This window comes from Flavobacterium sp. 11 (assembly GCF_002754315.1).
In the GTDB taxonomy this organism is placed as follows: Bacteria; Bacteroidota; Bacteroidia; order Flavobacteriales; family Flavobacteriaceae; genus Flavobacterium; species Flavobacterium algoritolerans.
Genome location: NZ_PEFE01000001.1, coordinates 634,387 through 749,729, shown reverse-complemented (window position 1 = coordinate 749,729; position 115,343 = coordinate 634,387). Strand labels below are relative to the sequence as shown.

At 35.1% G+C, this 115,343-nt stretch carries 96 protein-coding genes, 1 tRNA gene and 1 pseudogene (2 of these 98 only partly in view); 64 read left to right on the top strand and 34 right to left on the bottom strand.

The window, feature by feature from the left end:
• The 4 genes from CLV00_RS03300 to CLV00_RS03285 form a co-directional block, all read right to left on the bottom strand.
• A protein-coding gene (locus CLV00_RS03300) for an arabinan endo-1,5-alpha-L-arabinosidase (RefSeq protein WP_099713797.1) crosses the window boundary here: on the bottom strand, nucleotides 1–247 show its start. Its footprint begins 1,373 nt before the window's first position; only the first 247 of its 1,620 coding nucleotides appear in the window; its start codon is at nucleotides 245–247; its stop codon lies beyond the left edge, outside the window.
• A gap of 12 nt (nucleotides 248–259) precedes the next feature.
• The gene (locus CLV00_RS03295) at nucleotides 260–1,807 is read right to left on the bottom strand and encodes an alpha-N-arabinofuranosidase (protein WP_099713796.1); all 1,548 of its coding nucleotides are present in this window, start codon (nucleotides 1,805–1,807) and stop codon (nucleotides 260–262) included.
• 85 nt (nucleotides 1,808–1,892) lie between these two features.
• The gene (locus CLV00_RS03290) at nucleotides 1,893–3,455 is read right to left on the bottom strand and encodes a RagB/SusD family nutrient uptake outer membrane protein (RefSeq protein WP_099713795.1); all 1,563 of its coding nucleotides are present in this window, start codon (nucleotides 3,453–3,455) and stop codon (nucleotides 1,893–1,895) included.
• Between the two features lie 29 nt (nucleotides 3,456–3,484).
• Nucleotides 3,485–6,529 carry a TonB-dependent receptor gene (locus CLV00_RS03285; protein WP_099713794.1) on the bottom strand — a complete coding sequence of 1,015 codons (3,045 nt, stop codon included), beginning with the start codon at nucleotides 6,527–6,529 and terminating at the stop codon, nucleotides 3,485–3,487.
• 631 nt (nucleotides 6,530–7,160) lie between these two features.
• Between CLV00_RS03285 and CLV00_RS03280 the strand changes: the two genes are divergently transcribed.
• The gene (locus CLV00_RS03280; RefSeq protein ID WP_099713793.1) at nucleotides 7,161–7,850 is read left to right on the top strand and encodes an NUDIX domain-containing protein; all 690 of its coding nucleotides are present in this window, start codon (nucleotides 7,161–7,163) and stop codon (nucleotides 7,848–7,850) included.
• Nucleotides 7,851–8,040: 190 nt separating this feature from the next.
• Here the strand turns inward: CLV00_RS03280 and fsa are convergent, their stop codons facing one another.
• From fsa to CLV00_RS03265, 3 genes are all read right to left on the bottom strand, one after another.
• A complete protein-coding gene (gene fsa / locus CLV00_RS03275) occupies nucleotides 8,041–8,697 on the bottom strand; it encodes a fructose-6-phosphate aldolase (protein WP_099713792.1) in 657 nt (218 codons plus the stop codon).
• Nucleotides 8,698–8,717: 20 nt separating this feature from the next.
• Complete coding sequence (locus CLV00_RS03270; protein ID WP_099713791.1) at nucleotides 8,718–10,757, bottom strand: transketolase; 2,040 nt, start codon at nucleotides 10,755–10,757, stop codon at nucleotides 8,718–8,720.
• 399 nt (nucleotides 10,758–11,156) lie between these two features.
• The gene (locus CLV00_RS03265) at nucleotides 11,157–12,155 is read right to left on the bottom strand and encodes a GntR family transcriptional regulator (protein WP_099713790.1); all 999 of its coding nucleotides are present in this window, start codon (nucleotides 12,153–12,155) and stop codon (nucleotides 11,157–11,159) included.
• Nucleotides 12,156–12,256: 101 nt separating this feature from the next.
• On the opposite strand from CLV00_RS03265, the gene CLV00_RS03260 reads away from it, so the two are divergent.
• The 8 genes from CLV00_RS03260 to CLV00_RS03225 all read left to right on the top strand — a co-directional run bounded on the left by CLV00_RS03260 (nucleotide 12,257) and on the right by CLV00_RS03225 (nucleotide 23,325).
• On the top strand, nucleotides 12,257–13,309 hold the full coding sequence (locus CLV00_RS03260; RefSeq protein ID WP_199074754.1) for an aldose epimerase family protein: 1,053 nt from the start codon (nucleotides 12,257–12,259) through the stop codon (nucleotides 13,307–13,309).
• 1 nt (nucleotide 13,310) lies between these two features.
• Nucleotides 13,311–14,405 (top strand): glycosyl hydrolase 53 family protein, encoded by a 1,095-nt coding sequence (locus CLV00_RS03255; protein WP_099713789.1) that lies wholly within the window; start codon nucleotides 13,311–13,313, stop codon nucleotides 14,403–14,405.
• 6 nt (nucleotides 14,406–14,411) lie between these two features.
• A complete protein-coding gene (locus tag CLV00_RS03250; protein WP_233206846.1) occupies nucleotides 14,412–15,458 on the top strand; it encodes a glycosyl hydrolase 53 family protein in 1,047 nt (348 codons plus the stop codon).
• A 34-nt stretch (nucleotides 15,459–15,492) separates the two neighbouring features.
• The gene (locus CLV00_RS03245) at nucleotides 15,493–17,919 is read left to right on the top strand and encodes a DUF4982 domain-containing protein (RefSeq protein ID WP_099713788.1); all 2,427 of its coding nucleotides are present in this window, start codon (nucleotides 15,493–15,495) and stop codon (nucleotides 17,917–17,919) included.
• Between the two features lie 120 nt (nucleotides 17,920–18,039).
• Nucleotides 18,040–19,209, top strand: a complete 1,170-nt coding sequence (gene galK, locus CLV00_RS03240; RefSeq protein WP_099713787.1) for a galactokinase — start codon at nucleotides 18,040–18,042, stop codon at nucleotides 19,207–19,209.
• Complete coding sequence (locus CLV00_RS03235) at nucleotides 19,209–20,261, top strand: UDP-glucose--hexose-1-phosphate uridylyltransferase (protein ID WP_099713786.1); 1,053 nt, start codon at nucleotides 19,209–19,211, stop codon at nucleotides 20,259–20,261. The genes galK and CLV00_RS03235 overlap by 1 nt, the downstream gene beginning before the upstream one ends.
• The gene (gene galE / locus CLV00_RS03230) at nucleotides 20,258–21,277 is read left to right on the top strand and encodes a UDP-glucose 4-epimerase GalE (protein WP_099713785.1); all 1,020 of its coding nucleotides are present in this window, start codon (nucleotides 20,258–20,260) and stop codon (nucleotides 21,275–21,277) included. The genes CLV00_RS03235 and galE overlap by 4 nt, the downstream gene beginning before the upstream one ends.
• Nucleotides 21,278–21,639: 362 nt before the next feature.
• Complete coding sequence (locus tag CLV00_RS03225; RefSeq protein WP_099713784.1) at nucleotides 21,640–23,325, top strand: sodium/sugar symporter; 1,686 nt, start codon at nucleotides 21,640–21,642, stop codon at nucleotides 23,323–23,325.
• A gap of 386 nt (nucleotides 23,326–23,711) precedes the next feature.
• Here the strand turns inward: CLV00_RS03225 and CLV00_RS03220 are convergent, their stop codons facing one another.
• Complete coding sequence (locus CLV00_RS03220; protein WP_099713783.1) at nucleotides 23,712–24,059, bottom strand: toxin-antitoxin system YwqK family antitoxin; 348 nt, start codon at nucleotides 24,057–24,059, stop codon at nucleotides 23,712–23,714.
• Between the two features lie 228 nt (nucleotides 24,060–24,287).
• Here CLV00_RS03220 and aspS point away from each other — a divergent pair, with 228 nt between their 5' ends.
• From aspS to CLV00_RS03130, 18 genes are all read left to right on the top strand, one after another.
• Entirely contained in the window at nucleotides 24,288–26,033 is a 1,746-nt protein-coding gene (gene aspS / locus CLV00_RS03215; protein WP_099713782.1) for an aspartate--tRNA ligase, read from the top strand.
• A gap of 132 nt (nucleotides 26,034–26,165) precedes the next feature.
• On the top strand, nucleotides 26,166–26,360 hold the full coding sequence (locus CLV00_RS03210) for a cold-shock protein (protein WP_007137066.1): 195 nt from the start codon (nucleotides 26,166–26,168) through the stop codon (nucleotides 26,358–26,360).
• Nucleotides 26,361–26,658: 298 nt separating this feature from the next.
• Nucleotides 26,659–27,024, top strand: coding sequence for an NADH-quinone oxidoreductase subunit A (locus CLV00_RS03205; RefSeq protein WP_099713781.1), 366 nt, complete (start codon nucleotides 26,659–26,661; stop codon nucleotides 27,022–27,024).
• Nucleotides 27,025–27,095: 71 nt separating this feature from the next.
• A complete protein-coding gene (locus CLV00_RS03200) occupies nucleotides 27,096–27,644 on the top strand; it encodes an NADH-quinone oxidoreductase subunit B (protein WP_066335808.1) in 549 nt (182 codons plus the stop codon).
• A gap of 4 nt (nucleotides 27,645–27,648) precedes the next feature.
• On the top strand, nucleotides 27,649–28,170 hold the full coding sequence (locus CLV00_RS03195; protein ID WP_099713780.1) for an NADH-quinone oxidoreductase subunit C: 522 nt from the start codon (nucleotides 27,649–27,651) through the stop codon (nucleotides 28,168–28,170).
• A 35-nt stretch (nucleotides 28,171–28,205) separates the two neighbouring features.
• Nucleotides 28,206–29,444 (top strand): NADH-quinone oxidoreductase subunit D, encoded by a 1,239-nt coding sequence (locus CLV00_RS03190; RefSeq protein WP_099713779.1) that lies wholly within the window; start codon nucleotides 28,206–28,208, stop codon nucleotides 29,442–29,444.
• Between the two features lie 86 nt (nucleotides 29,445–29,530).
• On the top strand, nucleotides 29,531–30,061 hold the full coding sequence (nuoE, locus tag CLV00_RS03185; RefSeq protein ID WP_099713778.1) for an NAD(P)H-dependent oxidoreductase subunit E: 531 nt from the start codon (nucleotides 29,531–29,533) through the stop codon (nucleotides 30,059–30,061).
• Nucleotide 30,062: 1 nt separating this feature from the next.
• Nucleotides 30,063–31,430, top strand: coding sequence for an NADH-quinone oxidoreductase subunit NuoF (nuoF, locus tag CLV00_RS03180; RefSeq protein WP_099713777.1), 1,368 nt, complete (start codon nucleotides 30,063–30,065; stop codon nucleotides 31,428–31,430).
• A gap of 18 nt (nucleotides 31,431–31,448) precedes the next feature.
• On the top strand, nucleotides 31,449–32,498 hold the full coding sequence (locus tag CLV00_RS03175; RefSeq protein WP_099713776.1) for a 2Fe-2S iron-sulfur cluster-binding protein: 1,050 nt from the start codon (nucleotides 31,449–31,451) through the stop codon (nucleotides 32,496–32,498).
• The gene (gene nuoH, locus CLV00_RS03170; RefSeq protein ID WP_099713775.1) at nucleotides 32,491–33,543 is read left to right on the top strand and encodes an NADH-quinone oxidoreductase subunit NuoH; all 1,053 of its coding nucleotides are present in this window, start codon (nucleotides 32,491–32,493) and stop codon (nucleotides 33,541–33,543) included. Before CLV00_RS03175 ends, nuoH begins: the two co-directional genes overlap by 8 nt.
• Before the next feature lie 135 nt (nucleotides 33,544–33,678).
• Nucleotides 33,679–34,224 carry an NADH-quinone oxidoreductase subunit I gene (locus tag CLV00_RS03165; protein ID WP_091172451.1) on the top strand — a complete coding sequence of 182 codons (546 nt, stop codon included), beginning with the start codon at nucleotides 33,679–33,681 and terminating at the stop codon, nucleotides 34,222–34,224.
• The gene (locus CLV00_RS03160) at nucleotides 34,224–34,736 is read left to right on the top strand and encodes an NADH-quinone oxidoreductase subunit J (protein ID WP_091172454.1); all 513 of its coding nucleotides are present in this window, start codon (nucleotides 34,224–34,226) and stop codon (nucleotides 34,734–34,736) included. Before CLV00_RS03165 ends, CLV00_RS03160 begins: the two co-directional genes overlap by 1 nt.
• A gap of 1 nt (nucleotide 34,737) precedes the next feature.
• A complete protein-coding gene (nuoK, locus tag CLV00_RS03155) occupies nucleotides 34,738–35,058 on the top strand; it encodes an NADH-quinone oxidoreductase subunit NuoK (protein WP_066079401.1) in 321 nt (106 codons plus the stop codon).
• Between the two features lie 6 nt (nucleotides 35,059–35,064).
• Nucleotides 35,065–36,951 carry an NADH-quinone oxidoreductase subunit L gene (gene nuoL / locus CLV00_RS03150; RefSeq protein WP_099716214.1) on the top strand — a complete coding sequence of 629 codons (1,887 nt, stop codon included), beginning with the start codon at nucleotides 35,065–35,067 and terminating at the stop codon, nucleotides 36,949–36,951.
• A gap of 9 nt (nucleotides 36,952–36,960) precedes the next feature.
• Nucleotides 36,961–38,403 carry a NuoM family protein gene (locus CLV00_RS03145; RefSeq protein ID WP_099713774.1) on the top strand — a complete coding sequence of 481 codons (1,443 nt, stop codon included), beginning with the start codon at nucleotides 36,961–36,963 and terminating at the stop codon, nucleotides 38,401–38,403.
• A gap of 12 nt (nucleotides 38,404–38,415) precedes the next feature.
• A complete protein-coding gene (locus tag CLV00_RS03140; protein WP_099713773.1) occupies nucleotides 38,416–39,786 on the top strand; it encodes an NADH-quinone oxidoreductase subunit N in 1,371 nt (456 codons plus the stop codon).
• 184 nt (nucleotides 39,787–39,970) lie between these two features.
• The gene (locus tag CLV00_RS03135; RefSeq protein WP_099713772.1) at nucleotides 39,971–40,687 is read left to right on the top strand and encodes a DsbA family protein; all 717 of its coding nucleotides are present in this window, start codon (nucleotides 39,971–39,973) and stop codon (nucleotides 40,685–40,687) included.
• Nucleotides 40,688–40,740: 53 nt separating this feature from the next.
• Nucleotides 40,741–41,724 (top strand): Gfo/Idh/MocA family protein, encoded by a 984-nt coding sequence (locus tag CLV00_RS03130; protein ID WP_099713771.1) that lies wholly within the window; start codon nucleotides 40,741–40,743, stop codon nucleotides 41,722–41,724.
• Nucleotides 41,725–41,805: 81 nt separating this feature from the next.
• On the opposite strand, the gene CLV00_RS03125 is transcribed toward CLV00_RS03130, so the two are convergent.
• Nucleotides 41,806–42,402: a hypothetical protein gene (locus tag CLV00_RS03125; protein ID WP_099713770.1), complete on the bottom strand. Its 597-nt coding sequence runs from the start codon at nucleotides 42,400–42,402 to the stop codon at nucleotides 41,806–41,808.
• A 189-nt stretch (nucleotides 42,403–42,591) separates the two neighbouring features.
• Between CLV00_RS03125 and CLV00_RS03120 the strand changes: the two genes are divergently transcribed.
• Complete coding sequence (locus CLV00_RS03120) at nucleotides 42,592–43,464, top strand: AraC family transcriptional regulator (protein WP_099713769.1); 873 nt, start codon at nucleotides 42,592–42,594, stop codon at nucleotides 43,462–43,464.
• Between the two features lie 97 nt (nucleotides 43,465–43,561).
• On the opposite strand, the gene CLV00_RS03115 is transcribed toward CLV00_RS03120, so the two are convergent.
• Entirely contained in the window at nucleotides 43,562–44,230 is a 669-nt protein-coding gene (locus tag CLV00_RS03115) for a hypothetical protein (protein ID WP_099716213.1), read from the bottom strand.
• 405 nt (nucleotides 44,231–44,635) lie between these two features.
• On the opposite strand from CLV00_RS03115, the gene CLV00_RS03110 reads away from it, so the two are divergent.
• Both CLV00_RS03110 and CLV00_RS03105 read left to right on the top strand, forming a co-directional pair.
• Entirely contained in the window at nucleotides 44,636–45,910 is a 1,275-nt protein-coding gene (locus tag CLV00_RS03110) for a Y-family DNA polymerase (protein WP_099713768.1), read from the top strand.
• Entirely contained in the window at nucleotides 45,901–46,341 is a 441-nt protein-coding gene (locus CLV00_RS03105) for a LexA family transcriptional regulator (protein WP_099713767.1), read from the top strand. The genes CLV00_RS03110 and CLV00_RS03105 overlap by 10 nt, the downstream gene beginning before the upstream one ends.
• Nucleotides 46,342–46,450: 109 nt before the next feature.
• On the opposite strand, the gene CLV00_RS03100 is transcribed toward CLV00_RS03105, so the two are convergent.
• From CLV00_RS03100 to CLV00_RS03080, 5 genes are all read right to left on the bottom strand, one after another.
• Nucleotides 46,451–49,627: an efflux RND transporter permease subunit gene (locus CLV00_RS03100; protein ID WP_099713766.1), complete on the bottom strand. Its 3,177-nt coding sequence runs from the start codon at nucleotides 49,625–49,627 to the stop codon at nucleotides 46,451–46,453.
• A gap of 77 nt (nucleotides 49,628–49,704) precedes the next feature.
• Nucleotides 49,705–50,766 (bottom strand): efflux RND transporter periplasmic adaptor subunit, encoded by a 1,062-nt coding sequence (locus CLV00_RS03095; protein ID WP_099713765.1) that lies wholly within the window; start codon nucleotides 50,764–50,766, stop codon nucleotides 49,705–49,707.
• A gap of 5 nt (nucleotides 50,767–50,771) precedes the next feature.
• A complete protein-coding gene (locus tag CLV00_RS03090; RefSeq protein ID WP_099713764.1) occupies nucleotides 50,772–52,112 on the bottom strand; it encodes a TolC family protein in 1,341 nt (446 codons plus the stop codon).
• Nucleotides 52,113–52,115: 3 nt separating this feature from the next.
• A complete protein-coding gene (locus CLV00_RS03085) occupies nucleotides 52,116–52,712 on the bottom strand; it encodes a TetR/AcrR family transcriptional regulator (RefSeq protein WP_099713763.1) in 597 nt (198 codons plus the stop codon).
• 125 nt (nucleotides 52,713–52,837) lie between these two features.
• Complete coding sequence (locus tag CLV00_RS03080; protein ID WP_099713762.1) at nucleotides 52,838–53,359, bottom strand: YceI family protein; 522 nt, start codon at nucleotides 53,357–53,359, stop codon at nucleotides 52,838–52,840.
• Between the two features lie 197 nt (nucleotides 53,360–53,556).
• Here CLV00_RS03080 and CLV00_RS03075 point away from each other — a divergent pair, with 197 nt between their 5' ends.
• A complete protein-coding gene (locus tag CLV00_RS03075; protein ID WP_099713761.1) occupies nucleotides 53,557–54,531 on the top strand; it encodes a polyprenyl synthetase family protein in 975 nt (324 codons plus the stop codon).
• 139 nt (nucleotides 54,532–54,670) lie between these two features.
• Nucleotides 54,671–55,021, top strand: coding sequence for a hypothetical protein (locus CLV00_RS03070; RefSeq protein WP_099713760.1), 351 nt, complete (start codon nucleotides 54,671–54,673; stop codon nucleotides 55,019–55,021).
• 34 nt (nucleotides 55,022–55,055) lie between these two features.
• Here the strand turns inward: CLV00_RS03070 and CLV00_RS03065 are convergent, their stop codons facing one another.
• On the bottom strand, nucleotides 55,056–55,598 hold the full coding sequence (locus CLV00_RS03065; protein ID WP_233206845.1) for a hypothetical protein: 543 nt from the start codon (nucleotides 55,596–55,598) through the stop codon (nucleotides 55,056–55,058).
• A gap of 119 nt (nucleotides 55,599–55,717) precedes the next feature.
• Here CLV00_RS03065 and CLV00_RS03060 point away from each other — a divergent pair, with 119 nt between their 5' ends.
• From CLV00_RS03060 to CLV00_RS03050, 3 genes are all read left to right on the top strand, one after another.
• Nucleotides 55,718–58,492, top strand: a complete 2,775-nt coding sequence (locus CLV00_RS03060; RefSeq protein ID WP_099713759.1) for a 2-oxoglutarate dehydrogenase E1 component — start codon at nucleotides 55,718–55,720, stop codon at nucleotides 58,490–58,492.
• Between the two features lie 96 nt (nucleotides 58,493–58,588).
• Nucleotides 58,589–59,815, top strand: coding sequence for a 2-oxoglutarate dehydrogenase complex dihydrolipoyllysine-residue succinyltransferase (gene odhB / locus CLV00_RS03055; RefSeq protein WP_099713758.1), 1,227 nt, complete (start codon nucleotides 58,589–58,591; stop codon nucleotides 59,813–59,815).
• 87 nt (nucleotides 59,816–59,902) lie between these two features.
• On the top strand, nucleotides 59,903–61,138 hold the full coding sequence (locus CLV00_RS03050) for a TCR/Tet family MFS transporter (RefSeq protein ID WP_099713757.1): 1,236 nt from the start codon (nucleotides 59,903–59,905) through the stop codon (nucleotides 61,136–61,138).
• On the opposite strand, the pseudogene CLV00_RS03045 reads toward CLV00_RS03050, so the two are convergent.
• Nucleotides 61,116–61,550, bottom strand: a pseudogene (locus CLV00_RS03045) (retropepsin-like aspartic protease); the annotation flags it as partial. The gene CLV00_RS03050 and the pseudogene CLV00_RS03045 overlap by 23 nt on opposite strands.
• Before the next feature lie 149 nt (nucleotides 61,551–61,699).
• On the opposite strand from CLV00_RS03045, the gene CLV00_RS03040 reads away from it, so the two are divergent.
• The 4 genes from CLV00_RS03040 (at nucleotide 61,700) to CLV00_RS03025 (ending at nucleotide 64,835) form a co-directional block, all read left to right on the top strand.
• Nucleotides 61,700–62,467, top strand: coding sequence for a TatD family hydrolase (locus tag CLV00_RS03040; protein ID WP_099716211.1), 768 nt, complete (start codon nucleotides 61,700–61,702; stop codon nucleotides 62,465–62,467).
• Nucleotides 62,468–62,532: 65 nt separating this feature from the next.
• Nucleotides 62,533–63,669, top strand: a complete 1,137-nt coding sequence (locus CLV00_RS03035) for a 1-acyl-sn-glycerol-3-phosphate acyltransferase (RefSeq protein WP_099713755.1) — start codon at nucleotides 62,533–62,535, stop codon at nucleotides 63,667–63,669.
• Nucleotides 63,659–64,687 (top strand): asparaginase, encoded by a 1,029-nt coding sequence (locus tag CLV00_RS03030; protein WP_099713754.1) that lies wholly within the window; start codon nucleotides 63,659–63,661, stop codon nucleotides 64,685–64,687. The genes CLV00_RS03035 and CLV00_RS03030 overlap by 11 nt, the downstream gene beginning before the upstream one ends.
• A gap of 61 nt (nucleotides 64,688–64,748) precedes the next feature.
• Nucleotides 64,749–64,835: transfer RNA gene (locus CLV00_RS03025), tRNA-Ser, on the top strand.
• A gap of 250 nt (nucleotides 64,836–65,085) precedes the next feature.
• On the opposite strand, the gene CLV00_RS03020 is transcribed toward CLV00_RS03025, so the two are convergent.
• Genes CLV00_RS03020 through gnd form a run of 3 tightly spaced genes read right to left on the bottom strand, consistent with a single transcriptional unit; the run spans nucleotide 65,086 to nucleotide 68,800 of the window.
• On the bottom strand, nucleotides 65,086–66,504 hold the full coding sequence (locus CLV00_RS03020) for a gluconokinase (RefSeq protein WP_099713753.1): 1,419 nt from the start codon (nucleotides 66,502–66,504) through the stop codon (nucleotides 65,086–65,088).
• 19 nt (nucleotides 66,505–66,523) lie between these two features.
• Nucleotides 66,524–67,843: a gluconate:H+ symporter gene (locus CLV00_RS03015; protein ID WP_099713752.1), complete on the bottom strand. Its 1,320-nt coding sequence runs from the start codon at nucleotides 67,841–67,843 to the stop codon at nucleotides 66,524–66,526.
• 57 nt (nucleotides 67,844–67,900) lie between these two features.
• Nucleotides 67,901–68,800, bottom strand: coding sequence for a phosphogluconate dehydrogenase (NAD(+)-dependent, decarboxylating) (gene gnd / locus CLV00_RS03010; protein ID WP_099713751.1), 900 nt, complete (start codon nucleotides 68,798–68,800; stop codon nucleotides 67,901–67,903).
• A 299-nt stretch (nucleotides 68,801–69,099) separates the two neighbouring features.
• Here gnd and CLV00_RS03005 point away from each other — a divergent pair, with 299 nt between their 5' ends.
• Complete coding sequence (locus CLV00_RS03005) at nucleotides 69,100–69,801, top strand: porin family protein (RefSeq protein WP_099713750.1); 702 nt, start codon at nucleotides 69,100–69,102, stop codon at nucleotides 69,799–69,801.
• Here the strand turns inward: CLV00_RS03005 and CLV00_RS03000 are convergent.
• The gene (locus tag CLV00_RS03000; RefSeq protein ID WP_099713749.1) at nucleotides 69,796–70,401 is read right to left on the bottom strand and encodes a hypothetical protein; all 606 of its coding nucleotides are present in this window, start codon (nucleotides 70,399–70,401) and stop codon (nucleotides 69,796–69,798) included. The genes CLV00_RS03005 and CLV00_RS03000 overlap by 6 nt on opposite strands.
• 224 nt (nucleotides 70,402–70,625) lie before the next feature.
• Here CLV00_RS03000 and CLV00_RS02995 point away from each other — a divergent pair, with 224 nt between their 5' ends.
• The 13 genes from CLV00_RS02995 (at nucleotide 70,626) to CLV00_RS02935 (ending at nucleotide 87,306) form a co-directional block, all read left to right on the top strand.
• On the top strand, nucleotides 70,626–73,073 hold the full coding sequence (locus CLV00_RS02995) for a bifunctional UDP-N-acetylmuramoyl-tripeptide:D-alanyl-D-alanine ligase/alanine racemase (protein WP_099713748.1): 2,448 nt from the start codon (nucleotides 70,626–70,628) through the stop codon (nucleotides 73,071–73,073).
• Between the two features lie 88 nt (nucleotides 73,074–73,161).
• A complete protein-coding gene (mscL, locus tag CLV00_RS02990; RefSeq protein ID WP_099713747.1) occupies nucleotides 73,162–73,578 on the top strand; it encodes a large conductance mechanosensitive channel protein MscL in 417 nt (138 codons plus the stop codon).
• A gap of 385 nt (nucleotides 73,579–73,963) precedes the next feature.
• Entirely contained in the window at nucleotides 73,964–74,953 is a 990-nt protein-coding gene (locus CLV00_RS02985) for an aspartate-semialdehyde dehydrogenase (RefSeq protein WP_099713746.1), read from the top strand.
• 99 nt (nucleotides 74,954–75,052) lie between these two features.
• Nucleotides 75,053–75,406: a hypothetical protein gene (locus CLV00_RS02980; RefSeq protein ID WP_099713745.1), complete on the top strand. Its 354-nt coding sequence runs from the start codon at nucleotides 75,053–75,055 to the stop codon at nucleotides 75,404–75,406.
• Nucleotides 75,407–75,552: 146 nt separating this feature from the next.
• Nucleotides 75,553–77,772, top strand: coding sequence for a TonB-dependent receptor (locus CLV00_RS02975; protein ID WP_099713744.1), 2,220 nt, complete (start codon nucleotides 75,553–75,555; stop codon nucleotides 77,770–77,772).
• Between the two features lie 243 nt (nucleotides 77,773–78,015).
• Nucleotides 78,016–80,103 (top strand): prolyl oligopeptidase family protein, encoded by a 2,088-nt coding sequence (locus tag CLV00_RS02970; RefSeq protein WP_369800963.1) that lies wholly within the window; start codon nucleotides 78,016–78,018, stop codon nucleotides 80,101–80,103.
• 396 nt (nucleotides 80,104–80,499) lie between these two features.
• Entirely contained in the window at nucleotides 80,500–80,721 is a 222-nt protein-coding gene (locus CLV00_RS02965; protein WP_099713743.1) for a helix-turn-helix domain-containing protein, read from the top strand.
• Nucleotides 80,718–81,965, top strand: coding sequence for a DNA cytosine methyltransferase (locus tag CLV00_RS02960; protein ID WP_099713742.1), 1,248 nt, complete (start codon nucleotides 80,718–80,720; stop codon nucleotides 81,963–81,965). The genes CLV00_RS02965 and CLV00_RS02960 overlap by 4 nt, the downstream gene beginning before the upstream one ends.
• Nucleotides 81,962–83,641 (top strand): DUF262 domain-containing protein, encoded by a 1,680-nt coding sequence (locus tag CLV00_RS02955; protein WP_099713741.1) that lies wholly within the window; start codon nucleotides 81,962–81,964, stop codon nucleotides 83,639–83,641. Before CLV00_RS02960 ends, CLV00_RS02955 begins: the two co-directional genes overlap by 4 nt.
• Nucleotides 83,638–84,639: a DUF3696 domain-containing protein gene (locus tag CLV00_RS02950; RefSeq protein ID WP_099713740.1), complete on the top strand. Its 1,002-nt coding sequence runs from the start codon at nucleotides 83,638–83,640 to the stop codon at nucleotides 84,637–84,639. The genes CLV00_RS02955 and CLV00_RS02950 overlap by 4 nt, the downstream gene beginning before the upstream one ends.
• Nucleotide 84,640: 1 nt before the next feature.
• Nucleotides 84,641–85,558: a hypothetical protein gene (locus CLV00_RS02945; protein ID WP_099713739.1), complete on the top strand. Its 918-nt coding sequence runs from the start codon at nucleotides 84,641–84,643 to the stop codon at nucleotides 85,556–85,558.
• A gap of 14 nt (nucleotides 85,559–85,572) precedes the next feature.
• Nucleotides 85,573–86,700 carry an HNH endonuclease gene (locus CLV00_RS02940; RefSeq protein WP_099713738.1) on the top strand — a complete coding sequence of 376 codons (1,128 nt, stop codon included), beginning with the start codon at nucleotides 85,573–85,575 and terminating at the stop codon, nucleotides 86,698–86,700.
• 291 nt (nucleotides 86,701–86,991) lie between these two features.
• Nucleotides 86,992–87,306, top strand: coding sequence for an HPF/RaiA family ribosome-associated protein (locus CLV00_RS02935; protein ID WP_099713737.1), 315 nt, complete (start codon nucleotides 86,992–86,994; stop codon nucleotides 87,304–87,306).
• A gap of 99 nt (nucleotides 87,307–87,405) precedes the next feature.
• Here the strand turns inward: CLV00_RS02935 and CLV00_RS02930 are convergent, their stop codons facing one another.
• On the bottom strand, nucleotides 87,406–88,986 hold the full coding sequence (locus CLV00_RS02930; RefSeq protein ID WP_099713736.1) for a murein L,D-transpeptidase: 1,581 nt from the start codon (nucleotides 88,984–88,986) through the stop codon (nucleotides 87,406–87,408).
• Between the two features lie 241 nt (nucleotides 88,987–89,227).
• Here CLV00_RS02930 and CLV00_RS02925 point away from each other — a divergent pair, with 241 nt between their 5' ends.
• Nucleotides 89,228–89,740, top strand: a complete 513-nt coding sequence (locus CLV00_RS02925; RefSeq protein ID WP_099713735.1) for a nuclear transport factor 2 family protein — start codon at nucleotides 89,228–89,230, stop codon at nucleotides 89,738–89,740.
• 92 nt (nucleotides 89,741–89,832) lie between these two features.
• On the opposite strand, the gene CLV00_RS02920 is transcribed toward CLV00_RS02925, so the two are convergent.
• Both CLV00_RS02920 and CLV00_RS02915 read right to left on the bottom strand, forming a co-directional pair.
• The gene (locus tag CLV00_RS02920; protein WP_099713734.1) at nucleotides 89,833–91,878 is read right to left on the bottom strand and encodes a M13 family metallopeptidase; all 2,046 of its coding nucleotides are present in this window, start codon (nucleotides 91,876–91,878) and stop codon (nucleotides 89,833–89,835) included.
• Between the two features lie 261 nt (nucleotides 91,879–92,139).
• Nucleotides 92,140–93,744, bottom strand: a complete 1,605-nt coding sequence (locus CLV00_RS02915) for a murein L,D-transpeptidase (RefSeq protein WP_099713733.1) — start codon at nucleotides 93,742–93,744, stop codon at nucleotides 92,140–92,142.
• 306 nt (nucleotides 93,745–94,050) lie between these two features.
• Here CLV00_RS02915 and trmB point away from each other — a divergent pair, with 306 nt between their 5' ends.
• The 6 genes from trmB to CLV00_RS02885 all read left to right on the top strand — a co-directional run bounded on the left by trmB (nucleotide 94,051) and on the right by CLV00_RS02885 (nucleotide 97,904).
• Nucleotides 94,051–94,728, top strand: coding sequence for a tRNA (guanosine(46)-N7)-methyltransferase TrmB (gene trmB, locus CLV00_RS02910; protein ID WP_099716209.1), 678 nt, complete (start codon nucleotides 94,051–94,053; stop codon nucleotides 94,726–94,728).
• 30 nt (nucleotides 94,729–94,758) lie between these two features.
• The gene (locus tag CLV00_RS02905) at nucleotides 94,759–95,394 is read left to right on the top strand and encodes a LysE family transporter (RefSeq protein WP_099713732.1); all 636 of its coding nucleotides are present in this window, start codon (nucleotides 94,759–94,761) and stop codon (nucleotides 95,392–95,394) included.
• A 43-nt stretch (nucleotides 95,395–95,437) separates the two neighbouring features.
• Nucleotides 95,438–95,767, top strand: coding sequence for an MGMT family protein (locus tag CLV00_RS02900; RefSeq protein ID WP_199074752.1), 330 nt, complete (start codon nucleotides 95,438–95,440; stop codon nucleotides 95,765–95,767).
• Nucleotides 95,768–95,968: 201 nt separating this feature from the next.
• Nucleotides 95,969–97,096, top strand: a complete 1,128-nt coding sequence (locus CLV00_RS02895) for an Mrp/NBP35 family ATP-binding protein (RefSeq protein ID WP_099716208.1) — start codon at nucleotides 95,969–95,971, stop codon at nucleotides 97,094–97,096.
• A gap of 68 nt (nucleotides 97,097–97,164) precedes the next feature.
• Entirely contained in the window at nucleotides 97,165–97,404 is a 240-nt protein-coding gene (locus CLV00_RS02890; protein ID WP_091172742.1) for a NifU family protein, read from the top strand.
• Nucleotides 97,405–97,586: 182 nt separating this feature from the next.
• Nucleotides 97,587–97,904, top strand: a complete 318-nt coding sequence (locus tag CLV00_RS02885) for a 2Fe-2S iron-sulfur cluster-binding protein (RefSeq protein ID WP_073205174.1) — start codon at nucleotides 97,587–97,589, stop codon at nucleotides 97,902–97,904.
• Nucleotides 97,905–97,941: 37 nt separating this feature from the next.
• On the opposite strand, the gene CLV00_RS02880 is transcribed toward CLV00_RS02885, so the two are convergent.
• From CLV00_RS02880 to CLV00_RS02870, 3 genes are all read right to left on the bottom strand, one after another.
• Nucleotides 97,942–98,679: an SGNH/GDSL hydrolase family protein gene (locus CLV00_RS02880; RefSeq protein ID WP_099713730.1), complete on the bottom strand. Its 738-nt coding sequence runs from the start codon at nucleotides 98,677–98,679 to the stop codon at nucleotides 97,942–97,944.
• 63 nt (nucleotides 98,680–98,742) lie between these two features.
• Nucleotides 98,743–99,525 (bottom strand): DUF3050 domain-containing protein, encoded by a 783-nt coding sequence (locus CLV00_RS02875; RefSeq protein ID WP_099713729.1) that lies wholly within the window; start codon nucleotides 99,523–99,525, stop codon nucleotides 98,743–98,745.
• A gap of 91 nt (nucleotides 99,526–99,616) precedes the next feature.
• On the bottom strand, nucleotides 99,617–100,795 hold the full coding sequence (locus CLV00_RS02870) for an acyl-CoA dehydrogenase family protein (RefSeq protein ID WP_099713728.1): 1,179 nt from the start codon (nucleotides 100,793–100,795) through the stop codon (nucleotides 99,617–99,619).
• A gap of 394 nt (nucleotides 100,796–101,189) precedes the next feature.
• On the opposite strand from CLV00_RS02870, the gene CLV00_RS02865 reads away from it, so the two are divergent.
• Nucleotides 101,190–102,488: a TlpA family protein disulfide reductase gene (locus tag CLV00_RS02865; protein WP_099713727.1), complete on the top strand. Its 1,299-nt coding sequence runs from the start codon at nucleotides 101,190–101,192 to the stop codon at nucleotides 102,486–102,488.
• 103 nt (nucleotides 102,489–102,591) lie between these two features.
• On the opposite strand, the gene CLV00_RS02860 is transcribed toward CLV00_RS02865, so the two are convergent.
• The 3 genes from CLV00_RS02860 to CLV00_RS02850 form a co-directional block, all read right to left on the bottom strand.
• Entirely contained in the window at nucleotides 102,592–103,299 is a 708-nt protein-coding gene (locus tag CLV00_RS02860; protein WP_099713726.1) for a tRNA1(Val) (adenine(37)-N6)-methyltransferase, read from the bottom strand.
• Between the two features lie 119 nt (nucleotides 103,300–103,418).
• Entirely contained in the window at nucleotides 103,419–103,943 is a 525-nt protein-coding gene (gene rimM, locus CLV00_RS02855; RefSeq protein WP_099713725.1) for a ribosome maturation factor RimM, read from the bottom strand.
• A 15-nt stretch (nucleotides 103,944–103,958) separates the two neighbouring features.
• Nucleotides 103,959–104,519 (bottom strand): 30S ribosomal protein S16, encoded by a 561-nt coding sequence (locus CLV00_RS02850; protein WP_099713724.1) that lies wholly within the window; start codon nucleotides 104,517–104,519, stop codon nucleotides 103,959–103,961.
• Nucleotides 104,520–104,719: 200 nt separating this feature from the next.
• Here CLV00_RS02850 and CLV00_RS02845 point away from each other — a divergent pair, with 200 nt between their 5' ends.
• Together CLV00_RS02845 and CLV00_RS02840 are read left to right on the top strand one after the other, a co-directional pair.
• Entirely contained in the window at nucleotides 104,720–105,205 is a 486-nt protein-coding gene (locus CLV00_RS02845; protein ID WP_099713723.1) for a DUF6252 family protein, read from the top strand.
• Between the two features lie 136 nt (nucleotides 105,206–105,341).
• The gene (locus CLV00_RS02840) at nucleotides 105,342–105,704 is read left to right on the top strand and encodes an RNA-binding protein (RefSeq protein WP_099713722.1); all 363 of its coding nucleotides are present in this window, start codon (nucleotides 105,342–105,344) and stop codon (nucleotides 105,702–105,704) included.
• 158 nt (nucleotides 105,705–105,862) lie between these two features.
• On the opposite strand, the gene leuB is transcribed toward CLV00_RS02840, so the two are convergent.
• From leuB to leuC, 4 genes are all read right to left on the bottom strand, one after another.
• Entirely contained in the window at nucleotides 105,863–106,924 is a 1,062-nt protein-coding gene (leuB, locus tag CLV00_RS02835; RefSeq protein ID WP_099713721.1) for a 3-isopropylmalate dehydrogenase, read from the bottom strand.
• A 33-nt stretch (nucleotides 106,925–106,957) separates the two neighbouring features.
• Nucleotides 106,958–108,484, bottom strand: a complete 1,527-nt coding sequence (locus CLV00_RS02830; RefSeq protein ID WP_099713720.1) for an alpha-isopropylmalate synthase regulatory domain-containing protein — start codon at nucleotides 108,482–108,484, stop codon at nucleotides 106,958–106,960.
• Nucleotides 108,485–108,620: 136 nt separating this feature from the next.
• Nucleotides 108,621–109,217: a 3-isopropylmalate dehydratase small subunit gene (gene leuD, locus CLV00_RS02825; RefSeq protein ID WP_099713719.1), complete on the bottom strand. Its 597-nt coding sequence runs from the start codon at nucleotides 109,215–109,217 to the stop codon at nucleotides 108,621–108,623.
• Between the two features lie 196 nt (nucleotides 109,218–109,413).
• Complete coding sequence (leuC, locus tag CLV00_RS02820) at nucleotides 109,414–110,808, bottom strand: 3-isopropylmalate dehydratase large subunit (RefSeq protein ID WP_099713718.1); 1,395 nt, start codon at nucleotides 110,806–110,808, stop codon at nucleotides 109,414–109,416.
• A 643-nt stretch (nucleotides 110,809–111,451) separates the two neighbouring features.
• On the opposite strand from leuC, the gene dnaE reads away from it, so the two are divergent.
• On the top strand, nucleotides 111,452–115,343 hold the 5' portion of the coding sequence (gene dnaE, locus CLV00_RS02815) for a DNA polymerase III subunit alpha (protein ID WP_099716207.1). 653 nt of this gene lie beyond the right edge of the window; 3,892 of the gene's 4,545 nt are visible here — the first part of the coding sequence; the start codon lies at nucleotides 111,452–111,454; its stop codon lies beyond the right edge, outside the window.

The window sequence follows — 115,343 nt, the reverse complement described above, 5'->3', positions numbered from 1 at the left end:
CAGAAGGATCATGTACGTTTGCCAAATTCCATTGAGAACGACTATTCCAAGAGGAAATAGAGGTGTAATTGTCTGAATACGTTGGTCCGGCAAAAGCAGTCGGTGTTGGCGTCGGAGTCGGTGTTGGCGTCGGCGTTGCTACAGGATCTGAAGCTGGATCATCGCCAGAACAACTGCTAATAGAAGCAACGATTAAGAAAGGCGTCAGATACAAAACTAATGTTGAAAGGAATTTTGAATTTTTCATTATTATGTTTTTTTATTTGGTTTCTAAAACCACTACAGTAAATGCAGGGATTGTAATTTCCAGTTTACCCTTTTTTGTTTCAAAACCTTTGAAAACGGCAGGTTTGATTTTTGATGGGTTATCAAATGTGTTGTGGTCTTGTAATTTTGGTGATGCCAGAATAGTTCCGGTAACATTTTTAATTCCAAGTTCCTGCATGTCAATTTCTATTTTGTGGTCTTTTTTAGAATCTATATTTACCAATGAAATATGAATTAATCCGTTTTTATCTTTGGATGCCGAAGCGGATAAAGCAGGAAGTTTTTCACCGTTATAGGTGTATGACGGAGAATTAATTGTCATTGGCAATAATTGCGCATCGTGATGTACAGTGTACATTTTCATAACGTGATACGTTGGCGTAAGCAACATTTTTTCATTCTCTGTTAAAATAACAGCTTGCAAAACATTTACGGTTTGAGCAAGGTTTGCCATTTTCACTCTTTTAGAATGATTGTTAAAAATGTTTAATGTTGTACCGGCAATCATAGCATCTCTCATGGTGTTTTGTTGGTATAGAAACCCAGGATTTGTACCTTCTTCTACATCATACCATCCGCCCCATTCGTCAACAATAAGTGCCACTTTATTTTCTGGATCATATTTATCCATGATGTCAGAATGTTTAGTCACTAATTCTTCCATTTTAAGTGCAGTTTGCATAGTTGCAAAATATTGTTCCTCATTAAATTTAGTTGAAGAGCCTTTCTTTTCCCATTTTACAAAAGAGTAGGAGTGAAGCGCAACGCCTTCAATTAAACTTTTAGGAATATCACGCATTAAAACTTCGGTCCAGTGGTAATCAGCAACATTTGCTCCTGAAGCGATTCGGAAAAGTTTATCGTTATTAGACCAATCGGTCATGAACGTAGCATATTGTTTGTAAAGGTTCGCATAATATTCCGGAGTCATATTTCCACCACATCCCCACATTTCATTTCCTACTCCCCAAAAAGTAACACCCCATGGTTTTTCGCGATCATTCTTTTTTCTAAGCTCAGACATTGGACTACCGCCGTCATGGTTTACATATTGTACCCATTGCTCCAGTTCCTGAACGGTTCCACTACCAACATTGCTGGCCAAGTATGGTTCTGTACCCAATACTTCACATAAATTTAAAAAATCATGTGTTCCAAAACTGTTGTCTTCAGTAGTTCCTCCCCACCAACGGTTTACAATACTTGGTCGGTCTTCTTTGGGTCCAATACCATCTTTCCAGTGGTAAGTATCCGCAAAACAACCTCCAGGCCATCTTAAATTTGGTATTTTTAATTCTTTTAAGGCAGTAATAATATCGTTACGAACTCCTTTTGTATTTGGAATAGAACTTTTTTCACCAACAAAAAAACCACCGTAAATACATTTTCCTAAATGCTCAGCAAAATGTCCGTAGATATGTTTACTGATAGTTGGTCCATCATTACTATTTTTTAAAGTAAGTACTGTTGTTTCTTTTTGTGCAACAATAGCTTGACTACAAAAAGTAAAAATAAATAAGATTAATAGGGTTTTTTTCATGTTCTTTTTAAGTTATAAAATCACATGGTAAGCCTTTGTTAAGCTTACCACATGACATTAAAATTCTAACTAAATCAAATAAATATTAATAGCCACTGTTTTGAATTGTTCCTGGATTGTTATCCATTTCCAATTGTGGTATTGGGAAAAATTCTCTTCCTGCTGCGTAGGAGTTGAATTCTACATCTCGTGTTTTTAACCAAGCTAATTTTGCGGGATCTTGTAACCATCCCCAACGACGAATATCGTCAAAACGGTGTCCTTCCAGTGGGAATTCTAAGAATCTTTCGTGTCCAATTTGCTCTCTCATTGCAATTTGGCTTAGTCCTGGTTTTGCTGTAGCTAAATTAGGTAAACCAACTCTGCTTCTTACCATTTGAATATAAGTGTAAGCACCCGGAGTATCGCCAGTTTCATTTAAACATTCAGCATACATTAACAATACATCAGCATATCTCAATAAACGTTCGTTTATACCAGAACGCCAGTCGTATTCATTTGCATAATTTCCATCAGAATTTTGGTATTTTCTGCAAAACAAGTCATTCAAATCTCCCGGATTGGCTGCGTAAAAAGTAGCGAAGTTTTGTCCGTAAAGTTGCATTCCACCTGGTTTGTTATAGAAAATAGTAGCGTCTAAACGTGGGTCTGTCGTGTTTGCAGTAGTTTTTTCATCATGGTATTCATTGAATAATGCCCATGTTGGTTGTACGTCAGTCCATCCAAAAGCTCTAGGTCCGTAAGTAATAGCTCTTGCTGATGTTTTCCCCCATCCGGAAGCCGGAGCACCACCCCAACCTAAATCAACTCCACCTGCATCTCTGCTGAATTGTACTTCAAACAATGACTCTGAATTGTTTTCGTTTGTGTCTGTAAAGTTATCACGGTAATTAGGCACTAAAGCATAAACACCTAAATCGATAACTTGTTTGAAAGCGATTTTTGCATTTGGGAAATCTTTGGTAAACAAGTATGCTTTTCCTAAATATCCTAGAGCAGCTCCTTTCGTGGCTCGTCCTTTTTGACCTGCATCTAAACCAGAAATATTACTGTATGATGCCGGAAGCAATTCTGCGGCAGCTTTAAAATCTGCAATAACTTGTGCCCAACCTTCTTGGTTTGTTTTTTGTGGATAGAAAGCGGCAATTTCAGTAGGAAGCGGTACGTTTTGAAACATGTTTACGGCATGAAACAAATACAATCCTCTTAAAAAATAAGCCTGACCAAGAATTCTGTTTTTAAGAGCAGTATCAGTGATAGCGATATTAGGTACGTTGGTAAGTACTTGATTGGCGCGGTAAATACCTTGATAGTAGGTTTCATAAGCCCAACCATAAATTGCTGCATCCGACACATTTGAGTTAAAACGACCTACATTGTACATCGCTCCCCATGGACTGTTACTTCTGGTATCATCTCCTTTTAAATCTAACAATAAAGGAGTACTTCTCATGTATGTACCATCGGTCAATAAGCTGCCATAAGCTGCATTTACCCCTTTTATAGCGTCCTCATCTGTTTTCCAGAATGAATCTGCAGCGTCATTATTTGGGTCAAGTTGAATTAAATCTTCATCGTTGACACAGCTTGTTGTTACCACTGCAAGTGATAAGAAACCAGCCAGATAATTAAATATTTTATATTTCATTTTGATTCGTTTTAATTGGTTTGCTAATTTTAAAAATTCACTTCAAGTCCTAAAGAAATCGTTCTAGGATTAGGGAAAGAACCTCCGTCATATCCTCTTGAGAAGGATCCGTCGTTGCTATTAAAATCAGGATCGCTTCCTCTATATTTACTGATAATTAATAGGTTTTGCCCGTTTACAAACAATTTTGCTTTTTGAATAAAACTGGTAGTCGGAACTGGAATTTCATATCCAATTTCCATAGTTTGCAGTTTTATGTAATCTCCATCTTCTATGAATCGGTTTGAATCTCTTCCGTTGGCATTCGGGTCACCAATAATTGGACGAGGAACATTTGTATTCGTATTTGTAGGTGTCCAGTAGTTAAGCATATCAGTGCTGTGGTTACCATATTGTCCCGCCATTAAATTACGGTATATGCTATTGAAAACTTTGTTTCCTCCGGCACCTTGCCAAAACATAGAGATGTCCCAGTTTTTGTAAGAACCGCTAAGGTTCATTCCGTAACTGTATTTTGGAATTGTAACTCCTTGAAAGGTTCTGTCAAGATCACTAATCATTCCGTCACCATTGATATCTTTGAATTTAATATCTCCAACTCCAGCATTAGTTTGCGTTGGAGCAGCAGCAAGTTCAGCAGCGTTTTGGAAAATTCCATCTGTCTCGTAGGCATAAATTTCACCCATAGATCGACCAACTTCTGTTTTTGAAGCAGCACCATAGATTGGATTTCCGTTGATACCAATTTGCAATACTTCATTTTTCAACGTTCCTAAATTAGCAGATATGCTGTATTTGAAGGCGTTATTATTGTTGTTATAGGATGCAGAAAATTCAAATCCTTTGTTTCTCATTGCACCGGCATTAGTAGTAATACTTGCAGGGAAAGCTCCAGTAGAAAAAGGTAATGGAACACCAACTAATAAATTAGAAGAGTTTTTTACAAAATACTCTGCTGTAAACTGTAAAGCATTATTAAACAATCCAAGCTCAACTGCTACGTCTGTTGTTTTATTATCTTCCCATCGTACATTTGGATCTAAAGAAGCGACAACTGTTGTTCCTGGAGCCAATTCGTTATTAAAATTGTAACCAGCAAAGCTATTGATTGTTGTGGCAAAGAAATAGGCTGGAATTGTGTTGTTTCCTAATTTACCATAACTACCTCTTAGTTTGATTGTGTTTACCCATTCAGGTAAGTGAATGAATTTTTCGTTGCTTAATTTCCAAGCTCCTGAGAAAGAGTACGCATTTGTCGTGTTGTATTTTTCACTAAAAAGCGACGATTTATCTTGTCTAAAGTTGGCTTGAAACAAATAACGATCATCAAATGAGTAATTGATACGGCTTATGTATGATGTACCAGTAATAGTAGTGTTAGACTCGCCTGTACTGTTATCATCAGCATATTGCAATTTGCTGATTTCACCAAAATCATATCCTACACCTCTTGACCAGTGGTTGTAATAGTCTTTTCTTTCTTGTACCCAACCCGCTAAAGCATCAAATTTATGTTTGTTAATGTCTAATGAGTAGGTTAGTAGGTTGTTAAGAAACGTTTTAGTTTCATTACCAGTTGATACATCTAGAGATGCTTCTTCTTTGGTTGTAATATAATACCATCCTAAGTCACTTTGCGGAACAAATTTTCTGTTTTGATAATCTAATCTGTCAAAACTGGCGTCTAGTTTATATTTTAATCCTTTTACGATTTCATATTCTCCCCAAATGTTCCCAATGAAACGGTTTCTTTTTCCGTTGTTTTCGATTAAGTTGTTGAATCCTATAACGTTAAGCGAAATGGCTCTTTGAGTTAAATTATCAGTACCTCCGTAACCACCTAATCTATTTTCATCGTATACTGGCATCGTTGGAATAGCACCTAACAAAGCTGCAATAGCAGTTTCCCCTACATAACTGTTAAAGTTTTCTTTGTCAGATTGTGTGAATCCTATTTTTGTACCGTATTTGAATTTTCCTTTTTTACCATTCAAATTCAAATTCATGGATAGTCTTTCGTAATCTTGAGGAGATTTGATATAACTGCTGTTTTTGAAATAATCCATATTCATATTATAGGCTAAATCTTCTGTACCACCATTAAATGCTAACGAATGATTCTCGATAATTCCAGTTTCATAAGCGGCATCTTGCCAATCTGTATTTACATTACTGATGTAATTACTGTTGTTAGGGTCATTTCCTGGAGCAACGCTTAATCCAGCATTCAATTCTGCTGCACTGGTTATATTTTGATAGCCTAATCTATCAGTTACATCCCAAGTTTTAGCTACGTTTTGAAAACCGACAAGGGATTTATATTTGATATTCAGTTTTCCGGCTTTTCCTTTTTTGGTCGTAATAATTACTACACCATTAGCACCACGAACTCCGTAAATAGCAGCCGAAGAAGCATCTTTAAGTACTTGCATAGATTCGATATCTCCCGGAGCAAAATCAAACGGTGAGTCTACAATCATTCCGTCTATTACAAAAAGTGGGTTGTTATTGCTAAAAGAGTTCAAACCTCTAATTTTAATATTTACAAATCCGCCCGGTTCTCCAGAGGATTGCACGGTTACCCCTGCAACTTGTCCTTGAAGCATTTTTGCAGCATCATAGGTTACTGTTTTCTTAGCAGATTCCATGTTTACAACTCCAACTGATCCAGAAAGGTCTGATTTCTTTTGTGTTCCGTATCCAATTACAACAACTTCGTCAAGTGCAGTAAGATCATCTTTTAGAGCTACGTTAATTTGTGTTTTAGTACCCACTGCAATTTCTTGACTTGCATAACTTATATATGAAAATACAAGGATGTCACTTGGTGCAGCTTTTATGGAATATTGCCCGTCAAGATCACTTGTGGTTACTGTATTAGTTCCTTTGATTAAAATATTTACTCCTGGCGCAGGCATTTTGTCTTTTGCTGAGGTAACAATTCCGGTAACAATTTGAGTATTTTGAGCTGAAACATTAATAGTTGCCATTAGCATAACTATTACTGCTAGAAGCCATTCTTTTTTTGGTAATAAAAAATTACAATAAAGAAATAATCGGTGGTTTGTTTTCATTCGGTTATTATTTAGGTTAATTATAAGTGTGTGTTTTACATTTGTAAATTTAATTAAAAAAAAAGCACAAAAACAAATTAATATGATAAAAAAAAGAGGAAAAAAAAATGCATTTTTTAAATTAAGTGTAAAATCAACATTTTAAAATTATGTTTTTGTAAAAAATACATCTGTTTTTGGAGTTAATTTGTGTAAAATTTACACTTTATGTAAAAAAACAAACATTTCTACAATAAATTGCCCGTGAAAATTATTTTATAAAACAGCGGAATAATTGCCTTTTAAATCAGTTTTAATTTGAAAATCAGAGTGATATTGTAAAAAAAGTCTTCATTTTGGCGTATTGTTTTTTATGAAAAACTAATTTTCGGGTCAATAAATGGCGAATATTCTTCGCAATCGATTGAAATACAAGAAAAATAAATGGTTTAATCTGCAGTTTTGAAGTTTTGCTATTACTAATTAATGAAACCGTTCTTTGTGAAAATCAAATCTGCGAAATAGTATTGAGGAGTTTATTAAACGAATTTTTTTTGGGATTACAGGGTTTTAATAGACTAAGTGTAAAATCAACATTAATAAATTATGAAACCTTTAGAGAAGTTTATATATTTACCCTAAAAAACATATTATGTTAAATAGTTATAGTTCTGCTGATAAAGTTTTACTGGCAGTAGATTGTATCATTTTTGGTTTTGATAACGAAGGCTTAAAAATACTTTTGATTAAAAGAGATTTTGAACCTGAAAAAGGCAAATGGTCTTTAATTGGTGGATTTCTTAAGAAAGATGAAGTATTAGATAGCGCTGCCATCAGAATACTAGATTCCTACACCGGTCTTCAAGATATTTACATGGAACAATTGCATGCCTATAGTGAGATTGACCGTGATCCTGTAGAAAGAACTATTTCGGTTGCTTATTTTGCATTAATCAATATTGAAAACCATAATGCAGAATTAATTCAAAACTATCATGCACAATGGTTTAGCGTTGCGAATGCTCCAAAATTGATTTTTGACCACGACACGATGTTAAGACATGCCATAAGAAGATTGCGTTATAGAACGTCTATCAAGCCTGTTGGATTTGAACTTTTACCGGAGAAATTCACCATGCGCCAACTGTTGGAATTATACGAAGCGATTCTTAGTAAAGAATTGGATAAAAGAAACTTCATCAGCAAAATAAACTCACTGGATATTCTGATAAAACTCGAAGAGAAAGACATGATGTCCTCCAGAAAAGGATCTTATCTTTATACTTTTGATAAAGAAAAATACGATGCAAAACTCTTGAATGATTTTGTTTTAAACCTATAAGTCATTCTTTATAATCATAAACTAAAAAAGGAAGTCTCTTAATTGAGGCTTCCTTTTTTTATAATTAATCCTGAAAAAACTATTCTTTAATTCTTTGATTGACTACAACTTCAATGATTTCCAGAATAGTTTTATAAATGCAAACTACTCTTAGAATGGCAAAGTGCAGTCCCAAATAAAATTTAAATTCCTAACTGTTTCCTTTATTATAATCGGCTAAGAAAGTGGCTAAACCACTATCCGTAAGCGGATGTTTTAGTAAACCTTCAATAGCGCTTAATGGTCCGGTTATGACATCGGCGCCAATTTTAGCACAATTTAAAATGTGCATGACGTGACGAACGGATGCCGCCAAAATTTGTGTTTCATATCCGTAATTATCATAAATCAGCTTGATTTCGGCAATCAATGCCATTCCATCTGTAGAAATATCATCTAATCTTCCGATGAAGGGCGAAACATAAGTGGCGCCGGCTTTGGCGGCAAGTAAGGCTTGTCCTGCTGAAAATACCAAGGTGCAATTGGTTTTTATTCCTTTATTCGAAAAGTATTTTATCGCTTTTATTCCGTCTTTAATCATGGGAATTTTCACCACGATTTGAGGATGTAAAGCAGCCAGTTTTTCACCTTCGGCAACCATACCTGCAAAATCTGTCGAAATTACTTCGGCACTAACATCACCGTCAACTAATTCGCATATTTTCACATAATGAGCAATAATATTATCTGCACCAGTGATTCCTTCTTTCGCCATTAGCGAAGGATTTGTGGTTACACCATCCAGAATTCCTAAATCATTAGCTTCTTTTATGTCTTTTAAATTTGCTGTGTCTATAAAAAATTTCATGTCTTTATTTATTTAAATGTTTATTTATTTTCTTCAATGTAGTTTAGGATTTCTGTGCAAACGCTTTCACTTGTAAATCCAAATTTTTGATCCAATACACTTGCTGGTGCTGAATATCCAAAATGCTCTAATCCAACTATTTTTCCGCTGTCGCCAATTAAGCCTTCTAAGTTTACCGGCAGTCCGGCAGTAAGTCCGAACACTAATTTTCCTTTTGGAATAATGCTTTCCTGATACGCTTTTGGTTGTGATTTGAACAAACCTTCAGATATAATTGAGGCTACGTTTATAGTTAGATTTTTTTCTTTTTCTAAAATAATTGCAGCTTCCAAAAGGGTGGCCACTTCTGATCCATTTGCGATTAATGTAATGTCAGGATTTGGTGTAGATTTAACCAAATAACCTCCTTTTTTAGCTTCGGTTGCTTCTTCATATCTTGAAGTTCCTATTGCAGGAATGTCCTTGATGTTTTGTCTCGAAAGAATCAAAGCTGTTGGGGTAGTGGTGTTTTTCAAAGCCATATCCCATGCCACTGAAGTTTCAATAGCATCGGCAGGGCGGAGCGCTAATAAACTTTGATGCCCCGAATGGTTTTTTATTTTTTCCAACAAACGCATTTGTGCTTCCTGTTCAATAGGTTGGTGGGTTGGTCCGTCTTCGCCCACTCGGAAAGAATCGTGTGTTAAAACATATTTTACCGGTAATTCCTGAATTGCGGCTAATCGAATGGCAGGTTTCATGTAATCCGAGAATACAAAAAAGGTTGCTACTACTGGGATAACACCTCCGTGAAGGGCAATTCCGTTAGCAATAGAAGTCATGGTCAATTCTGCCACTCCGGCTTGTAAAAAGGCACCACTGAAGTCATTTTTTTGTAAAACAGAAGATTTTTTTAAGAAACCATCCGTCTTATCACTGTTGGATAAATCTGCCGAAGAAACAATCATGTTTTCCACGTGTTCCGCTAAGTAAGCTAATACTGCCGATGAGGCATCTCTTGTTGCGGCATTTGCTTTTTGGACTACATTACTCAAATCCAGTTCTGGAAGTTTTCCGGATAGAAATGAATCCATTTTTTGAGCCAATGCAGGGTTTTCTTTTTTCCAAGTGGCTACATGATGCTTTTTGTACGCGGCCTCTTCAGATTTTTTGGCTTTTATTTTATCATAATGTGTTGCCACATCTTCATAGATTGCAAAAGGATTTTCAGGATTTGCTCCAAGGTTTAGTAAGGTTTTTACATAATCGGCTTTGGTATCACCAATAGGTTTTCCGTGCAGTTCACATTCGCCTTCATATATATCGCCATTGGTGGTAACGCAACCTTTTCCCATAATCGTTTTTCCAATTATTAAGGTTGGTTTTTCTGATTCTTCATTGGCTTCGTTCAATGCTTTTCTGATTTGCTCGTGGTCGTGTCCGTCAATTGTGATGACTTTCCATCCCCAAGCTTCGTATTTCATAGCTGTATTCTCTGAAGTTACTTCATCTGTCATGGACGAAAGCTGTACATCATTCGAATCATAAAACATGATGAAATTGTTCAAACCTAAATGTCCGGCGATTCTACCCGCTCCCTGAGAAATTTCTTCCTGAACACCACCATCTGTGATGAAACCGTATATTTTGTGATTGAAAATTCCCTTGAATCTGGCCTCTAGAAATTTGGCGGCGATAGCAGCACCCACTCCCATTGCGTGTCCTTGTCCCAAAGGTCCGGAAGTGTTTTCTATTCCTCTAAGCACATCTACTTCCGGATGACCAGGAGTGACGGAACCCCATTGTCTGAAGCTTTGTAAATCCTCTTTTTTGTAATTGCCCAACAAATAATATTGGGAATACATCAAGGCTGAAAGGTGTCCTGCATCCATAAAGAAACGGTCCCTGAATGACCAATCCATTTCTGTCGGGTCAAATTTTAAGTACTCAGTATATAAAATGTGCAAAAAATCTGCGCCTCCCATGGCTCCTCCAGGATGGCCTGAATTCGCTTTTTCTACCATCGAAATAGCTAATGCTCTAATATTGTCAGCAGCTAAATTGTCAATTTTTTTATTCATGTTTAAATTGTAAAATTAAATGTTTTTTGAATAGTATAATATGATTCGTTTTATTATTTGTGTCCAAAGTTTTATAAGCGGTAGCAAATTTTACTTTTTCCTATATTAAAATTAGAGCTTAAAAAATTCATCCTGACTAACCGACAAAATCAGTGTCAGATAAAATATATTTTACATTTAAACCAAAATTTAATTAGTAACAGCTTCTTTTTTAGTAGCTCTGTGTGAAAAATAATAATAAGTGTAAAAAATACATTTACAAATGTAAACAAATTTTTTTAAGAATGACAAATAAATTTTTTTCTTGCAATTTTAAAATAAGAATCGCATTTTTTTTGCCAATAAAAAATGGCAATACTAATTTTTTAAAAATAGTATTGCCATAAGAAGATTGAATTGCTACAATGAATTTCGAATTATTAACGTGCTTTTGTTTTCTATTTGTTCTTTTTTACCTTGTAGAATCATCTCTGCCAAAATTTTCCCCATAGCTTCAAAATTGGTGGAAATGGTTGTAATTCCATTGGCAACTACTTTTTTTAGAGGGGTTTCGTTATAGGAAATAATGCCAAAATCGCGCCCTAATTGTAAGTTTTGAAGCTTTGATTTTTCGATAACACGAACTAAATCTCGGTCATTTGGAATCACATAAACTTCTCCTGCTTCTATAGCTCTATTGTTGAATTCAGTGATGGTTTCGTGGTCAAAAATAAAATTTTCACAAAAGTTTTCGAAACCAATTTTCATTCCTAGAGGTTCTCTAAATCCAGGAAATATCATGATTATTTTATTGTATTTGACTAAGCGGGATTTTGCTTTCATTAATCCTTCATAGATGTCTTTTTTATGATTTTGATATACCGCAGGAAAGGAATTTAGTCCAGGATTGGTTTGATCTAATATATAAACTTCGTTTACTGGTAGGGTTTCTATAACTGATGCCGCCTCAGCCAAATTGGTAGGCATAATGATGTATTTTGTATAATTTCCATTACTGTCATTTATTAGTTTTTGGAAAACTTGAATATTAAAATGATGAAAGAAAATATCAACCTGAACGTCATTCCCAATGTTTTCCAAGAATGAGTTGTAGATGTCTTCTTTGAAAATATTTAATTCATCAAAAAGTAAAAATATCCTTTGTTTTATGGTAACCGCGATACTTTTTACATAATATCCTTTTCCAGGAATTGCATAAATAATACCTCTTTTTTTTAATTCATCATAGGCCAGTAGAACCGTATCACGAGACAGTGAAAACTCTAAACTGACTTTGTTTACAGAGGGAAGTTTGTCTCCTTTTATTAATTTTCCTTCTTCAATTCCCTTCTCAACAGTAATGATAATTTGTTTGTATTTAGGAATTCCAAGATTATTTTGAATCGAAATAATTTTCATAAATGAATGAATTTTTTCGCAAGATACAAAAACTGGTGGGTACTGGTATGTAACTGATAATAATTATTTTACTTTTGGTTTTCACATTTCATAAATAAATCATGAAAATAAAACACATATCACATTTTAAAGCTAGTTCTGCAATGAAATTATTTGGTTTTACATCAGATGGCGAAGAGGTTTCTCTTTATGAATTGACAAACAAAAACGGAATGCAGCTTAAAGTTACTAATTATGGTGCAACTATTACCTCGTTGAAAATGCCACTGAAAAACGGTGAATTTGTAGATGTGGTTTTGGGTTTTGATACTTTAGAGGCTTACATCAAATCATTTGATTTGGAAAGCGCGCCTTACTTTGGAGCAACAGTAGGAAGATTTGCAGGAAGAATAAACGACAGCGAATTTGTATTAAATGGCGAATCAATTCGTTTAAAAAAGAATTATAAGGATCATTCCTTACATGGTGGAAATAGTGGTTTCAGTCAAAAAATATGGAAAGTCAAAAATATAAATAACGGTAAAAGTCCTTCTATAACGTTAGCTTATTTTAGCCCTCATCAAGAAGAAAATTTCCCTGGGGATTTAACGGTTGAATTGACGTATACTTTATCTGATGCAAATGAATTAATTATAAATTACACGGCATCAACTACAGAAGATACTGTTGTGAATTTAACGCATCACAGTTATTTTAATCTTGATGGTCACAAATCCAATGTTTCTGAACAAGAAATAATGGTCAACTCGCATAGATTGTTAGAAACAACCAATGAGAATATTCCAACTGGAAGGTTTTTGAACGTAGCAAATTGTCCGTTTGATTTTACATCACCAAGAAAGTGTCCTTCTAAAATTGACAATACCTTTATTTTGAATAAAGAAAATGAATTTGCAGCTTCACTTTTCAATAAAAGCAATAATTTAAAAATGTCAGTGTATACCAATCAGCCGGGTGTTCATATTTATGTTGGCGGTAATTGTTTTAATACTTTAAAAGGGAAAGAAAATGCGGATTACCATGCTTTGAGCGGTATTTGTTTTGAGACGCAAAATTTCCCTAATGCACCAAATTACAAGCATTTTCCCAACTCAGTTTTGAGAAAAGAAGAGCTGTATTATCACAAAACCATTTATAAATTTCAATCTTTTTAATATGAAAAAACACATTTTTGTTTTTGGAGTATTTGCACTCTTGGGAATGTTTTTTTCTTGTTCAGCCAATGATACAAATGAAACGCCAATAGTTGAACCGCCAGTTGCGGAAGATACTTTTATAAGAGCTGCGGATATTTCTTTTCTGCCGGAAATAGAAAGTTCTGGAACTATTTTATACAACAATACCAAAGCGGAAGATATGCTTACGACTTTAAAAACTGCAGGTTGTAATGCGGTACGAATTCGTCTTTGGAAAAACCCTTCAAACGGACATTCAGGAATGACTGAAGTAAAAGCTTTGGCGGCACGTGTGAAAAAAGCAGGAATGAAAGTTTGGTTAACCGTTCATTATTCAGACACATGGGCTGATCCTGCAGTGCAAACGATACCAGCTGAATGGAAAAATTTGTCTTTTACAGATTTAAAAACGGCGGTAGCTACTTATACTTCGACAATTATTACAGAAATTAATCCTGATATTATACAAATAGGGAATGAAATAAATAGTGGATTGCTTTGGCCACAAGGTCATTTAATTAATCAGGAAGTTCAATGCCTGGCCTTATTATCTGCGGCAAGTGCAACTATTCGTACCAAAGCGCCAAATACCAAGATAATGATTCATTATGCAGGTGTTAAAGCTTCGGATACTAATTGGTTTTTTAATAAAATTAAAAGTGTAGATTACGATTATATTGGTTTATCCTATTACCCGATTTGGCACGGAAAAGATTTAGAAGTTGTCAAAACGACCATTAATACGTTAGGAAAAACATACAATAAAAAAGTAATCATTGCTGAAACGGCTTATCCGTTTACGTTAGGATATAATGACTGGACCAATAATATTGTTGGTTTAGACACACAACTGGTTTCAGGTTATCCTGCAACTCCTGATGGGCAAAAAAGTTTTGTATTGGCAATAAAAACAGTCGTAAAAGAGTCTGAATACGGCTTGGGATTTGCGTATTGGGGAGGCGAATGGATTTCTTTTAAAGGGAATCAAGCCGCAAATGGCTCTACTTTTGAAAATCAGGCCTTTTATGATTTTAATAATAAAGCATTACCTGTTTTGCAGGTGTTTAATAAATAAGTACACATGAAAAATTCACCAATGTATTTCCGATTCGTTTTGATGTCTTTAATGATTTCAGTGCTTTATTCTTGTAATACATCCAAAAATATTCAAACAACATCAAAGAGTTCTTTTGCAAAAGGAGCCGATGTGGGATGGTTGCCACAAATGGAAGCCACAGGATACAAATTTTACGATACTGATGGCTCTGAAAAAGATTGCTTGCAACTGCTGAAAGACAGAGGAATGAATACCATTCGCCTTCGCGTTTGGGTAAATCCAAATGACGATAAAGCCAGTGGACATTGCAGCAAGGAAGAAACCGTTGTCATGGCTTTGCGTGCTCAAAAAATGGGAATGCGTATCATGATTGATTTTCATTACAGTGATTCGTGGGCCGATCCAGGCAAACAATTCAAACCCAAAGCTTGGGAAAATCATACTTTTTCAGAGTTAATGACCGATGTGTATGACCATACTTTTGATGTTTTGAGCGCATTAAAATCAGCTGGAGTTACTCCGGAATGGGTTCAAGTAGGAAATGAAATTCCAGGAGGCATGATGTGGCCGGAAGGAAGTACTAAAAATTGGAGCCAATTGGCACAATTACTCAACAAAGGCTATGAAGCAACAAAGGCTATTGATGCTAAAATCAAAGTAATCGTTCATCTTGACGAAGGAAACAATAGTGAAAAATTCAGATGGTTTTTTGATAATGCTACGGCAAATAATGTAAAGTACGACGTGATTGGGCTATCCTATTACCCTTTTTGGATCAAGAAAGATTATACCGAAACCATTGCGGATTTAGCCAATAATCTTAACGATATGGCTACCAGATATAACAAAGAAGTGATGGTTGTAGAAGTTGGTGGTGAATATGACAAAGTGCAAAACACGTACGAAATGTTAGCGGCAACAATCAAAGCGGTCAAAGCAGTGCCAAATAACAAAGGACTTGGTGTTATTTATTGGGAACCACAGGGAGAAAAGAGTTGGAGTCACTATTCGTTAAGTGCTTGGCAATCTGATGGGAAACCTTCGCCGGCTTTGGATGCGTTCAAAGAATAATTTGGATTAATAAAATTTTAAAAAAGATTTGAAAATGAAGAAAGTAATACACGTTCTGTTTGTATGTTTCACTTTTACACAATTGGCTGTGTCTCAAACACGAGAAGTTAAAGTGTTAGATACCAATTGGAAATTTCAAAAAGGCGATTTTGAAGAGGCAATTAAAGTAAATTTTAATGATTCGAAATGGGAATCCGTAACTGTTCCGCATGACTGGGCAATTTATGGACCTTTTGATAAAAATGTAGACATACAAAAAGTTGCCATTGTTCAAAACGGAGAAAACATAGCTACTGAAAAGACAGGAAGAACTGGCGCTTTACCTCATATTGGGACAGCGTGGTATCGCAATACATTCACATTGCCTAAAGATGTAAAGGGGAAAAAAATAATTTTGCTTTTTGAAGGCGCAATGAGCGAACCTCAAGTGTATTTAAACGGAAAAAAAGTGGGAGAATGGGCGTATGGCTATAGTTATTTTTATTTTGATGTTTCCCAATTTATACAAGAAGGAGCGAACACATTGTCAGTAAAACTAACCAATAAAGAATTTGCTTCCCGCTGGTATCCTGGTGCCGGTTTATACCGAAAAGTAAGTGTTATTATAAAAAATAACGAAAGCATTGACCAATGGGGACAGTTTGTAACGACACCTTTTATAAGTTCAGAACTTGCTAAAGTTAATATTAAGACCAAAGCTTCTGGGGAGAATACTCGTTTAGTCACCACTATTTTTGATGCCGAAGGACAAAAACTTAGTTCAGAGGAGTCGACTATGGAATTCGGAAAGGAATTCGATCAAAATTTAAAAGTAGAAAACCCAAAATTATGGAGCCCCGAAACCCCTTATTTGTATAAAGCGGTTTCCCAATTGTATGTTGGAAAAGAATTGAAAGATGCCATTTCAACACGTTTTGGAATTCGCGAAATAAAATACGAGGCCAATAAAGGCTTTAGTCTTAATGGAAAGATAACCAAATTTAAAGGAGTTTGTTTGCATCACGATCTTGGTCCGCTTGGAGTTGCCGTAAATAAAGCCGCGTTGCGCAGGCAAATGGAGATTTTAAAAGATATGGGCTGTAATGCGATTCGCAGTTCGCACAATATGCCCTCTTTCGAGCAATTGGAGTTGGCGGATGAAATGGGATTTATGTTTCTAGCAGAGAGTTTTGATGAATGGGTATTGCCAAAAGTAGAAAATGGCTACCATCGTTTTTTTGAAGAATATGCTGAAAAAGATATCTTGAATTTAGTGCAGGCAACGAGAAATCATCCTTCTATTGTGATGTGGAGTTCTGGAAATGAAGTGCCTGATCAATGGGGAGAAGCTGGTGTAAAACGAGCCAAATGGTTGCAGGAACTATTTCATAGAGAAGATCCAACCCGTCCTGTAACTGTTGGTATGGATCAAGTAAAAGCGACTATGGAATCTGGTTTTGGAGCTTTGCTGGATGTTCCAGGGTTAAATTATCGGGTACATTTATATGATGAAGCATTTAAAAAATTTCCGCAAGGGTTTATTTTAGGTTCAGAAACAGCTTCAACGGTGAGCTCCAGAGGGATTTATAAATTCCCTGTGGTGCAGGAAAAAATGAAACAATATCCTGATTTTCAATCTTCCTCTTATGACTTGGAAGCCTGTAGCTGGTCTAATGTGCCGGATGAAGATTTTGTGCTTCAAGATGATAAACCTTGGGTAATTGGGGAGTTTGTTTGGACTGGTTTTGATTATTTAGGAGAGCCTACACCTTATGACGAAAGCTGGCCGTCTAGAAGTTCTTATTTTGGAATTAATGATTTAGCAGGTTTACCAAAAGACCGTTATTATTTATACCGAAGTCGTTGGAATACAAAAGAATCTACGCTTCATATCCTACCACATTGGAACTGGGAAGGTCGTGAAGGAGAGATAACTCCTGTTTTTGTATACACGAGTTACAACAGCGCTGAACTTTTTATAAATGGCAAAAGCATGGGAGTGCAGACAAAAAATAAAAACACACCACAGAATCGCTATCGCCTGATGTGGATGGATGTGAAATATGAGCCAGGAACGGTAAAAGTGGTGGCTTATGATGACAATGGTAAAGCTGTTGCTGAAGAAGAAGTACGTACTGCCGGCAAGCCTTATAAAATTGTTTTAGATGTGGACAGGAAAACAATCACTGCCGATGGCGAAGATATATCTTTCGTAACCGTATCTGTAGTGGATAAAAATGGAATTCTTTGTCCTACGGCGACTAATCAATTAAAATTTAAGGTTTCAGGAGCGGGTACTTACCGTGCTGCCTGTAATGGTGATGCTACTTCACTCGAGATGTTTCATAAAGATACCATGAAACTTTTTAGCGGAAAATTGGTAGTGCTTGTAAAATCGACAACAACTGCCGGTGATGTAAAACTTGAAGTAAATGGTGCTGGGCTCAAGAGCGGAAAATTGAACTTGGTATCTACAAAATAAATAGAAAAGTCAAGTAAGTATCGCAACAATACTTTTGAAAACAAATGATTTAAAAACAGCAATATAACTAAACGCTACAACTGAAATTTTTAAAAAAAGTAGCGTATCAATACTAAAATTATGAACGATATTCTAATTAAAAAAACGACCGCTTTCTTTGAAGATAGCTTTGGTTCAGCACCAAAAAAAATAGTGCTGTCTCCGGGAAGAATTAATATTATCGGGGAACATATTGACTACAATGATGGTTATGTTTTACCGGCAGCGATTGATAAAATTATATGTTTTGCTTTCGAAAAAAGTAATTCCAATACCTCGAAAATTATTGCGATTGACCTTGACGATTCGTTTGAAATCGACGTTACTGAATCAATGGAATTAACCGATAATGTTTGGACGAATTACATTCGAGGCGTTGTCAATCAATTGAAAATCAAAGGTTTTAAATTTGATGGATTCAACTGTGTTTTTAGCAGTAATATTCCTGTAGGTTCCGGTTTGTCTTCCTCGGCGGCATTGGAATGTGGATTTTTGTTTGGAATCAACGAGCTTTTTGAACTGAAAATAAAACCGGTTGATATTGCCTTAATGGGACAAAGTGCCGAACATTGGGTAGGAATCAATTGCGGGATAATGGATCAGTTTTCGAGTGTTATGGGTTTAGAAAATAAAGTCATAAAAATTGATTGTAAGACCTTAGAATATGAATACCATAATGCTGATTTTAATGATTATTCTTTGATTTTATTCGATTCGAATGTAAAGCATTCCTTGATGACTTCGGCTTATAATGAGAGAAGACAGCAATGTGAAGAAGGGATTGCGATTATAAAAAATAATTTTCCTGAGATAACGAGTTTTAGAGATTGCACGGAAGAACATGTTTTAGGATTGCAACATATAATGAGTGAAAATGTTTTCAAAAGGTGTCTTTTTGTGGTAAAAGAAATCAATCGGGTGAAACTTGCCTGTGAAGCATTAGATAATGGAAAGATTGAAGTTTTAGGGAAATTAATGTTCGAAACACACGAAGGATTATCGGTTGATTATGAAGTAAGTTGTGCTGAGTTAGACATGATTGTGGATACACTCAAAAAGGAAGAAGCCGTAGTTGGTTCCCGATTAATGGGCGGTGGCTTTGGTGGATGTACCATCAATTTAATCAAAAAAGGACATGAAGAGCGAATTAAACAGCAGCTTTCTGCACTTTATTTAGATACTTTTGGAATAGAATTAAAAATTTACGATGTAAAAATCGGAAATGGAACATCACTTTATATCGCGAAATAATGAAAAATTTTGATATCAACGAAGATCCGCACAGACGCTATAATCCGTTAATCAACGAATGGGTTTTGGTTTCTCCACACCGTTCGAAACGCCCTTGGCAAGGACAAAATGAAACAGTAACTTCGGATGCATTGCCGGAATATGACCCAACATGTTATTTGTGTCCGGGAAATGTTCGAGCAAATGGAATGGTCAATCCGGATTATGAAAATTCTTTTGTTTTCGAAAATGATTTTGCCGCTTTAAAGCAAGAAGAAATTGCATTTGAAGAAAACAAAAACGAAACTTTTTTTAGAGCTAAACCAGAAAGAGGAATTTCTCGAGTGGTTTGCTTTTCGCCAAAACATAATTTGACATTGCCTGAAATGCCAGCAACTGCGATTGAAAACATCATTCATACCTGGCAAAAAGAATATACTGATTTAGGTAATGTGGACTACATCAATCATGTTCAGATTTTTGAAAATAAAGGAAGCGTTATGGGTTGCAGTAATCCGCATCCTCACGGGCAAATATGGGCGCAATCGTCTTTGCCGACTGAGGTGGAGAAAACGCAAAATAACTTAAAAGCTTATTTTGAAAAACATAACAAAACACTTTTTCAAGATTATTTAAATGAAGAAATGAAACTCGACGAGCGTATTGTTATTGAGAATGATCATTTTGTGGCATTGGTTCCTTTTTGGGCAATTTGGCCGTATGAAACGATGATTGTCAGCAAGAGAAATGTGAGTAAAATTACGGATTTCACGGAAACGGAAGTAACCGATTTTGCAGTTATTTTAAAACAATTGACTACAAAATATGATAATCTTTTTGAAACATCTTTTCCATATTCATCAGGAATTCATCAGTCACCTACTGATGGGGAATTGCATCCGGAATGGCATTTTCACATGCATTTTTATCCACCATTGTTGCGATCTGCAACCGTAAAGAAATTTATGGTAGGATATGAAATGATGGGTGAATCACAGCGGGATATTACGCCAGAGAAAAGTGCCGCGGTTTTAAGAGAACAGTCTAACGTACATTACAAAAATAAGTCATGAAAATAGTTGTTACCGGAGGTTTGGGATTCATTGGTTCGCATACCGTAGTGGAATTACAAAATGAAAATTTTGAAGTAGTTGTTGTTGATAATTTGTCTAATTCCTCGATTGATGTTTTGGATGGCATAGAACGAATTACAGGTAAAAAACCGCTTTTTGAACAAATAGATTTAAGAGATAAAGAAGCTGTTCAAGCTTTCTTTCAGAAGCATGAGGATGTGGCCGGAGTGATTCATTTTGCTGCCTCCAAAGCAGTTGGTGAAAGTGTGAAAGAGCCTTTGTTGTATTATGAAAACAATGTTGCTTCGCTGGTTTACATTTTACAAGAGTTGCAGAAAAAGCCGGAAGCCAATTTTATCTTCAGTTCATCTTGTACCGTTTATGGTCAAGCCGAAGTGATGCCCATTGCCGAAACTACGCCTGTACAAACGGCAATGTCTCCATATGGAAATACCAAACAAATTGGGGAAGAAATTATTACCGATGTCACTAAAGTAGGTAACGTCAATGCTATTTTGTTGCGTTACTTTAATCCAATCGGTTCTCATCCATCAGCTGAAATTGGAGAACTGCCTATGGGTGTACCGCAAAATTTAGTTCCTTTTATTACTCAAACCGGAATGGGTTTGCGTGAATCATTATCCGTTTATGGGAATGATTACCCAACGGTTGATGGAACCTGTGTTCGCGATTATATTCACGTAGTCGATTTGGCGAAAGCCCATGTTATTGCTTTACAAAGATTAGTAAACAAAAAGAATGTAGAGAAATTAGAAGTTTTTAATTTGGGAACCGGAACCGGAAGCTCGGTGTTGGAAGTGATTAGCGCTTTCGAAAAAGTTAGCGGCCAAAAATTACCTTACACGATTGTTCCAAGAAGAGAAGGCGATGTGACTTCGGTTTATGCCAATACCGATAAAGCGAATACTGTGCTTGGATGGAAAACACAGTCAACTTTGGAAGAAGCGATTGCCAGTGCTTGGAAATGGGAACAAAAGGTCAGAAATAGCCGTTAAAAATTTATGGAATCCATTTTTTGTTGTGAAACACGTATAAAAATGGGATTTAGATAGTAGTTTAAGTGCTTTTTTTTAAGATTTAACCTATACAATAATAATAAATGTAAAAAATACATTTATAAATGATGTAAATAAATATTTTTATTTTACTTTTGACTTTCATAATTCATAAAAAAACAATAAAATTAAAATACATATCACATTTTATATTCAATTCTATAATGGAATTGTTTGGTTTTAAGCCAAGTTGTGTGTGATTTGTTTAAAAAAAAGCAGTATAATTACATTAATAAAAACATTACATATTACAAGACAATAATCTCATTCATTTATATTAATTTCTAAAAAACAAATTACTCATGAACCAGAACCTTGCTTTTGCTGATTACGCAGTATTTATTATCTATTTTATCGTGGTGTCCACTTACGGATATACCGTTTATCGCAAACGAGAGAAAAACGAACATGATGCCAAAGCCTATTTCCTGGCTGAGGGAACATTGACATGGTGGGCTATTGGGGCTTCTTTGATTGCTTCTAATATTTCTGCTGAACAGTTTATTGGAATGAGTGGGGAAGGATTCTTTTTAGGAATTGCAGTTGCCGCTTATGAGTGGATTGCCGCTATTGCTTTGATTATTGTAGCCGTTTGGTTTATTCCTGTTTATTTAAAAAACAAGATTTATACCATGCCTCAATTTTTAAAAACAAGGTATAACGAATCAACTGCTTTAATTATGGCCGTTTTCTGGTTGTTCTTATATGTATTTGTAAATCTTACCTCTATTTTATATTTAGGAGCTGTTGCCATTAATGGATTGGCCGGTGGTGAATATTTACACGCTATTATGATTGGGCTTGCCGTTTTTGCTTTAGTGATCTCTTTAGGAGGTATGAAAGTGGTGGCGTATACAGATGTAATTCAGGTTGCGGTTTTAATTATCGGTGGACTGGTTACGTCATATATTGCTTTGACTACAGTTGGACAATATTTTGGTGTTGGAGAAAATGCAATTGCAGGTTTCAAAGTATTGATGCGTGAAGCTCCGGATCATTTCAAAATGATTATCCCGGAACCAACAGCAACTTCTTCTCAAAACGATATTAATAAGTATCTTACTTTTCCAGGAATGATGTCCTATTTGGCGGGTATTTGGATTATTAATCTTAATTATTGGGGTTGTAACCAATACATTACGCAGAGAGCTTTGGGTGCCGATTTACAAACTGCCCGTACCGGTATTTTGTTTGCAGGTATTTTGAAATTATTAATGCCGCTTATTGTTATGTTACCAGGTATTGCTGCTTATGTTTTATATGAAAACGGACATTTACCTCAATTAGTAGGTGGTAAAGATGGTGCGTATTCTGCTGTGTTGACGTTCTTGCCTACGGGATTAAAAGGATTGTCTGTTGCTGCTTTAACGGCTGCAATTGTTGCTTCTTTGGCTGGAAAAGTGAATAGTATTTCTACTATTTATACCTTAGATGTGCATAAAAAATACATTCAAAAAGATGCAAGTGACAGAAGCCAGGTGAATATTGGAAGATATGCTGTTTTTGCGGCGATGCTTCTTGCTGTTTTGTTTACATGGAATGATATATTAGGAATTGGTGGTGTAGGTGGATTTACTTATATCCAAAAATATACAGGGTTTATCAGTCCTGGAGTTTTCGCCATGTTTTTCCTTGGTATGTTCTGGAAAAGAACTACTGGTACTGCTGCAATAATAGGGGTGATTTCAGGTTTCTTATTGTCGGTTTTGTTTAACGAATTTGCACCGGCATTATTTGGCACAGAAACATTACTTTACACGGCTTACGCCAATGGAAAAGGTGGATATGAAATACCATTCCACATTTGTATGGGATTGTCATTTATGTTTACAATGCTTATTATGATTGCAGTGAGTTTTGCCGGACCAAAAGTGAATCCAAAAGCTTTTGAGTTAGATACTGAGATGTTCAAGGTAAAACCGCAAACTACAGTATTAATCGTAATTACTTTATTGATTATTTTTGCATTGTACGCTAAGTTCTGGTAGTATATAACAACTAGTTTCAAGATACAGGAATAACTATCATTGCCGTTTAGTTAAGATCAGTTGGTAGTCCCAAATGAAAACTTAACTAAACGGCATTTGATTTTAAATGTATTTGGAGTACGTAACAATAGACTTTGAAAGCGTTTCCACAAAAGAATTTCTGTGTCGTTAAAGTAAATAATCTCTCTAAGACAATTTAAATATCAGAATTAGTACTGGTAAATCTTGCGAGATTAGCCGTGTTTCAGGCGGATTAATTGCTCTGTTTTGAGAATTTTCAACTAGTGATTGAAAGAGTTGTATTTATTGCTTATTTAGTAAATAGTAGGCATAAAAAAAGCTTCCGAAATTAACGGAAGCTTTTTTTATATTTTAAGTGATGCTTTTTAGTCTCTGTTGACCAATGCTTCTTGTTTCCATGTTTTTACGGAAGCAATTCTGCTGTTAGAATAGTCTACTTCGCTTAAGTTGTTACCATTCCAAAAAAGCCATTTTCCAGTTTTTTCTCCATTTTCATAATTAGCAACAGATAGTTTGTTACCATTTGTGTCATATGAAGTCCAAAGTCCTTCAAGTTTCCCGTTTTTAAAGAAACCTTCTTGTTGTACTTTTCCATTTTCAAAGTAGTAAGTTGTTTTTACTAATTCACCTACAGCTTCTAATTTTGGATTGTTTTCTTGAGCAAATGCTATACCTGAGAAGATTAATGCGGTTAAGATTATATATTTTTTCATGTCGTTTGGATTTTTAAATTCATATTAGCTTAACAAATATATAAAACATTTTACAATAAAAAAACTTTAAGTTAACAATTTAGTAACATTGGAGTAAAACTTAACATTGGAAATAAAATTTTCAGTAAAAATCTAACACTAAAAAATGGTATTTCTCAATTCATTATTCATAATTAGTCCTAAATTTGCACCCGAGCCTTAAGGGCGAAACAATTTAAAATTAGAATAATGTATAGAAGTCATAATTGTGGCGAGTTGAATGCCTCACATATTAATACAGAAGTTACACTTGCGGGATGGGTTCAAAAATCGCGTGATAAGGGATTTATGAACTGGGTTGATTTACGGGATCGTTATGGAATTACGCAATTAATTTTTGACGAAGGTCGTTCAGAGAAATCAGTTTTTGAATTGGCTAAAACTCTTGGTCGTGAATTTGTAATTCAGGTAAAAGGTACTGTTATTGAGCGTGAAGCTAAAAATAAAAATATTGCAACAGGTGAGATTGAAATTTTAGTTACTCAACTTACTATTCTTAACGCTTCTCTTACGCCTCCTTTTACAATTGAAGATGAAACGGACGGTGGAGAGGATATCAGAATGAAATACCGTTACCTTGACATTCGAAGAAATCCGGTGAAAAACAGTTTGATGTTTCGTCATAAAGTAGCAATGGAAGTGCGTAAATACCTTTCGGATTTAGACTTTTGTGAAGTGGAAACACCTTATTTAATTAAATCTACTCCAGAAGGAGCAAGAGATTTTGTGGTGCCTTCTCGAATGAATGAAGGGCAGTTTTATGCGTTACCACAATCACCGCAAACGTTCAAGCAATTATTGATGGTGGGTGGAATGGATAAATATTTCCAAATCGTGAAATGTTTCCGTGACGAAGATTTACGTGCAGACAGACAGCCGGAATTTACGCAAATCGATTGCGAGATGGCTTTTGTGGAGCAAGAAGATATCTTGAATGTTTTCGAAGGATTGACAAGACATTTATTAAAAGAAATAAAAGGCATTGAAGTAGAAAAATTCCCAAGAATTACCTACGAATACGCCATGAAAACATACGGGAATGACAAGCCGGACATCCGTTTCGGAATGGAGTTTGGCGAGTTGAATGAAGTGGCACAACACAAAGAATTTCCAGTTTTTAATGCTGCGGAATTAGTGGTGGGAATTGCGGTTCCGGGAGTTGGAAACTATACTCGTAAGGAAATAGATGGATTAATTGACTGGGTCAAACGTCCTCAAGTAGGTGCATCTGGAATGGTTTATGTGAAATGTAATGAAGACGGAACCTATAAATCATCAGTAGATAAATTCTACGATCAAGACGATTTAACGGAATGGGCAAAAATCACTGGCGCAAAAGCTGGAGATATGATTTTTGTGCTTTCTGGTCCAGCCGATAAAACGCGTGGACAATTAAGCGCATTGCGTATGGAATTAGCAACGCGATTAGGATTGAGAAACCCGGCTGAATTTGCACCTCTTTGGGTAGTTGATTTTCCTTTATTGGAATTTGACGAAGAAAGCGGTCGTTACCATGCTATGCACCATCCTTTTACTTCTCCCAAGCCAGAAGATATGCATTTATTGGAAACGAATCCAGGTAAAGTTCGTGCTAATGCGTATGATATGGTTTTGAATGGAAATGAAATTGGTGGTGGATCGATTCGTATTCATGATAAAGCGACACAACAATTGATGTTTAAATATTTAGGTTTTACAGAAGAAGAAGCTAAGGCTCAATTCGGATTCTTAATGGATGCTTTCCAGTTTGGTGCACCGCCACACGGAGGTTTGGCTTTTGGATTGGATAGATTGGTGGCAATTCTAGGTGGTCAGGAAACAATTCGTGACTTCATTGCTTTTCCAAAAAATAATTCAGGAAGAGATGTCATGATTGATGCTCCGTCAGCAATTGATGATTTGCAATTAAAAGAGTTGCATATAAAATTAGCGTAGTTGTACTTTATCGATTAAATTTGTTAGAAAACGTTGAATATCAATATTTTTACAAAATAAAAAGAGAAGAATGTCTTTCGTATTATATTAAATATTACATTTGCTCCATTATAAATTATTATTACTATTACAATGCGTACAGGTACAGTTAAATTTTTCAATGAATCTAAAGGTTACGGATTCATTACAGACGAAGAAACAGGAAAAGACATTTTTGTTCATGCATCAGGAATCAACGCGGAAGAATTACGCGAAGGTGACAGAGTTAGCTATGAAGAAGAAGAAGGAAGAAAAGGAAAAGTTGCTGCGAAAGTAGCAGTGATCTAAGCATAAAAAAATTAATTTTTTTTGCCTACGAATGTTTAAAAAACGTTCCGAATTATTTCGGGACGTTTTTTTTTATTCAAAATTGTTGTCATTTTCGGAATAAATGAACCTTCTTTTTAGAATTGTTAAATTTTTAAACGTTAAACACATCTTAAGATAAAAATCTTTTCTTATTTATAATTAATAAAAATTGTAAATTTACAACGTTGTAGTTGCGATGTATTTTTGAGTTTTTATTGTTATTTAATAATTTGAAAGTTATCTTTGTGGCTTATTTTTATTCAAAAAAATCGATAATATGCAATCCGATCAATTAAATTATATACCAATTTTAATGCAGTTTGTCCTAGCTGTAGGATTTGTTGTAGGAACTATAATAGTTTCAGGAAAATTAGGCCCTAAAAGATCTTCTGAAATCAAAGATAAGAACTTCGAATGTGGGATTGAATCTGTTGGAAATGCGAGAATTCCATTTTCAGTAAAATATTTCCTTGTGGCCATCTTATTTGTTTTGTTTGACGTTGAGGTAATTTTCTTGTATCCATGGGCAATCAATTTCAAGGAATTGGGAATGGAAGGAATGGTTAAAATGGTGATTTTTATGCTTTTGCTTTTGGTGGGATTTTTCTACATCATCAAAAAGAAAGCATTAGAGTGGGAATAAAAATTTATTTTAAATGCTGAATTTAAATGATGTCATTGTAATTCAGAATTTATAATTCAAAATAATAAAAAATGAGTGATTCAAATATAAATATGGTTGCCCCTCCGGAAGGCGTTGTTGGTGAAGGTTTCTTTGCTACAAAGTTGAATGATGTTGTGGGATTGGCTCGTGCAAATTCTTTGTGGCCTTTGCCTTTTGCAACATCTTGTTGTGGGATTGAATTTATGGCAACAATGGCTTCGCATTACGATTTGGCACGATTTGGTTCGGAGCGAGTGAGTTTTTCTCCTCGTCAAGCGGATATGCTAATGGTAATGGGGACGATTTCGAAAAAAATGGCGCCAATTTTACGTCAGGTTTATGAGCAAATGTCAGAACCTCGTTGGGTTATCGCAGTTGGAGCTTGTGCTTCATCTGGTGGAATTTTTGATACTTATTCTGTTTTACAAGGGATTGATAAAGTAATTCCGGTTGATGTTTATGTTCCGGGTTGCCCGCCAAGACCAGAGCAAATTGTTGACGGTGTTATGAAATTGCAAGAATTGGTTAAAACGGAATCGGTAAGAAGAAGAAGTTCTCCAGAATACCAAGAATTATTAGCTTCTTATAATATCAAATAAAATAATGGCGCTAGAAACGATACAAATCCAAGAAAAATTAGTTGAAACATTTGATTCAGCTGTTTTTGAATTCAATCAGGAAAGAGATATATTTTCATTTGAAGTCGCTGCTGATAAAATTACGGCAGTGATTCTTTTTTTGAAAAATGACCCAACATTACGTTTTCATTTTTTAACTGATTTGTGTGGGATTCACTATCCTGACAATGATGTTGATCATCAATTTGCAGTGGTATATCATTTGCATAATTGGTACGAAAACAAAAGGATTAAAATCAAAGCTTTTATCAACGGTGAAAACCCAGAAATAAAAACGATATCAAACATTTTCTTGAGTTCTAATTGGATGGAAAGAGAAACGTATGATTTTTATGGTATAAACTTCATTGGTCATCCGCAATTGAAACGTATTTTGAATATGGATGAAATGATTTCTTTTCCAATGCGAAAAGAATTTCCAATGGAAGATAGCGGTAGAACAGATAAAGATGACCGTTTCTTTGGAAGAACAACCGACAATTATTAAAAATACTCACTATTATAATTTTTCACATTAAATAAATGTCAGAACTATTATTACCACCAGAGCATCGCTATGCTAAAAGAATTGCAGCCCAACTAAACGATGACGGAAGCGAGCTTTCGATCTTAAATTTAGGGCCTACTCACCCAGCTACACACGGTATTTTTCAAAATATCTTGTTGATGGATGGAGAAAGAATTCTAGAAGCGGAACCAACTATTGGTTACATTCACAGAGCTTTCGAAAAAATCGCTGAAAATCGTCCTTTTTACCAAATCACACCTCTTACTGATAGAATGAACTATTGTTCATCGCCTATAAACAATATGGGTTGGTGGATGACATTAGAAAAATTGTTGGATATTGAAGTTCCTAAAAGAGCGCAATATTTAAGAGTAATTGTAATGGAATTGGCTAGAATCACGGATCATATCATCTGTAATTCAATCCTTGGTGTGGATACCGGAGCGTACACCGGATTTTTGTATGTGTTCCAATTTAGAGAAAAAGTCTATGAAATCTACGAAGAAATTTGCGGAGCTCGTTTGACTACTAATATGGGAAGAATTGGTGGTTTCGAAAGAGATTGGTCACCAGAAGCTTTTAGAAAATTAGATGTGTTTTTAGCGGAATTTCCTGCTGCCTGGAAAGAATTTGAAAACTTATTCGAAAGAAATAGAATTTTTATTGACAGAACTGTAAATGTTGGAGCTATAACGGCTGAACAAGCTATGGCTTACGGATTTACAGGTCCAAATTTACGTGCTGCAGGTGTCGATTATGACGTCCGTGTAGCGCAACCGTATTCTTCTTATGAGGATTTTGATTTTATTATTCCTGTTGGGAAATCTGGAGATACGTACGACCGTTTTTGCGTTCGTAATGCCGAAGTTTGGGAGAGTTTGAGTATCATTCGTCAAGCATTAGAAAAAATGCCGGAAGGAAATGACTTTCATGCCGATGTTCCGGATTATTATCTTCCTCCAAAAGAAGATGTTTACACCAGTATGGAATCGTTGATTTACCATTTCAAAATTGTGATGGGTGAAGTTCCTGTTCCAGTTGCCGAAATATATCATCCTGTTGAAGGTGGAAATGGAGAACTAGGTTTTTACTTGGTTACTGACGGAAGTCGAACTCCATATAGATTACATTTCCGCAGACCTTGTTTTATTTACTATCAAGCGTATCCAGAAATGATTAAAGGTTCATTACTATCGGATGCAATTGTTATTTTGTCAAGTTTAAATGTTATTGCCGGAGAATTAGACGCTTAATAAAATTATAAATGATGAATTGTAAATTAGGAATGGAAGTCAAAAAACATTTAAAATTTAGGATTCAAAATTTGAAATAATAAAAAATGGAACGTACGTATCACAAACAAGAAATAAATATGACTGAAGCATTGATGGCTCGCATCAATGAACTTATCAGTCATTATCCTGAAGACAAAAGAAAATCGGCTTTATTGCCTGTTTTACATGAAGTTCAAGATGCTCACGACAATTGGTTGAGTATTGAATTAATGAATAAAGTAGCCGAAATCCTTTTGATTAAACCAATTGAAGTTTATGAAGTAGTTTCGTTTTATACGATGTACAACCAAAGACCAGTTGGAAAATACATGTTTGAATTTTGTCAAACTTCTCCTTGTTGTTTGAATGGAGTAGAGGATTTAATGGATTATACTTGTGAAAAACTAGGTGTAAAAGTAGGTGAGCCTACTCCAGACGGTCTGTTTGAAGTTAGAGGTGTTGAATGTTTAGGTGCTTGTGGTTACGCTCCAATGATGCAATTAGGCGATTTTTACAAAGAACATTTGACGGCAGCAAAAATCGACGAGTTAATTGATGATTGCAAAAACGATACAATAATATTACACGATAAATAATATGTCACAAAAAATATTATTAGACAAAATAAATATTCCAGGAATTAAAACGTACGAAGTATACCGTCAAAACGGTGGTTATGCTTCAGTAGAAAAAGCCCTAAAAACATTAACGCCAGACGAAGTAGTTGAGGAAGTGAAAACTTCAGGATTGCGTGGTCGTGGTGGAGCAGGATTCCCAGCAGGAATGAAATGGAGTTTTATTGATAAAAAATCAGGAAAACCAAGACATTTAGTTTGTAATGCGGATGAATCAGAGCCAGGAACTTTCAAAGACCGTTATTTGATGGAATTTATTCCTCATTTATTGATTGAGGGAATGATTACTTCCAGCTATGCATTGGGTGCAAACCTATCTTACATCTACATTCGTGGAGAATATATGTGGGTTTATAAAATATTAGAAAGAGCCATTAATGAAGCAAAAGCCGCTGGATTTTTGGGTAAAAATATATTAGGTTCAGGGTACGATTTAGAACTTTATGTTCATTGTGGTGCCGGAGCTTACATTTGTGGTGAAGAAACTGCATTGATTGAATCATTGGAAGGAAAAAGAGGAAATCCTCGTATCAAACCACCATTTCCTGCTATTTCAGGACTTTGGGCAAATCCAACGGTTGTAAATAACGTAGAAACAATTGCCGCTGTGCCTTGGATTATCAATAATACAGGAGCGGAATATGCTAAAATTGGTATTGGACGTTCTACAGGAACCAAATTAATTTCGGCTTCAGGACATATCAAAAATCCTGGTGTTTACGAAATTGAATTGGGCTTAAGTGTTTACGAATTCATGAATTCAGATGAATATTTAGGCGGAATGAGTTCTGACAGACCTTTAAAAGCATTTGTACCGGGAGGAAGTTCTGTTCCCGTTTTACCTGCGAATTTAATTTACAAAACTGCAAACGGTGAAGATCGTTTGATGTCATACGAATCGTTAAGTGACGGTGGATTTGCTACAGGTTCTATGTTAGGATCAGGCGGATTTATTGTTTACAATGATACATCTTGTATTGTTCGTAATACTTGGAATTTCTCTCGTTTTTATCACCATGAAAGTTGTGGACAATGTTCCCCTTGTCGTGAAGGTACAGGCTGGATGGAAAAAGTATTGCACCGAATAGAAAATGGTCATGGACGTGAAGAAGATATCGATTTGCTTTTAAGCATTCAAAGTAAAATTGAAGGAAATACCATTTGTCCATTAGGTGATGCGGCGGCTTGGCCAGTGGCAGCAGCAATTCGTCACTTTAGAGAAGAGTTTGAATACCATATTCGTTTCCCGGAAAAAATAAAAAATAGAGATCATTTTGTTGCTGAACCTTTTGAAAAAGTAAAGCATTTAGTTTCTAAAGTAATCGTATAAAGTCAAGAATTTCAGAAAATGAAAGTAACCATAGACGGTCAAAGCATAGAAGTAGAACCAGGAACAACAATCCTGCAGGCAGCACGTATGATAGGTGGAGAAGTAGTTCCGCCAGCAATGTGCTATTATTCTAAACTAAAAGGTAGCGGTGGAAAATGCCGTTGTTGTTTAGTGGAAGTTTCCAAAGGAAGTGAAGCCGATCCAAGACCAATGCCTAAATTAATGGCATCTTGTGTAACCGGTTGTATGGACGGAATGGAAGTAAACAGTAAATCTTCGCCAAGAGTAACCGAAGCAAGAAAATCAGTAACGGAATTTTTATTGATTAATCACCCGTTAGATTGTCCGGTTTGTGATCAGGCAGGAGAATGTGATTTGCAAAATTTAAGCTTCGAACACGGGAAATCAGAAACTCGTTTTATCGAAGAAAAAAGAACGTTTGAGCCAGAAAATATTGGTCCAAATATTCAATTACACATGAACCGTTGTATTCTTTGTTACCGTTGCGTAATGGTGGCAGATCAATTGACTGACGATCGTGTTCACGGAGTAATGGATAGAGGAGACCATTCTAATATATCGACTTGTATTTCTAAAGCGGTAGATAATGAGTTCTCCGGAAATATGATTGATGTTTGCCCAGTAGGAGCTTTAACTGATAAAACATTTAGATTTAAATCCAGAGTTTGGTTCAGTAAGCCTTACAATGCACACAGAGATTGCCCTACTTGTTCTGGAAAAACTACCGTTTGGATGTTTGGTGACGAAATCCAACGTGTTACCGGAAGAAAAGACGAATACCATGAAGTAGATGAATTTATTTGTAATGGATGTCGTTTTGATCACAAAGATATTGCTGATTGGACTATTGAAGGACCAAGAGCATTCGAAAAAGATTCGGTTATCAACCAAAATAAATACAACAGAAAATTACAAAAAGTGGAAATCGCTACTGAAGAAAATATTCTTTTAGGTAGAGAAGAAGACCGTAAGAAAATAAGCATGGTCGAAATTCCATTGACTGAAGAAGACATTATTAATCAAAAAAGCTTGGGTAATAATGGATAGTACTATTATCATAGAAAAAAGTGTCATTATTATTGCAGTTTTTGCTTTGACAATGTTGATGGCAATGTATTCCACTTGGGCTGAACGAAAAGTTGCCGCTTGGCTTCAAGATCGTGTTGGACCAAATAGAGCCGGTCCTTTTGGATTGTTTCAACCGCTTGCCGATGGTTTAAAATTATTCTCGAAAGAAGAATTTGAGCCTAATACACCAAACAGATTTTTGTTTTTTGTAGGTCCGGCAATCGCAATGAGTACCGCTTTAATGACTAGTGCCGTAATTCCTTGGGGAGACAAATTGCATTTGTTTGGAAGAGATATTTTATTGCAGGCCACTGATTTAAACATTGGATTGTTATACTTTTTCGGAGTTGTTTCAGTAGGTGTTTACGGAATCATGATTGGTGGTTGGGCATCTAATAATAAGTTCTCTTTGATGGGTGCGGTTCGTGCTGCTTCGCAAATGGTATCTTATGAAGTTGCGATGGGGCTTTCGATGATTGCTTTGTTGATGATGACTGGAACGTTGAGTTTAAGAGAGATTTCGGCACAACAAGCAGGAATGAATTGGAATGTTTTTTACCAACCATTATCTTTTATTATATTTTTAATTTGTGCTTTTGCAGAAACGAACAGAACTCCTTTTGACTTAGCGGAATGCGAAAGTGAATTAATTGGAGGTTATCATACCGAATATTCATCGATGAAAATGGGATTCTATTTATTTGCTGAATATGCTAATATGTTTATTTCTTCTACAATTTTGGCGGTTTTATTCTTTGGAGGATATAATTATCCTGGAATGAGTTGGGCTGTTGAAAACTGGGGTGTAAATATTGCCAACATTATAGGATTTGGTGCTTTGTTTATCAAATTGTGCGGATTCATATTTTTCTATATGTGGGTTCGTTGGACTATTCCAAGATTCAGATACGATCAATTGATGCATTTGGGTTGGAGAATATTAATTCCATTGTCAATTATTAATATTATAATTACTGGAATTGTAATTTTGAGAAGTGAAATTGCAACTTATTTAGGATTTTAATTAGTACCGAAAAAGCCCTAGCCCTGATAGCAGTGGTAATCCTTTTATCCTGAACTTGTTTCAGGATCCTGAAACAAGTTCAGGATAAAAAGATTGAAACGAATAGCAGGATTAAGCTTCAAATAAAAATAAAAAATGTCAATAGAAAGTATATCCTTATCGGGAAGAAAAAAGCAAGTCTCTAACAAGGAGATGACTTTTTGGGAAAGAATGTATCTTGTTGCAATTGTCAAAGGTTTGATAATTACGATTCAGCATTTGTTCACCAGAAAAGTAACGATTCAATATCCGGAGCAAGTACGTGAAATGAGTCCGGTGTATCGCGGTCAGCATATGTTGAAGCGTGATGAGCAAGGTCGTGAGAATTGTACGGCTTGTGGTTTATGTGCGTTGTCTTGTCCTGCGGAAGCGATTACGATGAAGGCTGAAGAACGCAGAGCAGATGAAAAACATTTGTACAGAGAAGAAAAATATGCATCGATTTATGAAATCAATATGTTGCGTTGTATTTTTTGTGGATTGTGTGAAGAGGCTTGTCCGAAAGACGCTATTTACTTGACAACTTCTAAAGTTCTGGTTCCTTCAAGTTATGAAAGAGAAGATTTCATCTTTGGGAAAGACAAATTGGTCATGCCGCTTGAAATGGCAATGAAAAACGCTCAACTTAAAAACGCTAACTAATGTCTACGATACTTATAATTTTTTGTGTATTGGCTGCTATCACATTAGCAACCGCATTTTTGACAATTTTTAGCAAAAATCCGATTCACAGTGCTATTTATTTAGTCATTTGTTTCTTTTCGATTGCGGGTCATTATCTATTATTGAATTCTCAATTCTTGGCGATAGTGCATATTATTGTGTATTCTGGAGCGATTATGATTTTGTTTTTATTCACCATCATGTTGATGAATTTAAATGAGGAAAGAGAAGTTCACCGACCTAGAATTACGCGATTAGGAGCTATAGTTTCTTTTTGTTTAATCTGTTTGGTTTTGATAGCTATTTTTATCAATTCAAAACCTATTGTTGGAGAATACGTTACTACAGGAGAAGATTATCAGTCTATAAAAGTATTAGGTAAAATCCTGCTGAATGAATATATGGTTCCGTTTGAATTTGCTTCTATATTACTTTTGGTTGCTATGATTGGAACTGTGTTATTGTCTAAAAAAGAAAAATTGCAAAAATAAGATGAACAATATTTTAAACCACATTGGTATTGAAAATTATATATTCCTAAGCGTAATACTTTTTTGTATTGGCGTTTTTGGGGTGTTGTACAGACGAAATGCCATTATCGTATTTATGTCAATTGAAATTATGCTGAATGCAGTAAACTTATTGTTTGTAGCATTTTCGACCTATCATCAAGATGCGCAAGGACAAGTTTTTGTGTTCTTTTCGATGGCTGTTGCTGCGGCAGAAGTTGCGGTAGGATTGGCGATTCTGGTTTCTATCTTTAGAAATTTAGGTTCAATTACTATCGATAATTTAAAAAACTTAAAAGGATAAATGGAAATGAATACCAATATAGCTTTAGTTTTAGTTCTTGCTCCTTTTTTAGGATTTTTAATCAATGTTTTCTTTGGCAAAAGCCTTGGGAAATCACTTTCAGGAATAATCGGAACACTTTCAGTGATAGTTTCTTTTATTGCAACTGCTTATTTCTTCAGTGGAATAGCTGCGCAACCGGAAGGAATTCGAATTTCACTTTTTGATTGGATCCAAATCAGTAATTTCAATGTTGATTTTGGATTTCAATTGGACCAATTATCTATTTTATGGTTGCTTTTCGTAACTGGAATTGGGTCTTTGATTCATTTGTATTCGATCAGTTACATGCACGATGATGAAAATATGCACAAGTTTTTCGCGTATTTGAATCTGTTTATATTCTTCATGATTACTTTGGTAATAGGAAGTAACTTATTAGTGTTGTTCATCGGTTGGGAAGGCGTTGGTCTTTGTTCATATCTGTTAATTGGATTTTGGCATAAAAACCAAGAGTACAATGACGCTGCTAAGAAAGCATTCATCATGAACCGTATTGGTGATTTAGGGTTGTTAGTTGGGATTTTTATTCTAGGGAATTTATTCTCGACTTTAGATTACGCTACTTTAAAAACAGCGATGTCTGGTCCAATCTCAATATTTGATTATTGGATGATTAGTTTAGCTGCTTTCGCTTTATTTATTGGAGCTTGTGGTAAATCAGCACAAATACCATTATATACTTGGTTACCGGATGCGATGGCTGGTCCAACACCGGTTTCGGCATTGATTCACGCAGCTACAATGGTAACTGCAGGGATATTTATGATTACCAGATTGAATTTCTTATTTGATTTAACTCCAGATGTACAATCGATAATTGCTGTAGTTGGAGCTGTTACTGCTTTAGTTGCTGCAACCATTGGATTGGTTCAAAATGATATTAAGAAAGTATTGGCTTATTCTACCGTTTCTCAATTGGGATTAATGTTTTTGGCTTTAGGTTTAGGCGCTTATGAAGTGGCTGTTTTCCACGTAATCACGCACGCTTTCTTCAAAGCTTGTTTGTTCTTGGGTTCAGGTTCTGTAATTCATGCTTTGCACGGAGAACAAGACATGCGCAACATGGGTGGTTTGAAAAAAGCGATGCCAATTACTTTTGCAACAATGTTGATTGCTTCTTTAGCAATTTCCGGAGTTCCATTGTTCTCTGGGTTTTTCTCGAAAGACGAAATCTTATTAGTGGCTTTCCATCATAATATTCCGTTATGGGTAGTGGCTTCGGTTGCTTCTATAATGACTGCTTTCTATATGTTCCGTTTGATGTTCTTAACGTTTTTCCAAGAATTCAGAGGAACCGCAGAACAAAAACATCATTTGCACGAAAGTCCTTCTTTGATTACCATTCCTTTGATTGTTTTAGCAATTTTGGCAACTATCGGTGGTTTGATTAGTTTACCAGGAAACAGTTGGTTGAATCATTATCTGATTCCAATTTTACCAAAATTAGCAACTGCAGAACACCATTTAGGAATTACTGAATATATCTTGATGGCTATTGCTGTTGTGGGTGGATTAGTAGGAATTGGTATGGCTTACGCCAAATACATCAAACAAAATACAGTTCCGACTGAAGATGCTGAAATTACAGGATTTTCTAAAGTGCTTTACAATAAATATTATGTTGATGAAATTTATGACGCTATTTTTGTTAAACCAATTAATTTCTTGTCTCGTTTTTTCAGAGACACTGTAGAAACTGGTTTATCAGCTTTAGTTTTTGGATTCGGAAAAGTTACCAACGAAATAAGTTACCAAGGAAAGAAAATACAAAATGGAAGCATTGGTCTTTATCTTTTTGTTTTCGTATTAGGGCTTTGTGCCATTGTTTCTTATTTATTTTTAGCTCAATAATCTTATACTATGAATGTATCTCTAATATTAATTATACTTTTGGTTGGTGCGTTTGCAACTTTTCTTGCAGGCGATAAACTGGCTTCAAAAGTGGCTTTGTTCTTTGGATTAGCTGCTGCAGGCGCTTCTGTTGTATTATTAAATCACTATAATTTAGGTGAAAACATCAGTTTCATCAACCAGTGGATTACGCAGCCTAATATTTCTTTTGCTCTAAAAGCAGACGGATTATCAATGGCAATGCTATTATTGACCACAGTTTTGACTCCAATAATTATATTTTCCTCTTTTGGAAATGACTATAAAAATTCAAAATCATTTTATGCTTTAATCTTGTTTATGGCGTTTGCAATGGCAGGAACTTTCTTGGCATCAGATGGTTTGTTGTATTATATTTTCTGGGAATTAGCATTGATTCCTATTTACTTTATCGCCTTAATTTGGGGTAACGGAGATACAGAAGAACGCAAAAAAGCGGTAGTTAAATTCTTTATCTACACACTTGCCGGTTCTTTATTTATGTTGGTTGCTTTTGTTTATATGTATCAAAAAGCGGGAAGTCTTTTATTAGAAGATTTATACAAATTAAATTTATCAGCAACGGAACAATTGTGGATATTCTTGGCTTTCTTCTTGGCGTATGCCATTAAGATTCCATTAATTCCTTTCCACACTTGGCAAGCAAATGTGTATCAAAAAGCACCAACTGTTGGGACAATGCTTTTATCTGGTATCATGCTAAAAATGGGATTGTACAGTGTTATCCGTTGGCAATTGCCATTGGCGCCATTGGCAGCCAAAGAATACATGTATATTTTCATAGGACTTGGAATTGCAGGTGTGATTTACGGATCTATCGTAGCATTGAAACAAAAAGATTTAAAGAAATTATTAGCGTATTCTTCTTTGGCTCACGTTGGTTTGATTGCGGCAGGAACATACACTTTGACATTAGACGGATTGCGTGGAGCAGTTTTACAAATGATTGCACACGGATTTGTTGTTGTAGGATTGTTTTATGCCGCTGAAATTATTTTCAGAAGATATGAAACCAGAGCGATTGCTGAAATGGGTGGTATTCGTACGCAATCACCAAAATTCACTTCGATGTTTTTGATTTTGGTATTGGCATCTGTTGCTTTGCCTACTACTTTTAACTTTATTGGAGAATTCACCGTCTTATACAGTCTTTCACAAATTAATATTTGGTTTGCTATTTTAGGAGGAACTACCATAATTTTAGGAGCGTATTATATGTTGAAAATGTTTCAACATGCAATGTTGGGAGAAACCAATTCTAAAGTTTTTGCTGATGTAACGATCAATGAAGGAATAACTTTGGTACTAATAATTGGTGTTTTATTCTTTTTTGGGATGTATCCAAAGCCAATTACCGATTTGATTACGCCAAGTCTGGAAGAAATTTTAACTCAAATAAACCGAATTAACTAAGTCAAATAAAAAATGAATACATTAATAGCTATAATAGGATTAGGTGTTTTATGCCTTTTATTTGAAATTTTTAATTTAAGGAAAGCCATTGTTCCAATAACAATACTTGGATTATTGGGAGTGCTGGGTTTAACTATATCTGAATTTAATTCTACCGAGAGTTACTACAACAACATGATTGTTGTGAGTAAATTTTCAAGTACTTTTTCGTCTTTGTTTATTGTGCTTACCATTTTCTTAGTGGCTTTAGGACATAACTTTTACGAAAATCATCAATCTAAAATCTCTGATTATATTGCCATAAAAATATTTTTATTGGCAGGAGCAGTGGCGATGGTTTCTTTTGGGAACTTAGCAATGTTCTTTTTAGGAATAGAAGTATTATCAATTGCGCTTTATATTCTTGCGGCAAGTGATCGTATGAATTTAAAAAGTAACGAAGCTGGAATGAAATATTTCTTGATGGGATCTTTTGCTTCGGGAATTATTCTTTTTGGTATCTGTTTAATTTACGGAGCCATGGGAAGTTTTGATGTTACTGAAATCAGTGAATTATCACAATCAGCTGAATTGCCAATTTGGTTCCCAATAGGAATTGTATTGGTAACTATCGGAATGTTATTTAAAGTGGCTGCAGTTCCATTTCATTTCTGGGCACCGGACGTTTACGAAGGTTCTCCGGCGTTGACAACGGCATTAATGAGCACTTTAGCGAAAGTAGTTGCGATGGCGACTTTGTACAAATTATTATCTGTTATGAATGCAGATGTTTCAGAGTCATTCAAAATTATTGTAGTCGTGATTTCTATGGCTTCGATGACAGTTGGTAATATTATGGCCTTGAGACAAACGAATGTAAAACGTATGTTGGCTTTTTCAGGGGTTTCTCATGCTGGTTTTATGTTGATGACTTTATTGAGTTTGTCTACATCAGCTGGAAGTTTGTTGTATTATACCTCAGCGTATTCTTTATCTGGAATCGCAGCTTTTAGTGTAATTTTATACGTTTGTAAAAATAGAGACAACGAAGATGTGGTTAATTTTCACGGATTAGGAAAAACAAATCCATTATTAGCAGCCATTCTTACGGCAGCTTTACTTTCTATGGCTGGTATTCCAATTTTTGCAGGATTCTTTGCTAAGTTGGTTTTGTTCAATCAAACTATTCAAGCGGGTTACTTGGCTTTAGTAATTGTAGCAGTAGTAAATTCCATTATAAGCGTTGGTTACTACTTCAAATTAATTTTGGCGATGTACACTAAAGAACCAAATGAAGAAAGAAAAGGAACTCCGGTTATTATTTATGCTGTTGCTGTTATAGCGATTGTTTTGAATATTGCATTAGGTTTATTCCCTTCTTTTGTGTTGGATTTATTGGCATAAACCAAAGTTTTTTAAAAATATACAGAAAACCATCAAGAGCAATTTTGATGGTTTTTTTTATGAATTACTTCGAATAAAACCAATCTCTCAATTCCTAATAAAAGCTTAATATCGAATTGATTTCAAACTAGTTTTATTAAATTTGTATATACAAATGATTTAATCGTTTACTAAATAAAGAAAGATGGCAAATACATTAAAAATACAAATCTGGTCGGATATCATGTGTCCGTTTTGTTATATTGGAAAAAGAAGAATTGAAGGTGCGCTACAAAATTTCGAACATAAAGATGCAGTTGAAATTGAATGGAAAAGCTTTCAGCTAGACGCTGGCTTTGTTGCTTCTCCCGAGGACAATATGGTAGAGCATTTGGCAGAAAAATATAGAAAAGATACCGATTGGGCACAAGAGATGCTTGACAATATGACTCAGAATGCTAAAAATTCAGGTTTGGATTTTCATTTTGAAAAAGCGATTATGGCCAATTCATTGCATGCGCATCGCTTGTTGCATTTGGCGAAAAAGTATAATATGGCAAATGATTTAGAGGAATTACTGTTCAAAGCCTATTTGACCGATGGTAAGAATATTAATGATTTGAATACATTGAAGGCATTGGGACTGGAAGTAGGACTGAATGCTGAAGCGATTGATGAAGTATTGCATTCTGATGCTTATGCAAATGAAGTACAGCAGGACATTGCAGCAGCTCAATCTATAGGTGTTCAAGGGGTTCCTTTCTTTGTTTTCGATAATAAATATGCTATTTCGGGTGCGCAACATGTTGAAACATTTGTGAAAACACTAGAGAAAGTATGGGAAGAAGGAAAGTTTGATTCAAAAGTAACGCTATTAAATGCTACCGATGGAGACAGCTGCGGAATCGATGGTTGTGATTAAAACTATAAACCTTTTTATTCTAAATTCTCAGAAGCAATAAAAAATCAGTAATTATGAGTGAAAGTACAAAAGTAATCCGTTGGGGAATATTGGGATGTGGCGATGTCACCGAACTGAAAAGTGGTCCTGCATACCAGAAAACTGATGGCTTTGAAGTGGTCGCAGTAATGCGAAGAGATGCGGATAAAGCTGCAGATTATGCTAAAAGACACGGAATTAGTAAGTATTACACGAATGCTGATGATTTGATTAATGATGCTGAGATTGATGCGATTTACATTGCTACGCCTCCTGATGTTCATAAGTTTTACGGACTTAAGGTGGCTGCTGCCGGAAAGATATGTTGTATCGAAAAACCTTTGGCACCAAATTACCAAGAGAGTCTTGCAATTTATGAAGCCTTTGCCGCAAAAAACATTCCTTTGTTTGTGGCTTATTACAGGCGTACCTTACCTCGTTTTGAACAGATAAAAACATGGCTTGATACAGATTGCATCGGGGAAATCAGGCATATAAGATGGCATTTGAGTAAACCGGCAAATGCTAAGGATTTATCTGGGGAATACAATTGGCGAACCGATGCCAGTATTGCTACCGGCGGTTATTTTGATGATTTAGCGAGTCATGGCTTGGATTTATTCACGCATTTATTGGGAAATATAAAAGAGGTCTCTGGATTAAGTCTCAATCAACAGGGATTGTATTCGGCTAAAGATGCAGCGACTGCCTGTTGGTTGCATGAGTCTGGTATTACTGGTTCTGGAAGTTGGAACTTTGGTTGCTATAAACGGGAAGATAAAGTGGAAATTTTTGGAAGCAAAGGAAAAATAACATTTTCTGTATTTGAAAATGATCCTCTGGTACTTTCGAACGAAGACGGGCAAACTGAGGTATTCATTGAACATCCTGAAAACATACAGTTGTATCATGTTCAGCAAATGCGAGAAGACCTTTTGGGGAACAGTAAACACCCTTCTATAGGTTTAACAGGAGCTCATACGAGCTGGGTTATGGATAAGATTATTGGGAATCTTTAGTGTTTTTCAATTGTTTAAAACCCAAAAAAAAAAGGCTGTCTAATAAAGACAGCCTCATAATTACTACAATTTATTTAATTACTATTTGGTAGCAACTGTTTCGCTAAATGTTTTACCATTGTAGGTTATCTCAAACGTATATTTACTGTTGTGAGCGCTACTCAAGTCAAATATTTTACCAACATAAAGATCAGCAGCCAAAGTTTCTTTATACACTTCAGTTTGATCCGAGTTATAAACAGCTACAGTAACTGGAACTTTTTCAAGGTTTAAAACATTAACAGTAACGATTCCGTTTTTGTTTACCACAACTGGTTTGTATACTTCAGAAATGGCATTGGCAGACAATTTTGCTTTGTTACCTACTACCTCAATTTTATACTTTGAAATTTTAAGAGCACTTTCTGCTTTCAAGAAGTAGATTCCGTCTGGCAAAGCAGTCAAATCGTATGTTCTGTTGATGTTATCTTCAGAAGTTACTTTTTCCTGATAGATCAAACCGTCATTAGTGTCATAAATTGACAAATCAATTTTCTTAATCTCTTTCAAACTAAAACTTACAGTTTTTCCTTCTTCTTTTATTAAATCCAGTGAAAAATCTGCGTTTCCTGCATGTGCTTGTACGGCAGTCAAAACTACTGCGGCTAATACTAAACTAAATTTTAAAATCTTTTTCATAATCGTAAACTTTTTAGATTTATAATGATATTTATCTGTTGCTAAATTACCCTAACCTATTCAGTATGAGTAGTGCTGAATTTTCTATTTTGTGTGCTATTTTACCTTTTACGAAATCGATTAAGGTTAAAAAAGTTAATCGAGTGTCTATTTTCGATAATTTTGTGCTAATTCTAAATACGTATTCGTATGAAAATTATACCACCAGCTTTTGAAATTATTGCTCCATCCTTTGGGAGTTCTTTTTCTTTTTCGAAATATGTTGAAAATGCCAACAGCAAAGCACACTTGTGGCATTATCATCCTGAAATCGAACTGGTTTTTGTTAATGGGGGCTCTGGAAAACGCCAGATAGGAAGTCATATTTCATATTATACCGATGGTGATTTGATTCTGATAGGAAGTAATTTACCCCATTGTGGGTTTACAAATGAAGAAACCGGAAACAAAAACGAAACGGTCATACAGATGAAACCGGATTTCTTGGGGAATGGATTTTTTGATATTTCCGAAATGACCAATATTAGGAATCTTTTTAGTCAAGCCAAAGCCGGAATTGCTTTTGAAGGTGAAACTAAAAGAAATATAGGAAAGAAAATAGAATCGATGGAAGAACAGTCGCATTTTGAAAGACTGTTGACCATGTTGAGTATTCTGAATGAGTTGGAACTGTCCAAAGAATCTACCGTTTTGAATGCCGATGGATTTTCGATGGAAATGCAAATGCAGGATAATGACCGTATCAATGCTGTTTTTAATTATGTAAAAGATAATTTTCAGGAACATATTACGCTCGAACAAGTTTCGGAATTGGTGAGTATGACGGAACCTTCCTTTTGTAGGTATTTTAAAAAGATAACTAATAAAACCTTTACCAAATTTGTAAATGATTACCGTTTGGTTCACGCCTCAAAATTGCTGGCTGAAAAGCCCATCAGCATTTCTGAGATATGTTATGAAAGTGGTTTTAATAATTTCAGTTATTTCAATAAATCGTTCAAAGAATTTACAGGTAAAAGCGCTTCGCAATACCGTCAGGAACTGAAATCGGTGCTGAAGTAAACGCTGTAGAAAATACTTGGGGAGTATCAAAAAAAAAATTCCCGCTGATACAACTACCAGCAGGAATTTCAAACAAACCATTTATATAACTAACTAACTATCTTCTGTCTATTCTGATGGCTACACTTCCAGATACTCTAGTATCCTCGATTTTAGCTTTTGTACCATTTGTTCTGTAATAGTAGTAGTCATCATCATTCGAGTTTTGGTTGTTGCCATAATCGTTGCTTCCGTTGTTGTTTTGGCTATATTCATAACCTCTACCACCTTTTACGGCTCCAACAATATCAACAATTTGACCACGACGGTTGTAGATAATTTCTAAACCACCCACTCGTTCCAAAGCATAACGGTTGTATGTCATGTAAACTGAACCCACTCGTTTAACTCTATCATTTGAGTCATAGTTGATCATCACGTTTCCAATACGTCTTACTCTGCCCATGTTGTCGTGTTCTACTTTTACACCATAATTTCCGTTGCGAACATTTGCTGGTGCACCATACGTTTTATTCATGCCACCTTTTTTGCTTGCTTTATAATACATTCCGCCAGTTGAACCTGTTGAAGGGCGTGTATTAAAATCAAATTGTCCGTCAGCGAATATGAAGAATTCAATTCCTCTTTCTGTGAACACAATTGGGTCGGCGTCTCTAAAATCTACAGGAGATCTTCTTTCTACAGAGAAATCGATTTTCTCTGCTGCGTTTGCTACACTACCTCCAAATACGAAGATACTAGCTACTAAAAGGGTAATTTTTTTCATGATAATTATATTTTGAATTTTGCCTACTCTTGAGCTTTTCGGCTTTCGCTTTTTTTTACTTATTTGATTAGGTATATCCAAGTAGCGTGCCAAAAATTTGAATCGTGGTTTTGTGTTTTTAGATTAAGAATTGATTTTTTGGTTTTAAAATGCTTAAAATCAACTAGTTGATATTCTTGAATAAATATAAAATAATTTTATTCAGAAGCGAATATTAAGATTTTTTTAATACAATTCTTGTTGGACCCGATACGTTTTCTTGTGCTTTTGACGAAGAAATAATCCTAAGAAAAGAGAAATCACCTCATTTTTAAAAATCTTTTTATATAAAACTACTTATCAACATTACTTAAAATTAACTTTTGTTACGAACTCGCATCAATGGATATTGAGTAATTTTGTAACATGTATGCTTTAGTCGATTGTAACAATTTTTATGCTTCCTGCGAACGTGTTTTTCAACCGGAATTCGTTGGGAAACCCGTTGCAATATTGTCAAATAATGACGGCTGTGTGATTTCCAGAAGCAATGAAGCAAAGGAGGTTGGGGTTCCTATGGGCGCGCCAATATTCAAGATTAGGGAATTGGTAAAAGAGAAAAATGTAAAAGTGTTTTCTTCAAATTATCCGCTGTATGGAGATTTGAGTAATCGGGTGATGGCAATTTTAGGCCAATTTACACCTAATTTAGAAATTTACAGCATCGACGAAGCCTTCCTGAATTTTGATGGTTTGACTATTTTCGATTATCAGGATTATGGAATCCAAATGAAAACCCGTGTGCAAAAATGGGTAGGAATTCCCGTTTGCATTGGTTTTGCACCCACAAAAGCATTGTCAAAAGTAGCCAATAAAATTGCCAAGAAATTCCAAGGCAGAACGCAAGGTGTTTATGTTATTGACACCGAAGAAAAGCGTATTAAAGCCTTGAAATGGACAAAAATTGAAGATGTTTGGGGCATTGGCTATCGGATGAATAAAAAGATGAAAGCTAAAAACATTGTGACTGCTTTAGATTTTATAGCACCGCAACACGAGGCTTGGATAAGGAAAGAAATGGGCGTAACAGGACTGCGTTTAAAATACGAACTCGAGGGTAAATCCGTTTTGGATTTAGAACCCATTGTTGATCAAAAGAAAAGTATTGCAACTACCCGAAGTTTTCCAAAACAGATTGCTGATTTTGATTTACTGCGCGAACGTGTTGCTACTTTTGCTGCGGTTTGTGCAGAGAAATTGCGGAAGCAAAACTCCTGCTGTCATACTATTATCGTAATGTTAGTAGTTGATAAACATACGGTGGAAACCTCAAAATATTATTTTAACATGGCGATTACGTTGCCTTATGCATCAAATTCTACGTTGACGATTTCCAATGCAGCCATTGATATCTTGAAAAAACTGCACAAAGGAAATGAAGCTATAAAATTTAAGAAAGCGGGCGTTATCGTTACCGAATTGATTGATCAGGACAAGAAACAGTTGCAGTTATTTGACGAGGAAAACCCAAAACATTTGGTATTGATGAAAGTTATGGATGGTCTCAATAACAAAATTGGAGATAAAAAAGTAAAGTTGGCTACCCAAAATTTAAGTCTGACCTGGAACATGAATCAGAATCATTTGTCGCCCAGATACACCACTAATTTTAAAGATATTCTCGAAATAAAATGTCAATAAACAAAGAGCAAAAATTGAACTTTTTTCTGCCTGATTTTGAAAGTGAATTGCGAATTCCTTTCATAAATGAAGGTGTTTCGGCTGGATTTCCATCGCCGGCGGCTGATTTTATGGAAACGAATATTGATTTGAACAAGGAATTGAGTGAAAATCCGTTGGCGACTTTTTACATCAAAGTCAAAGGGAATTCCATGATTGATGCCGGAATCAATGACAAAGATGTTCTTGTTGTGGATAGAAGTTTAGAACCGCAAAACAATAAAATTGCGATTTGTTTTATCGATGGAGAGTTTACTGTAAAACGCATGCAACTCGAGAAAGACTGTTTGTATCTGATGCCAGAAAATCCAAGTTATTCTCCGATAAAAGTCACCGAAGAAAATCAATTAATCATTTGGGGAATTGTGACCTATGTGATTAAAAAGGTATAAAAAGCCAGTAGTTACCATTATTAAAATGGAATTCTTATTGGAATTTTTAACCATAAAAAAAACCTGTTCAAATAAATGAACAGGTTTTCTGTTTTAAAACAATTACGTTTTATACGGTATGTTTTGGATTAAATCCATCCTCGCTTAATTCGGTGTGTACGTAATCAGCAACCATTTCAGCTTCATAATCAACTTTTTCTCCTTTAGAAAGTCTATTGATGGCTTTTTCCATGATTTGGTAAATTACAGGAACTACGACCAAGGTTAAGAATAATGAGGAAATTAATCCCCCAATAATTACCCAAGCCAAACCGTTTTTCCATTCAGCTCCAGCTCCAGAGGCTAATGCAATTGGGAACATACCAAACACCATCGCGATAGTTGTCATCAAAATTGGACGAAGACGCGCATGATTCGCTTGGATTAATGCTGTTCTAACCGTTTCGCCAGCTTTACGCCTTTGGTTGGTATAATCTACAAGCATAATCGCGTTTTTACAAACTAGACCAATAAGCATGATGATACCTAAAATAGTAAATATATTCAGTGTATTATTGGTTAAAGCCAAAGCCAACATTGCTCCAATAAATGAAAGCGGAATCGCAAACAATACTACAAATGGATGTGCAAAACTATCGTATAACGAAACCATTACCAGGTAAACTAAGATAATCGCAGCTAATAATGCAATTCCTAATGTACCAAAACCTTCACTTTGGTTTTCCTGATCACCACCCCAAATGTAATTTACACCTGTTGGTTTTTTCAATTTTTCAATTTTTTCTTGCCATTTTGTTACAATTGTTCCTGAAGCTACACCCACATTTTGACCTTTTACAGTTACCGATGCCGATTTGTCTCTTCGTTCTAATTCACTTGGTCCAGAACCTTCGGTTACGGTTGCAAATTGATTCAGTTTTATTTGTTGACCACTATCGTTTATGAAAATTAAATTACTTACATCAGCGATACTTTTTCTGTCGAATGCATTGTACTTAATATTGATGTCATATTCGTATTCACCAGCTCTAAATCTACCATCAGTATTTCCGCTAAAAGCAGTTTGCATGGTAATACCTACTGTTTGCAAACTCAATCCCAGAGCTGCCATTTTATCTCTATCCACTTTTACGTTCACTTCCGGATTTCCATCTTCTACTGATAATTCGATTTCTGTTGCTCCTGGAATGGTACGTAATTCTTTTTCGGCTGCTTTTGCAAATTGCATGGCGCTTTCTACATTTGGACCAGTTACAATTAATCCTAAAGTCGCATCTTCTGCAGTTCCTAAAATACCAACTGGAACCGTTTTAACTTTTGCTCCAACTAATATTTTTTCTAATTTACGTTTTGTTTTTGCAGCATATACATTTGCAGGTTCATCACGTTTGTCTAATCCAACCATTTTAACGTTTATCTCAGACTTGTAAGCAGTTGCTTGCGAAGCACCAAGACCTTCACTGGTTTGCCCAATCGTTGTAATTTGACTAAAAACATACTCTTCGTTCTTCAAAAATGCTTCTGCTTTTTGCGTCATGAAATTGGTTTGCTCTAATGAAGCATCTTTTGGCATTTCTATTTGAACTAAAAACTCACCACTATCAGACGCTGCAAAGAATTCTCCACCAATAAATCCACCACCAAATAAACTAATCATAGAACCAAAAAAGATTACTAAAACGATAGCCAGTGTTTTAAAATAATGATCCAAACACCATTCTAATAATCCTGAAACCCAATTTGTAAAACGTGTTAAATAGCTTTCAAATCCAAGGATAATTTTTCCAAAAAGATTTTTGCCTTCAATGTGTTCTAATTTTCCGTATCGTGAAGACAACCACGGAATGATTGTAAATGAAGCTACTAAAGACAACAATGTTGAAATAATTACTGTTACACAGAATTGCGTAATAATGTTAGAAACCAATCCGGTACTCATTGCAATTGGTAAAAATACCACCACAATTACTAAGGTAATCGATACAACGGTTCCACCAATTTCTGCAGTTCCATCATAGGCTGCACGAACCTTGTTTTTACCCATTTCCATGTGCCTGTAAATATTCTCCAGAACCACAATGGCGTCATCCACAAGAATACCTACAACAAGAGACAGACCTAATAAACTCATTAAGTTTAAAGTATATCCCATCAAATAAATTCCGATGAAAGTAGCAATTAATGAAGCAGGAATAGAAACCATTACAATCAACGAGTTTCTAATACTGTGCAAGAAAAACAACATTACAAGTGCAACTAAAAGTACCGCAATAAGTAAATCGTGTACAACAGCATCAGCAGCTTCTAGGGTAAAAATGGTACTGTCTTTAGCGATTTCTAATTTTAAACCATTCGCTTTATAATCGGTTTCCAGTTTAGCAATTGTTTTAACTAATTCTTCACTTACCGCAACCGCATTAGCATCCGATTGTTTAATAATTTGTAAAATAATAGCGCTTTTTTGATTGACACGCGCTACTTTTTCAGTGATTTTTTGAGTATCCTGAACATCAGCAATATCACTTAAACGTACTTGAATTCCGTTTTTAGAGGATACAACCAAGTTTCTTAATTCATCAACATTTTTATATTTTCCGGCCAAACGAATTAATATTTTCTGCTCACGAGTTTGAATGTTTCCTGTTGGAAAATCCAAATTAGAAGATAAAATATTTTGTTGTACTTGCGGAACAGAAAGTCCGTAACCTTGCATTTTTACTGCATCAAGATTGACTTGAATTTCTCTTTCTTGACCACCAATAATATTTACTTGCGCCACACCTTCTACTCGAGAAATAACGGGTGCTAATTTTTTATCAATTAAGTCGTAAAAAGCAACTTCATCCATTTTTCCGTTGGCACCAATAGTCATAATTGGTAAATCGCTTAAGGAAAATTTACTCAACGAAGGCGTTTCAACATCATCCGGTAAATCACTAAGAATAGCGTTTATTTTACGTTGCGCATCGTTCATAGAGATATTAACATCAGCCGAAGAGGTCAATGTAATAGACACGGTAGACAAACTTTCGTATGACTTCGAGTCTATTTTTTTAATATTTTCTAAGGATGCAATCGCATCTTCAATTTTTTTAGTTACCGTATTTTCTACCTCACTTGGAGACGCTCCAGGATAAATAGTAGCAACAGTAATTACATTGGTTTCGAATTTTGGAATCAATTCGTAGCCCAATTGGCTGTAACTGAACAGTCCTCCTAATGTTAGAATCGTAAATAATACGATAACTAATGAGGGACGTTTTATGGATATTTCTGCTAATTTCATTTTTTTCTTTGCTTTAGGCTTTAAGCTTTAGGCTTTAAGCGGTTTCTTTATGACTTTAAGACTATCGACTTTAAGACTTATTTTATAACGTCCACTTTAGATCCGTCTTGAAGATTGATTTGACCTGTAACAATTACAGTTTCACCATCAGAAAGTCCATTTAAAATTTCTACTTTATCACCAAGGATTCTTCCTGCAGTAACCGTTTTCAGTTTAGCAGTTCCATTTTCGATTACAAATATTTCGTTGCTGCTCACACTTCCTACAAAAGCATTTCTAGGAACAATCATCAACGATTGTTTTTGTTGGTTTGAAGCAAATTCAGCAGTTCCGTACATTCCGGCTTTCAAATCATTTGAAGCGTTATTAGCAATTTCTATTTCTACCGGAAAGTTCAAACTTGCATCTGCTTTTGGTGCGATGAAGGTAATTTTTCCAGAGAATGTAGCGTCAGGATACACACTTGCTTTTACGGTAATTGTATTGCCTACTTTTAAACCTGCAACTTGATTTTCGTTAACGTTTACTTTCAATTTCAATTTTGAAACATTTACAATGTCAAACATTTGCGTAGCAGCGCCAAGAACTGATCCTGGTTCAATGTATTTTTTGTTTACGATTCCGTTAATTGTCGCTTTGATATTGGTATCGCCAATATTAACTTTTGCTTGTTGTAATCTTGATTTTGAAGTTACCAAATTCAATTTGGCCTGATCCAATTGTTGTTTCGTCACACCACCAGTTTTAAAAGCATTTTCAAAACGGCTGTAATCCGTCAATGCATTTTGATACGAAGCCTCTGCAGTTTGTAAATCAGCCGAAATTTGTTCGCTTCTTACAACTGCTAAAGTTTGACCTATTCTTACTCTGTCTCCTTCTTCAACTAAAACACGAACTACTCTTCCTGGTTTCTCAGCAGAAAAACTCAATTCTTGTAGTGGCGCAAAATTTCCATTGGCAGAAAAATCAAGAGAAACTTCTTCGATTTTTACGGTTGCAACTTTTACAGAAACACTGGCATTTTTCTCTGCAACAATAGCAGTTTTTGCTTCATTTTCTTCTTTGTTTTTCGTTAAAGTATATGCGATAACGCCTAAAGCTGCTAAAATTGCTACTATGATTATTATATTTTTTTTCATTTTTGTTAGTTATTTATAAGTGTTTTTAATTCGCCTTTTGATTTGATTAATTGTATTTCTGCCAGTTTGTAGTCTAATATTGCAGATGTATAGTTGTTTTGTGCTTCAGTCAATGAGTTTTCAGCATCCAGTAAATCAGTTAAAGAGGCTAATCCTTGTACATAATTGTTTCTGGTGTTGTCTAAAACTTCTTTAGCTAATTGCGCATTTTCTCTTTGATTGTTGATAGTGGTTAAGCTATTGTCAATTTGAGTTTTTGCATTGGCAAAAGCCAAATCAAGAGATAATTTTGTATCGTTGATGTCTTCTTTTATGGTTCTCAAATCAATATCGGCTTGTCTTACTTTGGAACGAGTACTAAATCCAGTAAAAATAGGCACTTTTAAATTCAATCCAATTGAAGAGAAATCAGACCAATACACGCCGTCAGATGGTTTTCCTCCAATAGGCATTTTTGGACCCTGACCAATATAATTGTAACCTGCGTTCAATGATAATGTTGGGTAATATCCTGCTTCAACAGCCTTTTTTTGATAAAATAAAAGTTGTTCTTGTTTTTTTAAAAGCAAATATTCTGTTCTGTTTGCCGTATTTGGAACTTCTGATAATGATTGTGGGCTCACTTCAAATGCCGTTTGTGGAATTTCGATTTGAGTTTCTATTGGCATTCCCATGTAAAATTTCAATGCATTTTCTTGAATTTGAACTGCATTCAAAACTTGTTGACGTTGCGTATTGATGTTTGAAATCCTTACTAAAGTTCGATCCAAATCAATTTTTTTGGCTAGACCATTATCATACTGACCTTTAATGATGTCTTTTACTTTAGTGGTGTTTTTATACATACTGTCAATAACAGTCAGTTTTTGTCTTTGAACATAAACCTGATAGTAATTATTGGCCACGCGTTCAATTACTTGCTCTTCAGTTAATTGTTCGTTGATTTGGTAAAACTCTCTAGTGGATTTTGCCGCTTTCAAACCTGTAAAAACCGTTTGGTCGAATATAGCTTGTGTCAAAGAAACACCGGCTGTTGAAACCCATTTTTGACCAAAAGCAGCCTGAATGGTTGTTCCCGGTGCGCCAAATCCTGCACCATCAATAACTGTTGTTTGTATTATAGGATTGTAAGTCAAATTACCGTTAGCAGAAATTTGAGGTAACGCTTGTGAACGCACTTCCTGAATTTGGTACTCACTATTTTCTACTTGTAGTTTTGCTTTTTTGGCTTCCGCTTTATTTTCTAAAGCGTAGTTAATCGCTTCTTTTAGCGTAAGTGATTTGACTTCTTGTGCATTGGCGCCAAGTGCAAATGTTAGGGTTAATAGTGTGATTATTTTTTTCATTGTTTATGTAATTGGATTAAGTAAGTTTTTTTCTAATTCGGTAATTCCTTTTTCTGTAGCCATTGCTCTTGTGTGGTATTCTAATGCATCAAATTCAAGGCTATAAGCTTCTCTTTCTGAAGGTGTGTTCTCGTTAATACTGAAAATTAAGTAATAGTAAAACTTTATATAAGATTCAATATTTAGGCTTTCTCTGTACAAACCTTGTGCAATTCCTTTTTCAATATTCTGTCTAAAACAAAATTCACATTCATCAACTTGAAACTTTAAGGCGTTTTTGTAAACTTCCGGGTAATGTTTTTTTAATTGATAAATAGGTGATGTTTCAGAGGATTTAAACATATCATCAAACATGCGTCTGATTTGAAAGTTTTCTTCAATGGCATTGTAGTTTTTAGAAGTTACTTCCTCAATAAGTTGACGTACTTCTTTGTGAATGATTTGAACACTTTCCTCTATCAATAATTCTTTATTGGCAAAATATTTATAAATCGTTTTCTTGGAAATGCACATTTCACCGGCAATATCATCCATAGTAATACTTTTGAAACCAAGTTTCAAAAACATCTCTTTTGCTTTGGATATAATTTTCTCTTTCATTTTCTTTATTCTTAATCAGTTGTGATTTATTTAAACTGTTAAATTTGGTGCAAATGTAATTTGGAAACTTTGAAAACCAAAATAGTTTCCTTAAATTTTATGTTTATTTAACATTTGCTTTCTTATTAAGCGGTTAATTCTAAGTTTGCCATAAACTTAATGTCTTGTCCTAAAGCTAAACCGCCAGTTTGATTAAATGAAGTAAAGTTCAAACCAAAGTCTTTGCGATTAATATGACCAGTTATTTCAAAAGCAGCTTTTTGATCGCCATCATACGTATTGAATCCAATGAATTCAGCATCAAGCTCCACTACTTTTGTGATGTTTTTTATGGTAAGATTTCCTTTCAAAAAATTGATGTTTTTATTGACTTTTTCGAATGAGGTCGACTTGAAACTAATAATTGGAAACTCCTTAATATCAAATAAGTCATTCAGCCCCAGATGAGTATCTATTTGTTCTAGTTTTGCATCTTTATTATTTACATCCAAAGAGAATTCAATCGAAGCATCTTCTATTTGATTATCCTCAATATCAATATGTCCGTTGAATTTATTTATGGAACCTGCCAGATAAGCAATTATTGAGTGTCTCATTTTTATCAGAACATCTGATTGATTCGAGTCAACTGTCCATTTTGTTTTCATAATTCGTTGCGTTGTATTTGGAATTTATTTTAAAACCGCTAAAGATTTCAAAACGTTAAATTTTCGTTGGCAAATGTAAGTAGGAAACTTTGAATACTAAAATAGTTTCCAATGTATTTTGATTTATTTAACATTTGATGACAAAAGGGAGTTTGTAATGCAAATTGAATACTGTAAATTAGCCAAAAAATTATTTTATGCATTCTATTTACCAGTATCAAGAGTTTCTTTCGGATTATTTGAAATCACAATATGAAACCAAAGAACCGAGAAATCTATACGAACCCATACATTATATATTAGATCTTGGTGGGAAAAGAATGCGTCCGGTGCTTACATTAATGAGTGCAGAGGTTTTTGATGCAGATTATAAAAAAGCGTTACCGGCGGCTTTGGCTGTTGAAGTTTTTCATAATTTCTCATTGGTTCATGATGATATTATGGATGATGCGCCATTGCGAAGAGGACAGGAAACGGTACACGAGAAATGGAATTTAAACACCGGAATCTTATCTGGTGATGCCATGCTGATTTTAGCGTACCAATATTTCGAACAATATGAACCGATTATTTTTCGGGATTTAGCGAAGTTATTTAGCAAAACCGCTCTTGAAGTTTGTGAAGGGCAACAGTGGGACGTTGATTTTGAAGAAAGAAACGACGTTACCATTCCTGAATACCTGAAAATGATTCAATATAAAACGGCTGTTTTGGTTGCTGCCGCCATGAAAATGGGAGCGATTATTGCAGAAACTTCAGAAGAAAACGCAAATTTGATTTATGATTTTGGACTGAATTTAGGCTTGGCTTTTCAATTACAGGATGATTTTCTGGACGCTTTTGGTGATCCTGAAACCTTTGGAAAACAAGTAGGTGGTGACATTATAGAAAATAAAAAAACGTATTTGTATCTTAAAGCGGTTGCTTTTTCAAATGAAACAGAAGCAGAAGAATTAAGACGATTGTTCTCCATTCAGCCTGAAGACAATACGGAGAAAATCAAAACGGTAAAAGAACTTTTTAACAGCTCAGGTGCTTCAAAAGCAACTCAAGATGCGATTCAGGATTTTACGTTTAAGGCTTTTCAAACGTTGGATAAAATGAATATCAGCGTAGATAAAAAAGAAATGTTGAAGGCTTTTGGTGAAAACTTAATGGGAAGAAAAGTTTAGATTTTTGATCGCAGAAGTTTTACTTCGGATAAATAATGGTCTATTTCAAAAATCAGTATAATTCAAAAAAAAATCAAACATTTTGAGCAGTTTCTTAAAATCAAAAATCTAAATTCGTTAATCAACAATCTGAAATTAAATGTTTATAGTTCCAAAAAATACCGATTTACTACTTACTGAAGCAGAAGGCGAAAACTTATATTTGAAATTAATCGAACAAATGAATAAGGATTTTAATTTGGCTAATGAAGCAATTGATTTTCCTTTGAGTATTTCTCCTAATGAATTGAAGTTACAATTACATGAGAAAATCTATCGACTCATTCAATACAAGTTTGCTGAATACCTCAATTTACTTTACATAATTGATGTTTCTGAGGAAGAAATAAAAAAACTAGACGGTTCTGATTTAGTAGTTCTTGCCGAGCAGGTCTCTTTTTTGATTCTAAAAAGAGAATGGCAAAAAGTCTGGTTCAGGAATAAGTATTAGTTATTATTCGTATCCAGGTCAGAGTACGTTTATGTTAAAAATAAACTCTGATAAATGGCATAAAGGCACTGCCGTAAATATTATTCTTATCGGTCAAAACATTGTAACGGGCACCAATTGTTGCGTTTCCGGATCTATAACCTGCACCAATAAACAATCCCGTATTCCAGTAATCTTGTGAATTACTATTGGATCCATCCAGATTTACATTAACTCTTAATTGTTCCAGTTCAGCGGAAAGTTGGATTTCTTGTATTGGATTAAAAAGACCTATAACACTGCCGCCATACAAATGGGAAGCGTAATAATCTCTTTGTTTTAAATATTTATATTGTAAGCCAACACCTAAAGCCACATAATCATTGAAATTGTAAATGGCACTTGGCGCCAATGAAATGTCCGTATAGCCAGAACCAAAGCCTAAACCTATTCCGCCTCCAAATTGTACGTTCCTCCAAAACTCATTTTGGGTTTTAGTAGAGGATGTGTTTTGTTGTGCAAACATGCAACTTGAAAAAAATAGGATAATAATCACCATTAATGATTTGGAATCGTCTAAAAAGCTATTCTTTGTCATAAGTTTTCAGTTTTTTAACATTTTTCAATGTAAAAGTATCTTAAAATAAATTATAAATTTATTCTATTATTGTACTTTTGCCAAACTATTTTAACAAAAAAGTATATTCACTAAATATTATGGATAGGTTTTCATTTTTAAACGCAGCACACACCGAATTTTTCGCACAATTATACGATCAATATTTAGAGAATCCAGATAGCGTTGAGCCAAGTTGGAGAGGTTTTTTTCAAGGTTTCGATTTTGGGATGACTACTTACAACGAGGAGAACAAGGTTGAACAAATCGCTAATTTTGCAGCTAATAATTCAGATATTAATTTAGTATCAGATAAGCTTCAAAAGGAATTTAATGTATTGAAATTAATAGATGGATACCGTTCTCGAGGGCATTTGTTTACCAAAACAAATCCGGTTCGTGAAAGAAGGACTTCATCACCTACACTTGAAATTTCGAATTTCGGACTTTCAGCAGCAGATTTAAATACTGTTTTTGACGCGGCAAAGGTTATCAATATACAACCGTGTACGCTTCAAGAAATTATAACTCACCTTGACACTATATATTGTCAGCATATTGGGGTGGAGTACATGTACATCCGTAATCCAGAAGTGGTGGAGTGGATTCAGAAAAAATTGGGGGTTAATGACAATCAGCCTAAATTTTCTTTGGACGAAAAGAAATCAATTCTGAATAAATTAAATCAAGCCGTTTCTTTTGAAAACTTTTTGCATACTAAATATGTAGGTCAAAAACGTTTTTCTCTTGAAGGTGGAGAATCAATCATTCCGGCTTTGGATGCTTTAATTGAAAAAGCAGCCGAAAAAGGAGTAGAGCAGTTTGTAATGGGAATGGCACACCGTGGTCGTTTGAATGTTTTGGCAAATATTTTTGGCAAATCAACCCAAGATATTTTTGGTGAATTTGACGGTAAAGATTACGATCAGGAATATTTTGATGGAGATGTAAAGTACCATTTAGGACTTACTGCTGACAAAGTTACAAGCACCGGAAAAAAAATCAATATCAATTTGGCTCCAAATCCTTCGCATCTTGAAACTGTTGGTGCAGTTATCGAAGGAATTACAAGAGCAAAGCAAGACAAATATTTCCCTAACGATTTCTCTAAAGTATTGCCAATCGCTGTTCACGGTGATGCTGCAATTGCAGGTCAGGGAATTTTGTATGAGATTGTACAAATGGCACAACTTGACGGTTATAAAACCGGAGGAACAATCCATATTGTAATCAATAATCAAGTAGGTTTTACGACTAATTACCTTGATGCACGTTCTTCTACGTATTGTACGGATGTTGCCAAAGTAACACTTTCGCCAGTATTACACGTAAATGCAGATGATGCTGAAGCGGTAGTTCATGCGATGTCATTTGCGTTGGATTTCAGAATGCAATTTGGTCGCGATGTATTTATCGATTTATTAGGATATAGAAAATACGGACATAACGAAGGTGATGAGCCTCGTTTTACCCAGCCGGTATTATACAAAATCATTGCAAAGCACAAAAATCCAAGAGATATCTACATGGACAAATTGCTTGCAGAAGGATTGATAGACAGTACTTTTGTAAAAGGATTAGAGCAAGAATACAAGTCAAACTTGGAAGTGAATTTAGAAGAATCGCGTAAAAAAGATTTGACTATTATTACTCCGTTCATGAAAAATGAATGGAAAGGTTTTGAGCAAGTTTCAGATGTTGAAATGCTTAAAAAAGTAGATACTACTTTCCCAAAAGAAGGACTTACTGAGGTTGCAAACGTGATTTGTAACTTACCGACAGATAAAAAATTTATCAGCAAAATACAAAAACTGATCAACGACAGAAAAACAATGTTTTTCGAAACGAATAAGCTGGATTGGGCTATGGCCGAACATTTAGCGTATGGTTCGCTTCTGAAAGAAGGATACGATGTTCGTATTTCCGGACAAGATGTGGAGCGTGGGACATTCTCTCACCGTCATGCTGTTGTAAAAGTAGAAGATTCAGAAGAAGAGGTGACTTTGTTAAGTAATTTAGAAGGAGCAACCGGAAAATTCAATATTTTCAATTCTCTTTTATCTGAATACGGTGTTTTAGGATTTGATTATGGATATGCTTTGGCAAATCCAAATACATTAACCATTTGGGAAGCACAGTTTGGAGATTTCAGTAATGGAGCCCAAATTATGATTGACCAATACATCTCTTGTGGAGAAGATAAATGGAACAACCAAAACGGAATTGTTTTATTATTGCCTCACGGATATGAAGGACAAGGAGCAGAGCATTCCTCTGCAAGAATGGAGCGTTATTTACAACTTTGCGCCAGACATAATATGTATGTTGCCGATTGTACAACGCCAGCCAACTTCTTTCACTTGTTGAGAAGACAAATGAAAACAACTTTCCGTAAACCACTTATTGTGTTTACACCAAAGAGTTTGTTGCGTGATCCAAGAGTAGTTTCTTCTGTTGAAGAATTTGCAACAGGAAATTTCCAGGAAACATTTGATGATGAAACAGTGAATAAAGCCGATGTGAAAACATTAGTTTTCTGTACTGGAAAATTCTATTACGACATCACTGCCGAAAGAGAAAACAATGGTCGTAAAGATGTAGCAGTTGTTAGAATCGAACAATTATTCCCATTGCCTGTTGAGCAATTAAAAGCGATTATTGCTAAATATCCAAACGCTGATGATTATGTTTGGGCACAAGAAGAGCCAAAAAACATGGGAGCTTACAGTTACATGTTGATGAATTTCGATTTAGTAAAATGGAGATTGGCTTCACTAAAAGCCTATGCAGCTCCAGCGGCTGGAAGTTACACTAGAGCAAAACGTCGTCAGGCCGATGCGATAAAAATGGTTTTTGATAAAAATTTATTTAGATAGAAAAAAGTTTAAAGTTTAAGGTTTAAAGTCCCATTTGTAGAACTTTAAACCTTAAACTTTAAATGATTTAACTTTAAACTTTAAACTAAAAGAAAGATGATTTTAGAAATGAAAGTCCCATCACCAGGGGAATCTATAAAAGAAGTTGAAATTGCAACTTGGTTGGTAAAAGACGGAGATTATGTAGAGAAAGACCAAGCAATTGCTGAGGTTGATTCTGATAAAGCAACATTAGAATTGCCAGCAGAAGCAAGCGGAATCATTACTTTAAAAGCAGAAGAAGGCGATGCAGTAGCAGTAGGAGCGGTAGTTTGTTTAATCGATACTAGTGCAGCAAAACCAGCAGGTGATGCACCAGCAGCAGCAGTTGAAGCACCAAAAGCTGAAGTTAAAGCAGAAGCACCAAAAGCGGCTCCGGTAGCAGCAGCTCCAGCAGCAACTTACGCTTCAGGAACTCCATCTCCAGCAGCAAGAAAAATATTAGACGAAAAAAATATAGCGCCAGCTTCCATAACAGGAACTGGAAAAGACGGAAGAATAACCAAAGATGATGCAGTAAATGCTGTGCCTTCAATGGGAACTCCTACAGGTGGTTCTCGTGGAACAGAGCGTACTAAATTATCTATGTTGCGTCGTAAAGTGGCTGAGAGATTAGTTGCCGCTAAAAACGAAACAGCAATGTTGACTACTTTTAACGAAGTAAATATGACGCCAATCAACTTGATTCGTAATGAATACAAAGATGCGTTCAAAGCAAAACATGGTGGAATTGGTTTAGGATATATGTCTTTCTTTACTAAAGCAGTAACCAGAGCATTAAAATTATTCCCGGATGTAAACTCAATGATGGATGGTGATCATAAGATTGCTTTCGATTTTTGCGATATTTCAATTGCGGTTTCAGGACCAAAAGGATTAATGGTTCCTGTAGTTCGTAATGCTGAAAACTTGACTTTCCGTGGAGTTGAAGCAGATATTAAAAGATTGGCATTAAAAGCGCGTGACGGGCAAATAACAGTTGATGATATGACTGGCGGAACGTTCACGATTACTAACGGTGGTGTTTTTGGAAGTATGTTGAGTACGCCAATTATCAATCCTCCACAATCTGGAATCCTTGGAATGCACAACATTATCGAGCGTCCAATTGCTGTAAACGGTAAAGTGGAAATTCACCCAATGATGTACGTAGCGTTGTCTTATGACCATAGAATTATTGATGGGCGTGAGTCTGTTGGATTCTTGGTAGCTGTAAAAGAAGCGTTAGAAAACCCAATGGAATTATTAATGGATAACAATCCTAAAAAAGCATTAGAACTATAGTTTTAAGGTTTTAGAATATAAAAAAATCCTGTTTAGTGTTTCTAAACAGGATTTTTTATTTATTTGTATTACTAACCAATACTATTTATGGCATCAAATAAAAAACAGGCCGCTATCAGCTTTATTTTCATCACAATGTTAATTGATATAACTGGTTGGGGAATTATCATTCCAGTTATTCCAAAATTGATTAAAGAATTAATTCACGGCGATGTTAGTGATGCAGCAAAATATGGTGGTTGGTTAACATTTGCTTATGCGATAACTCAATTTACGTTTGCACCTTTAATTGGTAATTTGAGTGATAAATTTGGTCGAAGACCCATAATTTTAATTTCGCTTTTTGCCTTTTCATTGGATTATATATTGTTGGCGTTTGCCCCAACGATTACATGGCTATTTATAGGAAGAGTAATTGCAGGATTAACAGGTGCGAGTATTTCAACCGCTTCAGCGTATATAGCCGATGTGAGCACGCCAGAAAACAGAGCCAAAAATTTCGGAATGATTGGGGTGGCTTTTGGGCTAGGATTTATAATTGGACCCGTAATAGGAGGAGTTTTGGGGCAGTACGGATCTAGAATTCCGTTTTATGCGGCAGCCGTCTTATGTATGCTAAATTTCTTGTACGGTTATTTTATTTTGCCTGAGTCATTATCAAAAGAAAACAGGAGACCCGTTAATTTAAAAAGAGCCAATCCAATTGGGGCTTTTTTGAATTTAAAAAAATACCCATCGTTATATGGATTATTGATTGCTTTGTTTTTGATTTATGTTGGATCACATGCTGTCGAAAGCAACTGGAGTTATTTCACTATGTACAAATTTAGTTGGGACGAAAAAATGGTAGGGATTTCGCTAGGCGTTGTTGGAGTTTTAGTAAGTCTTGTTCAAGGAGGCTTGATACGATGGACTAGCCGAAAATTAGGAAATGAAAAAAGTATTTATGTTGGAATGGTATTATATACTATTGGAATGTTTTTGTTTGCTTTTGCTTCAGAGGGCTGGATGATGTTTCTCTTCTTGGTTCCGTATTGTCTTGCCGGTATTGCTGGTCCAGCATTGCGAGCTATAATTTCAAATCATGTTTTGCCATCAGAGCAAGGTGAAATTCAAGGAACTATTGCCAGTTTAATGAGCGCCGCAACTATTATTGGCCCGCCAGTAATGTCAGGTCTCTTTTATTATTTTACACATAAAGGGGCACCATTTGAATTTGCAGGAATGCCATTTATTCTTGGGGGTTTATTGATGATGATAAGTGGTGTTGTTGCTTATTTTTCGTTGAAAAAGTATAGTGTTTCAAATACAAACAATGATTAAAGTAATCGACAATTGCTTTCCCTTTCATTAAAATATCAGCCCCTATAATGCCATGAACCGGTTTGGCCTTGTGTTGTGTTAGCGCTTCATTTACATGAGATAAATCAAAAATAACGAGTTCAAAATCAGAATCTTTCCAAGTACCAAGTTGCAATTGATTTTTTAAAGCCAGTTGGGTAAACATTCCTGTGGCTCCCGCACCAGCGGCTTTTGTCTTTGATTTTTTGGCTTCCAATAAAAACAAATCGACACTCTCAAATCCTACACAGCTGTTTGAAGCTCCTGTGTCTAGAATGAAGTTGCCTGTTACACCATTGATTTTTGCTTTTATTAAAAGATGCGGTGTTTTAGTTATCTTAAATTTTACTTTTCTGTAGTTTTCTTTTTTAAGGATATCGTGTAGGTTCTTCATTATGCTGAATTTATTTCAGTGATTTATTTCTGTTTTACAAAGATACATGGAGTTAGTGAAGGAATTGTGTGAATCTTTTTAAAACCATTTTTTCGACAACTTTTATTCTTGTAATTTTGTACCCTTAAACTTTACACTTGGAAGCAGCTATAACAATCACCGATACGCATACACATTTATATTCAGAGGAATTTGATCAAGATAGAAACGAAATGATTCAACGTGCGATTGATGCCGGCGTTTCCCGTTTTTTTATACCTGCAATCGATTCTACCTGTACCGAATCGATGTATGAATTGGAGAAAAATCATCCCAATACTGTTTTCTTAATGATGGGGTTACACCCAACGTATGTAAAAGAAAATTATCTGGAAGAATTGCAACATGTGGAAAACGAATTGGCGAAAAGAAAATTCTACGCAGTGGGCGAAATTGGGATTGATTTGTATTGGGATAAAACACATTTGCCTCAGCAACAAATCGCTTTCAAAAGGCAAATTCAATTGGCTAAGCAATACAAATTGCCTATTGTGATTCATTGTCGTGAAGCTTTTGATGAAATTTTTGAAATTCTGGAAGAAGAAAAATCAGAGGATTTATTTGGTATTTTTCACTGTTTTTCAGGAACTTATGAGCAGGCGTTACAGGCGATTTCGTATAATATGAAATTAGGAATTGGCGGAGTTGTGACTTTCAAAAATGGGAAAATTGACCAATTCTTGAATCAAATTGATTTGAAACACATTGTTCTAGAAACAGATTCTCCTTATTTAGCACCGATTCCTTTTAGAGGAAAAAGAAACGAAAGTAGTTATATTGTTAATGTAGTAGATAAGTTAGCGCAAATTTATAGCCTTTCGGCAAATGATATTGCGGCGATAACTACGGAAAATTCTAAAGCTATTTTTGGGATTTAAAGTAGAATTCACCTTATTTTGATATTTTTTTTGTTCATTTGTCCACACAAAAATTGAGAACCAAAATGCAGAAATTTGACGCTATTCGGCCTTTTTATGATTCCGAAATAAATGAGGCACTTCAAGATGTCATCCATCATCCAATGATGAAGGCATTAATGAATTTTACTTTTCCGGATGTTGCAGACGAAGTTTGGAAAGAACAACTCAAAAAAACGCATTCCATACGTGACTTTCAATGTAATTTTATTTATCAATCGGTTCAAAAAATACTAGAAAAAAGCTCGGAAGGTTTGACTACTTCTGGTTTTGAAAATTTAGAACCTAATACCTCGTATTTATTTATTTCGAATCATCGAGATATTCTTTTGGATACCACTTTATTAAATTCGGCCTTGTTTGAACATGGTTTAGTGATGACTGCGTCAGCTATTGGAGATAATTTAGTCAAAAAATCGTTTTTGAAGACATTAGCAAAACTGAATCGTAATTTTCTGGTACAACGTGGCTTGACGCCAAGAGAAATGCTGCAAAGTTCAAAGCTATTGTCTGAATATATTGGAAATTTATTGCTTCATGAAAACCGTTCCGTTTGGATAGCACAACGCGAAGGAAGAACAAAAGACGGTAATGATGCCACTAATCCAGGTGTTTTAAAAATGCTGGGAATGGCTTCTGATGAAAAGAATTTGATGGATTATTTTAAGAAAATCAAAATCGTACCGGTTTCCATTTCTTATGAATATGATCCAACAGATGCTTTAAAAATGCCTCAATTGATGGCTGAAGCCAATAATGAAATCTACGTTAAAGAAAAAAATGAAGATTTTATGACCATTCTTAGTGGAGCTTTGGGTCAGAAAAAAAGAATTCATATTCATGTAGGTAAAGTTTTGGACACTGAAATTGATTCAATTAGTGCAGAGAATGATAATTCAAACAAACAGATATTGGCATTGGCACAGGTTATTGATGATGCTATTCTGAGCAATTATAAATTATGGCCTACCAATTATATCGCCTATGACATTGCAAATGAAATTACTACCCATTCGCATCTTTATACAGAGAATGAGAAATCGCTTTTCGAACGTAGATTAGAAATGCGTATTGACGAGCAGAATCCAATTGCATTACAAGGATTTTTGGCAATGTACGCTAATCCGGTTATGAATAAATCTAAATATCACGATGTTATCTAAAGCTAAAATACTTTTAATTTATACTGGTGGAACCATTGGTATGAGAAAAGATTTTGAAACTGGAGCGCTCAAGGCATTCAATTTTAGTAAATTATTGCAGCGGATTCCGGAGTTGAAACAATTGGATTGTGAAATCGAAACTATTTCTTTCGAAAACCCAATTGATTCCTCGAATATGAATCCTGAAAAATGGGCTAAAATTGCGACGATTATTGAGGATAATTATGCTTTATTTGATGGATTTGTGGTGCTTCATGGTTCAGATACAATGTCCTATTCTGCATCGGCGTTGAGTTTTATGCTTGAAAATTTATCGAAACCCGTTATTTTTACGGGATCACAATTGCCAATTGGAGATCTACGTACTGATGCCAAAGAAAACTTAATCACTGCTATTCAAATTGCATCTTTACGAGACAATGATGAACCGGTTATCAGTGAAGTGTGTCTTTATTTTGAATACAAATTATACCGAGGAAATAGAACTACAAAGATTAATGCGGAACATTTCAAAGCATTTACATCTCCAAATTATCCTGAATTGGTTGAATCAGGTGTGCATTTAAAATTGAATCCGGAATTGTTCTTGGCTAAAAGCCAAAATAAAGAATTCAAGGTTCATAAAAACTTAGATAACAATGTAGCGATTATAAAAATGTTTCCTGGTATCAGCGAAGCAGTTTTGGCAGCTATTTTAGATATTCCAGATCTTAAAGGAATTGTTTTAGAAACGTACGGAGCAGGAAATGCACCTACTGAAGATTGGTTTTTGAACTTATTGAAAAAAGCAATTGCCAGAGGTTTGCACATCATCAATGTTACACAATGTTCCGGAGGAAGCGTGAGTATGGGGCAATATGAAACCAGTACGGGGATGAAAAAAATAGGTGTAATTTCTGGAAAAGACATCACAACTGAAGCTGCTATAACCAAATTAATGTATTTGTTAGGCCAAAAAATAGATCAAAAAGACTTCAAAACTATTTTTGAAACTGCTTTGCGAGGAGAAATAGCATAATAGTTAGATTTTACTTTTCTAACTCATTTTTTTTATTGTTATTTGCAACCTCAAATAAAATAGAGAGGTGTCCGAGTGGTTGAAGGAGCTAGCCTGGAAAGCTAGTATGTGGGTAACTGCATCGTGGGTTCGAATCCCATCCTCTCTGCAAAAAATTTAATGCTTCCCGAAAGGGGAGCATTTTTTGTTTTATGGCGTGGCAAACTTTTTAGTTTGTCTTAGCGTATAAAACAAAAAAGGATTAGCACGAAGTGCCGAGCATTAATTTTTTTGTGAGACGCCCTTCATGGGATCAACGGAGTTAATCTCTAGCTATAGCGTGGCAAACTTTTTGGTTTGTCTAAGCTATAAAACAAAAAAGGATCAGGCATGAAATGCCGAACATTAGTTTCTTCTTTTTAAATATCTTTCAACAAGGAATAAACCTTTTTAAATTTTTCAAAGCTTTGTTCGTAGATTTCTTTGGAATCTTTATTTGGTAAAAAAGTTTTTCCTATTTTATTTTCGGATGGAACGGCAATAGCAGTAGCTTTAAAACCAATCAAAACTGCTCCCCAAGCAGAAGCTTCGATAGTTTCAGCAACTATTACTTTCATTTGAAAAATATCAGCGACCATTTGCAGCCAAAGTTCACTTTTTCCAAAACCACCACTCGCCATTATAGTGATTTTATGTCTTTCTTCTGGATTTGGGAGTAAGATTTCGGTAATGCTCAATAGTCCAAATAATATGCCTTCCAGTGTCGCTCTAATTAAGTGTGCTTTGGTATGGATAATTTGGATTCCTAAAAGTGTCCCTTGAGCAGATGCATCCCAAATAGGCGCTCTTTCGCCCAATAAATAAGGAACAAAAAGCAAGCCTTCGGATGCTGCAGGAATTGTTTCAGCTTGTTTGAACAATTCTTCAAAAGATTCGTCTGTTTTTAAGATAGATTCTTTCAGCCATTGTAAAACAATTGCACCATTATTAACCGCTCCCAGTTTCAAATACTGATTGTCCATCAAATGGTAACATTGCGTTCGCATTTCCAGATCAATAAAAGGTTTTTCAGTTGGTAAACGTACCGCACCACTGGTCCCAATAGATAATGCCATTCGGCCGGCTTCCATAGCTCCGGTTCCTAAATTTGCCAATACACCGTCACCGCCACCAAGAATATAATCAAAACCATCAGATTGTCCTTTGTTTTTGTGAGTTGGACCAACAATAATGGAAAGTTGGGATTCATCTATTTTTAAATAATCTAAAATATCCGATTCCCACTGTAGGGTATGAATGTTCATTAAGCCAGTTCCAGATGCCATCGAGGAATCAATTACATATTCGTCGGTAAGATGATGCCAAATGTATTCTTTGATGCTAATGAATTTATACGTTTTAGAAAAATTGGGTGCATCGTGTTCCTTTAACCAAGCAATTTTGGTCATGGGTGAAAAGGTATGAATGGGAATTCCTGTTTTTTGATAGAAATTTTTTCCCTGTTCGGAATTTTTTAATACTTCGGCTAATGAATGCGCTCTATTATCGGCCCAAATGATAGCATCAGTTAGTGGTTTTCCGTTGCTGTCGATTGCTATTATACTTTGCATAGCCGAACTAAAACTGATGAATTGAGGCTGAATCCCGTTTGTAATTTCTTGGATGCATCCTAAAACTGCAGCTAGAACTTCATCGGGTTTTTGAATGCTCCAATCCGCTTTCGGGTGATACATTGGATAGAATTGGTTGCATTCCCGAATCACTTTTCCGGTTATGTCAAAACACACGGCTTTTGTTGCTGTGGTACCAATATCTATTCCGATGTAAAATTGCTCCATTTTTTCAGTTTAATTTGGGTTATCCTACCAGTAAATTAAGCAATAGTACACCAATCAATCCCATTATTCCAATGATTGTTTCCATGACTGTCCATGTTTTAAACGTATCCGAAATACTGATTCCGAAATACTCTTTAAACATCCAGAATCCCGTATCATTCACGTGAGAACACATTAAACTTCCGGCTCCAATTGATAATACCATCAATTCTGGGCTTATCCCGGAACTAACCACCAAAGGTTGCACAATCCCTGCCGCAGTTAATCCCGCAACAGTTGCTGAACCCAGAGCAATCCTGATAATAGTTGCTACAAGCCAGCCTAATACTAATGGAGAAAGTGTTGAGGTTTCGAAAAAAACAGCTAAATCAGTACCAATACCACTGTCAATCAGTACTTGTTTGAAAGCTCCGCCAGCCGCAATAATCATAATAATCATAGTTGCTGAACTCAATGCCGAACTGGATTTATCCATTATGTCCTGCATTTTTCGACCGCGATTAATGCCTAAAAAAACAATTGCAAACAATACCGCAAGAAGCATGGAAGTGGTTGGACTTCCAATAAATCCAAGAATGTGACGTAAAGAAGATGCTTCAGGCAAGGTTAATTCGCTTATGGTTGCCATCGCCATTAAGATAACAGGAATCAGAGCCGTTATAAAACTGATCATGAAAGAAGGCATTTCGTTTTCAGCGAATGTTTTACTTTCGAATAATCCTTTGGGTGGATTGGCGACAATCTTCTTAATGAATTCCGGGAACACAATTCCCGCAATCAATAAAGTTGGAATGGCAATTATCAATCCGAATAACAGCGTTTTGCCAATATCAGCTTTGAAAATCACTGCAATGGCTGTAGGTCCCGGATGAGGCGGCAAAAAACCGTGTGTCACCGAAAGTGCAGATGCCATGGCAATTCCAAGATAAATTATGGGCTGCTTTGTGCTTTTTGCGACAGCGAAAACCATTGGAATCAAAATCACAAAACCGGCATTGTAAAACATCGAAATTCCCACGGCAAAACCCGTAAGTAACATGGCCCATTTGATGTGTTTAATTCCAACAGATTTAATCATCACGGAACTTATTCGTTGTGCCGCGCCACTATCTGAAAGGATGTTTCCCAATATAACTCCAAGTGCAATAATCAAAATCAAAGAACCTAAAGTACTGCCAATTCCTTCCTGTAGGGAATTTAGAATGTCAGGAAACAGCATGCCTTTGGCAATTCCCACAAAGAAAGAAGCGATAATTAATGAGATGAACGCATTGAGTTTTATTGCGGATATCAAGACAAGTAATAAAAGGATACTTGTAATTAAGATCAATATTGACATGTACTTGAATTTGAAAAATTAAAAATTATCTTCGAATTGGTTCGTTTGTGTAATCAGTTATTCGTTTTTTTCGACAGCATGGCCGCCAAATTCATTGCGAAGTGCCGCTACCACTTTTCCGGAGAAAGTATCTTGCATTTGGGAACGGTAACGCATCATTATCGACAACGCAATAACTGGAGTAGGAACACCCAAATCTAAAGCGGTTTCCAATGTCCATTTTCCTTCGCCGGAGGAATGCATAATTCCTTTGATGCTGTCTAGTTTTGGGTCTTTTGAGAAGGCGTTTTCAGTGAGTTCCATTAACCAACTGCGCACCACAGAACCGTGATTGAACAGTTTGGCTGTTTTTTCGAAATCAATGTCAAATTCAGAATGCTCAAAAACTTCGAAACCTTCAGCAATAGATTGCATCATTCCGTATTCGATTCCGTTGTGTACCATTTTTGTGAAATGTCCGCTTCCGGCTGCGCCAGTATAAAGATGTCCGTTTTCTACAGAAATATCCTTGAAAACTTGTGCCACATAGTCAAATACGGCTGGTTCTCCGCCTATCATCGTACAAGCGCCATTCAAAGCTCCCGATGTTCCACCTGAAGTCCCGCAGTCCAAAAAGTCAATTCCTAGTTCCTTTAATTGAGTATAACGACGCTTGGAATCTTTATAATTTGAGTTTCCTCCGTCAATAATAATGTCGTTTTTTTCTAAAAAAGGAACCAATGAAGTGATCACTCCATCTACAATTTCTCCTGCAGGAACCATCAGCCAAATCACTTTTCGGTGGTTCAATTTTTGACATAACTCTTCAACAGAATGTGCCGTTGTAATTCCTTCCTGACCAATTTTTGTAACAAAGTCAGTATTGACATCTTGGGCTACTACGTCGTAACCATTTCGCTGTAAGTTAAGAGCAAGATTGAAGCCCATTTTCCCTAATCCTATAATTCCAATTTGCATGGTTGTATTGTTTTAAGTCTGATTTGAAGACGTTTTTGAGTAATTGTAAAAATATTTTAAAGTAAAAATATTGGTTTTAATTTTTTAACAAGCAATTTATTCGAAAAATATTAAACTTGTTGGAGTCAATATGTTAATTATTTTTTTGAGGTTTTGTATCGACTCATTTTTATGAAAGTTTATTTGTTGTCATAATCTATAAGAAAACCATCAAAATGGTATATTTGTAACGTTATAATGAGAATTGAAGCCTGAAATGTGTTTTAAGCAACCATTGAGCAATTTAAATCTAAAACAATATGCGAATTTTTCTTAGTTGTTTTCTTCTTTTATCGGTTTTGAATGTTTTTTCCCAAGAAAATACAGCAACTGAAAATGCTCCGGAAATAAAGGTTGATTCCTTGTATAGAGAGGATCAGTTTTATTTTGCAATAACATATAACACCTTGATGAATAAACCATCCGGAGTGTCGCAAAGTAAATTTTCTTCGGGTCTTTCGGCAGGTTTTCTGAGAGATATGCCTATTAATAAAAAAAGAACAGTAGCCATAGCATCTGGTATTGGTTTTTCATATAATAATTACAATCAGAATCTAGCCATTTCTTCGTCTGCAGGAACGCCTGTATATACTATTATCGATTCAGATATTACATACGATAAAAACAAATTTTCTTTGCTTTCGGTTGATGTTCCCATTGAGTTCAGATGGAGAACTTCTACTTATGAAAGTCATAAATTTTGGAGAATTTATGGGGGATTTAAAATGAGTTATTTGCTCTATGATAGATCTATTTTCAATAGTGCTGATGGGAAAGTGATAGTGACAGGAAATCAAGATTTTAATAAATTTCAGTATGGTGCTTACATTTCATCAGGCTACAATACGATTAATTTATATGCGTATTACGGTTTGAATTCGTTGTTTAAATCTGCAAAAGTAAATGACGAATCTATTGCTATGAAATCATTGAATATTGGAATTATATTCTACATTTTATAACCACAGGACTAATAATAGCAACTGAGGTATAGCTCCCAGCATAAAACCTATTATCAATTCTTTATTTGTGTGTGCTTTCATTTCTAATCGCGAAGAAGCTACAAAACCATTGAGTAGAATCAGGAAAGCAATTATAAATGTGTTTTGGATTTGAAGGTGTAAGCTTAATCCAATTATAAATACCGTTAAGGAACTGATAGCTATCATGTGAAGGCTGGCTTTTATATTGAGAAATAAAAGAATAAGCGCCAATATAGTGCTCAAAAGTGCACCCAAAAGAAAAAAATGTAACTCAGGATATCGGTCTATTGTAATGCTTTTTTTTACTAATAAAATAAGCAAAAAACAGTGAAGTATTAATGGAATTTTGCGTTGAGATACTTCGGCAAGCATTATGGAATCTATATTTCCTGCTGTGCGTAATAATAAAAAAACCAATGAAGGCAGAATTACCGTTACCACCAGAACTTGAAAAAAAATAAATAATTTTTCTTGACTCACAAAATCAGCACCGCTAAAATAAAGGTAAAACAACGTAGCCATTGCCGGTATGAATATCGGATGGAAAACATAGGAAAACAATGGGAGGATTTTTTTCAAAACTTCTGATTTTTATCTAAAAACAAATATAAGTAATCTGCTAAAATTAGTAAAGCTAATGCTATTGTTTCTTTTTCTTAAATAAACGAAATTGGTTATAATAATAGTATATCTAAGTCTTCTTTTTGAAAAGAAGTGTTATTTTTGAGAAAGTTTTACAAATAGCGAACTATTAAAAGAATAATTTCTATACCAGAAATCTACTTCAATCTCTTTCTAATTCCATGAGCCAAAAAATCCTAAAAAGTATTCAAAATATCCCTGCTAAATTTATTGGTGACAGTACTAATTTGGCAATAGAAACCATTTCTATAGACAGTCGTTCTTTGCAAAACGGATCACAGACTTTGTTTTTTGCATTGGTCGGAGCCAATAATGACGCGCATCAATACATCAAAGATTTAATTGCAACTGGCGTTCAAAATTTTGTAGTTACCCATATTCCGGAAGAATGTGAGGGTAAAGCTAATTTCTTTGTTGTTGACAATACACTGGCTGCTTTACAACAATTTGCGGCAAACTATCGCGGTCTTTTTGATTTTCCTATTATCGGATTGACTGGGAGTAACGGCAAAACGATAGTTAAGGAATGGCTTAATTTTTTATTGAGTCCTGATTATAATATCATTCGAAGCCCAAAGAGTTACAACTCACAAATTGGTGTTCCATTGTCAGTAATTGCAATCAATGAGCAACACAATCTGGGGATTTTTGAAGCCGGAATTTCTACCCATTCTGAAATGGAAAAACTGGAAAAAATAATCAAGCCAACGATTGGGATTCTTACCAGTATTGGTTCAGCACATGATGAAGGTTTTATAAGTTTAGAGAATAAAATAAGAGAGAAAATTACCCTTTTTGAAGATTCAGAAGTGGTTATTTACCAAAAAAACGAAATGGTTGATGCCATTATTTTTCCAAAAACAAATGTGTTTACTTGGAGTTTTGACTCACAAGAAGCGGATGTTTTTGTCTATAATGCAGCGATAAAAAACGACAGCACCACCATTCAATACCGATATAAAGTAGATTCATTCGAATTGATAATTCCTTTTCAGGATAAAGCATCTGTTGAAAATGCGATTTCCTGTTTGATGGTTTTATTGTATTTTAAATACGATGAAAAAACCATTCAAAATAGAATGGAATTGTTGTACCCGGTAGAAATGCGTTTGAAAGTCAAGAACGGAATCAACAACTGCAGTATTATTGATGACAGTTACAGTTCCGATTTTCAGTCGTTGAAAATAGCGTTGGATTTTCTCGAAAGTCAAAAGCAATACAAGAAGAAAACGGTGATTCTTTCGGATATTTTTCAAAGCGGTTTGTCTAATGACGAATTGTATGCTAAAGTTTCCCAGTTGATTGTTTCTAATAAAATTGACCGCGTTATCGGGATTGGAGAAACCATTTCAGCATTTGAAAAAAAGTTTGCCAATTGCATAACGTATAAAAATACAGCCGAGTTTATATCAAAATTTGATGATTTGAATTTTGCCAATGAAACCATTCTAATCAAAGGAGCGAGAACGTTTCAATTTGAGGAAATTGTCTCTTTGTTAGAAGAGAAAACTCATGAAACTGTTCTGGAAATCAACCTGAATGCGATTAGTCATAACCTGAATTTCTTTAAATCAAAATTGAAGCCGAATGTCAAAATTATGGTGATGGTGAAGGCTTTCGGATATGGAAATGGCGGTTTTGAAATTGCCAAATTACTGGAACATCACAAAGTGGATTATCTGGGTGTGGCTTTCGCCGATGAGGGAATTTCGCTGAAAAGCGCAGGGATTCATTTGCCTATTATGGTTTTAAATCCCGAAACAACCAGTTTTTCTGCGATTATTCAACACCAATTGGAACCTGAAATTTATAGTTTAAAAGGACTTCATGCGTTCCTTAAAATTGCCGAACAAAAGAATTTAAACCATTTTCCGATACACATTAAGCTCGACACGGGAATGCATCGTTTGGGTTTTGAGAACAATACGATTGATGATTTGATAGCGACTTTAAAAGGAAATCAAACCGTTAAAGTAAAAAGTATTTTGTCACACATGGCCACAAGTGATGACTTGGAATTCAAGGATTTTGCACATTCACAAATAGATTTATTCGAAAAATTATCGTCTAAATTGATGTCAGAATTACAAATAAAACCGTTGCTACATATTTTGAATACTTCCGGAATCAGTAATTATCCGGATTCACAATACGATATGGCGCGTTTGGGAATTGGTCTTTATGGAGTTTCGAATGATGCTGAAGAACAAAAACAGCTTGAAAATGTGGGAACACTCAAATCGGTGATTTCACAAATCAGAAGTATTGCTGCCGGCGAAAGCGTTGGTTATGGCAGGAGATTCATTGCCGAGAAACCTACAAAAATTGCCACAATTCCTATTGGGTATGCCGATGGTATTTCCAGAAGTTGGGGAAATAGTGTAGGTTTTGTAACGATTAAAAAATCAAAAGCAACCATTGTTGGCAGTATCTGTATGGATATGCTGATGGTTGACGTTACTGAAATTGAATGCGCAGAAGGAGATCAAGTAATTATTTTTGGCGAAAGCCCAACGGTAACGTATATGGCACAAAAATTAAACACAATACCCTATGAGATCCTTACCAGTATTTCCCAACGAGTAAAACGAGTTTTTTATAGAGAGTAATAAAATATTGTGTAAAAGACTGTTAATTATGTTAATTTTTTTATTACATTCGTTATTCAAGTATATTTTTAACCTAAAAAAATAAATTATGGGATTCTTTAGTGATTTTAAGGCTTCTTTAATGAAGGGAGACGTTTTAAGTTTGGCAACTGCTGTTGTTATTGGTGGCGCATTTGGTAAAATTGTTGGGTCTGCCGTTGATGATGTTATTATGCCAATTGTAGGTTTATTAACTGGTGGAATTGATTTTACCCAGAAATTCGTAACCCTGGACGGAAACAGTTATGCAGATTTAGCTGCTGCTAAAACTGCCGGTGCCGCTGTAATTACATACGGAAACTTGGTACAGGCAATTATTAATTTCATCATTATTGCTTTCTTTATTTTCGTTGTTTTAAGAGCTGCTGAAAAAGCTAAAAAGAAAGAAGAAGTTGCCCCTGCTGCTCCAGCCGGTCCAACTCAAGAAGAATTATTGACTCAGATTAGAGATTTATTGAAAAAATAATTTCCGCTACATTATATATTCTAATTTATCCTGAATTAATTTCAGGATTAAACCGCTTCGTAATTGAGGCGGTTTTTCTTTAAAAGTTTGTCTAAAACAGTAGCTGCTTTTTGACCATTAAGAAATTAAGATACATTGAGAAGCACTTTAAAACTTAATCTTCTTAATTTCTTAATGGTCAAAAATTATATAGAACGTTATTTCACAAGATTTACCATTCAAAAAAAAAATTAGTAATCGAAACAATTTTACTATCTTTTTTCATGTTTTTTAATCAAATGTTATAAATTTAACATTTTGTTATTTTTTGTTAACACCCTTGTTTTGATTTCAATATTACTTACTTTTGTATTTCAAATTTAATATTCAATAATAAAAATATAAGATGAGAATAGCAGTTGTAGGCGCTACCGGAATGGTTGGCGAGGTAATGTTGAAAGTTTTGGCAGAAAGAAATTTCCCTGTAACAGAATTAATTCCGGTTGCTTCTGAGCGATCAGTGGGTAAAGAAATTGAATACAAGGGTAAAAAATATAAAGTAGTTGGGATGCAAACGGCAGTAGATATGAAAGCAGATATTGCTTTGTTCTCTGCAGGTGGCGACACATCATTGGAGTGGGCTCCAAAATTTGCGGCAGCAGGAACAACTGTTATCGATAATTCATCGGCTTGGAGAATGGATCCAACCAAAAAATTAATCGTTCCGGAGATTAATGCAACTGAATTGACTGCAGCAGATAAAATCATTGCAAATCCTAACTGTTCTACGATACAAATGGTATTGGTTTTGGCTCCTTTGCACAAAAAATACAACATCAAACGTGTGATTGTTTCTACCTACCAATCCATCACTGGAACAGGTGTAAAAGCAGTACAACAATTGGAAAATGAATACGCAGGTGTTCAAGGTGAAATGGCGTACAAATACCCAATTCACAGAAATGCGATTCCACAATGTGATTCTTTCGAAGAGAATGGATACACTAAAGAAGAGATGAAACTGGTTCGTGAAACCAAAAAAATCTTAAGTGACAATACAATTGCTGTTACAGCTACTGCAGTTCGTGTGCCAATTGTAGGCGGACACAGTGAAGCGGTAAACGTAGAATTCTCGAATGATTTTGATGTAAATGAAGTGAGAAACATTTTGCATCATACCGATGGCGTGGTGGTTCAGGATAATAATGATACTTATACGTACCCAATGCCAATGTATGCACAAGGAAAAGATGAGGTTTTTGTAGGTAGAATTCGTCGTGACGAAAGCCAGGAAAACACATTGAATATGTGGATTGTTGCAGACAACTTGAGAAAAGGAGCAGCGACAAACACTATACAAATAGCAGAATATTTGATTGCAGCCAAATTGGTATAAATCAAATTTTATTTTAAAATGAAACCATTTGTTTCGCAAAAATATATTTTGTGAGACAAATGGTTTTCTTTTTTCCTGTTTTTGTTACCTTTGGCTCGAATGAAAAAGAATAAACTCATACTAAGTCTTTCTCTGGTTATTACAGTATTGTTTTCAATGCTGTTCCAGTCATTGCATACGTATGAGCATTTGGCAAAACAGCTTTCCCAAAAGCAATGCCACCATAAATACAATGTTACCGGTACGGAGATAACGCACCAACACCACAAATTAGAGCACTGTTTTGTTTGTGAATTTGCTTTAGGCAGTTACATAACTCCAAAAGATTTCTCCTATCAATTGTATTCCAGTATTGAAGAAATCCCTTATTTTTTTACTGCAACGGAAACTATTATTTCGTTTTCCGGCAGTTTGTATTCCCATCGCGGACCACCAGTAAATAGTTTAAGCTGAATTTATTTCAGCTTCTGTTGAATTTATTTTCCATGCAACGTCATTCATTTGATTTTGTTGGATATTTTTTATTTACTAAATAATTCCAGTCTCGGCTCCCTCTCCTTTGGAGAAAGCTGGCAGCAGGAATACTACAATCATTTTCAATGAAAAAATTTATCATAGCCCTAATTTTGGGGTTTTCGGCGATGCTTCAAGCACAAAATACCCTTTCGGGAACCGTAACTGATTTAAAAAACCAACCCCTAAAAGGCGTTTCAGTCTATGCATCAGAATTGCATAAAGGAACCACTACAGATGAAAACGGAAAATACACACTTTCCAATCTTCCAAATAGAAACTTAAAAATCAGCTTTACGTTCGTAGGATTTGCAACCCAAAATAAAACCATAAACAGTCTTCAAAAAGAAAACTCACTTGATGTTATTCTTGAAGAAGCAATTTTCGAAATGGATGAAGTAATCGTTTCTACCGCTTTCAATAAAATACAATCACAAAACGTGATGAAAGTGGAGCACGAAAGCATCAAAAATTTGCAACGAAAAGGAACCGCCACTTTGATTGAAGGATTGGCGACTATTCCCGGAGTTTCTCAGGTTTCTACCGGAACATCTATCGGGAAACCGGTGATTCGTGGTTTGAGCGGCAATCGTGTTTTGGTGTATTCTCAAGGTGTTCGAATAGAAAATCAACAGTTTGGTGACGAACACGGTTTGGGATTGAACGACTCAGGAATAGAAAGCGTTGAGGTTATCAAAGGACCGGCTTCGTTGTTGTACGGCTCCGATGCTTTGGGTGGTGTTTTGTATTTTAACCCCGAAAAATTTGCTGATGCGAATACATTTAAAGCGAACTTCAGTCAAAAATATTTCTCGAATACCGCCGGAAGCAGTTCTTCTTTGGGTTTGAAAACATCTACAGATAATTGGAAATTCATGGCTCGTGGAAGTTACAACACACATTCTGATTATAAAATTGCCGATGGTGACCGAGTGACAAATACCCGTTACAATGAAACCGATTTCAAAACAGGAATTGGCTACAGCAATGCTAAATTTTCAAGTGTATTGCGTTACAATTACAATGAATTGGATTTAGGAATTCCGGAAGATGGCATAGCAGACCAATCGACGAGCAAGAAAACTGGATTTCCAAAACAAGGCGTTTTCAATCATTTATTGAGTTTAAACAATGTTTTCTTTTTCGAAAAATCAAAACTAGATGTTGATTTGGGTTATGTTGCCAATGATCGAAGTGAGTTTGAAGATAGTAATGTGGCGGTTTTACACATGAAATTGAAGACTTTCAATTACAATGCAAAATACCATTTACCAAAAATGGGAAAAATAGAAACCATTGTGGGCGTTCAGGGAATGTATCAAACCAATACAAATTCAGGAGAAGAATATCTAATTCCGGATGCTGTTACGAATGATTTTGGTGTTTTTGGAACGGCAAATTATGAGTGGAATTCTAATGTGTTGCAAGCCGGATTGCGTTTCGATAATAGAAATATCACTACAGAAGCGCAAGGAATTGCAGGTGAGGAAGGTTCTTTTGAAGCAATCGATAAATCATACGACAGTTTTAATGCATCGTTGGGTTACAAAACCAATCTTGCCGATGATGTAACGTTGCGTTTGAACGTAGCTTCTGGATTTAGAGCGCCAAATCTTGCGGAATTAACCTCTAATGGAGTGCATGAAGGAACAAATCGCTATGAAGTAGGAAACAGCGATTTAGAAACCGAGCAAAACGTACAGACAGATTTAAATTTAGAATACAAAACAGATCATTTTGAGTTTTTTGTGAACGGATTTTACAATCACATCAACAATTATATCTACACTTCGCCAACAGGAGAAGTGATTGATGAGAATGCTGTTTTCGATTATATTCAGAATAACGCCAAATTATATGGAGGCGAAGTCGGACTGCATTTTCACCCACATCCATTGGATTGGTTGCATTTTGAAACGAGTTTTGAAACCGTAACTGGCGAGAAACAATCCCGAAGCGTCGGGAGAGATTACTTGCCGTTAATCCCTGCTAACAATTGGAACAATACCATTAGAACCGAATTCAAAATCAAAAACTGGTTGGAAGATGGTTTTGCAACTTTGAATGTTTCCAGTACCTTCAATCAAAAAAATGTAAGCGGATTTGAAACAGAATCGAATGGGTATAACTTAGTGAATTTAGGTTTTGGCGGAACTGTAAAACTGGGTAAAACTGCTTTTGACGTCAATATCAACGGGAATAATTTATTTGATAAAAGATACATTGCGCATCTTTCCCGTCTAAAAACGGATGGTATTCCAAACATTGGAAGAAACATCGTTTTGGGTGTGAATTTTAATTTGTAATTCATTTGCTTGAGCAAAAAAACAAAAACGCTATTCGAAAGAGTAGCGTTTTTTTTGGTTTTATTTAAGACTTTTCCTTATTTACAACACTAACTATTTCCCTATTTTTGTAACAACCTAAAACAGAATCTAATGAAATGAGCATGACGGTAATTGGGTAGCAAACACCAATGATGTTATGCAAATTACATAGGACCGATGAAAAACAATAAATACCAACATATGAAAAAAACTTTTTTAATAATGGCTGTATCTTCTGCAATGGCGACTTTTGGCCAAAACCAAAAACCTGTAATTTATCCCACAACAAGTAAAGGGGAAACCGTTGATGTGTATTTTGATACTAAACTTCCTGATCCGTACCGTTGGCTCGAAGACGACAAATCTGCGGAAACGGGTGCTTGGGTAAAAGCCCAAAACGAAGTGACCTATGGTTATTTGGCTCAAATTCCGTTTCGTGATGCGTTAAAAGCAAGAATGGAAAAATTGTGGAATTATGAGAAAATAGGCGCGCCTTTCAAAGAAGGAAATTTCACGTATTACTATAAAAATAACGGTTTACAAAACCAATCGGTGTTGTATAGAAAAGACGCCAAAGGAACTGAAACAGTGTTCTTGGATCCCAATACATTTTCTAAAGACGGAACCACTTCGCTTGGCGGATTGGATTTCTCTAAAGACGGTTCTAAAGTAGCCTATGCCATTTCAGAAGGAGGAAGCGACTGGAGAAAAGTCATTATCATGGATGCCATTTCCCAAAAAATTATTGAAGACACTATTGTCGATGTAAAATTCAGTGGCGTGTCTTGGAAAGGAAACGAAGGATTCTACTATTCCAGTTATGACAAACCAAAAGGAAGCGAATTATCGGCAAAAACCGACCAACATAAACTGTATTTCCACAAGTTAGGAACCGCACAAAAGGATGATAAAGTAATTTTTGGTGCCGACCAAAAACGCCGTTATGTAGGCGGTGGCGTGACCGAAGATGATCATTATTTGGTTATCACAGCATCCAATTCTACGTACGGAAACGAATTGTACATCAAAGATTTGACAAAACCGAACAGTCCTATTGTAACTATTGTAGATAATTTCAAGAGCGACAACAACATCATTGAAAACGAAGGCGGAAAATTATTCATAGAAACTGATTTGAATGCGCCCAACAAACGCATCGTTACCGTTGATGTTAATAATCCAAAACCGGAAAACTGGAAAGATTTCATTCCAGAGACGGAAAATGTGTTGTCTCCATCAACAGGAGGCGGGTATTTCTTTGCTAATTATATGAAAGATGCCGTTTCAGTAGTGAAACAATACGATTATTCTGGGAAACTAGTTCGTGAAATTAAATTGCCGGGCGTAGGAACTGCCGGTGGTTTTGGCGGAAAGAAAAAAGAGAAAACATTGTATTATTCGTTTACAAATTACATTACTCCGGGTTCTACGTTTTCATTTGAGCCACAAACAGGAACTTCGGCGGTGTATCAAAAACCAAAAGTAGATTTCGACAGCGAGCAATACGAGTCCAAACAAGTGTTTTATACTTCTAAAGACGGAACCAAAATCCCAATGATTATCACCCACAAAAAAGGATTAAAACTTGATGGGACAAATCCAACGATGCTGTATGGTTACGGAGGATTTAATGTGAGTTTGACACCAAGTTTCAGCATTGCCAATGCCGTTTGGATGGAAAACGGAGGCGTTTATGCCGTACCAAATTTACGTGGTGGTGGCGAATATGGGAAAAAATGGCACGATGCGGGAACCAAAATGCAAAAACAAAATGTATTTGATGATTTCATCGCAGCGGCAGAATATCTGATTGCTCAGAAATACACGTCTTCACAATACTTGGCCATTCGTGGTGGGTCAAACGGAGGATTGCTAGTAGGTGCTACCATGACGCAACGTCCGGAGTTGATGAAAGTCGCTTTGCCGGCGGTGGGCGTGATGGACATGTTGCGCTACCATACCTTTACCGCAGGAGCAGGTTGGGCGTATGATTACGGAACAGCGCAGGACAGCAAGGAAATGTTCAACTACATCAAAGGGTATTCTCCCGTACACAACATAAAAAAAGGAATTCAATATCCGGCAACGATGGTCACTACGGGCGATCACGATGATAGAGTAGTGCCGGCGCACAGCTTCAAGTTTGCTGCCGAATTACAGGAAAAACAAACAGGAACAAACCCAACCCTAATCCGTATTGACATCAATGCAGGACACGGCGCCGGAAAATCCGTAGCGGCAACCATTCAGGAAAATGTCGATATTCAGGCCTTTACCTTATTCAACATGGGAGTCGTGTTATTGCCATAGTTGGACTAACAGGATTCATTCTGTACCGACACTTCGGGATATTTCAGGATTTATTCTGTACCGACACTTCGGGATATTTCAGAAGCTTTTTCCTGCTATCCGTTACAATCTTTATATCCGCCGAAAAGGCGGAAGGAAAAGGATGTCTCCCGATACTTCGGGACTATCAGGGCTAGGGCATTCGATTCCCCAGACGATAGTCATTGCGAGGAGTTGCGAGGTACGTGGCAAAGCAATCACATCACAAATTGATAAGAAGTTCAAAAAACGCTATTCGAAAGAGTAGCGTTTTTTTGTGCTTAATAATTTATGAACAATAGCAATAAGTGACTCTTATACCGTTGCACCAAAGGCAACATTCGGATAGATTTGTTTCACTTCAATAATAAAAAATTAATGGATATCAATACCAAAATTGGCGATAGAATTAGAGAATTAAGAAAAGCTAAAGACTTGTCGCAAGAAGCATTAGCAAATATAGCAGAAGTCGACAGAACATATATGACTAAGGTAGAGACTGGAAAAAGAAATGTGACGGTTAAGATTTTAGATAAAATAATAATTGCGCTAGGAACTGATTTTATAACATTCTTCAACGATAATAGATTTAAAAAATGAAAAAGAAAGAATATATAGAAACAAATAAAATTGTTGAAATCGAAGTGAATGAACCTCAGTATAATGTTTTCTATGAATTAGAAAATTGGACAGAAAAAAAATTCAGTAATCCTAATGCTAAAATTCGATTAGCCACTATGTTTAGCGGTATTGGTTCTATTGAGCATGCTTTGGAAAGATTAGATTTAAAAAGTGAAATAATATTTGCATGCGATAATGATAAATATGTTAAGCAAAGTTATTTTGCTAATTATGAAGTATCTGAAAATAGCTGGTATGAAGATGTAGCTAAAATTGATGGTACAAAGTATGAAGGGAAAATAGATTTATTAGTTGGGGGAAGTCCTTGTCAATCTTTTTCTATGGTAGGAAAAAGAAAAGGTTTTGAAGATACCAGAGGTACGTTGTTTTATGAGTTTGCAAGAGTAGTTAAGGAAAGCCAACCAAAGGTATTTATTTTTGAAAATGTTAAAGGGTTAATCAATCACGATAAAGGAAATACTTTTGAAGTAATCAAAGAAACTTTTAAAGAATTAGGTTATAAAATTAAATATCAATTGTTGAATTCTAAAAATTTTGGAATTCCGCAGCATAGAGAAAGAATATTTGTTATTGGTTTTAAAGATATAGAAACTGAATTTGAATTTCCTGAACCCATTCATCTAGAATACAAAATGCAAGATTTTTTAGAAGATTATATTGACAGTAAGTATTATCTGAAAGAAAAGGGAGTGAAATTTGTAACGAGTACTAAAAATAGAAACAAAAGGTATACTCAAATTAATGGAGAAATAGCCATATGTCAAAAAGCAAATCAGCAGTTTAATTGGCATGGTGACTTTATATTTGAGGAAACTGAAAGTGATTTTAATGATTTTGTATTTGATGTAAATGAAGTTGAAGAAAAATATTATTTATCAGAAAAAACGAAAGCATATGTTTTAGCTACGGGAACTAAAACTTTTAAAACAACTGTAGGTACTGATTTAGAAATTGCAAGACCAATTTTGCAATCGATGCATAAAATGCATCGCTCAGGAGTTGATAATTATGTGACGCATAACAAAGGTAAAATCAGGAAATTAACTCCAAAAGAATGTTTGCGTTTGATGGGGTTTAAGGATGATTTCAAACAAGTAGTAAGTGATACACAAATGTATAGACAGGCTGGCAACAGTATTGTGGTAAATGTATTTATTGCATTAATGAAACAAATGGATATAACTAAATTTGCAAATAAATGAATCGAATAGAAATATTAGAAAAAGATTTTGAAGTTTTAGGAATTTTAGAAAATATCAATATTGCGGATTCGTTCGTAATGCCTCAAAATAAAATTGGTGATGGTAGTGGAGAGGCAAAGCTTTATGTAGGCCAAGATGTAGAAAAACTCGAAGATTTCTTTGGAGAAAGAGGATTTGAATCGAGCTGTTTTTTATTAAAAGAAGATTTAATTCAATATTTAGATCAGATTAGAATAGAACACGTTAAACCTACACAAGCATATCGAGAAAAAGATAGGTTTGAAATATTATGGGATGACAAATATGCAAAGGTTCTACAGTTAAATGAAATTATAGATTTTAAGATTAAAGATCAAAATAATTTACAAGGTCCAAGAGTATATATTAATTCTAATTCGGAAGGATATAAATTAATTCGAGAGATTTCTCTTCCGGTAATTTCACATCTTGAAATAATAAAAGTAAAAAGTATAGACAATAATGAAATCAAGTATTATTTTTATTTATTTTCAGATTATGTAGATGATATTCTTGAAGAAGAAGAAGAAACTATAGTTGATGATGCTGAATTTGAGCCATTTAACCCCGACTTAATATCCATTGATACAAAAAAAATAACGATGGATACACTCTTAAGGCGCTTAAAGCAAGGTACAATAAATCTAAATCCAGATTTTCAAAGAAATTATGTTTGGACGATGGATAAAAAGTGTCAACTTATAGAATCTTTAATGCTTAAAATTCCGCTTCCAATGTTTTATGTTTCAGCAGATGAAAAAGGGAATTACACAGTTGTAGATGGTTTGCAAAGGCTTTCAACAATTAGAGATTATATAATCGACAAAAAATTCAAACTGCAAAAATTAGAATTTTGGGGTGACCTATTCAATAATTTTACATTTGAAGATTTACCAACTTACATTGAAAACAGAGTTTTAGAAACAGAATTTTCATTTACAGTTATAAATCCTGGGACACCCGAAATAGTTAAAAGAAATATCTTCAAAAGAGTTAACAGAGGAGGAGCTCCTTTAACAGATCAAGAAATACGCAACGCATTATATAGTGGCCCTTCAACTGAACTATTAAAAGAGCTTGCTTCAATGGATGAGTTTTTAAAAGTTACAAATAGTTCAATAAAAGCAAACAGGATGCTTGATAGAGAATTTATTTTAAGGCTTTTATCATTCATGTTGCGCGATTATGTTTTATATCCCAAAAACGGGAATATGGACGGATTTTTAAGTGATACACTTAAAATAATAAATTCCATGCCTGAAATAAATTCGAAAGAAGTAATGAAAATTTCAGAGAATATAATTTTAGAAGTGAAAGAAAACAAAATAGAAAGTCTTAAAAACAAATTTGCTCTAGGTATGAAACGTTCATCCAATATCTTTGGTGAACATGCATTTAGAAAAAGTTATTCCGGAAAAAGAAAAACACCTATTAATAAAACACTATTTGAAGTTTGGGGAGTTCTCTTCTCTGAAATTTCGGAAGCGAGATTTGAAAATTTAAAAAGTAATAAGAGGGAGTTTCTTAATGATTACAAAGCTAATTTTTTGAAAGATTATAAATTTGATGAAATTATTTCAAGAAACGCCTTAAAACACAGTTCCGTAATCGAAAGATATACTAAAATGAGCGATTTATTAAACAAATACAGTATATGATAAACAATATTACTTTAAAAGCTTTCAAATCTTTTTTATACCGAGAATTGGATTTAGAAAATCTAACTATTCTTACAGGATTGAATAGTAGTGGAAAAAGCTCTATAATTCAGTCTCTCTTAATTCTTGATAAAGCATTTAAGAATGAGAAAAATCTATTATTAGATGGGCATGGTACAGAATCAGATTTAAAAAACAAAAACTCTAAAGAATCAATTGAGTTAAGTATTGAAATTGATAATGTCGAGTATTCTATAGAATTTCCTAATAATAAAGAAACATTCAAGGCAAACCTTTTTCCAAGAGTTTGGCATATATCAGCAAATAGATTTGGCCCGCAATTATCTATTCCAATTTCAAATGATGAAGGATCAAAAAATATGATTGGAAAGAATGGAGAAAATGTATTACAATGTATCAGATACTATGATTCAATAAATCCAGTTTCTTTAGATGAATCAATTAAACATCCTGACGCTACGTCTTTCACCTTATTAGAGAATATTCGCACTTGGTTAAAAGTAATCTCCCCAAATGTTGATTTTAATTATGAAGTAATAGATATCAGTGATTCTTCATATGCAACTTATGACGGATTTAGAGCCACTAATGTTGGTTTTGGGCTGAGCTATATATTACCAGTAATTACAACCTTACTGGTCTCAACATTCGAAAAGAACAATTTAGTCATTATTGAAAACCCTGAAGCGCATTTACATCCAAAAGGTCAAACTGAACTTGCAAAATTAATTTGTTTATGTGCTAAATTAGGTACACAAGTAGTTGTAGAAACTCATAGCGATCATGTTTTTACTGGGGTTAGATTATTCGCAAAAGAGAATGATTTTGCTGACAAAACATTAATACATTGGTTTGAATTAGACGAAAATCGAAATACAGATGTAACAACTATTTTTATTGACAATGATGGTCGTATAAATGAATGGCCTCTAGGTTTTTTTGACCAGTTTGAATTAAATCACTCCAAACTGATTTAATATGAAGCTATTTTTATTTAATGACATTATTCCAAATACAGTTTCTAATGAAGAAATTATTAATGGATTAAAAAAAACTGTAATAGAATATAAAACATTAAAAGCCGATTATCCAAATGAAATTAATGGTGTAATTTCCACGGCACAATTAAATAGCATTAAGCTTGCTGAAAATTTTACTTTAGCTGATTGTTTAGAATCAATAGATAACAAAGAAATAAAAGCTTATTCATTTAGTGTTTTTACAAAATACCCGATAGATAGTGAAATAGATGTTGAGTCCGTATTAGAAGAGGGAAATGATTTTAACTTTGAGTTAGATTCAGTTGAAAGAGACGCTTTATTTATTAAAATCATTTCTACAGCAAATGGTATTTTGTTCAGTTTAAATCTTCATTCTGATCTAGCTAAAGATTCCTTAGAGATTAATTCAAATGATAAAGAAACATCTTTTATAATAGATAATTTATACGGGTCAGCCCCTAATACAGATTATATAAAAAGTGTAATTGAAAAAGAAAAAATTTCTAAAGTGGGAAACTTAGAGAAACTAAAACGAAAATTAAGCGATCCAATATCTTCTTTGAAATTTGATAAAGCATTTAATAAAATATCTAAAGAAGTTCAAGACTCAATAATTGATGGATTTGAAACTGTAATTAACAGCAGATTATCAGGTATAAATATCCCGGAGACATTATTGAAAGATGTCACCCCTCAAAAAGAAAAAATTATTTCTGTCAAGGAATTAAAAATGAGAGATCCAATTGCAAAAAGATTATATTTCACAGAAATTGAGGAGAAATTTTATTTAGCTTCTTTGGAGGATAAACCATTAAAAGATAGACAGACTACTGAACAGGCTACACATATAAAAAGTGCTCTTTCTACACTAAAACAATTAATAAGTTTAAGATAACCTAAAATGTTATTATGGCAGAATATCAAAAAATAAAGATCGATAACTTAGAGTATTTTATAATTGATTCCATTCAAGATTTTCGTGCGGAAGATAGCTTTATTCATAGATCAAACAAACTTGCGCAATTTGCCGGAAATGGTGAATCTAAAAAACACGTAGGAACATATAAAGGTAAACTTGGACAAAGAATATCAAATTTTTTTGATTATTCAACTTGGGGTTTAGAACATTTTGACGCGGTAAAAAAACGTAAAACAATACAATCTGCAAGATCAAGTGGAGCTGTAATTCAAGATAATACCTGTTTTTTTAGTAAAGCAAACTTACTGAAATATTTAGATGATGCCAAAGCGGAATATTACACACAGGAACAAATTTATCATAACGATATAAGTGCATTTTACAATGAAAGATACCAAGAAGTTCAAAATCTAGAAACCGAACATATACCCTTTTCAATTTATGACGCTTCTGATAACCTATCTCAAAAACAACAAAGAGGTTACATTAGGTCAGACGATAAAATTTGGAAGCTTTGGAGAGAATTAATTTTGCCTAAAATAAGTTATCTTTCAATATTAAAATTATTTCCTGTTACTCCAACGGAACAAAATAACAAATCGATTTTTTATTTTAGAATTCTACTAGATTATCAATTTAGGACTTTTGTTCATCCAAGTGCTTTGCAACTAATTGATGAAATACAAGCTGACACTGTCGAAATTGAAGAGATTAAAAAATCATATAGAGTTGGGCAGGAAAAATATAGAAGAGCAGTGATTGAATATATGCCTCAATGTCCTTTCTCTAAAATAACAGATGAAAGACTTTTAATTGCAAGTCATATTAAACCCTATAGTATTTGTATTAAAGAAAAAAGAGAGGATCATGCCTTAGATTATCTCAATGGACTTGCACTTTCGCCAACTTACGATAGACTTTTTGACCAAGGTTATATAACATTTTCTGATAATGGAGAATTAATATGTGGCACTCAGCTAAGTTCTTACACTTGGGAAAAACTAAATATAAACCCAACGGCAAAAAATAAGATGAGAATATTTCCTGAAAATAGAGAAAGCTATTTAGATTATCATAGAAAACACGTGTTTCAAGATGATATAATTGATTTGACATAAAAGAAGGTAGATAATTTAGTTTAAAATTTGTGGCTGTAATCAGTTTAGAAAAATTACCTTCAAACAGCATCTAATAGAAAGTCCTTAACTTTGAATAGTAATTTACATTCTTTTATCATGGATCGAATCACATCTCAATAACGTTTCATATTTATGCTAGACATTAGTAATCCATTCCCTTCCTTAAATCCACAATTTCGCCCTTTTATTTTCACAATGTTTTATTAATTGGTTCGGTTTTTTATACTGCAATCGGTAAATTTGAGAATAGAACATTAAAAAAATAAAAACATGACAGTACAAATCAACACAGACAACAATGTAGAAGGACACGCACGTTTGAAAGCGTATATAGCGGAGGAATTAGGAACAGCTTTGGCGCGTTTTGAAGATAAAGTAACCCGTTTAGAAGTGCATCTTGCAGACGAGAACAGTGATAAATTTGGAATCAACGACAAACGATGCCTTATCGAAGCCCGTCCAGTAAATATGCAGCCTGTAGCGGTTACCAATCATGCCGATACTACCGAAAAAGCCTTTCACGGTGCCTTGGACAAAATCAAAAAAGTGTTGGACACTGCTTTCGAAAAACAGAAAGCGTATTAAATAGTTGCCTTTTGGGAAATACCAATAAAAAAATGACACTGTCTAAATAAGATAGTGTCATTTTTTTGTTAGTTATTCTCTGGAGAAACAGATAGTCTTTTATTTATCAAACAGTAAGGTTGCCAATGTTTCATCCCTTTTATATACATCTTCGTAGAAATGAATTACGCCGTCCGCATCTACCCAAGCGGTGAAATAACCTATATAGACCGGAATTTTGTTTTTAAGCGTGTACCAATATTCCTCTCCGCTGTTCATGGCGGTTTCTATCTTTTCAGGATTCCATTTTTTGTCATTTTTCATAATCATGGCGGCAAGTTCTTTTGGCTTGGCTACACGAATACAACCGTGGCTAAAAGCGCGGTCTTCTTTCCCAAATAAACTTTTGGATGGGGTATCGTGCAGATAAATCGCATTCGAATTGGGGAATAAAAATTTCACTAATCCCAATGAATTTTCAGGTCCGGGTCTTTGTCTTACATTGCTGTCTTTCCATTCCATGTTGTGCTCGGCGAGGTAATTTGGATTTTTTTCAATAGCAGGAAGAATCTCTTTCTTTAAAATACTGGTCGGCACATTCCAATACGGTCTGAACACGATATATTTCATTGGCGCACTAAAAATCACGGTTTTATGCATGGCTTTTCCCACCACAACCTTGGAGCGTAATTCGGGTTTTCCATCTCTGAAAAAGGTTAATTCATAGGCTGGAATATTGACTACAATTAATTCTTTGGATTTGGTGATGTCGTTCGAAATCCATCGGCAACGTTCCATATTGACCATGATGGTTTTGATGCGTTCTGCTACGGATACATTCATGTATTTGATATGTTCCGGCAGAATCGTTTTGTTGAGGAGATTGCCACTTCTCTTTTTGAATTTCAAAATTCCTTTGGCTAATTCGGTATCATAAATGGCACTTTTGGAATCTCGGGATAGATCATCCGTGATAAACAGGCGCGTTCTGATTTGTGCAATGGCTGCGGCACTGTCTCCGGGTTTATAGGATTTGACCGTTGTGTCTATAGCGATGGCTTTCCATCCGCCCTTTTTTTCTATTTTGCGGTATTCCTGCAAAACATCTTTAAGCAGGTAATACTGTTTCAATACACCTTTTTCTTCTTTGTTGATTAAAGAAGGATTGATTAACAATGAATCTAAATAATTGACATAAGATTGTCTTTTTCGAGGCAAAAACCATCCTAAATCCTTTGATTTTTGAGTGCTGATTCCATCGTATACTTTTTTCGTGTAAAAAAAGTACAGTGCGGAGCTCAATAACTCGGTATCAATACTTGCTTTTTGATTGTCCTCCGGATTATCATAAATATCATCTAGCTTTTCCTTGTACGGAATCTCAGTTTCAATTCCTTCCTGACTCAAATTATTGACTTTGTTGTATAGCAAACCTGCAAATTCATTGAGTCCGTCTTTGTCAAACCAGATGTAATGAAATTGATGTTTGCGGTATAATTTTTCTACATCAGCTTGGTAATTTTTCAGTTTTGGATATTTTTCAAAAAAAGTAGTAAGCTGTGTGCTGTCAAAAGCAATTTCAACGGTATTTAAACTGGTTTGATTCTTAGAGAAATCGGGATTATTTTTCTTTTTACAGGAAACAATAGTCAACAGCATTGTAAAAGCAATAATCAGTATTGGGGAACATAACTTTCTCATAGGTTGAATTTTAACGGGTAAAAGAATTCTTTTAAGGCATTACAAAAATACGTCAAATCCCGTATCGTACTACCAGTGCTGAACGGGCTGTGTTTTTTAAGGTTAAAACAGTATCTTTACTTTTAGAGTAAAATTCAATCTTTTACGATATTTAAATAGCTGTAAATTAGCTGTTTAATTTTTTTATTTTATTTTTAAACCAAATTTTTTTATCCAATAAATTTCTGAAAATCCAAAAATTATGAAAAAAATAATGTTGTTCTCTTTAAGTATTTTGCTGTTTTCCTCCTTTATTTCTGCAGATCAAGACAATACTAAAGAAAAAGCAAACATCAATTCCACACTTGATGCTTGGCATAAAGCCGCATCAGAAGCTAATTATAATGCTTATTTTAGTTTGATGACAGAGGATGCTATTTTCATTGGTACCGATGCGACCGAGAATTGGAATAAAAAGGATTTTCAGGCGTATGCAAAACCGCATTTTGATAAAGGGAAAGCGTGGAGTTTTACTGCTTTGGACCGCCACATTTATTTTGATAAAACGGGTAAAACTGCTTGGTTTGATGAATTGTTGAATACTCAAATGAAGATTTGTCGTGGCTCGGGTGTTTTGGTAAAAATAGGCAGGGAGTGGAAAATAAAGCACTACGTTTTGTCGATGACGATTCCAAATGACAACTCGAGTGAAGTCATAAAAGTTAAGGCTTCTATCGAAGATGCGATGATAAAAACATTGAAATCGAAACAATAAATCCGTTTAGCATTTTTGGTAGGATTGCTTTTTTTGCATAAAAAAACCTCCGCTTTTTAGCAGAGGTTTTTTATTATGAATACATCGTATAATTACCAGATTTTGACTCTTTTCTCTGGAGCCAGATACAAGGAATCGGTAGGTTGTATGTTGAAAGCGGTATAAAACTCAGGAATATTTCGCACTACACCATTAACTCTGAATTTTGCCGGCGAATGTGGATCAGTAGCGATTTGATTTCGCAAAGCTTCGTCACGAGTATTATCTAGCCAACATTGTCCCCAGCTTAATAACACGCGTTGTTCACCGGTGAAACCTTCTAAAACTGGCGATTCTTTTCCTTCCAGACTCATTTTGTAGGCTTTTATAGCAATGGATAATCCGCCTAAATCGCCTATGTTTTCCCCTTGGGTAAATTCCCCATTCACATTAAGATCTGGAAATACTTTAAAAGCATTGTACTGCGCAACTAATGCGCCTGTTTTTTGTTTGAAAGCAGTTAAATCTTCAGGTGTCCACCAATTGCGCAGCACTCCGTCACCATCAAAGGTACTTCCTTGATCATCAAAACCATGACCAATTTCATGCCCTATAACCGCGCCAATTCCGCCATAGTTTGCAGCACCTTCCACTTTTACATCAAAGAAAGGTGGCTGTAGTATGGCTGCAGGAAATACGATTTCATTAAGTGGCGGATTGTAATATGCGTTTACGGTTTGTGGAGTCATTCCCCATTCGGTTCTGTCAACAGGTTTTCCTAATTTATTAATTTGTCTGTTGTATTCAAAAGCGGTGGCTTTTTGTTGGTTGCCGTACAAGTCGCCTTTTACGACTTTCAAGGTAGAATAATCTCTCCATTTGTCAGGATAACCAATTTTTGGAGTGAATTTAGAGAGTTTGTCCAAGGCTTGTTTTTTGGTTTCCGGACTCATCCAATCCAGATTTTTTATGCTTTCACCGTACGCTTTAAGAAGATTTTTAACCAAAAGTGTTACTTGTTCTTTGGCTTCAGGAGAGAAGTGTTTTTTTACATAAACCTTTCCAACGATTTCACCAAGGCTGTTGTTTACTCTGTCAACACCTCTTCTCCATAACGGTTGTTTTACTTGTATCCCGTTAAGGGTTTTGCCATAGAAGTCAAAATTTTCATTGTCTAAAGCGGTGTTCAATGATGTTGCCGACCCATGAATGGCATTCCATTTCAGGTAGGCTTTCCAAGTGGTTAAAGGTGTTGTTTTTATGATTGTGTTGAGCGATTTGATGTAATCAACTTGTGCTACGACGATGTTTTGTTGGTTCAGGATTCCGGCATTCTGTAACATGCTGGCCCAATTAAAATCAGGCATAAGTTGGTTCAAATCTTTAATAGCATATTTGTTGTACAGTTTTACAATGTCACGGGTTTGTTCTTTTTTCATGTGTTGGGCTGCCAAAACAGTTTCTAATGCCATGATTTTTTTAGATAAATCAGGTGCATTGGCTATTCCACCAAGTTGTAACATCTTCTCGATATGGGTTACATATTTTTTTTGAATTTCTTTAGATTTGGCATCTTCAAGGGAGTAATATTCTCTATCGGGTAATCCTAAACCACCTTGCCAAGAAATAAGCATGTACTTGGTTGGATCTTTTAAATCTTCCATTACCGAAACGGAAAAAGGAATGTTGCTTCCGGATTTATTGGCATATCCAAAATAAGCAGCCAGATCAGTATAGTTGTTTATTGCATCAATTTTTTTGTATTCCGGAAGTAAGGGTGTAATTCCTTTTTGATCCCTCGTTTTAGTATCCATGAAGGCTTCATAAAAGTCCCCAATTTTTTGTTCATCGGAACCGGCTGCAAAATCACCTTTGGAAGAAGCTTCAATAATGGCTTTTACGTCTTCTTGTGATTTTTCATAAACCATATAGCCAGCACCATAAGAGGCTTTGTCATCTGGTATTTTAGTGTTTTTTTTCCAGGTTCCGTTGACATAGGCATCGAAATTATCACCTGGTTTAGCAGATGTGTCCATGTTTTCCTTGTTAATCCCGGAAAGGAGCAGATCTGATTTTTCAGAAGTGTTAAAAGCACCTAGCAACAAAATGGAAGATACCAACACGAGTTGTGTTTTAATTGGGTATGGTTTTAGTTTCATAAGTTGGATTTTAGAATATAAATGTAATTAAAAAAAGAAACGTTTTTATAATAAATTGATTATTAAATACTTAAAACTAAATTATTTTCAATCTAGAGACTTTAACCATTGGTTTTACTGATTTGTATCGTTTTGTAGATGAAATCGATAAATGTTAAAGCACTACAACATTGGCACTTTATAGAAGTAAAAGTGAATTGTGATGTCTATTTCATTGGAAGTAAAATAGGATGATAAAACGAGGCAGTCCAAACAATACATTTATTTAGAATCATCGGAGAAAAGGAGTTCTGCTAGACGTTCGTCTCTTATATAAATGTCGTTGTAAAAATTAATTTCTCCCGAATCGTTTACCCAAGCGGTGAAATAACCAATGTGAATTGGAATTTTCTTTTTCAGGATGTAAGGCGTTTCTTTTTCGCCTTTCATGGCCTCATTGATGCGTTCGATTGGCCAATCCGGATCGTCTTTTAAAATCAACAACGCTAGTTCTTTGGCTTTTTCAATGTTAATGCAGCCGTGACTGTAGGCTCGGTATTCGTATTGAAATAAATCTTTAGACGGTGTATCGTGTAAATAAATATCATCCGAGTTTGGAAAGACAAACTTAACGAGTCCCAAAGAGTTTCTAGGACCGGGTTTTTGTCTGGGATTCCCATTGTTCCATTCGATATTATGGATAGTCATATAGTCTTCGTTCAAAGTCATTAAGTCTTTTAATTCATTTTCGACGATGCTTTTGGGAATGTTCCAATAAGGACTGAATACTATTTTGGTTATGTTGCTGCTGAGAACAACTGTTTCGGTCATGTTTTTCCCTACAAGTATTTTTGATTCTAATATATTTACGCCATCTTTTTTGTAAAAGAGTTTATAGGAAGGGATGTTTATAATGATGTGTTCGTCTGCTATTGTGAGCTTTGGGTCAATCCATCGGCAGCGTTCCATATTTGCTATAATGGTCTTAATGTATTTCTCGATGGGGATATTCATGCGTTGAATGTGCTTGGATGCAATGAGATAATCTGTTTTGTAGCCATTTCGCTTTTTATAATTCAATATGCCCGCCATTAATTCGGTATCGTACACATTACTTTTAGAGTCCAGTTTTAAATCACCCGTAACGGCAAGTCGCTGTCTTATTTGTCCAATGGTTTTTGAGCTGTCTTTTGGTTTGAATACTCTTTCCAATGAATCTATTACTATGGGATTCCATTCGCCATTTTTCTCTATTTGGCGGTATCTTTTTAATACTTCGCGCAGTTTGTAATATTGTCCAAACAGTTGCTGTTCATTCTTGCTTAATAATTTGGGATCAACTAATAAAGAGTCTAAAAGATTTTCATAGGACAGATTCTTTCTGGGTAAAAACCATCCCATTTCATCTGTTTTTTCAATATCAATTCCTTTATATACTTTTTTAGCATAAAAAACATACATGGAAGACAGCATGAGTTCTGTTTCCATTTGGGGTAAATCATCTGAATTAGTATCATTAAAAACAGCATCAATTTTTTCTTTGTATGCAATTTGGGATTTTAAACCTTCTTCCTCCAGTTGATTTACTTTGGAGTATAACAAATTGGCAAACTCAATGAGCCCTTTTTTATCAAACCAAATAGAAGTGTAATTTCGTTTTTTGTACAAAGCATCAACGTCCGACTGGTGTTTTTTTAAATTGGGATATTTTTTGAAAAAACGGACAACAGCAGTGCTGTCAATGGATTTGTCATCAGTAGATTCCTGAAAGACATACAGGGCAAAAGCAATCATCTTAGCCGTCAGATTTTCATTTCTGTTGTGGTAAACAGTGACAAGCGAAAAGCCAAATAATATAACTGCTATGGATAAAACATATTTTCTCATGGCATAATTATTTATATAAAGGTAAAGAAATATATTCTTGGTGTAAAGTGAATTAACAATGTGTTTGCTTTCAAATCGCTTATTTATAGCGTATTATGTTAATTTTCTGATTTTATTTGTTTCAGGAAAATTGAGAAAATGATGAAAAAACAATTGTGTTTATGGAAGACTTTCTTATAAATACGATGCAACCGAAAAAATAATTTTATAATTGCGAAGATTTTCGGAATGATTTTCTTTATTTTTTCTCTGGCAAACCATTCGGTCTTATATATTTCCTTAATTTTGCCGAAATATTCTGAAAAAGTGGGAAGCAAAAATAAATTAAAAAGGTTCAAGGAAAACGAAACATTCAATAACGTTTTTCAACCAACGAGAGAAGAGGTAGTAGGAGATTTGTTTCCGCTTAAAGGCAAATGGAATTCGGAATTCTTCAAAAACGATAATCCATTAGTGCTGGAATTAGGCTGTGGAAAAGGAGAATATTCAGTAGGTCTTGCCGAAAGATATCCAAATAAAAATTTCGTAGGAATCGATATCAAAGGAGCACGTTTCTGGCGTGGTGCCAAAACTGCTGTTGAAACCGGATTGCATAATGTGGCTTTCATCAGAACTCAAATTGAATTAATCAACCACATTTTTGCCGAAAATGAAGTGGACGAAATCTGGATTACTTTTCCGGATCCACAAATCAAATACAAACGCACAAAACACAGAATGACCAATTCGGAGTTTTTGCAATTGTATAAAAAAATCCTTAAAAAAGAAGGTGTCGTAAACTTAAAAACCGACAGCGAGTTCATGCACGGATACACTCTTGGGTTATTGCACGGTGAAGGACATGAAGTTTTATATGCCAATCATAATGTGTATGTAAATGAGGGAAGTCCGGAAGAAGTGACTGCATTTCAAACTTTTTATGAAAAACAATATTTGGAAATTAACAAAGCAATTACGTATATTCGATTTAAAATTAAAGAATAATTTTGCTTTTTTGATCCTCGTATCTTGCCTATGAATTTAATTACTTCCTTGTTTTTGGGTTTTGTTACTGCTTTTGTAGGGATTACACCTCCTGGATTAATCAATATGACAGCCGCCAAAGTGAATCTGAGAGAAGGAAAGATAAGCGCTTATTGGTTTGTTTTAGGAGCGGTAATTGTAATTTTTTTCCAAGCGACACTGGCCATATTATTTGCCAGGTACATTGAAGGCAGACCGGATGTGATTGTTTTACTGCGAGAAGTGGGATTTGTTATCTTTTCAGTATTAACCATTTATTTCTTGCTGATTGCCAAAAAGCCAAAAGCGAAGAAAGGGAAAATCAAAAAGAAGAGCACCTCTACTCGTTTTTTTCTTGGAATGCTACTCTCTGCACTTAATTTTTTCCCCATTCCATATTATGTTTTTGTAAGTATCACTTTAGCTTCTTATAATTTGTTTGTGTTTGATATTTCACATGTTTTTATTTTTGTAACGGGTGTGGTATTGGGTTCTTTTCTAGTTTTTTATTTATATATCACTTTCTTCCAGAAAATAGAAGATAAAACGAATTATATGATGAAAAACATGAATACCATTATAGGAAGTATAACTGGATTGATAGCTTTAATCACCTTGATTAATATTATTCGATATTATTTGAGGTAGTTTTAAACAGCATAAAAATACCGTTTTATCTGATTTTATAAATATGTCAAACGACAACTTTTTTGAACGTGTGTACGCCATCGCCAGACAAATTCCTTACGGAAAAGTCACTTCTTATGGTGCTATTGCAAAAGCTTTAGGAACCGCTCGTTCTGCTCGAATGGTGGGCTGGGCAATGAATGCTTCGCATAATCTTGAAGATGTTCCAGCGCATCGCGTGGTCAATCGAAAAGGATTGCTCACGGGTAAACTTCATTTTGACGGAACCAATTTGATGCAGCAATTATTGGAAAACGAAGGCATAGAAGTTGTTGATAACCAAATTGTGGATTTCGAAAAACATTTCTGGCAACCAGAAGTTAGGATTGAGTAATCGGTAAGAGTGAATACATCAGGTTTGTTGTGGTCCAAAAGCGATATTTTCTCGAATAATCGCCCTCAATTTCTTCATCAATAAATGCAATACAAATTCTTTATAATAAGAACTTTTCATAGTATCTTTGTAATCTGAAATCAGTTTAAATAAAGATAATATTCTGGCGCTAAAATGCCAATAGAAAACAGTAAACTAAAAATGAAATTAGATAGAAAAGATATTCTTAAAGCTTTAGAAACGATTACTATAGCTGGAGAAGGGAAAAATATGGTTGAAAGTGGTGCAATAGCAAATGTGATTACTTTTGGGGATGAGGTTGTAGTGGATTTAGTATTGCACACGCCGGCGATGCACATTAAAAAACGTGCAGAAGACGATATCAAAAAAACAATTCTTGAATTAGTATCTCCGGAGGCAAAAATCAAAATCAATAGTAAAGTTGAGGTTCCGGACAAACCAGAAATCAAAGGAAAATCAATTCCAGGAATAAAAAATATTATCGGAGTTGCGTCTGGTAAAGGTGGAGTAGGAAAATCTACAGTTACTGCAAATTTAGCGGTATCATTAGCAAAAATGGGTTTTTCGGTAGGAATTCTGGATGCCGATATTTACGGGCCATCCATGCCAATCATGTTTGACGTAGAAAATGAAAAACCAATCTCTGTAACAGTTGATGGGAAATCAAAAATGAAACCGGTTGAAAGTTATGAAGTGAAAATTCTTTCAATTGGATTTTTTACGGCACCAAGTCAAGCGGTAATTTGGAGAGGACCAATGGCTTCTAAAGCGTTGAACCAAATGATATTTGATGCAGACTGGGGAGAACTGGATTTCATGTTAGTCGATTTGCCACCGGGAACAGGAGATATTCACCTTTCAATCGTGCAATCATTGCCAATTACGGGTGTTGTAATAGTAAGTACTCCACAAGCAGTAGCTTTGGCCGATGCTAAAAAAGGAGTTTCAATGTTCATGTCTGAAGCAATAAATGTTCCTGTTTTAGGAATTATTGAAAACATGGCGTACTTCACACCGGAAGAATTACCTGAAAATAAATACTATATCTTTGGAAAAGAAGGTGCCAGAAATCTTTCAGAAGACTTAGGCGTACCATTCCTTGGCGAAGTGCCAATTGTGCAATCTATTCGTGAAGCAGGAGATTACGGTCGTCCGGCAGCGATGCAAACAGGTTCGGTAATCGAAACTGTTTTCGAAGAAATCACTAGAAACGTAGTACAGGAAGTAGTAAGTAGAAACGAAAGTTTACCTGCGACTGAGGCTGTTAAAATTACAACTATGGCCGGTTGTTCCGCAGTAAAAAAATAGAAGTTAGAATGGTTGAAATGATTTTTAATCTTTCAATTTTCTAATCTTTCAATCTTTAAATAAAGAAAATGACAACAGAAGAATTATTAGTAGAAGTTCAAAAAGCACTCGAAGAAATCAGACCCTTTTTGAATTCTGACGGCGGTGATATCACACTGATTTCTATCGAAGACGACAAACATGTAAAAGTACGTCTCGAAGGAGCATGCACCAGTTGCAGTGTAAACCAAATGACATTGAGAGCCGGCGTGGAAACCACCATCAAAAAGTTTGCACCACAAATAGAAACTGTTGTAAATATTCTATAATATTTTTGGGCGTGACCCTTTTAAGAAAAAAGGCTACTCGATATAATGGGTAGTTGCCTCTTTTCTTAAAAGCGTCGGGCTATCCGCGCTACTTCGGTAGCTGGCTATTATCCCTCACGCACAAACAATTCCCATTCCAAAAGTATACAATTGATTAACAAACCAATTCCAAATTTAAAAAAATGGATGTATTAATAAAAATTAAAGATAGAGAAGGAGTAGTACATGAATTACAGGCTCCTACGGATATGGCCATGAACATCATGGAATTATGTAAAGCTTATGAGCTTCCTGTAGAAGGAACTTGTGGCGGAATGGCCATGTGTGCTTCTTGTCAATGTTATGTTCTTAATGATGTGCCTTTACCGGAAATGGGCGATGATGAAGAAGCGATGCTTTCAGAAGCATTTTACGTAAAATCAAACAGTCGTTTGGGCTGTCAAATACCAATCACCGAAAGCCTCGAAGGATTAGAACTGGAGCTGGCTCCGGAAAATTAAAAAAAATGCATCTCGTTTCTAAAACAAGATGCATTTTTTAGTTTTGCAAAATAGTAGTCGCTTTTGGTAAAATTCGTTCTACAAATAAAGAATACGCTAATTCCGAAGGATGTAATCCGTCTTGAGCTACTAGATTTTTATTGGTCAAACCTTGTCTGGTGATGTCAGTTATATTTATAAATAGTATCGTATTGTCATCGCAGTATTTTTTTGCAAAAGTATTATACTGATCTATTGCTGTAGAAATTGTTGTTTGATTTCCTGATGCTTGACTAAAAGGAGTATAAGCATAATCTGGAATAGAAACTACAATTACATTCGTTTTATCCCCTTTTGCAAGAGCAATAGCCTTGTTTACTAATTCAGGAAATTCTTTTTCATATAACGAAAAAGGCTTGTTTTGATATTGATTGTTTACACCTATAAGCAGTGTGACTAAATCATAATTAGAAGTTGGATTCTGAGTATTTATAGCCGAAATTAAGTTGGTGGTAGTCCAACCGGTTTGTGCAATAATTTTTAAAGAATAGGTATTGTTCGAATTTAAATTGCCTAAGCTTTTTGATAATTGTGCGGGGAATCTGCACGTTTCACAAACACTCTGTCCAATGGTGTAACTGTCTCCAATAGCTAAATAATTATAGGATTTGGCCTGTGTTTGTGGAGCTGTAATTACTGGTGTGGGAGTTGTTTCGGGAATTGGACTTTCAGTGCTGCAACTCACGATAAAAAGCAGTGAAAAGAACGCAACTATTACTTGGAATTGTTTTTTCATTATTTTGAAATTTGATATAATTCATTTCTAAATAATAGTTACGTTTATTTGAAAGTATTGGTTTTATGCCAATTCAACATTCATCATAATTGTTTCTTCGATAGCATCCCAAAGTCCGATGCGTTTCTCTAAGGCTAAAATGGAAATTTCTTCTACATCAGACCATTTTTGAGCATCCGTTCCACAAAGTTCTGTTATCATTTTCATTGCCATTGGACCGTGATCATCAGCATCTAACTCGATATGTCTTTCGAAATAATAAATGAGTTTGCTCAAATCAGTTTGCGGAAAATTTTCTTGAAAATTTTTCAAAATAGCGGTAAACATACTTGGGATTAAATCTTCTCTTCCAAAGGTAAAAGCAGCCGCAATTTCATGAGATTTCCCTTCGTCAATAACTCTGAAAGTAAAGTCTAAAAAGGCTTTAATGTTAGGATGTAAATTGCTTTTTTTGATGGCAACAAATATGTTTTTAAGCGAATTTACTTCGGATAAAAAATGTTCGATTCCAGAAGTATTTGCTCCACAGGCTTCCATCGCTTCAATATACATTTCATAATGACTTTGGCGACGACCGTCAATTGTCAAATCTGATTCTTCGGCAAGGACTATTTCGTTTATCAAATATCTGGTTTCAGGATTTTCAGTGGCGAACCAAGGAGTTGTTGTACACGTTAATTTAGATTGTAATGCTTTTAATAAAGACATGAAATCCCAAACTGCATACACGTGATTTTCTAGAAAACATTGTAAGTCCTCAATTGTTTTTACTTTTTTATATAAAGAATGTTGTAACAATAGTTCTTTTTGGGGCTGAATGCTATTGTTGATTGTTTCAATATTCATAAGTGGTATTTTTATGTAAATATAAAAAAGCTTCTCGTTTCCAAGAAGCTTTTTCTATCAATTTTATAAATACTTTAATAGTTGTTTATTACTATTTAAAAGCCGGAATTCCAGTGATATCCATTCCGGTAATTAACAAATGAATGTCATGGGTTCCTTCATAAGTAATCACAGATTCAAGATTCATCATGTGTCGCATGATAGAATACTCTCCTGTAATTCCCATTCCGCCTAGCATTTGTCTTGCTTCACGAGCAATATGGATTGCCATATCCACATTATTTCTTTTTGCCATTGAGATTTGAGCTGTTGTTGCTCTTCCTTCATTTCTTAAAACACCTAATCTCCAAGTCAATAATTGTGCTTTGGTGATTTCAGTAATCATTTCGGCTAATTTCTTTTGTTGTAATTGAGTTCCTGCAATAGGTTTGTCAAACTGGATTCTTTCTTTTGCGTAACGTAGTGCCGTATCGTAACAGTCCATAGCAGCACCAATAGCGCCCCAGGCAATTCCGTAACGCGCTGAATCAAGACAGCCAAGTGGCGCTCCTAATCCAGATTTATTTGGCAATAAATTTTCTTTTGGTACTTTGACATTATCAAAAATTAACTCTCCGGTTGATGAAGCACGAAGAGACCATTTGTTGTGTGTTTCTGGAGTAGAAAAACCTTCCATTCCACGTTCTACGATTAAACCGTGAATCCTTCCTTCTTCATTTTTTGCCCAAACAATTGCAATATCAGCAAATGGTGCATTTGAAATCCACATTTTGGCACCATTCAATAGATAATGATCGCCCATGTCTTTAAAGTTGGTAATCATGCTTCCTGGATCTGAACCGTAATTAGGTTCCGTTAATCCAAAACATCCCATGTATTCACCCGTTGCTAACTTAGGCAAGTATTTTTGGCGTTGTTCTTCATTCCCATATTTCCAAATTGGATACATTACTAAAGAAGATTGTACAGATGAAGTGGAACGAACACCAGAATCACCGCGTTCAATTTCTTGCATAATTAAACCGTATGAAATCTGGTCTAAACCTGCACCACCATATTCTTCCGGAATGTAAGGTCCAAAACCACCAATTTCACCTAAACCTTTAATGATTTGTTTTGGAAATTCTGCTTTTTGAGCATATTCTTCTATAATAGGAGATACTTCACGTTTTACCCATGCACGAGCTGAATCACGTACTAATTTGTGTTCTTCTGTTAGTAAATCGTCTAAGTTATAGTAATCTGGAGCTTGAAATAAGTCTGGTCTCATGGTTAGGTAATTTTTATGTGATGCAAATTTACATAAAGAAATATAACAAAAGCATTAACAAATGTTATATTTTTTTAAAATTATTAAAAAAGATCGTTTCTTTTTTAGTAATGCCTTGTTAAATCTAATACTATTTTTGACGCAGTTGAATTAATTCTTAGGAAATTGTTGTAGTTCGAAAGATTTCTGTTTTCAGGAATAGAATAAAAAGGATACATTTTTTTAAAATAAACTATTTATACTGCCAATCTTTATAATACATAAGAGTTATAGAGATTATTTACGGGTTTTGATTTAAATATTCCTATATTCGATTTTGTAATAAATAAATTACAATCAAAACAGCCTTACTGCTTAATTTATTAGAGTTTCTTAACGTAAAAAATGATTTACTATGACTACAATTAAAAAAATTATAGTATTGTTTTTAATTTCAACGCTTTCGTTTTCACAAAAGATCACTATTAATTACATTGGTGATAGTGAGGATAATATTGTATTAACTTGTCAGTCAATAGAAATGTTAAGGACTCCTATGGTTGTTAATAGCAATAATAGGATTTTAAAAATGAAAATAGATTATCCCACAGTATTGCTGTGCAATCAGGTCTTTCGAAATACGTTAATTTTTGCAGCGCCAAATGAGACCATAGAATTCGATATAAATGAGAAAGGATTAATACGTTATTATTGTAATTTCAATAAATATCGAAAATCAGAATCTGAATTTATAAATGAGTGTTTCGAAAAATATGGAAAAAGTGAAAACATTTCAGATTATAATGGACTCAAGCAAATTCGGCTATTGTCAAATATGCCAAAATATTTTGATCATGAATATCGTAAAGAGCAGGAATTATTAGAAATTAATTATAAAAACGACAAAGTTTCAAAAGAGTTTTATCAATATTTTACTTTAATGTATTGGTGTATGATTAAATACAATGAATTAGAAAACAAAGTTATAAATCCGTCAACTTTTTCAGCAATAGAAAAAAGTTTTAGTGAAGCTGATGAGTTGTTAAAAAGTGAGGAATATAAAGTCCTACTAGATAATTATGTTGTAAAATCAATGAATAAATTAGGTTTGAAAAATGATTTATATACTAAGATGGAATTTGTATCTAAAAACTTTTCAAATCAAAAAATTATAGACTACTTACTGTATTCTAATATTGATAGTGCCTTAAATAATCGAGAAGTACAAATAGTTGTTACTAAAAAAACAGTTGATTTATTTAGAGAAAATTGCAAAAACCAAGCATTTCTAGATGCTATAAACAAAGATTTACAGCCAAAAGCAGCCCCCGTATTTTTGCAAAATATTATAAAAAAGCATTTAGGTAAATTAGTTTTAGTCGATTTTTGGGCATCCTGGTGTATGCCTTGTCGCGAAGAATTTCCGAGTGAAAAAAAGCTGATGCAAAAATACCCAAATGTAGGTTTTGTATTTCTGTCAATTGATAAAAGTAACACCGCTTGGCAAAAAGCAATGGCTGAATACGATGATATTCTTAATATAGAGAATAGTTTTCTACTTGTAAAATCAGATAAAGACGAATTGTTAAAACAAATAAATGTAGGTACTATTCCGCGTTTTGTGTTGTTTGGGAAAAATGGGAAAATCATCAGTGTTGATGCTCCAAGACCATCAAGTCCGGAAATTGAAACATTGATACAGAAACATATGTAGTATAATTAAAAAAATATTCCTGAAAACTTTATATCGCTTTTTTAATATTTGGAAAAGGAAGAAATTGTGATAAGAAAAAAAGAATTTGAATTCAAAATGTACATTACATTTTCAAATAAAAATCCTTTGTCAGTTGAATATATTCTGTTGTGTATTGGTGTCTTGAAGTTTCGATAATCAATTCACCAGGAGTAATGATGGCATTTTCATTTCGGCTAAAAGCCAATAAACTGCGCTTGATTTCGGTAGTTGGAGTTCCTTTTACACGAGTGATTTTCAAAGGATATAATTCGTATGCTGCGGCTAAAGCCAAGAAGTTTTCTTCTTCTTTAAAGGGAATTATGACGGAGAAAACACCGTTTTCAGAAAGTAGTAAAGCGGCCGCTTCGATTAAATCTTCAAAAGGCATTGCATCTGCAAAACGTGCTAAATCGCGTTGTTCATTTTCAGATTTGTAATCGTCAGTATAGAATGGAGGATTGGAAACAATTAAGTCGTATTCGTCTTCTGGTTCTTCTACAAATTCATCCAAACCGGCATGAAAACAAAATAAACGATCACTCCATGGAGAGTTTTCAAAATTATCTACGGATTGTTCGTAGGCTTCTTCGTCGATTTCCAAAGCGTCAATTTGTTCCGCGTTACTTCTTTGCGCAAGCATTAAAGCGATTACGCCTGTTCCAGCTCCAATGTCTAAAATACTAAATGGATTGTTTTCAATGGGTGTCCAAGCACCAAGTAAAACACCATCAGTTCCAATTTTCATGGCGCAACGGTCTTGTTGGATGGAGAATTGCTTGAATGAAAACATGATGATTTCAGATTGAGGATTAACGATTTTTGATTTCAGATTTTAGCAACTGAATACTTTGGTTTTAGAGTAACGATTTTTTCGATTAACCGAATAAACAAATAACCGAATTAACTTTTCTAAAGATACATTTCAATAAGTCCTTCCGGTAGATCCATGATAACTTTTTTGTTTTCCCTGTCAATTTTTACAAGAAAATGGTCAATCATAGGAATAAGAATTTCTACATCGCCGTTTAAGACTTCAAATAATGGCTGAGCAGTAGTGTCATTTATGGATTCAATTTTTCCAACAATGCCAAGGCGTTTATCTTCAACTTCAAAACCAATTACTTCATGGAAGTAGAATTTATTGCCAGTAAGTTTTGGCAACATATTTAAGGGAAGATATAAGTCGTTGCCTATGACAGCATCGGCATCTTCTTCTGTATTCATATCTTCAAAACGAATTCTAAGGAAGTCGTTTTTGTGCAGTGAACTGCTTTCAATAAAAAAAGGAACCAAGTGTTTGTTGCATTCAACAAACACTGATTCCAAGTTTTCGTATAACTCAGGTTCGTCTGTGTCTAAATAGGCAAGAACTTCCCCTTTGAAACTAAATTTTTTAGCGATTTTACCTAAGTAGAAACAATCTTCTTTACGCATCTTCGCCTTCTAAAATTATGCTTCAGTTGTTTCGTTATTTTCTTCTGCAGCTGGAGCTTCTTCAGCTTCAACTTCAGCAACTTCTTCTTCAACAGCTGGAGTTGCAGCAGCGATAGCGTCAGCTTCTGCTTGAGCAGCTGCAGCTAAACGTTTAGCATTAACATCTTGTTCTGCTTTGAAAGCTTTAGCTTTAACATCAGCTTGTGCTTTTGTCAAACCTTCTTTTTTAGCATCAACTTTTCCAGATTTAGCTTCTAACCAAGTAGCTAATTTTGCATCAGCTTGTTCTTGAGTTAAAGCTCCTTTACGGATACCACCATCAAGGTGATGTTTCAATAAAGCTCCTTTGTAAGAAAGAATTGCTTTTGCAGTATCAGTTGGTTGAGCACCATTGTGCAACCATTTTACTGCGCTATCAAGGTTTAACTCGATAGTTGCTGGGTTTGTGTTTGGATTGTAAGTACCGATTTTTTCTAAGTATTTACCATCTCTTTTTGAGCGAGCATCTGCTGCTACAACCCAGTAAAAAGGTTTTCCTTTTTTACCGTGTCTTTGTAATCTAATTTTTACTGACATAATCTTGTGATTAAATTTTGAGGTACTCGACCTCGATTAATTAAGGGTGCAAAGATACATTTTTTATCGATAAATACTAATTCGATTGGTATTTTAATGAACAGTAATGTTTTAGGTATGTCGATGTTTTTATTTTTTAGTGGATTTTTATTTTTTTAAGGTCTAATGTCATACTTTTGTTTCTCTAAAAGATGCATTTTATGAAAAAATATTTTTTGTTTATTGTCGTGCTTTTTTCTTTAATTTCTTGTGAAGAAGATGTTACTTTTAATAATCCTTCGCTTCAAGGCATGAAGGATAATGTGTTTTGGAGAGGAGTACAATCTAAAGCAACATTAGCTGCTGATGGATCTTTGCTTATAGAATCCTTTACTGCAAATGAAACGTTATCCTTAAAAACTACTTCTACCGCGGCCCAAATTTATTTTTTAGGAACCAGTGAGTCCAAAAAAGCGATTTATACAGTCACTGATGCTACAAATGGGTTGGTTACTTTTTCTACAGGCTTTGGAATTGGAGAAGGGCAAATTGTGATAACTCAATATGATGCCGTAAATAAAACGATTACCGGTACTTTTAAGTTTAATGCTAAAAATACAAATAGCAACTCGTTAGCCAATCCGGTTGTGAATTTTCAACATGGGGTTTTTTATAAGGTTCCTATAGTTAGTTCTCTTGTTCAGTAATATAGAGGAGTTGGTTTTCTAAAACTACTAAAGCATTTCCTTTTTTTGAAATTAAAATAAAAACATAAATAAGCTAATATATAGTAGATTAGAAAAAAATTAGAGTACATTTGTTCTATTATTTAAATAAGTACATATGAATATTTTTGTTGGAAGCCTTCCATTCAGTATTGAGGAAGCAGATTTAAGAGAGTCTTTCGAGGCTTACGGAGCAGTTGATTCAGTTAAAATTATTACTGATAAATTTACTGGAAGAAGTAAAGGATTTGGTTTTGTTGAGATGCCAAATGATGACGAAGCTCAAAAAGCAATTGATGAATTGAACGGTGCTACTGTTCAAGGACGTGCAATTGTAGTAAACAAATCTGAGCCTAAACCAGAAGGTGAAAGAAGAAGTTTTAACAATAACAGTCGTGGTGGAGATTCACGCGGTGGTTATGGTGGTGGAAACAGCCGTGGTGGAGATAACCGTGGTGGTGGAAACAGAGGAGGATATTAATATTTTTTTCTAGCTATAAAAAAAGGTGTCAATTTTATTGACACCTTTTTTGTTGTTTATTATTCTGTTTAAAGCTGAGTAAAAGCTAAAATGAGTGTTGTTTTTCAGGTTGTAATCTTAGCTATTACTCAATTTTTAAACAAATAAACTTTAAGAATTTATAGGTTAGCAACCAACCAGTCACCAACTTCACTTGTTTTGTATGCTTTTGAGTCTTTAGAAGCTAAATCCTCTGTTACAATTCCTTGTTCCAATGATCTGTTAACTACAGCTCTGATCGCTTCTGCTTCTTCTTTTAATCCAAAAGCGTCTTCAAACATCATAGCTGCAGATAATACTGTCGCTAATGGATTTGCAATATTTAAACCAGTCGCTTGTGGGTAAGATCCATGAATAGGTTCGTACAACGATGTATGTTCTCCTACTGATGCTGACGGCATTAATCCCATAGAGCCAGAAATTACCGAAGCTTCATCTGTTAAAATATCACCAAATAAGTTTTCTGTAATCAATACGTCATACGAATTCGGCCATTGTACCAAACGCATGGCAACAGCATCAACGAATTCATAACTTACAGTTACTTCAGGATAATCCTTTTCCATGGCTTGTACAGTTTCTCTCCATAAACGAGAAGTTTCCAATACATTGGCTTTGTCCACACAACACAATTTTTTAGAACGTGTCATCGCTAGTTCAAAACCTTTCTTAGCTAAACGTTGTACTTCTGCTCTTGTGTATACGCAATTGTCAAAAGCGGTTTCGCCATCGTCTCTTCTTCCTTTTTCTCCAAAATAAATTCCTCCGGTAAGTTCTCTCAAGAAAACCAAATCAGTTCCTTCGATACGTTCTCTTTTCAACGGAGAATTGTCAATCAAAGATGGGAATGTAAATGTTGGACGCACATTGGCAAACAAGCCTAATTTTTTGCGCATTAACAATAAACCTTGTTCTGGTCTTACAGGAGCACTTGGGTCATTGTCGTATTTTGGGTGTCCAATGGCTCCAAACAAAACAGCATCTGCTTTCATACAAATTTCATGCGTTTCGTCAGGATAAGGAACTCCAACGGCATCAATAGCACAAGCTCCTGTAAGAGCTGGCGTCCAAGTGATTTCATGATTGAATTTTTTTGCAATAGCATCCGAAACTTTTACAGCTTCATTGATTACTTCAGGTCCAATTCCGTCTCCGGCTAAAAGGGCTATGTTAAATTTCATTAGGTCTATTTTATATTAATGTATTTCTATTTATTATTGGGCAGCAACAACATTCAACATTTTTTGGGTTGCTATTATTGCGGCAACTGTTTGGTCTGAATCCAGTCCTCTGGTTTTGAATTCTTTTTCATTATTCGTCCAGGTAATTATGGTTTCGCATAATGCATCAGAACTACTTCCTGGTGGAATTCGTACTGCATAATCAATCAATTTTGGCAATTCTAAATTTTTGCTTTTATATATTTTTGCCAATGCATTCATGAAAGCATCAAATTGTCCGTCACCTTGTGCATGCTCTTCAATTACTTCTCCGTCTATTTTTAAACATAAAGTGGTCGAAGGGCGAAGTCCTTTTGCATGTGACAGTACATATGATTCAACAACAACTTTTTCTTGATAGGTTTGGCTGTCTAAAACATCAGAAATGATATAGGGTAAATCTTCTTTGGTAACGGTCTCTTTTTTATCACCCAATTCAATGATGCGTTGTGTAACTAATTTTAAGTCTTCGGGATTTAATTTTAAACCTAATTCCTGAAGGTTTTTTTCGATATTAGCTTTTCCGGATGTTTTTCCTAAGGCGTATTTTCGTTTTCTTCCAAAACGTTCCGGAAGTAAATCATTAAAATATAAATTGTTTTTATTGTCGCCATCAGCATGAATACCTGCCGTTTGCGTAAATACATTGTCACCAACGATAGGTTTGTTGGCAGGAATTCTATATCCGGTGAAAGTCTCGACTAATTTGCTCACAGAGTATAATGAAGATTCTTTTACACCGATTTCTATTTGCGGTAAAAAGTCATTAATTACGGCAACAGTACTTTCAAGAGGAGCATTTCCAGCACGTTCTCCCATTCCGTTTACGGTTACATGGAGTCCTTGAATGCCCGCTTTTACTGCTTCCATTACATTTGCGATGCTTAAATCGTAGTCGTTGTGTGCGTGAAAATCAAAATGAGTTTCAGGGTATCTTGTTATAATTTTCGAAATAAATTCAAAAGTTTCAGAAGGGATTAAAACGCCTAAAGTGTCTGGTAATAAAACTCTTTTGATGGGTTGTTTGGTCAAAAAATCTAAATATTGAAACACATATTCAGGTGAATTACGCATTCCGTTACTCCAGTCTTCTAAATATACATTGGTCTCAATATTATTTTCTTGAGCTAATGCTATTGTTTGCGCAATTTCGGCAAAATGCTGTTCAGGTGTTTTCTTTAACTGATGTGTTAAATGGTTAAGAGATCCTTTGGTTAGTAAATTCTGGACTTTAGCTCCAGTTTTTTTCATCCAATCTATTGAAAGTCCGCCATCAACAAAGGTTAAAACTTCTATTCTATTAGAATATTCTTTCTCATCAGCCCAAGTCATAATTCCTTTTACGCCCTGAAATTCTCCTTCGCTCACGCGTGCTGAAGCAATTTCGATTCTATCAATATTTAATTCTTCCAGTAATAATTGTGCAATGGTTAGTTTTTCTGCAGCAGAAAATGATACTCCCGAGGTTTGTTCCCCGTCACGGAGTGTCGTATCCATTATTTCAATTTTTCTTTTTTTCATTATAAATTTGATGCTAAAAGTGGTTTTGACTTCAGTGATTTGAAATCTTGCTGTTGCGTTTTATAAAAAGGTAAAAGCAGTTATCTGGCTTAACAATACTATTGAGCGTAAGATAACTGCTTTTTATTGTTTGTTTTTAGTAAGGAAGTGTATTGGCAAACCCAACAATCTCTTCTTTGATGTTTTGTAAATAGTCAATATCATCAAAACCATTCAACATATTATTCTTTTTGTATCCATTGATGTCAAAAGATTCTTTTGCGCCAGTTGCTAACAAAGTAATAGTTTGTTCTTGTAAATTGATTTCCAATTCTGTTTTCGGATCAGCTTCAATAGCGTTGAAGATTGTTTCGGCAAATTCCGGACTCACTTGTACCGGTAAAACACCAATGTTTAAGCAGTTTCCTTTGAAGATATCAGCAAAGAAACTTGAAACTACAGCGCGAAATCCATAATCGTAAACTGCCCAAGCTGCGTGCTCTCTTGAAGAACCCGAACCAAAGTTTTTTCCGCCAACTAATATTTTCCCGCTGTAAGTCGCATCATTCAATACGAAATCTGCTTTTGGAGTGTCATCTCCGTTGTATCTCCAGTCTCTAAAAAGGTTGTCTCCAAAAGCTTCACGTTTGGTAGCTTTCAAGAAACGTGCTGGGATGATTTGATCGGTATCCACATTTTCTATTGGTAGTGGCACTGCACTACTGGTAAGGATATTAAATTTATCGTATGCCATTTGATTTTTGATTTTTGATTAACGATTTCTGATTTTTGATTTACCGTGAGGAAAATGTAATCTTAAGCGCTAACTAATATTATTTTATATTCTATAATTTAAACTGAATGTTGTGTCGATTTTAACGAAATCTGAAATGCTACGCCAATTCGCTGAAGCTCCGGTCAAAAATTGTTAATCTACATTCTGAAATTTTTTAAAATAAATCTCTAGGATCTGTTAGTTTTCCGGTAACTGCTGCTGCAGCGGCCATAATTGGACTTGCCAATAATGTTCTTGAACCGGGACCTTGACGACCTTCGAAGTTTCTGTTGGAAGTACTTACTGCATATTTTCCGGCAGGAACTTTATCATCGTTCATCGCTAAACAAGCCGAACAACCTGGCTGACGTAATACAAAACCAGCTTCAGTAAGAATGTCTAATAATCCTTCTTCTTTAATTTGAGCTTCCACTACGTGAGAACCTGGAACTAACCAAGCGGTAACGTTATCTGCTTTTTTTCTTCCTTTTACAATTTCTGTAAAAGCTCTGAAATCTTCAATTCTACCATTGGTACAACTTCCCAAGAAAACAAAATCAATTGGTTTCCCAATCATTACGTCATTTTCTTCAAAGCCCATGTAGGCTAAAGATTTTTTATATGTTTCGGCGCCACCTTCTACTTGGTTGGCGTTTGGAATATTTTTTGAGATACCAATTCCCATTCCGGGGTTCGTACCATATGTAATCATTGGTTCAATATCTGCAGCATTGATGTTTAATTCTGCATCAAAAATAGCATCAGCATCCGTTTTTAACGTTTTCCAATATTCAACTGCTTTTGTCCAAGCTTCTCCTTTTGGAGCGTATAATCTTCCTTCAAGGAAATCAAATGTTTTTTGGTCAGGAGCAATCATACCACCACGAGCACCCATTTCGATACTCAAGTTACAAACCGTCATACGGCCTTCCATAGACATGTTTTCAAAAACATCTCCTGCATATTCTGCAAAATATCCTGTACCTCCAGAAGTAGTTAATTGAGAAATAATATAAAGTGCAACGTCTTTTGGACCCACACCTTTACTCAACTCACCATTTACGTTGATACGCATTTTCTTTGGTTTCGGTTGCATGATACATTGTGTAGCCATCACCATTTCAACCTCAGAAGTTCCAATACCAAAAGCAATTGCACCAAAAGCACCATGTGTAGAAGTATGGGAATCTCCACAAACAATAGTCGCACCAGGTAAAGTAATTCCGTTTTCAGGACCTACTACGTGTACAATTCCATTTTTTTGGTGACCTAATCCCCAGTGAGAAATACCATATTCAGCTGCGTTATCTTCTAATGCCTTAAGTTGATTGGCAGATAATGCATCTTGAACCGGTAAATGTTGATTTATAGTTGGGGTGTTGTGATCCGCAGTAGCAAAAGTGCGCTCTGGATATAATACTGAAATTCCTCTTTCTTTTAAACCTAAAAAAGCTACAGGACTAGTAACTTCATGGATGAAATGACGGTCAATAAAAAACACGTCTGGTCCATCTTCAATTTTACGCACCACGTGCGAATCCCATACTTTGTCAAATAATGTAGTACTCATTTTAATATGTTTTTAATGTATTTTTTTATAGCCAAGTTGGCTAAGATGATAACAATGAAAGCAAAACTAAAAAAAGAATCAAGTCTTTATTTTTTAATATTGCATTATATACGATACCCAAAATCGTATTAGTGAATTTCTTTACTGATTTTTATCTTTTGGGTTTCTTTTTTATAAGTGTGATTCTTTATTTAGATACAATAAAAAATCAATTTCTTGCTGTTTTTTATATTTGTAGAATCGATAAAAAAAGCTTTTAAAAAGCTATTATATTTATGAATATTTAATTAAACGGAACTAAAATCAACTATTTTTTAATTTTAAATCAACTATTTTACTTTTATTGAGACTGTTTTTCGATGTGATTTTCTTAGTTAATGGCATATTTTTTAGTTGTATTTCAGTATTTTTTTTTGATGAAATACTACGACATCCAAAAAATCATTACGGACTCTTTTTGTCTTTTTAACAAGATACTATCAAGCTGATTTGTTGAAAGTGATTGTAGTTTTAATAGGAGAATAGTACTGGAAAATAAATTTGTTTTTTGTTGATAACTTACTTCTATTCTACCCTAAAAAAAACTAAATTTGAAATTCATTTTTTGCGATTTTTTAAAATCACAAACACTTCAAATCCAGATATGTACTTAATATTCGATACCGAAACTACAGGATTACCAAAGCGTTGGGGCGCTCCAATTTCAGATACGGATAACTGGCCGCGTTGTATTCAAATCGCTTGGCAGTTGCACGATGATATGGGAAAACTCATCGAGCATCAAGATTATTTGGTAAAACCCGAAGGTTTTAATATTCCGTATGACGCGGAACGAATCCACGGTATTTCGACTGAATTGGCGGAAGCCGATGGTATTTCGCTAGCAGAAGTTTTGGAAAAATTCAATATTGCTTTAGGCAAAGCCAAATTTATTGTAGGTCAGAATTTAGGTTTTGACATCAATATTATGGGTTGTGAGTTTTATAGAATGGGTGTTGATAGCCAAATGAGTTCGATGCCTATTTTAGATACCTGTACAGAAGTAACCGCATCTTTATTGAAATTGCCGGGTGGTCGAGGAGGAAAATTCAAGTTGCCTACGTTGACGGAGTTGCACTCGTATCTTTTTAACAAACCTTTCGGCGAAGCGCACAACGCTACTGCCGATGTCGAGGCAACTACGCGTTGTTTCTTGGAGTTGATTCGTCGTGATGTTTTTACAAAAGAGGAACTGGATGTTCCAGCAAGTTATTTTCAAGACTTTCAAAGTAAGAATCCAAGCGAGATTAAGCTCATTGGTTTAAAACATATCAATCTCAAGGAAGCTTCGGATAAAATCCGTCAGCAGTTTGGCGAAAAACAAGCGCCAGCCGTTTCAAGAGCAGAACTTTCTGAGAATAAAAAGGTGCTTATTGATGCGCCTTTTGTGCATTTGCACAATCATACGCAGTTTTCGGTGTTACAATCTACGATTAGCATTGCGGCATTGGTAAAAGCGGCGGCACAACAAAAAATGCCTGCGGTTGCTATGACGGATCATGCGAATTTGATGGGTGCTTTTCATTTTGTCCGTGATATTTTATACCATAATAAAGCGGCTGAAGCCAAGAATAAAGCGGCAATCGAAAATGGTGAAGAGCCTACCGAAGTTCCGATGAAACCAATAGTAGGTTGTGAATTTTTTGTTTGTGAAGACCATAAAAACAAGTCGGTTAAGGACAATGGGTACCAAATAGTACTTTTGGCGAAGACCAAAAAAGGCTATCATAATTTGGCTAAAATGTCTTCCATCGCGTATACGGAAGGGTTTTATTATGTTCCCAGAATCGACAGGAAAGTCATTCAGGAATTCAAAGAAGATATTATTGTTTTGTCCGGAAATCTTTATGGCGAAATACCAAATAAGATTTTAAATATTGGTGAAAACCAAGCTGAAGAAGCCTTGCTTTGGTGGAAAAACGAGTTCAAGGAAGATTTTTACATTGAAGTGATGCGTCACAATCAGGAAGATGAAAATCGGGTGAATGCGTCTTTGATTTCATTAGCCAGAAAACATGATGTCAAGATTATTGCGACAAACAATACCTTTTATATAGACAAGGCAAATTCAAATGCACATGATATTTTGCTTTGTGTGCGTGATGGCGAAAAGCAGACAACACCAATAGGTCGTGGTCGTGGCTATCGTTATGGATTGCCTAATCAGGAATATTATTTTAAGTCGGGAGACGAAATGAAGCAGCTTTTTGCGGATTTACCGGAAGCGATTTCGAATCTTTCGGAGATTGTGGATAAAATTGAAATTTTCGATTTGGCTCGTGAAGTATTGCTTCCAAAATTTGAAATCCCAATAGAATTTAATGATCCTGAAGATGAAAAAGACGGTGGTGTACGAGGAGAAAATGCGTATTTGAGGCATCTTACTTTTGAAGGAGCCCGAAGACGATATCCTGTAATTACCGAAGAAATTCAAGAACGATTGGATTTTGAATTGTTGACGATATCCAATTCCGGTTATCCGGGTTATTTCCTGATTGTACAGGATTTAATTGCCGAGGCGAGAAGTATGGGAGTTTCTGTAGGGCCGGGAAGGGGTTCTGCGGCAGGATCGGTAGTGGCGTATTGTTTGAAAATAACCAATATTGACCCGTTGATGTACAACCTGCTTTTTGAGCGTTTCCTGAATCCGGATCGTGTGTCACTACCCGATATTGATATCGATTTTGATGATGAAGGGCGAAGCAGTGTAATGGACTATGTGATTCGGAAATACGGTTCGAAACAGGTGGCGCAGATTATCACCTATGGTAAAATGGCAACAAAATCAGCGATTCGTGATACTGCTCGTGTACTGGATTTACCATTGTTTGAAGCGGATAAAATTGCAAAATTGATTCCGGGAATGATGCCGTCCAAGTGGAATTTAGCGCGCTTTTTGAATGAAGATGAAAATCTGATTAAGAAGGCGGTTCGTCCCGAAGAATATGATAAAATAAAGGAATTAATAGGTCTTGCGAATGAAGGTGATTTGGGTGGAGAAACAATTCAGCAAGCCAAAGTTTTGGAAGGAAATCTGAGAAATACGGGAATTCACGCTTGTGGTGTGATTATTACGCCAAGCGACATTACCAATTTTGTTCCTGTGGCTACCGCCAAAGATTCGGATTTGTATGTGACTCAATTTGATAACTCGGTGGTGGAAAGTGCCGGTTTGTTGAAGATGGACTTCTTGGGTTTGAAAACCCTAACCCTGATAAAAGATACTGTTAAATTAGTAAAATATAGAACAGGAATTGACCTGAATCCCGATGAATTTCCAATTGATGATTTGAAGACGTATGAACTTTTCCAACGTGGAGAAACAGTAGGTATTTTCCAGTATGAGAGTCCGGGAATGCAGAAATACATGAAGGAATTGAAGCCGACAGTATTTCCGGATTTGATTGCCATGAATGCTTTGTATCGTCCAGGACCGATTGCCTATATCCCGAGTTTTATTAAACGAAAAAACGGGGAAGAGCCAATCGAATATGATTTGGATGACTGCGAAGAATTGCTGAAAGATACCTACGGAATTACCGTTTACCAAGAGCAGGTAATGCTTTTGTCCCAGAAACTGGCGGATTTCTCGAAAGGGGATGCCGATGTTTTGCGTAAAGCGATGGGAAAAAAAATGATTGATGTTTTGGCTAAAATGGAACCAAAATTCATTTCGCAAGCGATGGCAAAAGGTCATGCCAAAGACAAGTTAGAGAAGATTTGGAATGACTGGAAAGCTTTTGCTGAATATGCATTTAATAAATCGCACTCGACTTGTTATGCTTGGATTGCGTACCAAACGGCCTATTTGAAAGCGAATTATCCTGCGGAATATATGGCTGCGGTGCTTTCGAATAACATGAATGATATCAAGCAGGTTTCGTTTTTTATGGAAGAATGTAAGCGAATGGGACTGCAAGTTTTAGGACCTGATGTGAATGAGTCGTTTTATAAATTTACCGTAAATGATAATTACGCGGTACGTTTTGGAATGGGAGCGATAAAAGGAGTTGGTTCCGGAGCTGTGGCAACAATTGTTGAAAACAGAAAAGATGGAAAATACAAATCGATTTTTGATTTGACCAAACGTATTGATTTGCGTGCGGCGAATAAAAAAGCATTGGAAAATCTGGCTTTGGCCGGAGGATTTGATTCGTTTTTAGGAACCACGAGAGCGCAATATTTTCATGATGATGGTGATGGAATTACTTTTTATGAAAAAGCGATTCGGTATGGATCGAAGTTTCAGGAGAATGAAAATTCCTCTCAAGTAAGTTTGTTTGGAGATACCAGCGAAGTGCAAATTGCAGAACCTATTGTACCACCTTGCGAGGATTGGAGCACAATGGAAAAACTCGCAAAAGAAAAAGAGGTTGTTGGAATTTACATCTCGGGACATCCGCTGGATGATTACAAATTTGAAATGAAATATTTTTGTAATGCCAAGCTGGAAGCACTTAAAAATATGGAATTGCATGTCAGTAAAAACCTGGCAT

Bases quoted from the DNA above. Each gene is read 5' to 3' on its own strand.
- CLV00_RS03295 (WP_099713796.1), bottom strand. From the start codon at position 1,807: ATGAAAAAAACCCTATTAATCTTATTTATTTTTACTTTTTGTAGTCAA.
- CLV00_RS03290 (WP_099713795.1), bottom strand. From the start codon at position 3,455: ATGAAATATAAAATATTTAATTATCTGGCTGGTTTCTTATCACTTGCA.
- CLV00_RS03285 (WP_099713794.1), bottom strand. From the start codon at position 6,529: ATGAAAACAAACCACCGATTATTTCTTTATTGTAATTTTTTATTACCA.
- CLV00_RS03280 (WP_099713793.1), top strand. From the start codon at position 7,161: ATGTTAAATAGTTATAGTTCTGCTGATAAAGTTTTACTGGCAGTAGAT.
- fsa (WP_099713792.1), bottom strand. From the start codon at position 8,697: ATGAAATTTTTTATAGACACAGCAAATTTAAAAGACATAAAAGAAGCT.
- CLV00_RS03270 (WP_099713791.1), bottom strand. From the start codon at position 10,757: ATGAATAAAAAAATTGACAATTTAGCTGCTGACAATATTAGAGCATTA.
- CLV00_RS03265 (WP_099713790.1), bottom strand. From the start codon at position 12,155: ATGAAAATTATTTCGATTCAAAATAATCTTGGAATTCCTAAATACAAA.
- CLV00_RS03260 (WP_199074754.1), top strand. From the start codon at position 12,257: ATGAAAATAAAACACATATCACATTTTAAAGCTAGTTCTGCAATGAAA.
- CLV00_RS03255 (WP_099713789.1), top strand. From the start codon at position 13,311: ATGAAAAAACACATTTTTGTTTTTGGAGTATTTGCACTCTTGGGAATG.
- CLV00_RS03250 (WP_233206846.1), top strand. From the start codon at position 14,412: ATGAAAAATTCACCAATGTATTTCCGATTCGTTTTGATGTCTTTAATG.
- CLV00_RS03245 (WP_099713788.1), top strand. From the start codon at position 15,493: ATGAAGAAAGTAATACACGTTCTGTTTGTATGTTTCACTTTTACACAA.
- galK (WP_099713787.1), top strand. From the start codon at position 18,040: ATGAACGATATTCTAATTAAAAAAACGACCGCTTTCTTTGAAGATAGC.
- CLV00_RS03235 (WP_099713786.1), top strand. From the start codon at position 19,209: ATGAAAAATTTTGATATCAACGAAGATCCGCACAGACGCTATAATCCG.
- galE (WP_099713785.1), top strand. From the start codon at position 20,258: ATGAAAATAGTTGTTACCGGAGGTTTGGGATTCATTGGTTCGCATACC.
- CLV00_RS03225 (WP_099713784.1), top strand. From the start codon at position 21,640: ATGAACCAGAACCTTGCTTTTGCTGATTACGCAGTATTTATTATCTAT.
- CLV00_RS03220 (WP_099713783.1), bottom strand. From the start codon at position 24,059: ATGAAAAAATATATAATCTTAACCGCATTAATCTTCTCAGGTATAGCA.
- aspS (WP_099713782.1), top strand. From the start codon at position 24,288: ATGTATAGAAGTCATAATTGTGGCGAGTTGAATGCCTCACATATTAAT.
- CLV00_RS03210 (WP_007137066.1), top strand. From the start codon at position 26,166: ATGCGTACAGGTACAGTTAAATTTTTCAATGAATCTAAAGGTTACGGA.
- CLV00_RS03205 (WP_099713781.1), top strand. From the start codon at position 26,659: ATGCAATCCGATCAATTAAATTATATACCAATTTTAATGCAGTTTGTC.
- CLV00_RS03200 (WP_066335808.1), top strand. From the start codon at position 27,096: ATGAGTGATTCAAATATAAATATGGTTGCCCCTCCGGAAGGCGTTGTT.
- CLV00_RS03195 (WP_099713780.1), top strand. From the start codon at position 27,649: ATGGCGCTAGAAACGATACAAATCCAAGAAAAATTAGTTGAAACATTT.
- CLV00_RS03190 (WP_099713779.1), top strand. From the start codon at position 28,206: ATGTCAGAACTATTATTACCACCAGAGCATCGCTATGCTAAAAGAATT.
- nuoE (WP_099713778.1), top strand. From the start codon at position 29,531: ATGGAACGTACGTATCACAAACAAGAAATAAATATGACTGAAGCATTG.
- nuoF (WP_099713777.1), top strand. From the start codon at position 30,063: ATGTCACAAAAAATATTATTAGACAAAATAAATATTCCAGGAATTAAA.
- CLV00_RS03175 (WP_099713776.1), top strand. From the start codon at position 31,449: ATGAAAGTAACCATAGACGGTCAAAGCATAGAAGTAGAACCAGGAACA.
- nuoH (WP_099713775.1), top strand. From the start codon at position 32,491: ATGGATAGTACTATTATCATAGAAAAAAGTGTCATTATTATTGCAGTT.
- CLV00_RS03165 (WP_091172451.1), top strand. From the start codon at position 33,679: ATGTCAATAGAAAGTATATCCTTATCGGGAAGAAAAAAGCAAGTCTCT.
- CLV00_RS03160 (WP_091172454.1), top strand. From the start codon at position 34,224: ATGTCTACGATACTTATAATTTTTTGTGTATTGGCTGCTATCACATTA.
- nuoK (WP_066079401.1), top strand. From the start codon at position 34,738: ATGAACAATATTTTAAACCACATTGGTATTGAAAATTATATATTCCTA.
- nuoL (WP_099716214.1), top strand. From the start codon at position 35,065: ATGAATACCAATATAGCTTTAGTTTTAGTTCTTGCTCCTTTTTTAGGA.
- CLV00_RS03145 (WP_099713774.1), top strand. From the start codon at position 36,961: ATGAATGTATCTCTAATATTAATTATACTTTTGGTTGGTGCGTTTGCA.
- CLV00_RS03140 (WP_099713773.1), top strand. From the start codon at position 38,416: ATGAATACATTAATAGCTATAATAGGATTAGGTGTTTTATGCCTTTTA.
- CLV00_RS03135 (WP_099713772.1), top strand. From the start codon at position 39,971: ATGGCAAATACATTAAAAATACAAATCTGGTCGGATATCATGTGTCCG.
- CLV00_RS03130 (WP_099713771.1), top strand. From the start codon at position 40,741: ATGAGTGAAAGTACAAAAGTAATCCGTTGGGGAATATTGGGATGTGGC.
- CLV00_RS03125 (WP_099713770.1), bottom strand. From the start codon at position 42,402: ATGAAAAAGATTTTAAAATTTAGTTTAGTATTAGCCGCAGTAGTTTTG.
- CLV00_RS03120 (WP_099713769.1), top strand. From the start codon at position 42,592: ATGAAAATTATACCACCAGCTTTTGAAATTATTGCTCCATCCTTTGGG.
- CLV00_RS03115 (WP_099716213.1), bottom strand. From the start codon at position 44,230: ATGAAAAAAATTACCCTTTTAGTAGCTAGTATCTTCGTATTTGGAGGT.
- CLV00_RS03110 (WP_099713768.1), top strand. From the start codon at position 44,636: ATGTATGCTTTAGTCGATTGTAACAATTTTTATGCTTCCTGCGAACGT.
- CLV00_RS03105 (WP_099713767.1), top strand. From the start codon at position 45,901: ATGTCAATAAACAAAGAGCAAAAATTGAACTTTTTTCTGCCTGATTTT.
- CLV00_RS03100 (WP_099713766.1), bottom strand. From the start codon at position 49,627: ATGAAATTAGCAGAAATATCCATAAAACGTCCCTCATTAGTTATCGTA.
- CLV00_RS03095 (WP_099713765.1), bottom strand. From the start codon at position 50,766: ATGAAAAAAAATATAATAATCATAGTAGCAATTTTAGCAGCTTTAGGC.
- CLV00_RS03090 (WP_099713764.1), bottom strand. From the start codon at position 52,112: ATGAAAAAAATAATCACACTATTAACCCTAACATTTGCACTTGGCGCC.
- CLV00_RS03085 (WP_099713763.1), bottom strand. From the start codon at position 52,712: ATGAAAGAGAAAATTATATCCAAAGCAAAAGAGATGTTTTTGAAACTT.
- CLV00_RS03080 (WP_099713762.1), bottom strand. From the start codon at position 53,359: ATGAAAACAAAATGGACAGTTGACTCGAATCAATCAGATGTTCTGATA.
- CLV00_RS03075 (WP_099713761.1), top strand. From the start codon at position 53,557: ATGCATTCTATTTACCAGTATCAAGAGTTTCTTTCGGATTATTTGAAA.
- CLV00_RS03070 (WP_099713760.1), top strand. From the start codon at position 54,671: ATGTTTATAGTTCCAAAAAATACCGATTTACTACTTACTGAAGCAGAA.
- CLV00_RS03065 (WP_233206845.1), bottom strand. From the start codon at position 55,598: ATGACAAAGAATAGCTTTTTAGACGATTCCAAATCATTAATGGTGATT.
- CLV00_RS03060 (WP_099713759.1), top strand. From the start codon at position 55,718: ATGGATAGGTTTTCATTTTTAAACGCAGCACACACCGAATTTTTCGCA.
- odhB (WP_099713758.1), top strand. From the start codon at position 58,589: ATGATTTTAGAAATGAAAGTCCCATCACCAGGGGAATCTATAAAAGAA.
- CLV00_RS03050 (WP_099713757.1), top strand. From the start codon at position 59,903: ATGGCATCAAATAAAAAACAGGCCGCTATCAGCTTTATTTTCATCACA.
- CLV00_RS03035 (WP_099713755.1), top strand. From the start codon at position 62,533: ATGCAGAAATTTGACGCTATTCGGCCTTTTTATGATTCCGAAATAAAT.
- CLV00_RS03030 (WP_099713754.1), top strand. From the start codon at position 63,659: ATGTTATCTAAAGCTAAAATACTTTTAATTTATACTGGTGGAACCATT.
- CLV00_RS03020 (WP_099713753.1), bottom strand. From the start codon at position 66,504: ATGGAGCAATTTTACATCGGAATAGATATTGGTACCACAGCAACAAAA.
- CLV00_RS03015 (WP_099713752.1), bottom strand. From the start codon at position 67,843: ATGTCAATATTGATCTTAATTACAAGTATCCTTTTATTACTTGTCTTG.
- gnd (WP_099713751.1), bottom strand. From the start codon at position 68,800: ATGCAAATTGGAATTATAGGATTAGGGAAAATGGGCTTCAATCTTGCT.
- CLV00_RS03005 (WP_099713750.1), top strand. From the start codon at position 69,100: ATGCGAATTTTTCTTAGTTGTTTTCTTCTTTTATCGGTTTTGAATGTT.
- CLV00_RS02995 (WP_099713748.1), top strand. From the start codon at position 70,626: ATGAGCCAAAAAATCCTAAAAAGTATTCAAAATATCCCTGCTAAATTT.
- mscL (WP_099713747.1), top strand. From the start codon at position 73,162: ATGGGATTCTTTAGTGATTTTAAGGCTTCTTTAATGAAGGGAGACGTT.
- CLV00_RS02985 (WP_099713746.1), top strand. From the start codon at position 73,964: ATGAGAATAGCAGTTGTAGGCGCTACCGGAATGGTTGGCGAGGTAATG.
- CLV00_RS02980 (WP_099713745.1), top strand. From the start codon at position 75,053: ATGAAAAAGAATAAACTCATACTAAGTCTTTCTCTGGTTATTACAGTA.
- CLV00_RS02975 (WP_099713744.1), top strand. From the start codon at position 75,553: ATGAAAAAATTTATCATAGCCCTAATTTTGGGGTTTTCGGCGATGCTT.
- CLV00_RS02970 (WP_369800963.1), top strand. From the start codon at position 78,016: ATGGCTGTATCTTCTGCAATGGCGACTTTTGGCCAAAACCAAAAACCT.
- CLV00_RS02965 (WP_099713743.1), top strand. From the start codon at position 80,500: ATGGATATCAATACCAAAATTGGCGATAGAATTAGAGAATTAAGAAAA.
- CLV00_RS02960 (WP_099713742.1), top strand. From the start codon at position 80,718: ATGAAAAAGAAAGAATATATAGAAACAAATAAAATTGTTGAAATCGAA.
- CLV00_RS02955 (WP_099713741.1), top strand. From the start codon at position 81,962: ATGAATCGAATAGAAATATTAGAAAAAGATTTTGAAGTTTTAGGAATT.
- CLV00_RS02950 (WP_099713740.1), top strand. From the start codon at position 83,638: ATGATAAACAATATTACTTTAAAAGCTTTCAAATCTTTTTTATACCGA.
- CLV00_RS02945 (WP_099713739.1), top strand. From the start codon at position 84,641: ATGAAGCTATTTTTATTTAATGACATTATTCCAAATACAGTTTCTAAT.
- CLV00_RS02940 (WP_099713738.1), top strand. From the start codon at position 85,573: ATGGCAGAATATCAAAAAATAAAGATCGATAACTTAGAGTATTTTATA.
- CLV00_RS02935 (WP_099713737.1), top strand. From the start codon at position 86,992: ATGACAGTACAAATCAACACAGACAACAATGTAGAAGGACACGCACGT.
- CLV00_RS02930 (WP_099713736.1), bottom strand. From the start codon at position 88,986: ATGAGAAAGTTATGTTCCCCAATACTGATTATTGCTTTTACAATGCTG.
- CLV00_RS02925 (WP_099713735.1), top strand. From the start codon at position 89,228: ATGAAAAAAATAATGTTGTTCTCTTTAAGTATTTTGCTGTTTTCCTCC.
- CLV00_RS02920 (WP_099713734.1), bottom strand. From the start codon at position 91,878: ATGAAACTAAAACCATACCCAATTAAAACACAACTCGTGTTGGTATCT.
- CLV00_RS02915 (WP_099713733.1), bottom strand. From the start codon at position 93,744: ATGAGAAAATATGTTTTATCCATAGCAGTTATATTATTTGGCTTTTCG.
- CLV00_RS02905 (WP_099713732.1), top strand. From the start codon at position 94,759: ATGAATTTAATTACTTCCTTGTTTTTGGGTTTTGTTACTGCTTTTGTA.
- CLV00_RS02900 (WP_199074752.1), top strand. From the start codon at position 95,438: ATGTCAAACGACAACTTTTTTGAACGTGTGTACGCCATCGCCAGACAA.
- CLV00_RS02895 (WP_099716208.1), top strand. From the start codon at position 95,969: ATGAAATTAGATAGAAAAGATATTCTTAAAGCTTTAGAAACGATTACT.
- CLV00_RS02890 (WP_091172742.1), top strand. From the start codon at position 97,165: ATGACAACAGAAGAATTATTAGTAGAAGTTCAAAAAGCACTCGAAGAA.
- CLV00_RS02885 (WP_073205174.1), top strand. From the start codon at position 97,587: ATGGATGTATTAATAAAAATTAAAGATAGAGAAGGAGTAGTACATGAA.
- CLV00_RS02880 (WP_099713730.1), bottom strand. From the start codon at position 98,679: ATGAAAAAACAATTCCAAGTAATAGTTGCGTTCTTTTCACTGCTTTTT.
- CLV00_RS02875 (WP_099713729.1), bottom strand. From the start codon at position 99,525: ATGAATATTGAAACAATCAACAATAGCATTCAGCCCCAAAAAGAACTA.
- CLV00_RS02870 (WP_099713728.1), bottom strand. From the start codon at position 100,795: ATGAGACCAGACTTATTTCAAGCTCCAGATTACTATAACTTAGACGAT.
- CLV00_RS02865 (WP_099713727.1), top strand. From the start codon at position 101,190: ATGACTACAATTAAAAAAATTATAGTATTGTTTTTAATTTCAACGCTT.
- CLV00_RS02860 (WP_099713726.1), bottom strand. From the start codon at position 103,299: ATGTTTTCATTCAAGCAATTCTCCATCCAACAAGACCGTTGCGCCATG.
- rimM (WP_099713725.1), bottom strand. From the start codon at position 103,943: ATGCGTAAAGAAGATTGTTTCTACTTAGGTAAAATCGCTAAAAAATTT.
- CLV00_RS02850 (WP_099713724.1), bottom strand. From the start codon at position 104,519: ATGTCAGTAAAAATTAGATTACAAAGACACGGTAAAAAAGGAAAACCT.
- CLV00_RS02845 (WP_099713723.1), top strand. From the start codon at position 104,720: ATGAAAAAATATTTTTTGTTTATTGTCGTGCTTTTTTCTTTAATTTCT.
- CLV00_RS02840 (WP_099713722.1), top strand. From the start codon at position 105,342: ATGAATATTTTTGTTGGAAGCCTTCCATTCAGTATTGAGGAAGCAGAT.
- leuB (WP_099713721.1), bottom strand. From the start codon at position 106,924: ATGAAATTTAACATAGCCCTTTTAGCCGGAGACGGAATTGGACCTGAA.
- CLV00_RS02830 (WP_099713720.1), bottom strand. From the start codon at position 108,484: ATGAAAAAAAGAAAAATTGAAATAATGGATACGACACTCCGTGACGGG.
- leuD (WP_099713719.1), bottom strand. From the start codon at position 109,217: ATGGCATACGATAAATTTAATATCCTTACCAGTAGTGCAGTGCCACTA.
- leuC (WP_099713718.1), bottom strand. From the start codon at position 110,808: ATGAGTACTACATTATTTGACAAAGTATGGGATTCGCACGTGGTGCGT.